Source organism: Streptomyces sp. NPDC029152 (assembly GCF_055564355.1).
The window spans coordinates 126,936-238,574 of record NZ_JBVHWR010000003.1; the positions used below are offsets into that span (position 1 = coordinate 126,936).

General features: G+C 73.0%; 106 protein-coding genes and 1 tRNA gene (2 of these 107 running past the window's edge). 38 read left to right on the forward strand and 69 right to left on the reverse strand.

All coding sequences use genetic code 11. From position 1 onward, the window contains the following. From ACZ4V6_RS07200 to ACZ4V6_RS07225, 6 genes are all read left to right on the forward strand, one after another. Positions 1-1,735, forward strand: partial view of a SulP family inorganic anion transporter gene (locus tag ACZ4V6_RS07200; protein ID WP_467823389.1) — the 3' portion only. The gene continues 755 nt to the left of window position 1, outside the view; the window shows 1,735 of its 2,490 coding nt (coding positions 756-2,490); its start codon lies beyond the left edge, outside the window; the stop codon is at positions 1,733-1,735. A gap of 216 nt (positions 1,736-1,951) precedes the next feature. Then, a complete protein-coding gene (gene acs, locus ACZ4V6_RS07205) occupies positions 1,952-3,907 on the forward strand; it encodes an acetate--CoA ligase (RefSeq protein WP_467823392.1) in 1,956 nt (651 codons plus the stop codon). Positions 3,908-4,146: 239 nt separating this feature from the next. Next, a complete protein-coding gene (gene nhaA, locus ACZ4V6_RS07210) occupies positions 4,147-5,571 on the forward strand; it encodes a Na+/H+ antiporter NhaA (RefSeq protein ID WP_467823394.1) in 1,425 nt (474 codons plus the stop codon). 103 nt (positions 5,572-5,674) lie between these two features. Continuing rightward, positions 5,675-6,163 carry a phage holin family protein gene (locus ACZ4V6_RS07215; protein WP_467823396.1) on the forward strand — a complete coding sequence of 163 codons (489 nt, stop codon included), beginning with the start codon at positions 5,675-5,677 and terminating at the stop codon, positions 6,161-6,163. After that, positions 6,160-7,110: an alpha/beta fold hydrolase gene (locus tag ACZ4V6_RS07220; RefSeq protein WP_467823399.1), complete on the forward strand. Its 951-nt coding sequence runs from the start codon at positions 6,160-6,162 to the stop codon at positions 7,108-7,110. Before ACZ4V6_RS07215 ends, ACZ4V6_RS07220 begins: the two co-directional genes overlap by 4 nt. Before the next feature lie 127 nt (positions 7,111-7,237). After that, on the forward strand, positions 7,238-7,420 hold the full coding sequence (locus tag ACZ4V6_RS07225; RefSeq protein ID WP_467823401.1) for a hypothetical protein: 183 nt from the start codon (positions 7,238-7,240) through the stop codon (positions 7,418-7,420). Between the two features lie 36 nt (positions 7,421-7,456). Here ACZ4V6_RS07225 and ACZ4V6_RS07230 read toward each other — a convergent pair whose 3' ends face one another. Genes ACZ4V6_RS07230 through nth form a run of 3 tightly spaced genes read right to left on the reverse strand, consistent with a single transcriptional unit; the run spans position 7,457 to position 10,477 of the window. After that, entirely contained in the window at positions 7,457-8,656 is a 1,200-nt protein-coding gene (locus ACZ4V6_RS07230) for a MarP family serine protease (RefSeq protein ID WP_467823403.1), read from the reverse strand. 47 nt (positions 8,657-8,703) lie between these two features. Continuing rightward, positions 8,704-9,405, reverse strand: coding sequence for an NUDIX hydrolase (locus ACZ4V6_RS07235; RefSeq protein ID WP_467823406.1), 702 nt, complete (start codon positions 9,403-9,405; stop codon positions 8,704-8,706). A 52-nt stretch (positions 9,406-9,457) separates the two neighbouring features. Further along, positions 9,458-10,477, reverse strand: coding sequence for an endonuclease III (gene nth, locus ACZ4V6_RS07240; RefSeq protein WP_467823408.1), 1,020 nt, complete (start codon positions 10,475-10,477; stop codon positions 9,458-9,460). 354 nt (positions 10,478-10,831) lie between these two features. On the opposite strand from nth, the gene ACZ4V6_RS07245 reads away from it, so the two are divergent. Further along, on the forward strand, positions 10,832-11,506 hold the full coding sequence (locus ACZ4V6_RS07245) for a Crp/Fnr family transcriptional regulator (protein ID WP_019329813.1): 675 nt from the start codon (positions 10,832-10,834) through the stop codon (positions 11,504-11,506). 6 nt (positions 11,507-11,512) lie between these two features. Here ACZ4V6_RS07245 and ACZ4V6_RS07250 read toward each other — a convergent pair whose 3' ends face one another. The 5 genes from ACZ4V6_RS07250 to ACZ4V6_RS07270 form a co-directional block, all read right to left on the reverse strand. Then, positions 11,513-12,355, reverse strand: coding sequence for an MBL fold metallo-hydrolase (locus ACZ4V6_RS07250; RefSeq protein WP_467823412.1), 843 nt, complete (start codon positions 12,353-12,355; stop codon positions 11,513-11,515). Continuing rightward, positions 12,352-13,257: an NUDIX hydrolase gene (locus ACZ4V6_RS07255; RefSeq protein ID WP_467823414.1), complete on the reverse strand. Its 906-nt coding sequence runs from the start codon at positions 13,255-13,257 to the stop codon at positions 12,352-12,354. Before ACZ4V6_RS07255 ends, ACZ4V6_RS07250 begins: the two co-directional genes overlap by 4 nt. A 59-nt stretch (positions 13,258-13,316) precedes the next feature. Continuing rightward, positions 13,317-14,327 carry an alpha/beta fold hydrolase gene (locus tag ACZ4V6_RS07260; RefSeq protein ID WP_467823417.1) on the reverse strand — a complete coding sequence of 337 codons (1,011 nt, stop codon included), beginning with the start codon at positions 14,325-14,327 and terminating at the stop codon, positions 13,317-13,319. A 382-nt stretch (positions 14,328-14,709) separates the two neighbouring features. After that, a complete protein-coding gene (locus tag ACZ4V6_RS07265) occupies positions 14,710-15,177 on the reverse strand; it encodes a RidA family protein (protein ID WP_467823419.1) in 468 nt (155 codons plus the stop codon). After that, positions 15,174-15,335: a DUF4177 domain-containing protein gene (locus ACZ4V6_RS07270; RefSeq protein ID WP_003975360.1), complete on the reverse strand. Its 162-nt coding sequence runs from the start codon at positions 15,333-15,335 to the stop codon at positions 15,174-15,176. The genes ACZ4V6_RS07265 and ACZ4V6_RS07270 overlap by 4 nt, the downstream gene beginning before the upstream one ends. A 106-nt stretch (positions 15,336-15,441) precedes the next feature. Here ACZ4V6_RS07270 and bagA point away from each other — a divergent pair, with 106 nt between their 5' ends. Continuing rightward, the gene (bagA, locus tag ACZ4V6_RS07275) at positions 15,442-16,419 is read left to right on the forward strand and encodes an ATPase BagA (RefSeq protein ID WP_467823422.1); all 978 of its coding nucleotides are present in this window, start codon (positions 15,442-15,444) and stop codon (positions 16,417-16,419) included. After that, positions 16,416-17,807: an ATPase BagB gene (gene bagB, locus ACZ4V6_RS07280; protein ID WP_467823424.1), complete on the forward strand. Its 1,392-nt coding sequence runs from the start codon at positions 16,416-16,418 to the stop codon at positions 17,805-17,807. The genes bagA and bagB overlap by 4 nt, the downstream gene beginning before the upstream one ends. Positions 17,808-17,849: 42 nt before the next feature. Here the strand turns inward: bagB and wblA are convergent, their stop codons facing one another. Beyond that, positions 17,850-18,185: a transcriptional regulator WblA gene (wblA, locus tag ACZ4V6_RS07285; protein WP_350725767.1), complete on the reverse strand. Its 336-nt coding sequence runs from the start codon at positions 18,183-18,185 to the stop codon at positions 17,850-17,852. Positions 18,186-18,645: 460 nt separating this feature from the next. On the opposite strand from wblA, the gene ACZ4V6_RS07290 reads away from it, so the two are divergent. Further along, positions 18,646-20,919: a transglycosylase domain-containing protein gene (locus ACZ4V6_RS07290; RefSeq protein WP_467823427.1), complete on the forward strand. Its 2,274-nt coding sequence runs from the start codon at positions 18,646-18,648 to the stop codon at positions 20,917-20,919. Positions 20,920-20,997: 78 nt separating this feature from the next. On the opposite strand, the gene ACZ4V6_RS07295 is transcribed toward ACZ4V6_RS07290, so the two are convergent. Next, complete coding sequence (locus tag ACZ4V6_RS07295) at positions 20,998-21,462, reverse strand: GatB/YqeY domain-containing protein (protein ID WP_077796185.1); 465 nt, start codon at positions 21,460-21,462, stop codon at positions 20,998-21,000. Between the two features lie 109 nt (positions 21,463-21,571). On the opposite strand from ACZ4V6_RS07295, the gene ACZ4V6_RS07300 reads away from it, so the two are divergent. From ACZ4V6_RS07300 to ACZ4V6_RS07310, 3 genes are all read left to right on the forward strand, one after another. Then, a complete protein-coding gene (locus ACZ4V6_RS07300; RefSeq protein ID WP_467823430.1) occupies positions 21,572-22,507 on the forward strand; it encodes a metallophosphoesterase in 936 nt (311 codons plus the stop codon). Positions 22,508-22,561: 54 nt separating this feature from the next. Next, positions 22,562-23,284 (forward strand): Pr6Pr family membrane protein, encoded by a 723-nt coding sequence (locus ACZ4V6_RS07305; protein WP_467823433.1) that lies wholly within the window; start codon positions 22,562-22,564, stop codon positions 23,282-23,284. 67 nt (positions 23,285-23,351) lie between these two features. After that, positions 23,352-23,425 (forward strand) — tRNA-Pro (locus ACZ4V6_RS07310). A gap of 170 nt (positions 23,426-23,595) precedes the next feature. On the opposite strand, the gene ACZ4V6_RS07315 is transcribed toward ACZ4V6_RS07310, so the two are convergent. The 4 genes from ACZ4V6_RS07315 to ACZ4V6_RS07330 form a co-directional block, all read right to left on the reverse strand. After that, positions 23,596-24,036 carry a type II CBASS E2 protein gene (locus tag ACZ4V6_RS07315; RefSeq protein WP_467823435.1) on the reverse strand — a complete coding sequence of 147 codons (441 nt, stop codon included), beginning with the start codon at positions 24,034-24,036 and terminating at the stop codon, positions 23,596-23,598. Continuing rightward, positions 24,008-24,238, reverse strand: a complete 231-nt coding sequence (locus tag ACZ4V6_RS07320) for a hypothetical protein (protein ID WP_467823438.1) — start codon at positions 24,236-24,238, stop codon at positions 24,008-24,010. The genes ACZ4V6_RS07315 and ACZ4V6_RS07320 overlap by 29 nt, the downstream gene beginning before the upstream one ends. A 51-nt stretch (positions 24,239-24,289) precedes the next feature. Further along, positions 24,290-24,484 carry a hypothetical protein gene (locus tag ACZ4V6_RS07325; RefSeq protein ID WP_467823440.1) on the reverse strand — a complete coding sequence of 65 codons (195 nt, stop codon included), beginning with the start codon at positions 24,482-24,484 and terminating at the stop codon, positions 24,290-24,292. Positions 24,485-24,625: 141 nt separating this feature from the next. Continuing rightward, positions 24,626-24,757, reverse strand: a complete 132-nt coding sequence (locus ACZ4V6_RS07330) for a hypothetical protein (protein ID WP_467823443.1) — start codon at positions 24,755-24,757, stop codon at positions 24,626-24,628. A 174-nt stretch (positions 24,758-24,931) separates the two neighbouring features. Between ACZ4V6_RS07330 and ACZ4V6_RS07335 the strand changes: the two genes are divergently transcribed. From ACZ4V6_RS07335 to ACZ4V6_RS07345, 3 genes are all read left to right on the forward strand, one after another. Continuing rightward, complete coding sequence (locus tag ACZ4V6_RS07335) at positions 24,932-25,270, forward strand: hypothetical protein (RefSeq protein WP_189897537.1); 339 nt, start codon at positions 24,932-24,934, stop codon at positions 25,268-25,270. Positions 25,271-25,474: 204 nt separating this feature from the next. After that, entirely contained in the window at positions 25,475-26,155 is a 681-nt protein-coding gene (locus ACZ4V6_RS07340; protein ID WP_467823446.1) for a hypothetical protein, read from the forward strand. An 86-nt stretch (positions 26,156-26,241) separates the two neighbouring features. Further along, the gene (locus ACZ4V6_RS07345; RefSeq protein ID WP_467823449.1) at positions 26,242-28,626 is read left to right on the forward strand and encodes a hypothetical protein; all 2,385 of its coding nucleotides are present in this window, start codon (positions 26,242-26,244) and stop codon (positions 28,624-28,626) included. 560 nt (positions 28,627-29,186) lie between these two features. Here ACZ4V6_RS07345 and rfbB read toward each other — a convergent pair. The 17 genes from rfbB to ACZ4V6_RS07430 form a co-directional block, all read right to left on the reverse strand. Beyond that, on the reverse strand, positions 29,187-30,146 hold the full coding sequence (rfbB, locus tag ACZ4V6_RS07350; RefSeq protein WP_467823452.1) for a dTDP-glucose 4,6-dehydratase: 960 nt from the start codon (positions 30,144-30,146) through the stop codon (positions 29,187-29,189). A 47-nt stretch (positions 30,147-30,193) separates the two neighbouring features. Next, complete coding sequence (locus tag ACZ4V6_RS07355) at positions 30,194-31,261, reverse strand: glucose-1-phosphate thymidylyltransferase (protein WP_467823455.1); 1,068 nt, start codon at positions 31,259-31,261, stop codon at positions 30,194-30,196. Further along, positions 31,258-32,325, reverse strand: a complete 1,068-nt coding sequence (locus tag ACZ4V6_RS07360; protein WP_467823457.1) for a glycosyltransferase family 2 protein — start codon at positions 32,323-32,325, stop codon at positions 31,258-31,260. Before ACZ4V6_RS07360 ends, ACZ4V6_RS07355 begins: the two co-directional genes overlap by 4 nt. 442 nt (positions 32,326-32,767) lie before the next feature. After that, on the reverse strand, positions 32,768-33,397 hold the full coding sequence (locus ACZ4V6_RS07365) for a helix-turn-helix transcriptional regulator (RefSeq protein WP_467823459.1): 630 nt from the start codon (positions 33,395-33,397) through the stop codon (positions 32,768-32,770). A gap of 201 nt (positions 33,398-33,598) precedes the next feature. Next, positions 33,599-34,261, reverse strand: a complete 663-nt coding sequence (locus ACZ4V6_RS07370) for a GOLPH3/VPS74 family protein (RefSeq protein ID WP_467823462.1) — start codon at positions 34,259-34,261, stop codon at positions 33,599-33,601. Between the two features lie 56 nt (positions 34,262-34,317). Continuing rightward, positions 34,318-35,616 (reverse strand): YcaO-like family protein, encoded by a 1,299-nt coding sequence (locus tag ACZ4V6_RS07375; RefSeq protein WP_467823464.1) that lies wholly within the window; start codon positions 35,614-35,616, stop codon positions 34,318-34,320. An 88-nt stretch (positions 35,617-35,704) separates the two neighbouring features. Further along, positions 35,705-38,323, reverse strand: coding sequence for a class III lanthionine synthetase LanKC (lanKC, locus tag ACZ4V6_RS07380; RefSeq protein ID WP_467823467.1), 2,619 nt, complete (start codon positions 38,321-38,323; stop codon positions 35,705-35,707). A 42-nt stretch (positions 38,324-38,365) separates the two neighbouring features. Next, the gene (gene mpaP, locus ACZ4V6_RS07385; protein WP_467823470.1) at positions 38,366-40,039 is read right to left on the reverse strand and encodes a daptide biosynthesis intramembrane metalloprotease; all 1,674 of its coding nucleotides are present in this window, start codon (positions 40,037-40,039) and stop codon (positions 38,366-38,368) included. Next, on the reverse strand, positions 40,036-40,782 hold the full coding sequence (locus tag ACZ4V6_RS07390; protein ID WP_467823472.1) for an ABC transporter permease: 747 nt from the start codon (positions 40,780-40,782) through the stop codon (positions 40,036-40,038). The genes mpaP and ACZ4V6_RS07390 overlap by 4 nt, the downstream gene beginning before the upstream one ends. Beyond that, positions 40,775-41,512: an ABC transporter ATP-binding protein gene (locus ACZ4V6_RS07395; RefSeq protein ID WP_467823474.1), complete on the reverse strand. Its 738-nt coding sequence runs from the start codon at positions 41,510-41,512 to the stop codon at positions 40,775-40,777. Before ACZ4V6_RS07395 ends, ACZ4V6_RS07390 begins: the two co-directional genes overlap by 8 nt. 193 nt (positions 41,513-41,705) lie before the next feature. Further along, positions 41,706-41,876, reverse strand: coding sequence for a daptide-type RiPP (locus ACZ4V6_RS07400; protein WP_467823476.1), 171 nt, complete (start codon positions 41,874-41,876; stop codon positions 41,706-41,708). Positions 41,877-41,938: 62 nt separating this feature from the next. Beyond that, entirely contained in the window at positions 41,939-42,109 is a 171-nt protein-coding gene (locus tag ACZ4V6_RS07405) for a daptide-type RiPP (protein ID WP_467823479.1), read from the reverse strand. 91 nt (positions 42,110-42,200) lie between these two features. Then, positions 42,201-43,427 carry a daptide-type RiPP biosynthesis dehydogenase gene (gene mpaC, locus ACZ4V6_RS07410; RefSeq protein ID WP_467823481.1) on the reverse strand — a complete coding sequence of 409 codons (1,227 nt, stop codon included), beginning with the start codon at positions 43,425-43,427 and terminating at the stop codon, positions 42,201-42,203. Then, positions 43,424-44,722, reverse strand: a complete 1,299-nt coding sequence (mpaD, locus tag ACZ4V6_RS07415; RefSeq protein ID WP_467823484.1) for a daptide-type RiPP biosynthesis aminotransferase — start codon at positions 44,720-44,722, stop codon at positions 43,424-43,426. The genes mpaC and mpaD overlap by 4 nt, the downstream gene beginning before the upstream one ends. Further along, positions 44,719-45,564 (reverse strand): daptide-type RiPP biosynthesis methyltransferase, encoded by an 846-nt coding sequence (gene mpaM, locus ACZ4V6_RS07420; protein WP_467823487.1) that lies wholly within the window; start codon positions 45,562-45,564, stop codon positions 44,719-44,721. The genes mpaD and mpaM overlap by 4 nt, the downstream gene beginning before the upstream one ends. A gap of 4 nt (positions 45,565-45,568) precedes the next feature. Further along, positions 45,569-46,630: a daptide biosynthesis RiPP recognition protein gene (gene mpaB / locus ACZ4V6_RS07425; RefSeq protein ID WP_467823490.1), complete on the reverse strand. Its 1,062-nt coding sequence runs from the start codon at positions 46,628-46,630 to the stop codon at positions 45,569-45,571. A gap of 77 nt (positions 46,631-46,707) precedes the next feature. Then, positions 46,708-47,673, reverse strand: a complete 966-nt coding sequence (locus ACZ4V6_RS07430) for an LLM class flavin-dependent oxidoreductase (protein WP_467823492.1) — start codon at positions 47,671-47,673, stop codon at positions 46,708-46,710. Between the two features lie 300 nt (positions 47,674-47,973). Between ACZ4V6_RS07430 and ACZ4V6_RS07435 the strand changes: the two genes are divergently transcribed. From ACZ4V6_RS07435 to ACZ4V6_RS07460, 6 genes are read left to right on the forward strand one after another with little or no spacing between them, the layout of a single operon-like run. Then, on the forward strand, positions 47,974-49,023 hold the full coding sequence (locus ACZ4V6_RS07435) for a glycosyltransferase (RefSeq protein ID WP_467823495.1): 1,050 nt from the start codon (positions 47,974-47,976) through the stop codon (positions 49,021-49,023). After that, positions 49,020-50,342 carry an NDP-hexose 2,3-dehydratase family protein gene (locus ACZ4V6_RS07440; RefSeq protein WP_467823497.1) on the forward strand — a complete coding sequence of 441 codons (1,323 nt, stop codon included), beginning with the start codon at positions 49,020-49,022 and terminating at the stop codon, positions 50,340-50,342. The genes ACZ4V6_RS07435 and ACZ4V6_RS07440 overlap by 4 nt, the downstream gene beginning before the upstream one ends. Next, a complete protein-coding gene (locus tag ACZ4V6_RS07445; RefSeq protein ID WP_467823500.1) occupies positions 50,336-51,310 on the forward strand; it encodes an NAD-dependent epimerase/dehydratase family protein in 975 nt (324 codons plus the stop codon). The genes ACZ4V6_RS07440 and ACZ4V6_RS07445 overlap by 7 nt, the downstream gene beginning before the upstream one ends. Further along, positions 51,307-52,419 carry a DegT/DnrJ/EryC1/StrS family aminotransferase gene (locus ACZ4V6_RS07450; RefSeq protein ID WP_467823502.1) on the forward strand — a complete coding sequence of 371 codons (1,113 nt, stop codon included), beginning with the start codon at positions 51,307-51,309 and terminating at the stop codon, positions 52,417-52,419. Before ACZ4V6_RS07445 ends, ACZ4V6_RS07450 begins: the two co-directional genes overlap by 4 nt. Next, on the forward strand, positions 52,416-53,003 hold the full coding sequence (locus ACZ4V6_RS07455) for a dTDP-4-dehydrorhamnose 3,5-epimerase family protein (RefSeq protein WP_467823505.1): 588 nt from the start codon (positions 52,416-52,418) through the stop codon (positions 53,001-53,003). The genes ACZ4V6_RS07450 and ACZ4V6_RS07455 overlap by 4 nt, the downstream gene beginning before the upstream one ends. Continuing rightward, the gene (locus tag ACZ4V6_RS07460) at positions 53,000-54,217 is read left to right on the forward strand and encodes a methyltransferase domain-containing protein (protein ID WP_467823507.1); all 1,218 of its coding nucleotides are present in this window, start codon (positions 53,000-53,002) and stop codon (positions 54,215-54,217) included. Before ACZ4V6_RS07455 ends, ACZ4V6_RS07460 begins: the two co-directional genes overlap by 4 nt. 19 nt (positions 54,218-54,236) lie before the next feature. Here ACZ4V6_RS07460 and ACZ4V6_RS07465 read toward each other — a convergent pair whose 3' ends face one another. Continuing rightward, positions 54,237-55,622 carry an LCP family protein gene (locus ACZ4V6_RS07465; RefSeq protein WP_467823509.1) on the reverse strand — a complete coding sequence of 462 codons (1,386 nt, stop codon included), beginning with the start codon at positions 55,620-55,622 and terminating at the stop codon, positions 54,237-54,239. A 180-nt stretch (positions 55,623-55,802) separates the two neighbouring features. Here ACZ4V6_RS07465 and argG point away from each other — a divergent pair, with 180 nt between their 5' ends. From argG to ACZ4V6_RS07495, 6 genes are all read left to right on the forward strand, one after another. Next, on the forward strand, positions 55,803-57,248 hold the full coding sequence (gene argG, locus ACZ4V6_RS07470) for an argininosuccinate synthase (protein WP_467823512.1): 1,446 nt from the start codon (positions 55,803-55,805) through the stop codon (positions 57,246-57,248). 168 nt (positions 57,249-57,416) lie between these two features. Next, complete coding sequence (locus ACZ4V6_RS07475; RefSeq protein WP_467823514.1) at positions 57,417-57,914, forward strand: DUF2975 domain-containing protein; 498 nt, start codon at positions 57,417-57,419, stop codon at positions 57,912-57,914. After that, positions 57,914-58,189, forward strand: coding sequence for a helix-turn-helix domain-containing protein (locus ACZ4V6_RS07480; protein WP_467823517.1), 276 nt, complete (start codon positions 57,914-57,916; stop codon positions 58,187-58,189). The genes ACZ4V6_RS07475 and ACZ4V6_RS07480 overlap by 1 nt, the downstream gene beginning before the upstream one ends. Positions 58,190-58,298: 109 nt before the next feature. After that, a complete protein-coding gene (locus tag ACZ4V6_RS07485; RefSeq protein WP_467823518.1) occupies positions 58,299-58,589 on the forward strand; it encodes a zinc-ribbon domain-containing protein in 291 nt (96 codons plus the stop codon). Positions 58,590-58,693: 104 nt separating this feature from the next. After that, entirely contained in the window at positions 58,694-59,755 is a 1,062-nt protein-coding gene (locus ACZ4V6_RS07490; RefSeq protein WP_467823520.1) for a PucR family transcriptional regulator, read from the forward strand. A 307-nt stretch (positions 59,756-60,062) separates the two neighbouring features. Next, positions 60,063-61,967 carry an NAD-binding protein gene (locus ACZ4V6_RS07495; protein WP_467824329.1) on the forward strand — a complete coding sequence of 635 codons (1,905 nt, stop codon included), beginning with the start codon at positions 60,063-60,065 and terminating at the stop codon, positions 61,965-61,967. 31 nt (positions 61,968-61,998) lie between these two features. On the opposite strand, the gene ACZ4V6_RS07500 is transcribed toward ACZ4V6_RS07495, so the two are convergent. Next, the gene (locus tag ACZ4V6_RS07500) at positions 61,999-63,858 is read right to left on the reverse strand and encodes a S9 family peptidase (RefSeq protein ID WP_467823522.1); all 1,860 of its coding nucleotides are present in this window, start codon (positions 63,856-63,858) and stop codon (positions 61,999-62,001) included. A gap of 126 nt (positions 63,859-63,984) precedes the next feature. On the opposite strand from ACZ4V6_RS07500, the gene ACZ4V6_RS07505 reads away from it, so the two are divergent. After that, positions 63,985-64,806 carry an SURF1 family protein gene (locus ACZ4V6_RS07505; protein ID WP_467823523.1) on the forward strand — a complete coding sequence of 274 codons (822 nt, stop codon included), beginning with the start codon at positions 63,985-63,987 and terminating at the stop codon, positions 64,804-64,806. A gap of 33 nt (positions 64,807-64,839) precedes the next feature. Here the strand turns inward: ACZ4V6_RS07505 and ACZ4V6_RS07510 are convergent, their stop codons facing one another. The 7 genes from ACZ4V6_RS07510 to ACZ4V6_RS07540 all read right to left on the reverse strand — a co-directional run bounded on the left by ACZ4V6_RS07510 (position 64,840) and on the right by ACZ4V6_RS07540 (position 71,319). Then, positions 64,840-65,898 (reverse strand): hypothetical protein, encoded by a 1,059-nt coding sequence (locus ACZ4V6_RS07510; protein ID WP_467823524.1) that lies wholly within the window; start codon positions 65,896-65,898, stop codon positions 64,840-64,842. Between the two features lie 98 nt (positions 65,899-65,996). Continuing rightward, a complete protein-coding gene (locus tag ACZ4V6_RS07515) occupies positions 65,997-66,572 on the reverse strand; it encodes a SigE family RNA polymerase sigma factor (RefSeq protein WP_289938324.1) in 576 nt (191 codons plus the stop codon). A gap of 471 nt (positions 66,573-67,043) precedes the next feature. Then, positions 67,044-68,120 carry an aspartate-semialdehyde dehydrogenase gene (locus ACZ4V6_RS07520; protein ID WP_467823526.1) on the reverse strand — a complete coding sequence of 359 codons (1,077 nt, stop codon included), beginning with the start codon at positions 68,118-68,120 and terminating at the stop codon, positions 67,044-67,046. Beyond that, positions 68,120-69,397, reverse strand: coding sequence for an aspartate kinase (locus tag ACZ4V6_RS07525; RefSeq protein ID WP_467823527.1), 1,278 nt, complete (start codon positions 69,395-69,397; stop codon positions 68,120-68,122). Before ACZ4V6_RS07525 ends, ACZ4V6_RS07520 begins: the two co-directional genes overlap by 1 nt. Before the next feature lie 272 nt (positions 69,398-69,669). Further along, complete coding sequence (locus ACZ4V6_RS07530) at positions 69,670-70,329, reverse strand: DUF5063 domain-containing protein (protein WP_467823529.1); 660 nt, start codon at positions 70,327-70,329, stop codon at positions 69,670-69,672. Further along, a complete protein-coding gene (gene recR / locus ACZ4V6_RS07535) occupies positions 70,322-70,921 on the reverse strand; it encodes a recombination mediator RecR (protein WP_352148671.1) in 600 nt (199 codons plus the stop codon). Before recR ends, ACZ4V6_RS07530 begins: the two co-directional genes overlap by 8 nt. A 59-nt stretch (positions 70,922-70,980) precedes the next feature. Beyond that, entirely contained in the window at positions 70,981-71,319 is a 339-nt protein-coding gene (locus ACZ4V6_RS07540) for a YbaB/EbfC family nucleoid-associated protein (RefSeq protein ID WP_467824331.1), read from the reverse strand. Between the two features lie 276 nt (positions 71,320-71,595). Here ACZ4V6_RS07540 and ACZ4V6_RS07545 point away from each other — a divergent pair, with 276 nt between their 5' ends. Next, positions 71,596-72,348, forward strand: a complete 753-nt coding sequence (locus ACZ4V6_RS07545; protein ID WP_467823530.1) for an SLATT domain-containing protein — start codon at positions 71,596-71,598, stop codon at positions 72,346-72,348. 288 nt (positions 72,349-72,636) lie between these two features. Here ACZ4V6_RS07545 and ACZ4V6_RS07550 read toward each other — a convergent pair whose 3' ends face one another. The 3 genes from ACZ4V6_RS07550 to ACZ4V6_RS07560 form a co-directional block, all read right to left on the reverse strand. Then, entirely contained in the window at positions 72,637-74,592 is a 1,956-nt protein-coding gene (locus ACZ4V6_RS07550; protein ID WP_467823532.1) for a serine/threonine-protein kinase, read from the reverse strand. A gap of 74 nt (positions 74,593-74,666) precedes the next feature. Next, positions 74,667-75,131, reverse strand: coding sequence for a MarR family winged helix-turn-helix transcriptional regulator (locus ACZ4V6_RS07555; protein ID WP_467823533.1), 465 nt, complete (start codon positions 75,129-75,131; stop codon positions 74,667-74,669). Continuing rightward, entirely contained in the window at positions 75,128-75,751 is a 624-nt protein-coding gene (locus ACZ4V6_RS07560; protein ID WP_467823535.1) for a DJ-1/PfpI family protein, read from the reverse strand. Before ACZ4V6_RS07560 ends, ACZ4V6_RS07555 begins: the two co-directional genes overlap by 4 nt. A gap of 169 nt (positions 75,752-75,920) precedes the next feature. Here ACZ4V6_RS07560 and ACZ4V6_RS07565 point away from each other — a divergent pair, with 169 nt between their 5' ends. The 3 genes from ACZ4V6_RS07565 (at position 75,921) to ACZ4V6_RS07575 (ending at position 78,879) form a co-directional block, all read left to right on the forward strand. Beyond that, positions 75,921-77,276 (forward strand): aminotransferase class III-fold pyridoxal phosphate-dependent enzyme, encoded by a 1,356-nt coding sequence (locus ACZ4V6_RS07565; RefSeq protein WP_467823536.1) that lies wholly within the window; start codon positions 75,921-75,923, stop codon positions 77,274-77,276. Positions 77,277-77,391: 115 nt separating this feature from the next. Then, on the forward strand, positions 77,392-78,087 hold the full coding sequence (locus ACZ4V6_RS07570; RefSeq protein WP_467823537.1) for a GntR family transcriptional regulator: 696 nt from the start codon (positions 77,392-77,394) through the stop codon (positions 78,085-78,087). Positions 78,088-78,228: 141 nt separating this feature from the next. Beyond that, a complete protein-coding gene (locus ACZ4V6_RS07575; protein WP_467823539.1) occupies positions 78,229-78,879 on the forward strand; it encodes a hypothetical protein in 651 nt (216 codons plus the stop codon). Between the two features lie 399 nt (positions 78,880-79,278). Here ACZ4V6_RS07575 and ACZ4V6_RS07580 read toward each other — a convergent pair whose 3' ends face one another. Together ACZ4V6_RS07580 and ACZ4V6_RS07585 are read right to left on the reverse strand one after the other, a co-directional pair. Then, positions 79,279-79,479, reverse strand: coding sequence for a hypothetical protein (locus ACZ4V6_RS07580; RefSeq protein WP_467823540.1), 201 nt, complete (start codon positions 79,477-79,479; stop codon positions 79,279-79,281). Positions 79,480-79,556: 77 nt separating this feature from the next. Then, complete coding sequence (locus tag ACZ4V6_RS07585; protein ID WP_467823541.1) at positions 79,557-80,840, reverse strand: adenylosuccinate synthase; 1,284 nt, start codon at positions 80,838-80,840, stop codon at positions 79,557-79,559. Between the two features lie 184 nt (positions 80,841-81,024). Between ACZ4V6_RS07585 and ACZ4V6_RS07590 the strand changes: the two genes are divergently transcribed. Beyond that, positions 81,025-81,921, forward strand: a complete 897-nt coding sequence (locus ACZ4V6_RS07590; protein ID WP_467823543.1) for a diacylglycerol kinase family protein — start codon at positions 81,025-81,027, stop codon at positions 81,919-81,921. 22 nt (positions 81,922-81,943) lie between these two features. On the opposite strand, the gene ACZ4V6_RS07595 is transcribed toward ACZ4V6_RS07590, so the two are convergent. Then, a complete protein-coding gene (locus tag ACZ4V6_RS07595) occupies positions 81,944-82,456 on the reverse strand; it encodes a GbsR/MarR family transcriptional regulator (RefSeq protein WP_467823546.1) in 513 nt (170 codons plus the stop codon). 74 nt (positions 82,457-82,530) lie between these two features. On the opposite strand from ACZ4V6_RS07595, the gene ACZ4V6_RS07600 reads away from it, so the two are divergent. Together ACZ4V6_RS07600 and ACZ4V6_RS07605 are read left to right on the forward strand one after the other, a co-directional pair. Continuing rightward, entirely contained in the window at positions 82,531-83,439 is a 909-nt protein-coding gene (locus ACZ4V6_RS07600; RefSeq protein WP_467823549.1) for an ABC transporter ATP-binding protein, read from the forward strand. Next, positions 83,436-85,055: an ABC transporter permease gene (locus tag ACZ4V6_RS07605; protein WP_467823552.1), complete on the forward strand. Its 1,620-nt coding sequence runs from the start codon at positions 83,436-83,438 to the stop codon at positions 85,053-85,055. Before ACZ4V6_RS07600 ends, ACZ4V6_RS07605 begins: the two co-directional genes overlap by 4 nt. A 346-nt stretch (positions 85,056-85,401) precedes the next feature. Here the strand turns inward: ACZ4V6_RS07605 and ACZ4V6_RS07610 are convergent, their stop codons facing one another. The 20 genes from ACZ4V6_RS07610 to ACZ4V6_RS07705 all read right to left on the reverse strand — a co-directional run bounded on the left by ACZ4V6_RS07610 (position 85,402) and on the right by ACZ4V6_RS07705 (position 105,867). Beyond that, a complete protein-coding gene (locus ACZ4V6_RS07610) occupies positions 85,402-86,625 on the reverse strand; it encodes a cytochrome P450 (protein WP_467823554.1) in 1,224 nt (407 codons plus the stop codon). 314 nt (positions 86,626-86,939) lie between these two features. Beyond that, positions 86,940-87,614: a response regulator gene (locus tag ACZ4V6_RS07615; RefSeq protein ID WP_467823556.1), complete on the reverse strand. Its 675-nt coding sequence runs from the start codon at positions 87,612-87,614 to the stop codon at positions 86,940-86,942. Then, complete coding sequence (locus tag ACZ4V6_RS07620; protein WP_467823559.1) at positions 87,611-88,987, reverse strand: sensor histidine kinase; 1,377 nt, start codon at positions 88,985-88,987, stop codon at positions 87,611-87,613. Before ACZ4V6_RS07620 ends, ACZ4V6_RS07615 begins: the two co-directional genes overlap by 4 nt. Positions 88,988-89,039: 52 nt before the next feature. Continuing rightward, the gene (locus ACZ4V6_RS07625) at positions 89,040-89,726 is read right to left on the reverse strand and encodes a response regulator (RefSeq protein WP_467823561.1); all 687 of its coding nucleotides are present in this window, start codon (positions 89,724-89,726) and stop codon (positions 89,040-89,042) included. After that, positions 89,723-91,105 carry a sensor histidine kinase gene (locus ACZ4V6_RS07630; protein WP_467823564.1) on the reverse strand — a complete coding sequence of 461 codons (1,383 nt, stop codon included), beginning with the start codon at positions 91,103-91,105 and terminating at the stop codon, positions 89,723-89,725. Before ACZ4V6_RS07630 ends, ACZ4V6_RS07625 begins: the two co-directional genes overlap by 4 nt. After that, entirely contained in the window at positions 91,098-92,312 is a 1,215-nt protein-coding gene (locus ACZ4V6_RS07635) for an acyltransferase family protein (protein ID WP_467823567.1), read from the reverse strand. Before ACZ4V6_RS07635 ends, ACZ4V6_RS07630 begins: the two co-directional genes overlap by 8 nt. Continuing rightward, positions 92,305-93,294: an alpha/beta hydrolase gene (locus tag ACZ4V6_RS07640; RefSeq protein WP_467823569.1), complete on the reverse strand. Its 990-nt coding sequence runs from the start codon at positions 93,292-93,294 to the stop codon at positions 92,305-92,307. The genes ACZ4V6_RS07635 and ACZ4V6_RS07640 overlap by 8 nt, the downstream gene beginning before the upstream one ends. Before the next feature lie 168 nt (positions 93,295-93,462). Then, positions 93,463-94,344, reverse strand: coding sequence for an alpha/beta hydrolase (locus ACZ4V6_RS07645; protein ID WP_467823572.1), 882 nt, complete (start codon positions 94,342-94,344; stop codon positions 93,463-93,465). A 173-nt stretch (positions 94,345-94,517) separates the two neighbouring features. Beyond that, positions 94,518-95,732: a kynureninase gene (kynU, locus tag ACZ4V6_RS07650; RefSeq protein WP_467823575.1), complete on the reverse strand. Its 1,215-nt coding sequence runs from the start codon at positions 95,730-95,732 to the stop codon at positions 94,518-94,520. Continuing rightward, positions 95,725-96,540 (reverse strand): tryptophan 2,3-dioxygenase family protein, encoded by an 816-nt coding sequence (locus ACZ4V6_RS07655; protein WP_467823577.1) that lies wholly within the window; start codon positions 96,538-96,540, stop codon positions 95,725-95,727. Before ACZ4V6_RS07655 ends, kynU begins: the two co-directional genes overlap by 8 nt. Positions 96,541-96,679: 139 nt before the next feature. Then, entirely contained in the window at positions 96,680-97,093 is a 414-nt protein-coding gene (locus ACZ4V6_RS07660) for a DUF3151 domain-containing protein (protein ID WP_467823580.1), read from the reverse strand. 90 nt (positions 97,094-97,183) lie between these two features. Next, the gene (gene fbaA / locus ACZ4V6_RS07665; RefSeq protein WP_467823582.1) at positions 97,184-98,215 is read right to left on the reverse strand and encodes a class II fructose-bisphosphate aldolase; all 1,032 of its coding nucleotides are present in this window, start codon (positions 98,213-98,215) and stop codon (positions 97,184-97,186) included. Positions 98,216-98,335: 120 nt separating this feature from the next. Beyond that, the gene (pyrE, locus tag ACZ4V6_RS07670; RefSeq protein ID WP_467823584.1) at positions 98,336-98,884 is read right to left on the reverse strand and encodes an orotate phosphoribosyltransferase; all 549 of its coding nucleotides are present in this window, start codon (positions 98,882-98,884) and stop codon (positions 98,336-98,338) included. 10 nt (positions 98,885-98,894) lie between these two features. Next, the gene (locus ACZ4V6_RS07675; protein WP_467823586.1) at positions 98,895-99,683 is read right to left on the reverse strand and encodes an aldose epimerase family protein; all 789 of its coding nucleotides are present in this window, start codon (positions 99,681-99,683) and stop codon (positions 98,895-98,897) included. Positions 99,684-99,760: 77 nt separating this feature from the next. Further along, positions 99,761-100,612 carry an SRPBCC domain-containing protein gene (locus ACZ4V6_RS07680; protein ID WP_467823588.1) on the reverse strand — a complete coding sequence of 284 codons (852 nt, stop codon included), beginning with the start codon at positions 100,610-100,612 and terminating at the stop codon, positions 99,761-99,763. A 52-nt stretch (positions 100,613-100,664) separates the two neighbouring features. Beyond that, complete coding sequence (locus tag ACZ4V6_RS07685; protein WP_467823591.1) at positions 100,665-101,399, reverse strand: response regulator; 735 nt, start codon at positions 101,397-101,399, stop codon at positions 100,665-100,667. Next, entirely contained in the window at positions 101,396-102,568 is a 1,173-nt protein-coding gene (locus tag ACZ4V6_RS07690) for a sensor histidine kinase (RefSeq protein ID WP_467823593.1), read from the reverse strand. The genes ACZ4V6_RS07685 and ACZ4V6_RS07690 overlap by 4 nt, the downstream gene beginning before the upstream one ends. A 279-nt stretch (positions 102,569-102,847) precedes the next feature. Continuing rightward, positions 102,848-104,554 carry a polyamine aminopropyltransferase gene (locus ACZ4V6_RS07695; protein WP_467823596.1) on the reverse strand — a complete coding sequence of 569 codons (1,707 nt, stop codon included), beginning with the start codon at positions 104,552-104,554 and terminating at the stop codon, positions 102,848-102,850. A gap of 87 nt (positions 104,555-104,641) precedes the next feature. Continuing rightward, complete coding sequence (locus ACZ4V6_RS07700) at positions 104,642-105,178, reverse strand: DUF2617 family protein (RefSeq protein ID WP_467823599.1); 537 nt, start codon at positions 105,176-105,178, stop codon at positions 104,642-104,644. A gap of 398 nt (positions 105,179-105,576) precedes the next feature. Then, complete coding sequence (locus ACZ4V6_RS07705; RefSeq protein WP_467823602.1) at positions 105,577-105,867, reverse strand: hypothetical protein; 291 nt, start codon at positions 105,865-105,867, stop codon at positions 105,577-105,579. 166 nt (positions 105,868-106,033) lie between these two features. Between ACZ4V6_RS07705 and ACZ4V6_RS07710 the strand changes: the two genes are divergently transcribed. Beyond that, positions 106,034-107,224 (forward strand): pyridoxal phosphate-dependent aminotransferase, encoded by a 1,191-nt coding sequence (locus ACZ4V6_RS07710; protein ID WP_467823604.1) that lies wholly within the window; start codon positions 106,034-106,036, stop codon positions 107,222-107,224. 79 nt (positions 107,225-107,303) lie between these two features. Here the strand turns inward: ACZ4V6_RS07710 and ACZ4V6_RS07715 are convergent, their stop codons facing one another. From ACZ4V6_RS07715 to ACZ4V6_RS07725, 3 genes are all read right to left on the reverse strand, one after another. Then, positions 107,304-107,837: a YbjN domain-containing protein gene (locus ACZ4V6_RS07715; RefSeq protein ID WP_467823607.1), complete on the reverse strand. Its 534-nt coding sequence runs from the start codon at positions 107,835-107,837 to the stop codon at positions 107,304-107,306. A 250-nt stretch (positions 107,838-108,087) separates the two neighbouring features. Continuing rightward, positions 108,088-110,685: an ATP-dependent chaperone ClpB gene (gene clpB / locus ACZ4V6_RS07720; protein ID WP_467823609.1), complete on the reverse strand. Its 2,598-nt coding sequence runs from the start codon at positions 110,683-110,685 to the stop codon at positions 108,088-108,090. 268 nt (positions 110,686-110,953) lie between these two features. Further along, complete coding sequence (locus ACZ4V6_RS07725; RefSeq protein ID WP_467823612.1) at positions 110,954-111,289, reverse strand: hypothetical protein; 336 nt, start codon at positions 111,287-111,289, stop codon at positions 110,954-110,956. Between the two features lie 277 nt (positions 111,290-111,566). Here ACZ4V6_RS07725 and ACZ4V6_RS07730 point away from each other — a divergent pair, with 277 nt between their 5' ends. Then, positions 111,567-111,639, forward strand: partial view of a helix-turn-helix transcriptional regulator gene (locus ACZ4V6_RS07730; protein WP_467823614.1) — the 5' end (the start) only. Its footprint extends 962 nt past the window's final position; the window shows 73 of its 1,035 coding nt (coding positions 1-73); it begins with the start codon at positions 111,567-111,569; its stop codon lies beyond the right edge, outside the window.

Below are 111,639 nucleotides of genomic sequence, written 5' to 3' on the forward strand. Positions count from 1 at the left end.
GCCCGACGGTCCGGTGCTCGGCCTCGTCGCCGCCGTCCTCACCACCACGCTCGTGTGCAGCGTGCAGTCCCTGCTCGGCGCGGTCGCCGTGGACAAGCTCGTCGCCGCCCGGCCGGGTCCGGCCCGCCGCGTCGAACGGTCCGACCTGGACCGCGAACTGCTCGGCCAGGGCGCCGCCAACGTCGTCTCCGGAACGCTCGGCGGCCTACCCATCGCCGGTGTGGCCGTGCGCAGTACCGCCAATGTGCACGCGGGCGCCGTCAGCCGGAACTCCACGATGCTGCACGGCGTTCTCGTAGTGATCGCCACGCTGCTGATGGTCCCGGCCCTGGAGCTCATCCCGCTCGCCTCGCTCGCCTCCCTGGTCATGGCCGTCGGCCTCAAGATGGTGTCCCTGAACCACATCCGCACGGTGACCCGCCACCGCGAGGTGCTGGTCTACGCGGTCACCACCTGCGGCGTGGTGTTCCTCGGCGTCCTGGAGGGCGTCGCCCTGGGCATCGCCGCGGCCGTCGGTGTCGCCCTGCACCGGCTGACCCGCACCCGCATCACACACACCGAGACGGAAGGCGTCCATCACGTACACGTCCGCGGCCAGTTGACGTTCCTGGCGGTGCCGCGGCTCAGCAGAGTCCTGCACCACGTGCCCCACGGAGCGGATGCCGTCGTGGAGTTGGACGGGTCGTTCATGGACCACGCGGCGTACGAGACGCTGCAGGACTGGCAGAAGACGCACACCGCGCAGGGTGGCTCCGTCGAGGTCACCGGCCGCCGCCCCGGTCTGCGCATCTCCGAGCCGGCCGGCACCGACGGCTGCCGCTGCCGCCCCTGGACGCCCTGGCGCAACCACCAGTGCGAACGCCCGCGGACGGCGCCCGCGCCCCCGCCCGGCGGTGCTCGGCGACCCGGCGGCGACCAGCGGTCCGGGACCGACGGTCCCGGTGGGCCCCGGGGGACCGACGGCGCCGAGGGCACGACCGGGACCGGCGAGCCGGTGGGCCCCGGCAGCCACCGCAGAGCCGGCGGACCCGTCGGGCCCGGCGGCCCCGGCGGCCCGAGCACGTCCAGCGCGCGCGACCTGGCACGCGGCATCAGCGCGTTCCACCGCAACACCGCCCCGCTGGTGCGCGGCGAGCTGGCCCGGCTGGCACGCGAAGGACAGCAGCCCTCCCAGCTCTTCCTCTCCTGCGCCGATTCCCGGCTGGTCACGTCGATGATCACTTCCAGCGGCCCCGGCGACCTCTTCGTGGTGCGCAACGTGGGCAACCTCGTGCCCCTGCCCGGCGAGGAGAGCGGGGACGACTCGGTCGCCGCCGCGATCGAGTACGCCGTGGACGTGCTGAAGGTGCGGTCCATCACGGTGTGCGGCCACTCGGGGTGCGGTGCCGTGCAGGCGTTGCTCAGCACCGGCCCCAGGGAGGCGCGGACGCCGCTCGAGCGGTGGCTGCGGCACGGGGCACCGAGCCTGCGCCGCCTGTCCGAGGACGAGGACTCCTGGATCCGGCTGGCGGGACGGCGGCCCGCCGACGCGGCCGAGCGGCTCTGCCTGGCCAACGTGGTCCAGCAACTGGAGCACCTGCGCGCCCACGCGTCGGTGTCCCGGGCCCTGGGCGACGGGGAGCTGGAACTGCACGGCATGTACTTCCACGTGGGCGAGGCCCAGGCATACCTGCTGACCGAGGAGGACGGGAGCGGGCGGTTCGAACTGGTGCGGGAGACCGACCTGACCGCCTGAGCCGTACGGCCGCCGGCGGCGCGGGGTGTGAGAGGCGTTACACACGCTGAACCCCGCGCCGTCGGTGCCCGTGGGTACGGATGACCACTGGCCACGGAGTCGGCGGACGACCTAACAGGTCTAAACCAATTGTCCGTCGACCCTTGTCACCGGCCCCCCGGGTCTGATGAGGTGTGGCCTGGGACACAACGGACAACCCTGAGAAAGGGAGATGTCGTGAGCAACGATTCCTTGGCCAACCTCCTGAAGGAGGAGCGACGCTTCGCGCCGCCCGCTGACCTGGCCGCGAACGCCAACGTCACGGCGGAGGCGTACGAACAGGCCAAGGCTGACAGGCTCGGCTTCTGGGCCGAGCAGGCCCGCCGACTGACCTGGGCGCAGGAGCCGACCGAGACCCTGGACTGGTCGAACCCGCCGTTCGCCAAGTGGTTCAAGGACGGCAAGCTCAACGTCGCCTACAACTGCGTCGACCGCCACGTCGAGGCCGGCCACGGCGACCGCGTCGCCATCCACTTCGAGGGCGAGCCCGGCGACAGCCGCGCCATCACCTACGCCCAGCTCAAGGACGAGGTCTCCAAGGCCGCGAACGCCCTGCTGGAGCTGGGTGTGCGCAAGGGCGACCGGGTCGCCGTCTACATGCCGATGATCCCGGAGACGGCGATCGCCATGCTGGCCTGCGCCCGGATCGGCGCCGCCCACTCGGTCGTCTTCGGCGGCTTCTCCTCCGACGCGCTCGCGACCCGCATCCAGGACGCCGACGCCCGCGTCGTCATCACCTCCGACGGCGGCTACCGGCGCGGCAAGCCCTCCGCGCTCAAGCCCGCCGTCGACGAGGCCGTCGAGCGCGCGGGCAGCGTCGAGCACGTCCTCGTCGTCCGCCGCACGGGGCAGGACGTCGCCTGGGACGACTCCCGCGACAAGTGGTGGCACGAGACCGTCGACCGGCAGTCCGCCGAGCACACGCCGGAGGCGTTCGACGCCGAGAACCCGCTGTTCATCCTGTACACGTCCGGCACGACGGGCAAGCCCAAGGGCATCCTGCACACCTCCGGCGGCTACCTCACGCAGACGGCGTACACGCACTGGGCGGTCTTCGACCTCAAGCCGGAGACCGACGTCTACTGGTGCACCGCCGACGTCGGCTGGGTCACCGGGCACTCGTACATCGTCTACGGCCCGCTCGCCAACGGCGCGACCCAGGTGATGTACGAAGGCACCCCGGACACCCCGCACCAGGGCCGCTTCTGGGAGATCGTGCAGAAGTACGGCGTGACGATCCTCTACACCGCGCCCACCGCGATCCGGACGTTCATGAAGTGGGGCGACGACATCCCCGCGAAGTTCGACCTGTCCTCCCTGCGCGTCCTCGGCTCGGTGGGCGAGCCGATCAACCCCGAGGCGTGGATCTGGTACCGCAGGACCATCGGCGCGGACGCCACCCCCGTCGTCGACACCTGGTGGCAGACCGAGACCGGCGCGATGATGATCTCGCCGCTGCCCGGCGTCACCGAGGCCAAGCCGGGCTCCGCCCAGCGCCCGCTGCCCGGTATCTCCGCCACCGTCGTCGACGACGAGGCGAACGAGGTCCCGAACGGCGGTGGCGGCTACCTGGTCCTCACCGAGCCGTGGCCGTCGATGCTGCGCACCATCTGGGGCGACGACCAGCGGTTCATCGACACGTACTGGTCGCGCTTCGAGGGCAAGTACTTCGCGGGCGACGGCGCCAAGAAGGACGACGACGGCGACGTCTGGCTCCTCGGCCGCGTGGACGACGTGATGCTCGTGTCCGGGCACAACATCTCCACCACCGAGGTCGAGTCGGCGCTCGTCTCCCACCCGTCGGTCGCCGAGGCGGCCGTCGTCGGCGCGGCGGACGAGACCACCGGCCAGGCCATCGTGGCGTTCGTGATCCTGCGCGGCACGGCCGCGGAGAGCGAGGACCTGGTCACCGAGCTGCGCAACCACGTCGGCGCCACCCTCGGGCCGATCGCCAAGCCCAAGCGGATCCTGCCGGTGGCCGAGCTGCCGAAGACCCGCTCGGGCAAGATCATGCGCCGCCTGCTGCGCGACGTGGCGGAGAACCGCGCCCTGGGCGATGTCACCACCCTGACCGACAGCGGTGTGATGCAGCTCATCCAGGACAAGCTCCCGGCGGCGCCCAGCGAGGACTGATCCTCGGGCCCGGTCCGCAGGACTGAACCGGCCGGCCCAGGGGCACCCGGCGGGAGATCCCGCCGGGTGCCCCTTCGCACGGGGGCGCCCCGGGACGGGAGCACCGACAGCCCGTTCGCGCCGGAGCGGTCCGTTAGGTAAGCTAAGGAACACGTCAGAGTCATCACAAGATCTTCATGGTGCGCCGGGAAGTCTGGTCGGCACGTGTTCCGTGCTGCCCACCGACCGGAGGTCCCACCATGTCGTCGCCCCACACCCCCCGCAAGGCCTTCGGCCGGCTGTCCCTCCTGGAGCGGACCTACCTCACGGACGCACTGCGCACCGAGACCGTCGGCGGAGTCCTGCTGCTCGCCGCCGCCGTCGCCGCCCTGATCTGGGCGAACGTCCCGGCGCTCCACGACAGCTACGAGAGCGTCAGCCACTTCCACTTCGGCCCCGGGGCCCTCGGCCTGAACCTGTCCGTCGAGCACTGGGCGGCGGACGGACTGCTGGCCGTCTTCTTCTTCGTCGCCGGGATCGAGCTCAAACGGGAGCTGGTGGCCGGCGAACTCAAGGACCCGAAGGCCGCCGCGCTTCCCGTGGTGGCGGCCCTGTGCGGCATGGCCGTACCGGCGGTCGTCTACACGCTCACCGGCGCCGCGGGCGGCGGTTCCCTGGCCGGCTGGGCCGTGCCCACCGCGACCGACATCGCCTTCGCGCTCGCCGTGCTCGCCGTCATCGGCACGTCCCTGCCCAGTGCCCTGCGCGCCTTCCTGCTGACGCTCGCCGTCGTCGACGACCTCTTCGCCATCCTGATCATCGCGGTCTTCTTCACCGACGACCTGAACTTCGCCGCGCTCGGCGGCGCGGCCGTCGGCCTCGCCGTCTTCTGGCTGCTGCTCCGCAAGGGCATACGCGGCTGGTACGTGTACGTCCCGCTCGGCCTCGTCGTCTGGGGCCTGATGTACAACAGCGGCATCCACGCCACCATCGCCGGCGTCGCGATGGGCCTGATGCTGCGCTGCCACACCCGCGAGGGCGAGGAGCACTCCCCCGGTGAGCGCATCGAGCACCTCGTGCGCCCGCTGTCGGCCGGCTTGGCGGTGCCGCTGTTCGCGCTGTTCAGTGCGGGTGTCTCCCTGTCGGGCGGCGCGCTGGCCGACGTGTTCACCAGGCCGGAGACCCTCGGCGTCGTCCTCGGTCTCGTCGTCGGCAAGACGCTCGGCGTCTTCGGCGGCACCTGGCTCACCGCGCGTTTCACCCGGGCCTCGCTCAGCGACGACCTCGCCTGGGCCGACGTGTTCGCCGTGGCGACCCTGGCCGGCATCGGGTTCACCGTCTCCCTGCTCATCGGCGAGCTGGCCTTCGAGGGCGACGCGGCGATGACCGACGAGGTCAAGGCCGCCGTCCTGACCGGATCGCTCATCGCGGCGACCGTGGCGACCGTGCTGCTGAAGATCCGGAACACCAAGTACCGCCGCATGATCGAGGACGAGGAACGCGACGACGACCTCAGCGGCGTGCCGGACGTCTACGAGGAGGACGACCCGGCGTACCACCTGCGCATGGCGGCCATCCACGAGCGGAAGGCCGCCGAGCACCGACGGATCGCCGAGGAGAAGGAGGCCGCGCGGCTTGCCGAAGTGCCGGGCGGGGCAGGCGACGAGGGCGACGGTCCGGCATGATCTGACGAGACGGTACAAAAGACGGGACCGTTCGCAGTCGGACGGAAGACGACGACCGCCACGCAACCGTACGCAGAAGAGCCAGCAGAAGAGGGAGACCGCGATGAGCGCACCCGACGGCAGCCCGGTCGGCACCGAACGCAGCATCGGCCAGCTGTTCGCCTCGGCGACCACCGAATTGTCGGCGCTGGTGCACGACGAGATCGCGCTGGCCAAGGCACAGCTGAGGCAGGACGTGAAGCGCGGGGCGACCAGCGGCGGCGCCTTCTCGCTGGCGGGTCTGCTCCTGGTGTTCTCGCTGCCGATGCTGAACTTCGCCCTGGCCTACGGGATCCGCACCTGGAGCGGCTGGAACCTCGCGGTCTGCTTCCTGCTGTCCTTCGCGGCGAACGTCCTGATCGCCGGCCTCCTCGCGCTGATCGGCGTCTCCTTCGCCAAGAAGGCCAAGAAGGGCCGCGGGCCGCAGAAGGTCGCCGCCTCGGTGAAGCAGTCGGCGGGCGTCCTGCAGAACGCCAAGCCGCACCCGCGCCCGGAGCTCCCGGCCGACCGGTCCCCCGAGGCCATCGAGGCTGTGGCACGCTCGTCCTCATGACGGATCCGGCCACTCCATCGGCGCAGTCCACCTCGGTCGTACGACTCGGTGTCCCCGGCGGGCGGGACGTGACCCACCGGGACGTCGCCGCCAACGGCGCCCGCTTCCACATCGCCGAGCTCGGCGACGGACCGCTGGTGCTGCTGCTGCACGGTTTCCCGCAGTTCTGGTGGACCTGGCGGCACCAGCTGACGGCGCTGGCCGACGCCGGTTTCCGCGCGGTCGCGATGGACCTGCGCGGTGTCGGCGGCAGCGACCGCACGCCGCGCGGCTACGACCCCGCCGGTCTCGCCCTGGACATCACCGGCGTGATCCGCTCGCTCGGCGAGCCGGACGCCGCGCTGGTCGGCCACGACCTGGGCGGCTACCTGGCCTGGACGGCCGCGGCGATGCGGCCCAAGCTCGTGCGGCGGCTCGCGGTGTCGTCGATGCCGCACCCGAGGCGCTGGCGCTCGGCCATGCTCGGGGACGTCCGCCAGACCCGGGCGGGCTCGTACATCTGGGGCTTCCAGCGCCCCTGGATCCCGGAGCGGCAGCTGACCGCGGACGACGGCGCGCTGGTCGGCCGGCTGATCCAGGACTGGTCGGGGCCGCGGCTGCCGGACGACGAGGCCGTGGAGGCCTACCGCCGGGCCATGTGCATCCCGTCCACGGCGCACTGCTCCGTCGAGCCGTACCGCTGGATGGTCCGCTCCCTGGCCCGTCCCGACGGCATCCAGTTCTACCGCCGCATGAAGCGGCCGGTACGCGTGCCGACGCTGCATCTGCACGGTTCGCTGGACCCGGTGATGCGGACGCGGAGCGCGGCGGGCTCCGGACAGTACGTCGAAGCTCCGTACCGCTGGCGGCTGTTCGACGGACTCGGGCACTTCCCGCACGAAGAGGATCCGGTCGCCTTCTCCGCCGAACTGATCAACTGGCTGAAGGATCCCGAACCCGATCGGTGACCGAACGGCCGCACCTGGTGGCCGAACCGGAATGCTTGTCCTATGAACGGCCACTTGCCCGGCGCATAGGCCAATTGGGCGCCCCAGGAGCGGTTATCGACCTTGGGGCGGGGGCACACGTCCGGGTATGGGCTGGACGCACGACTACAGTGACGTAGCACGCGACGGCCGCTCCACGAGCGGCGCGAGCACCCACCGACGCGGCAGCACCCCGCAACTGACGGGGACGGATCCACGGGTGGGCATTCCGCGCATTCTGCGCCGCCGGGCCCGCTGGGTCTCCGTACGCCTGCGTCATCCGCGCACCTGAGCACCGCGCGGTCCGCGTCCGCGGAGCCGGACCCTCCTAGAGCGCGCAGCTGTCGCTGTCCACCTGCTGGCCGGCGGCGCGGCCCTCGGCGATGTCCTCGCGGATCTCGTCCGCGGTGAGCGCGTAGCCGGTGTCCGGGTCGTCGAGGGACTTGGCGAAGACCACGCCGTAGACCTCGCCCTCGGGGGTCAGCAGCGGGCCGCCGGAGTTGCCCTGACGGACGGTCGCGAAGAGCGAGTAGACGTCGCGGCGGACCGTGTCGCGGTGGTAGATGTCCGGGCCGCTGGCCGTGATGCGCCCGCGCACACGCGCGGCGCGCACGTCGTACGCCCCGTTCTCCGGGAAGCCCGCGACGATGGCGTCGTCGTCCCTGTTGGCGTCCTCGTCCGTGAACCGCAGTGCGGGGGCCCGCAGTTCCGGCACGTCGAGTACGGCGATGTCGCGCTTCCAGTCGTAGAGGACGACCGTCGCGTCGTACTTTCGGCCCTCGCCGCCTATCTGCACGGTGGGTTCGTCGACGCCGCCCACCACGTGGGCGTTGGTCATCACACGGCGCTCGGCGAAGACGAACCCGGTGCCCTCCAGGACCTTGCCGCAACCGGTGGCCGTGCCCACCACCTTGACGATGGAACGCTTGGCGCGGGTGGCGACGGGGCTGCCCGCGAGCGCCGGGTCGGGCGGCTGGACGTCGGTGATCGGCTCGTTGGAGAACGGGCTGAAGACCTGGGGGAAGCCGTTCTGCGCGAGGACGGAGGAGAAGTCCGCGAACCAGGTGTCCGCCTGCGCGGGCAGCGCCCGGGAGACGCCCAGCAGCACCTTGGAGCTGCGGACCTCCTTGCCGAGCGTCGGCAGCGTGGTGCCGGCGAGGGCGGAGCCGATGAGCCAGGCGACGAGCAGCATGGCGACGACGTTGACCAGGGCGCCGCCGGTGGCGTCCAGGGCACGGGCCGGGGACCAAGTGATGTACCGGCGCAGCTTGTTGCCCAGGTGCGTGGTCAGGGCCTGGCCGACGGAGGCACAGATGATGACGACGACGACCGCGACGACCGCGGCGGTGGTGCTCACCTCCGCGTTGTCCGTCAGGGCGTCCCAGACGACCGGGAGCAGATAGACGGCGACGAGACCGCCGCCGAGGAAGCCGATCACGGACAGGATGCCGACCACGAAGCCCTGGCGGTAGCCGACGATCGCGAACCAGACGGCGGCCAGCAGCAGCAGGATGTCCAGCACGTTCACTGATTCAGGCCTCGCCTCGTCGTCCTACGCTCACACCGGTCACCCTGTCATGACCGCCAGTCCAGCGGGACCTGCTTGTCCCTGTCCCAGGGCCGCTCCCAGCCCGCGAAGTGCAGCAGGCGGTCGATGATCCCGGCGGTGAAACCCCATACCAGGGTCGATTCGACCAGGAATGCCGGTCCCCGGTGGCCGCGGGGGTGGACGGCGGTCACCCGGTTGGCCGGGTCCGTGAGATCGGCCACCGGGACCGTGAAGACCCGCGCCGTCTCGTTCGGATCGACGACGCCGACCGGGCTGGGCTCGCGCCACCAGCCGAGCACCGGCGTGACGACGAAGCCGCTGACCGGGATGTACAGCTTGGGCAGGGCCCCGAAGAGCTGCACCCCGGCCGGGTCGAGCCCGGTCTCCTCCTCCGCCTCGCGCAGGGCGGCCCGCAGCGGGCCCTCCCCCTGCGGATCACCGTCCTCCGGATCCAGGGAGCCGCCGGGGAACGAGGGCTGGCCCGCGTGCGAGCGCAGGGAGCCGGCCCGCTCCATGAGCAGCAGCTCGGGGCCGCGACCGCCCTCGGCTCCGCCCTCGCCGAACAGGATCAGCACGGCGGACTGCCGCCCGGCGCCGTCGGCCGGGGGGAGGAAGCGGCTCAGCTGTCCCGGCCGCACCGTCCGGACGGCCCGCGCCACCGGCTCCAGCCAGCCGGGCAGGCCCGCCTCGCTGAGCGCCACGCCCTGAGTGTTGCCCGCCCGCGTCATCGCCACCCCCGTTCTGCCGTGTCCAACGTCCGAGGCCCCCGAGATCGTTCCGTCATCCGGCCCCCAGCGGCGGCGCCGGGATGCCGCCCGCGTCCAGGTAGGCCTGCGGCGGCTTGAGCCGCTGGCCGGGGAGGCCGCCCTTCTCGTACTTCAGCAGCTTCTTCGCCTTCTCCGGATCCGTCTCGCCCTCGCCGTACGCCGGGCAGAGCGGGGCGATGGGGCAGGCCCCGCAGGCGGGCTTGCGGGCGTGGCAGATGCGGCGGCCGTGCCAGATCACGTGGTGGGACAGGTCCGTCCAGTCGCTCTTGGGGAACAGCGCGCCGACGGCGGCCTCGATCTTGTCCGGGTCGGTCTCCTCGGTCCACCGCCAGCGGCGCACCAGGCGCTGGAAGTGCGTGTCCACGGTGATGCCGGGACGGCCGAAGGCGTTGCCGAGGACGACGAAGGCGGTCTTGCGGCCGACGCCGGGCAGCTTGACGAGGTCCTCGAGGCGTCCGGGGACCTCACCGCCGAAGTCCTCGGTGAGGGCCTTGGAGAGCCCTATGACGGACCTGGTCTTGGCCCGGAAGAACCCGCACGGGCGGAGGATCCCCTCGACCTCCTCCGGGTCGGCGGCGGCCAGGTCCTCGGGGGTGGGGTAGCGGGCGAAGAGCGCGGGCGTCGTCTGGTTGACGCGCAGGTCGGTGGTCTGGGCGGAGAGCACCGTGGCCACCAGGAGCTGGAAGGGGTTCTCGAAGTCCAGTTCCGGGTGGGCGTACGGGTACACCTCGGCGAGCTCGCGGTCGATGCGGCGGGCGCGGCGGACCAGGGCGGTGCGCGACTCGCCCCGCGGGGACTTCGGGGCGGTGGTCTTCACGGGGGCGGCTCCTTCGGCCGCGGCGGCGGCCTTCGCCGGGACGGCGGCGGGCTTCCCGGCCGGCGCCCGCCTCTTGAGCGGCGCCGCCTTCCCGGCCGCTGCCGGCTTCTTCGCGGGGGCGGGCTTCCCGGCGGACGCCGGCTTCTTCGCGGGGGCGGGCTTCCCGGGCGCGGCCGGACCGTCTTCCGTGTTCTTCTTCAAGGCACCCTTCTCCACGGTCACTCGCTTGGCAGGTGCCGCCCTCTTTGCCGTTTTCGCCGTTTTCCTACCGCCATCGGGGCCCTGTTCGCCCACAGCGGAATCGCGACGTACCACCACCCGCGCAGCTCCCTAGGCCTGTGTTCTCACCGGCGATTTGGACACCCGGCCAGCCTACGACCCGGCACCGACATCCGCCCCGGACCCCGAAGACCGGCGTCCAATTGGACCCCTGCCGCGTACCCCAGGACATGTGTGCGGCATCCTTGTGACAGATCACACTGTTTGGACTGTCCGGCAAAATGGGCACCACGGACCCCTGATACACCGGGGGAACAAGATCCTCTGAGCCGGTCGACAAGGAGAGAACTCGTGGACGACGTTCTGCGGCGCAACCCGCTCTTCGCGGCGCTCGACGACGAACAATCCGCCGAGCTCCGCGCCTCCATGAGCGAGGTGACCCTCGCCCGCGGTGACTCGCTGTTCCACGAGGGCGACCCCGGAGACCGCCTCTACGTGGTCACGGAGGGCAAGGTCAAGCTCCACCGCACCTCCCCCGACGGCCGCGAGAACATGCTGGCCGTGGTCGGACCGAGCGAGCTGATCGGCGAGCTGTCGCTCTTCGACCCGGGCCCGCGCACGGCGACCGCCACCGCGCTGACCGAGGTCAAGCTGCTCGCCCTCGGCCACGGCGACCTCCAGCCCTGGCTGAACGTCCGGCCCGAGGTCGCCACCGCGCTGCTGCGCGCCGTCGCGCGCCGGCTGCGCAAGACCAACGACGCCATGTCGGACCTGGTCTTCTCGGACGTCCCCGGCCGCGTCGCCCGCGCCCTGCTGGACCTCTCCCGCCGCTTCGGCGTGCAGTCCGAGGAGGGCATCCACGTCGTGCACGACCTGACGCAGGAGGAGCTGGCCCAGCTGGTCGGCGCCTCCCGCGAGACGGTCAACAAGGCCCTCGCCGACTTCGCCCAGCGCGGCTGGCTGAGGCTGGAGGCCCGCGCCGTGATCCTGCTGGACGTGGAGCGGCTGGCCAAGCGCTCCCGCTGACGGACCTCAGTCGGGCAGCTGGATGAGGCCGTGCTCGCCCAGGTACTCCAGCTGCGCCCGCACCGACAGCTCCGCCGCCGGCCACAGTGAGCGGTCGACGTCCGCGTACACGTGGGCGACGACCTCGTCCGGCGTCCGGTAGCCGTCCTCCACCGCCGTCTCGACCTGGGCGAGGCGGTGGGCCCGGTGGGCGAGGTAGAACTCGACGGCGCCCTGGGCGTCGTCCAGGACCGGCCCGTGACCGGGCAGCACCGTGCGCACGCCGTCGTCGGCCGTGAGCGACCTGAGCCTGCGCAGGGAGTCCAGGTAGTCGCCGAGACGGCCGTCGGGGTGGGCCACCACCGTCGTACCGCGGCCCAGGACGGTGTCGCCCGTCAGGACCGCCCGGTCGGCCGGGAGATGGAAGCACAGGGAGTCCGCGGTGTGCCCCGGGGTCGGCACGACCCTCAGCTCCAGGCCGCCGACCGTGATCACGTCGCCCGCGGCCAGCCCCTCGTCGCCCAGGCGCAGCGCCGGGTCCAGCGCCCGCACGTGGGTGCGCGTCAGCTCCGCGAAGCGCGCGGCGCCCTCCGCGTGGTCCGGGTGACCGTGCGTCAGCAGGGTGAGCGCGACGCGCTTGCCCGCCCGCCCGGCGGTGTCGACGACGTTCCGCAGGTGGGTGTCGTCCAGCGGACCCGGGTCGACCACGACGGCCAGGTCCGAGTCGGGCTCGGCGAGGATCCACGTGTTCGTGCCGTCCAGCGTCATCGCGGAGGCGTTGGGCGCGAGGACGTTCACCGCGCGCGCGGTGGCGGGTCCCGAGAGGACCCCGCCGCGCGGCCGGCCGGGCAGTGCTGCTGCGTCCGTCATGCGAGGGATCCCCCGGTCGGGTCGGAAGGCGTGGCCGGCGCCGGCGTGGTGGCCGGGACGTGCTTGGTGAACTCGTCGTGCCCGGGCCAGGAGAGCACGATCTCGCCCTCGACCAGCCGTGCCCGGGCCAGTACGGGCGTCATGTCGCGGTCCGGCGCCGTCGCGAGCGCCTCGGCCGCCGTACCGCACTCCGCGAGCGCGCGCAGGGTCGCGACGGTCGGCGGCATCATCAGCAGCTCGCCCTTGTCGTACCCCGCCGCCGCCTCGGCCGGGGTGATCCACACCGTCCGGTCGGCCTCCGTGGAGGCGTTGCGCGTGCGCTGGCCCTCGGGGAGGGCGGCCACGAAGAACCACGTGTCGTAGCGCCGGGACTCGAACTCCGGGGTGATCCAGCGGGCCCAGGCGCCCAGCAGGTCGGAGCGCAGGACGAGGCCCCTGCGGTCCAGGAACTCCGCGAAGGACAGGTCCCGGGCGACCAGGGCGGCCCGGTCGGCCTCCCAGTCGTCGCCCGTGGTGTCGCCGGCCACCGAGTCGGCGGTGGGCCCGGCGAGCAGGACGCCCGCCTCCTCGTACGTCTCCCGCACGGCCGCGCAGACGATCGCCTGGGCGCCCGCCTCGTCGACGCCCAGCCGGTCCGCCCACCACGCGCGCGTGGGCCCCGCCCAGCCGATGTCGCGGTCGTCGTCACGCGGGTCGACCCCGCCGCCCGGGTACGCGTACGCACCCCCGGCGAACGCCATGGAGGTGCGGCGGCGCAGCATGTGGACCGCGGTGCCGGTGCCGGTGTCCTTCAGGAGCATGACGGTCGCCGCGCGCCTCGGGGTGACCGGGGTGAGCGTGCCGTCCGCCAGCGCGCGGATGCGGTCCGGCCACTCCGGGGGGTGCCACTGCCCATTCGCCATGGCCGGAGGCTATCCGGTGACGGGCGGATGTTCGAGTGGCCCCCGGGACCGGACGGGCGTCACCCGGGGAGGGCGGCCAGCCAGTCGGTGAGCAACCGGTTCGTCTCCTCGGGGCGCTCCTGCTGGAGCCAGTGACCGCAGCCCTCGACGATGTGCGACGCGGTCAGGCCGGGCAGGGTGGCCGGGAAGGCCGCGATCGCGTCGGACAGCCAGGTGGTGGAGGCGTCGAGGGCTCCGCCGAGGAACAGGGACGGCTGGGTGACCGGGGCGCCCTCGTGCGCCGCCAGGTCGGACCAGTCGCGGTCCATGCTGCGGTAGCGGTTGAGGGCACCCGTCAGGCCGGTGCGCTCGAACTCCCCGGCGTAGACGTCCAGGTCCTCCTCGGTGAGCCAGGAGGGCAGCCGGCCGTCGTCCGGGAAGCGGTCGCGCAGTCTGCCGCCGGGGGCGACGAAGTGCGGGTCGGGTGCGTCCGGCGCCGGCATCGTGTCGGCGGACAGGGCGGCGTAGAAGCCGGCCAGCCAGCCGCGCACGTCGGGCTCGATCTCCGCCTCCGCCCGGCCGGGCTCCTGGAAGTAGGAGACGTAGAACTCCTGCCCGGCGAAGGGACCGGCGGGGTCGCTCATGCCGGCGAAGACCTCGCTGGGCCTCGGCCCGCCGGGCGGGGTGTACGGCACGCTCAGCAGGCCGACCGCACGGAACACGTCGGGTCGCAGCAGCGCGGAGTGCGCGGCGACGGTCGCGCCCCAGTCGTGGCCGACGATCACCGCGGAGCGCTCGCCCAGGGCCTCCACCACGGCCACGTTGTCCGCCACCAGGTCGAGCATCCGGTACTCGTCCACCGCGTCGGGCCGCGAGGAGCGCCCGTAGCCGCGCACGTCGATCGCGGCGGCGCGGAAGCCCGCGGCGGCCAGGGCGGGGAGCTGGCGGCGCCAGGAGTACCAGGACTCGGGGAAGCCGTGGACCAGCAGGACCAGGGGTCCGCTGCCCTGCTCCACCAGGTGGGTCCGGCCCGCCGGTGACGGCACGATCCGGTGGACGGGGGGCTGGTCGGGCACGGGCGACTGCGGCATGACTCCTCCGGGCACGTCGGTCGGTACGGCGCCCCGGCGGCGGGACCGGACCCGGCGGACGCCGGTTCCCCGCCGTACGGGGCGCCGCGGCCATCCTGCGAGGCTGCCGGGCCGGGGGCCAGGCTTGTTGCCGGTTCGGCAAAGCGACGGGGGCGGGCCGGCGGCACGACGGGGGCCGGCGGCACGACGGGGGCCGGCGGCACGACGGGGGCCGGCGGTACCGGGTGGTCCGCGGGGAGCGGGGCTCGTACGGAGCGGGAGCAGGCCACCGCGGGCGGCACGGGGCCCGCCCGGCCACCGCCGACGCCCGGCACGCGGGGCGCCGGGTCCCGGCCCCGCCTCCCGGGGTGCGCCCGGCCGGAGCCGCCCGCGCCGCCGCGGATCAGGACCGGGTGAGCTCCACCTGGATCTCGACCTCCACCGGCGCGTCCAGCGGCAGCACCGCCACGCCGACCGCGCTGCGGGCGTGCACGCCCTTGTCGCCCAGGACCGCGCCGAGGAGTTCGCTGGCGCCGTTGACCACACCCGGCTGGCCGGTGAAGTCGGCCGCGGAGGCGACAAAACCGGTGACCTTGACCACGCGCGCGATGCGGTCGAGGTCGCCGGCGACGGACTTCACCGCGGCGAGGGCGTTCAGCGCGCACGTGCGTGCCAGGTCCTTGGCCTCCTCCGGCGTGACCTCGCCGCCCACCTTGCCGGTGACGGAGAGCTTGCCGTCCACCATGGGGAGCTGGCCGGAGGTGTAGACGTACGGGCCGGACTGCACGGCCGGCTGGTAGGCGGCCAGCGGCGGGACGACCTCGGGCAGCGTCAGGCCGAGCTCGGCCAGCTTCTCCTCGACGGCGCTCATGCCTGCTTCTCCCGCTTCAGGTAGGCCACGAGCTGCTCGGGGTTGTTCGGCCCGGGCACGACCTGGACGAGCTCCCAGCCGTCCTCGCCCCAGGTGTCCAGGATCTGCTTCGTGGCGTGGACGAGCAGCGGCACGGTTGCGTATTCCCACTTGGTCATGTGGGCGACTCTAGCCGCTGCCCGGGGCCCGGCAGACGGCCGACCGCGGCCACGTTCTCCACAGTCACCGGCGTACTCCGCGGGCGGACTGGTTACGCTCGAATACGTGAGCAGGCTCCAGGTCGTCAGCGGCAAGGGCGGAACCGGCAAGACCACGGTGGCCGCGGCCCTCGCGCTGGCCCTGGCCACCGAGGGGAAGCGCGCGCTTCTCGTCGAGGTCGAGGGTCGCCAGGGCATCGCGCAGCTCTTCGAAACCGAAGCGCTGCCTTATGAGGAGCGGAAGATCGCCGTCGCTCCCGGGGGCGGGGAGGTGTACGCCCTCGCCATCGACCCCGAACTGGCCCTTCTGGACTACCTCCAGATGTTCTACAAACTGGGCAGCGCCGGACGGGCCCTGAAGAAGCTCGGCGCGATCGACTTCGCCACCACCATCGCGCCGGGGGTCAGGGACGTCCTGCTGACCGGCAAGGCCTGCGAGGCGGTGCGGCGCAAGGACAGGCACGGGCGGTTCGCGTACGACTACGTCGTCATGGACGCGCCCCCCACCGGGCGCATCACGCGCTTCCTCAACGTGAACGACGAGGTCGCCGGGCTCGCCAAGGTCGGCCCGATACACAATCAGGCACAGGCCGTGATGCGGGTGCTGAAGTCGCGGGAGACGGCCGTGCACCTGGTGACGCTGCTGGAGGAGATGCCGGTCCAGGAGACCGCGGACGGCATCGCCGAGCTGCGCGCGGCCCGGCTGCCGGTGGGACGGGTCGTGGTCAACATGGTCCGGCCCGCGCTGCTGGACGCGACCGATCTGGAACTGCTGCGGAGCACTCCGCGCACGGCGCTCGCGCGGTCCCTGTCCGGGGCCGGGCTCGGCGGGGCGCGGCGGGGCGGGCACGCCGAGCGGCTGGTGGACCCGCTGCTGGCGCAGGCCGGCGAGTACGCGGAGCGGTACGCGCTGGAGCAGGAGCAGCGGGCGGTCCTGGGCGCGCTGGACCTGCCGCTGCACGAACTGCCGCTGCTCGCCGAGGGAATGGACCTGGCGGGCCTGTACGAACTGGCCACCGAGCTGCGGAAGCAGGGGATCGCATGAGTCCGGAACCGGACCGGCGGGGAGAGGGCGGACGTCGTCTGTCCGCCGCGCGCGTGCTGGACGTCGATCCGCTGCTGGAGGACCCGAGGACGCGCATCGTGGTGTGCTGCGGCTCGGGCGGTGTCGGCAAGACGACCACCGCGGCGGCCCTCGGCCTGCGCGCGGCCGAGCGGGGGCGCAAGGTGGTCGTCCTCACCATCGACCCGGCCCGGCGGCTCGCCCAGTCGATGGGCATCGACTCGCTCGACAACACCCCGCGCCGGGTGAAGGGCGTCGACGACTCGGCGGGCGGCGAGCTGCACGCCATGATGCTCGACATGAAGCGCACCTTCGACGAGATCGTCGAGGCGCACGCGGATCCCGAGCGCGCGGCGGCGATCCTGCGCAACCCCTTCTACCAGTCGCTCTCGGCGGGCTTCGCGGGCACGCAGGAGTACATGGCGATGGAGAAGCTGGGGCAGCTGAGGGCGCGGGACGAGTGGGACCTCATCGTCGTCGACACGCCGCCGTCCCGCTCCGCGCTGGACTTCCTGGACGCGCCCAAGCGCCTCGGGTCGTTCCTGGACGGCAAGCTGATCCGCGTCCTGCTGGCCCCGGCGAAGGTCGGCGGCCGGGCCGGCATGAAGTTCCTGAACGTCGGCATGTCGATGATGACCGGTGTCCTCGGGAAGGTGCTCGGCGGGCAGTTCCTGAAGGACGTCCAGACGTTCGTGGCCGCGATGGACTCGATGTTCGGCGGGTTCCGCACCCGTGCGGACGCGACCTACAAGCTGCTCCAGGCGCCGGGGACGGCGTTCCTGGTGGTCGCGGCCCCGGAGCGGGACGCGCTGCGCGAGGCCGCGTACTTCGTGGAGCGGCTGGCGGCCGAGGACATGCCGCTGGCCGGTCTGGTGCTCAACCGCGTCCACGGCAGCGACGCCGACGGGCTGTCGGCCGAGCGCGCGCTCGCCGCCGCGGAAAATCTTGAGGATCCCCGCATTGTGGATCAGGACGACGGGAAAGCTGGAGTTCGTAACTCCCCCGACACGTCCGGCAGTTCCGATGCACCCGGCACCGAGGCCCCTGCCGGGACCCACGATCCCGATCCCCTGCCGTCGGCCGACGCGACGACGCCCGAGCGCGCCTCCGAGGACGCCCCCGGGGCTCCGGACACGCCGGAGCGTTCCGTCGACCAGCTCGCCGCGGGCCTGCTGAGGCTCCACGCGGACCGGATGCACCTGCTCTCCCGCGAGCAGCGCACGCGTGACCGCTTCACCGCGCGTCATCCCGAGGTGGCGGTCACCGAAGTGGCCGCGCTGCCCGGCGACGTACACGACCTGGCGGGGCTGCGGGACATCGGGGTCCGTCTCGCGACGGGCCGGTCCGAGCTGCCCGAGCCCGGTGCCTGATCCGACCGGGGCGTCCGCTTCCGAGGGGCGCCCCCGGCCGCCTCAGCCCACGGCCGCGTAGTTCTCGTAGACCTCGTCGTCGAGGGGCACGATGCCGGCCCCTCGTTCGTACTCCGTACGCGCCGTCTCCAGCAGTCGGCGCCAGGAGGTCACGGTGGGACGCCGGCGCAGCAGTGCGCGGCGCTCCCGCTCCGTCATGCCTCCCCACACGCCGAACTCGACGCGGTTGTCGAGCGCGTCGGCCAGGCACTCGGTCCGCACCGGACATCCGGTGCACACCGCCTTGGCCCTGTTCTGCGCTGCTCCCTGAACGAACAGTTCGTCCGGATCAGTAGTGCGGCAGGCGGCCTGCGCACTCCAGTCGGTTACCCAGCCCATACCGGCGCCGTCCTCTCCCGAATCGAGGCTCCCCCACGGCGGCAGCGGCATATTCACCGCCGCCAGTTGAGGACGTTACGGAAGGTGGGCACAGCGCAACACCCCCTTCGGGCCCAATCTTGAATGGCCCGAACGGACTATGCGTAAGCGGCAGATCACCCGGGGGAGTGAGCTGGCGACATGCGCGACGATCCTGGCATTCGAGTCATCTCCGGTGCGCCACAACGGACACCGGGTGACACACGAGGTGGATCCGGACACGCACCCCTCACGCCGTGGGCACGCGCTCGCGCACACCGGCACGCCCCCCAGCGGGGCCCTCGGAAGGAAGTCGAGCGGGTCCGGAACGATTCGGGGTCGCCGGACGTATTGATACATGGCCCCACTGCTGTGACAGTTGAGTGCAGCTTAGGCCAAGGCATATACGCGTGTCCGGCGAATGAGAACGTAGGCTGCCCCCATGCCAAAGAAGCGCTCGGGCGGTGGTCTGTCGCCAACGCAGCAGGCCGCCAAGTTCCTCGGTGTCAGTGTGCTCGCGGGAGCCGTCCTGGCCGGCATCGCGCTGCCGGCGGTGGGCGCGCTGGGGCTGGCCGCCAAGGGTTCGGTGGAGAGTTTCGACGAACTCCCGGCCAACCTGAAGACTCCCCCGCTCAGCCAGCGCACCACCATCCTCGACTCCGAGGGCGGCACCATCGCCTCCGTCTACTCACGCGACCGCACGGTGGTCGGCCTGAAGGACATCTCGCCCTACCTGCAGAAGGCGATCGTCGCCATCGAGGACTCGCGCTTCTACCAGCACGGCGCGGTCGACCTGAAGGGCGTGCTGCGCGCGCTCAACAAGAACGCCCGCAGCGGCGGGGTCTCCGAGGGCGCGTCCACACTCACGCAGCAGTACGTCAAGAACGTCTTCGTCGAGGAGGCCGGTGACGACCCGACGAAGGTCGCCCAGGCCACCCAGCAGACCATCGGCCGCAAGATCCGCGAGCTGAAGTTCGCGATCCAGGTCGAGGAGGAGCTGGGCAAGAAGAAGATCCTCGAGAACTACCTCAACATCACCTTCTTCGGCCAGCAGGCCTACGGGGTCGAGGCGGCCGCCCAGCGGTACTTCTCCAAGCACGCCAAGGACCTCAACCTCCAGGAGTCCGCCCTCCTGGCCGGCATCGTCCAGTCCCCCACCCGCTACGACCCGGTCAACGACGAGGCCGAGGCCGTCAAGCGGCGCAACGTGGTGCTGGCGCGCATGGCCGAGGTCGGCGACATCTCGCAGGCGGAGGCGGACAAGGCGCAGAAGGCACCGCTCGGGCTGAAGGTCAGCCGTCCCAAGAACGGCTGCATCACGGCCGTGAAGGGCGCGAGCTTCTTCTGCGACTACGTGCGCGCCGTGTTCCTGAGCGACCCGGTCTTCGGAAAGACCAAGGAGGACCGGGCCAAGGTCTGGAACCAGGGCGGTCTGACCATCCGCACGACCCTCGACCCGCAGGCCCAGAAGTCGGTGCAGCGGTCGATCAAGGACCACGTCCACGCGAGCGACGACGTGGCGACCGCGGCGACCATCGTCCAGCCCGGCACCGGCAAGATCGTCGCGATGGGCCAGTCACGTCCGTACGGCGTCGACGTCAAGCAGTACGAGACGACGCTCAACCTGTCGGTGAGCCAGGCCATGGGCGGCGGCGGGGGCTTCCAGCCGGGCTCGACGTTCAAGCCGATCGTGGCCGCGGCGGCCCTGGAGGGCGGGATGCCGGCGACGAAGTCGTACTCCTCGCCGTACAAGATGGACTACCCGGCCCCGGTCGCGGCCTGTGACGGCAAGACGTGGAACGACAAGGGCGTCGAGCTGACCAACGAGAACGAGACCGAGGTCGGCCCGTACGACATGAAGGAGGCGACCGCCAAGTCGGTCAACACCTACTACGTGCAGATGATCAGCGACATCGGCATCTGCCCGGTGACGCAGATGGCCGAGAAGATGGGCGTCGCGCGCGCCAACGGCAAGAAGCTGGAGCAGACGCCGTCCATCGCCCTCGGCGTCACCGAGGTGTCCCCGCTGACCATGGCGAGCGCGTACGCGACCTTCGCCTCGCGCGGCATGTACTGCACTCCGGTCGCCATCGAGTCGATCAGCCAGCGGATCGGCAACAAGAGCAGGTCGCTCCAGGTCCCGAAGTCCACGTGCTCGCGCGCCATGTCGGAGACCACGGCCGACACCGTCAACACGCTCCTCAAGGGCGTCGTCGAGGACGGCACGGGTACGCAGGCGGGTCTCGGCAGCCGTCCGAGCGCGGGCAAGACCGGTACGACGGACGAGCGCTACGCGGCGTGGTTCGTGGGCTACACGCCCAACCTCGCCGGCGCCGTGTGGGTCGGCGACCCGAAGCACGACCGGCAGATGGTCGACATCACCATCGGCGGCGTCCCGTACGACAAGGTCTTCGGCGGCGCGGTCCCGGGCCCGATCTGGCGGGACATGATGTCGGGCGCGCTGGAGGGCGAGCCGGCTCCCGACTTCTCCCTCGTCGACATCCCCGACGCCGACAAGGGCAAGGACAAGAACAAGGACAAGGACAAGGGCGGCGGCGGCCGGAACGACGGGGGCGACGGCAACGGCGGGAACGGCGGCAACGGCGGGAACGGCGGGAACGGCGGCGGCGACGCCGGCTTCCCGGGAGGAGCGTGGGGGAACCTCTTCCAGGGCCAGGGCAACGGCGGGAACGGCCCCGGCGGCCGACGCGACTGACCCAGCCGCACCCCACACGCACCGACGGCCCCCTTCCTCCTCGGAAGGGGGCCGTCGTGGTACGCGCGTGGTCTCGGCTCAGCCGGCCAGCAGCTTCTTGACCGCGGCGGCGACCCGGCCGCCCTCGGCCTGCCCGGCCACCTTCGGGTTCACGATCTTCATGACGGCACCCATGGCCCGCGGCCCCTCGGCACCGCCCGCCTTCGCCTCCTCGACGGCCTGGGCGACGATCGCGTTCAGCTCGTCGTCCGACAGCTGCTTGGGCAGGTACGCGGCGAGCACCTCGCCCTCCGCCTTCTCCCGCTCGGCCTGCTCGGGGCGGCCGCCCTGGGCGAAGGCGTCGGCGGCCTCGCGGCGCTTCTTCGCCTCGCGGGTGATCACCTTCTGCACCTCGTCGTCGGAGAGCTCCCGCTTCTCCTTCCCGGCGACCTCCTCCTTGGTGATCGCGGCGAGCGTCAGCCGGAGCGTCGAGGAGCGGAGCTCGTCGCGCTCCTTGATCGCGGCGTTGAGGTCGTCGTGCAGCTTCGACTTGAGCGTGGTCATGGGTGCGATTGTCGCAGGTGCGGCGGCAAGGACGCCCGTTGATTTGCGGGAGCCCCCGACGGGTCCCCGCACGGTCGGCTCCGGCCGCCGCGTCTGACACGATGGACGTATGCGCGCGCGATACGGAGTACCCCTGGGAATCACGGCGGTTGGCGCCGCCGGTCTGGCCTACGCGGCGGGCTTCGAGGCCCGTTCCTTCCGCCTCCGGCGGGTGACGGTCCCCGTCCTGCCCTCCGGGATGCGCCCCCTGCGCGTGCTCCAGGTGTCCGACATCCACATGGTCGGCGGCCAGCGCAAGAAGCAGCGCTGGCTGCGCTCGCTGGCCGGGCTGCGCCCCGACTTCGTGATCAACACCGGCGACAACCTGTCCGACCCGGAAGGCGTCCCGGAGACGCTGGACGCGCTGGGCCCGCTGATGGAGTTCCCGGGCGCGTACGTCTTCGGCTCCAACGACTACTACGGCCCCAAGCTCCGCAACCCCGCCCGGTACCTGATCGAGAAGGTCCAGGGCCGCCACGGGCTCAACGGCAACGCGCCCGCCGTCGGCGCCGTCCACAACCCGTGGGAGGACCTGCGGGACGGTTTCGACGCGGCGGGCTGGCAGAACCTCACGAACACGCGCGGCACGCTGAAGGTCGAGGGGGTGTCGGTCGAGCTGACCGGCCTCGACGACCCGCACATCAAGCGGGACCGGTACGTAGAGGTGGCGGGCGGTCCGTCGGGCGCGGCGGACTTCTCGATGGGCGTGGTCCACGCGCCCTACCTGCGCGTCCTCGACTCCTTCACGGCGGACGGCTACCCCCTGGTCCTCGCCGGCCACACCCACGGCGGCCAGCTGTGCATCCCCTTCTACGGCGCGCTGGTCACCAACTGCGACCTGGACACGGACCGCGTGAAGGGCCTGTCCACGCACACGGCCGAGGGCCGTACGGCCTACCTCCACGTGTCGGCGGGCTGCGGCACCAACCGCTACACCCCCGTGCGCTTCGCCTGCCCGCCGGAGGCGACGCTGCTGACCCTGGTGGGACGCGAGCAGCGGAGGTAACCCACTCGGCCCACCCGCATGGTCCGATATGTCCGGCCTCCCTAGCGTGAGGCCATGACAGCTCCGATACCCAGGGACATCCCGGACCTGCCCGCGATCCCGCGCCCGCCCAGGCTGCTGCCCTCACCGGTCCCGGCGAGCGCGGTCCTGCCCCCGGTCCGGCGCCCGCTGGCCGCCGCCTTCCGTCTGCTCACCGCGCTGCTGGCACTGACCGGCGCGGCGCTCGAGCCGGCCCTCGGCGGCCCGGCCCTCCGGTCCCTGAGCCACGTCGCGGTCCAGAGCAGCGTCCTGCTGGCACTGGTCATGCTCGCCTCGGCCCGTCGCGCCTGGTCCGCCGGACGCCCGCTGTCCGGCGCCCTGACGGGCGCGGCCCTGCTCTACTCCGTCGCCGCCGGCCTGGTGCACCACCTGCTCCTGGCCGACGGCGCGGACACGGGCCGGCACGCGGTCGCCCTCCAGATCATGTGCACGGCAGCACCGGCCGCCGCCGCCCTGGACTGGCTCCTGCTCACCGGCCCCGGCCGCCTGCACCTGCGCCAGGCCGCCGCGTGGCTCCTGTACCCCCTGGCCTACCTGGGCTTCTCCCTGGCCCGCGGCGAGCTCCTCCTCCCCGGCGCCGAGGGCCGCTACCTCTACCCCTTCCTCGACGTCGACCGGCACGGCTACAAGGGCGTCCTCGGCAACGCCCTCCTCCTGGGCCTCGCCCTCTACGCCCTGGCCGTCCTCCTCGTGGCCCTGGACCACATCCGCCCCGACCCGCTCCGCCGCCGCTGGTAAACCCGATTTCGTGTCCGGGCGCCGGTGGGCTAAAGTAAACGACGTCGCCGCGACGAGCAGCGACAATCGGGGTGTGGCGCAGCTTGGTAGCGCGCTTCGTTCGGGACGAAGAGGTCGTGGGTTCAAATCCCGCCACCCCGACAGTGAAGTACCAGGTCAGGGGCCTGACCCGCTCAGCGGGTCAGGCCCCTGAGTGGTTCCGAGGGCCATTTTGGGAGCCGTTTGGGAGCCGAGTTCGGGATCCAGCTCCCAAGGCCGCTCTGCGAGATCACGTATTCGGTACACGGTCGCTCTCGCTGGTCGGTAGACGCTCAGCCCTCGTCCTCGGGGCCCTGAGTGGGCGGTGGCACGGCGTAATCGTGGCCGCTACCAGCCCAGCGCCCAATGACTCTCCACAGCTCGTAATGCAGGAGCCATTCCGAGGTCCACGGCAGGATCGTGTGCGAGAGGAGCATGTCGTCCTTCCACTCCCCTGGCAGGTGCAGGCATAGGTCACCATCGGGATAGACATGCGGCAGGGCCGTGGCGCGCGGATGCAGGGTCAGGGGCGGGTCGGTGACCGTTACACGCGGTCGGTGCCGGTGCCGGTAGGTGATCCGTACCGTGTAGCGCCTGCTGGCGGGGGTGGGTTGCAGGGGGACCGTACAGACGAGCTCGCCGCCACGCACGGTCCCCTGCGCCTCGGGAAGAACGGCCTTGATCGAGGCCAGCTGTCGACCGAGGTTAATCGCGCGGGAAGGAATGCTGGCCATAGAAGGTGTTCTTCGGCTTGCAGGGGCCGGTCGCAGTCGAGGAGAGCAGCCCCGTGGTGCCCATCCGGTTGTCGGTGGCTGCACCCATGCGGGCGGCATAGCGTTCGTAGGAGCGGCGGACCGGGTCGGGGTCGAAGGACTTGGCGAGACGTTCGAAGACAGCGTCCAAGCCTTTGGCCTCCATGCCGGCAAGTTCGGTCACGGTCGTGTTGATCTCGTTGAACCAGGCGCAGAAAGCCTCTCGCCGCTCGGGCTACTCGTTCCACTTGTCGGTGAAGTTCTCTTCTTCATGTGCTGGGTTGGGCACCCACCACTGGCCATCGCGCTTCTCGATGAAGCCCGTCATGTTGTCCAGCACGCTACGGACGGAGGTGAACAGGTCCTCCTCACCTCCGTAGGCGTGTCCGGCGAGCGTGGTGATGAGGATGGACGGGGGGGCGGTTGTCAAGGTCCTTCGCGAACATGATCATGCAGCGTCATTTGAGGATCTACACGACGTGCTGCAGTGGACTGCGGACTGGCCAGGTGGGGACGTCCGCGACATTGGCGTGCCGCTTCTCCAGAAGGGGCCAACGCGGCTCGCTGAGCTCTACGCGAGAGCATCATGTCCACTGGATATGCGGCCACTGAAGTACTCCCCGGCGCGCTCGCAGAATGCCATCGAGGCGATCGGTGTCGGCGGCGCCGTCCCGGCCGCCACCGGCTTGTAGATGAACAGCATGGCGCTGATGGTGACGGCCACCACCCTGGTGGCGGTAGGAGTGGCCCTGTTCAAGCTGGCCCCACGCCCGCGCCGCCGCCAGCCACGCGCGGTTGCCCCGGATCCGCCTCTCCTATGAGGCAGATCCAGCCTCCCCTTCCCAACTCCCTTATTAATTCTGTAAGCTACTGAGTTATGGACTTCACAATTATCAAGCACGCGGTCGAGGTCGACCACGGCATCAAGCGCCTGTCCATGCACTTCATCAAGAAGCACGCTGCGCCGGAACGAGCCCGACTCAGCTCCGAGTTGTGCGCACAGATCAGCGAAGAGTTCGAAAAGATCGGGCTCACCACCCTGCCGCGGACGTTGCCGACATCCGAGAACGAGTTCGTTTGGGTCATCCAACGCGACAGTGTCCTCGGCGAAGTTGCCGCCGTCGCCGCCGCCCTGGCACATCTGGACAAGCTCGGGATGAGCCCACTTCCCCAGGTGTTCGACAACTACCCACGAGCTAAGAGCAACTTGAGCTGAAGTGACGTAGAAGCGGCACGTCTGACTCCTGCATGTCGCGTACATCAACGGACGTATCTACCGCGTCAGGACGGATCGGGGGATAAAAAGCGACTGCGCGAGCCACAGTTCGTCCGTACAGTGGTACCAACGAGCGCAGCCAGTCACGCTAGTGGTACTTCGTCACCTACGCCCCTTCGGTAACGGCACTGTCAGGAGTTACGGATGAGCAACGCTGAAGAGATACCCATCCCGTGTGAGGAACCCGTCTTCATCGTCGGTACCTCCGGACGGCTGCCGCTTCGGACCATATGCGCGCTTGAACTGACAGGTGAGGAGATCCCGAAGTACCGGCACAGGTGGGACGCTCTCCTCAATGACCGTCTGCGCACCCCTAAGACAGAGCCCTTACCACACCCGAGCAGACTCGTCAAGGGGGAATATGACGCCCGCTTGCGGGTCGTCAACCCCAAGGCTGCACGGACGTTGGGTCATCAGTACGCCAGACAATTCACCGAGGCACTGGTCGAGTTCCCCAAACTGCTCATCGCCCACACGCCCAAGCGGCACTCCCGACAGGCAGAGCGGAACGTGCTCGACTGGTTGTGCACTCGGCTCGCGGGACGACCTTCGGGACTCGCCCTCATCCATACCAGCCGCGGGATTATCTGGTACCGCCTCACGGCGAACGGTCCGGATCTTGAACCCCTGCCCCCGGAATCATCGGCCTTGAGGGCTCTTCCCTGCCCTGCGACCGAGATCGAACTGTTCCTGACACCCGCAAAGCTCGGGGCTTACGCCGCTTACCAACACCGGTGTTACCCGAATATGAGCTGCAGGCCGACCTGGCTCCCGCCGGAGTTGCCTTGGGCAGAAGAGAACACTTCGGGACAAACCTTCACATAACGACCCAGGCGGCGAGTTCGTGGGGCTCGCCGCCCTTCGTGATGACCGCCGCAGACCACTTCGAACCACGTTGGAGATCCGTACCCATGACCACCAGCAAACCCACCGCCCTTTCCATCGACGTCTCCTGGGGGACGGACACGATCCGGGTAACCAACATCTCGCCCCATCTCCCGGCCGACTCGACGGACAGCCACGTCGCAGCGGTGACCGCGGCGGGCCAGGCCAATCCGAGCACCTGGCTGCCGGACGCCTCGTGGGGCGCCATAGCGCGTGCAACAACTCGGCCCGATGCGCTGACAGCTCAGCTTCGTCCGACGCCGGATGAGCCCTCTGGCCTCCTGATGGTCGAAAACGTCGAGGGGGCAACGCTGTGGTCGGTCGTCACCCGTGTCCTGCTGAGCGAGCTGTTCCCCGGTCCCCAGCCTCGTACCGGCATGGAGGTCTCGGAGGTACCCGACCCGCAGGTGCACGGGATCACCCGTGAAGGCCGTCCCAGTGCGATCGTGCAGTACCGCTACGAGAACCTCGTCCACCTGCGGAACCACGTGTGGCAGACCATCCACGCGACGCTGTCGCTCAACAGCTACGCGACCTCCATCCTCACGCGCTCCGTCACCCGCAACCTGATCACCCACCCTGTCGAGATCGCCTTCGAGGACGGTACGGAGCCGATCCACGTTCTCGTCGTCCGTGATGGGATCACCCGGCTCGCCAGCGCTTGGGCGGTACTGGCCGGGCACGGCGCCGACCCCGCCGAGGTGGCCACCTTGGCCACCGACGCACTGCTTGGCAACGCTTCTACGGCAGGGGCGGCCGCAGGACCCGGTCTCGGGCAGCGGCTGGCCGCCAGCCGGGCGCAGTGGCGCCAGGTACGGCGGCAGGAATTCGATGGCGAGATGAAGGGGGCGACGCCGGGGCTCCGGGCCGCTCAGATCGCCCAGTCCTACGTCGTTCCGGCACAGATCGCCGTTGGAGTCGAGGGACACGACGGTCGGGTGCTGTCGCCCGAGGACATCTTCGACGACGCCATCCGTTCCGTGCTGGCCTCGGTGCACGTCGAGTTCAAGCAGTGGGACGCGGCGGCCCAGAACGTCGAGGTCATCACCCGGGCCCTGAAGCGGATCATCCAGCAGGGAGACCCACGCTGGAATACAGCCGACCTCCAGGCTGTGTACGGCCTTGCCGTCGGCCGCATCCCCGTGACCGAGCTTCCGCAGGTCTTCGGAGGCGAACCGGCCCCTCCCGGGACCGCCCTGTGGCGTGCCGTCTACCTGGTCAGCGCCCTGACCCAGCCGGACCTCCTTGAACTACTCAAGGACCAGGCCAAGGCCATCAAGGGCGGCCAGCGCATGAGCATGAAGGGGTTCGGCGAGCTGCTCGGACCGATCATCGACCTGCCCTGGCGCGCGAAGAAGAAGCTGGTCACCAAGCAGGCACGCAACGCGTGGAACAACGGCGGTGTGCTGTCGGCCGACGTCACCCAGGGCTGGACTCCGGTCCCCACCGAGGACTTCACCACACTGATCGAACCGGCGATGAACGGCGACGACGACGCTCGCCGCACCCTGGCGGTGGCCGGCGGCGTCGCGCTGATCGCCGACAAGCTCCTGACCAGGAACGTCGGCTCGTCGCTGGGGGCCAGAAAGGAGAAGGGCGGAGTTCCCTTCCGTTCGGACGTGAACAAGGTCATCGAGGGGCTCTCCAAGCCGACGAACGAACTCGGCCTGTGGACCCTCGCGCTGGCCGCCAACACCTTCCGCAGCAACGACCTGCCGCAGAACTCCGTGCCCAAGCAGAGCCTCACAGGCAAGGAGTCGACCGAATCCGACGAGCCGCCGTACATCTACTTCAAGGTCGACCTCGACGCGGAGGACCACATCGCCGTCGACGCCGACGGCGTGCCGGTGCCGTTGTACGAGTGGGACGTCGTCGCCGCCTCGGACCCGGATCGCATGGCGAAGGTTGCGCCGTCGACGGTCATCATCCCGCCTCCGGCTCCGCCCGCGCCAAACGAGGGAACCACGTCGAACGACGAGACGGAGCCGACGCAGAGCGAGACCCCCGCTGACGAATCCGGCGAGACGTCCGACGCTGCGGGCTCCGGGACGCCACTGTTCCAGTTCGGGACCGTCGGCGCAGGCGTCGGGACCGTGGGCGGAGCGTCCTTCCCCGGGCCCCGGGACGAGGACGTTCCGGTTCCGCCCAGCCAGCGCGCCGCCGCGCACCGCAAGGCCCTCCACCTCGGGGTGCAGGGAGCTCGAGACGCTCTCGACCATCTGCACGCCCTGGAGCCGGAAGTCGGGGACCACACTCCGATTGTCCCGGTGGACCAACTTGACGACCTGCACAAACTACTGGTTGGCATCCTGACCGACGTGGAGAACCTGCGCCGCAGGACCGTGGAGAACCACGCGCCAGAGGAGGACAATCCGGAATCCGAGGAGTCCCAGGAGACGGTCCTGGACTGACCGGTAAGAGAGTTGTGGGCTCAAATCCCGCCACCCCGACAGTGCAGTACCAGGTCAGGGGCCTGATCCGCTCAGCGGGTCGGGCCCCTGAGTGGTTTCCGGAGTCCGCTTGGGAGAAATCCGGGAGAGGACATCGGCCGGCTTCTCCCGGGCGGGACGAACGCAGCCGGGGCCACGAGCGGAGCGGCCGGGGCTGTCACGGCCGTCGCGGCGGCAAGAGCCAGGAACGGCGCATCTTCATGTGAACCTCAAAGGAGGAAGTGACCGGTGCGTCGCCGCCCTTGACCGCCCTGAGCGGCCAAGGGGGGCACGTTTCTGACACTTCCTTCACGTGACGTGCGCCACCTGGCATGCGCCCCCCGGGCTGCGGTCCGAGCTTTCACGGGCCCGCGAGGACCTGACGCGCAGAGACCGGCGTGCCGCTCCCGGGAGTCCGCCGTCGGGCACGGCAGCGCGAGCAGGACGTCGTTCCCCCGGGCCGGCGGCGGGAGCGTGCCGGGAAGGCCGGTCCCGCTCGCCGGGTTCCTCCCGCGGGGGTGCTCGGCGCGTGGTCGTTCCGGTCATCCCCGGGTCGCCTTCCACCAGGCGGAGTTCTCCCGGTACCAGGCCACCGTGGCGGCCAGGCCCTCGTCGAAGGAGCGCCGGGGTTCGTAGCCCAGTTCGGTACGGATCTTGGACCAGTCGACGGAGTAGCGGGCGTCGTGGCCCTTGCGGTCCTCGACGTGGACGACGCTGTCCCAGTCCCGGCCGCAGGCGTCCAGGAGCCGCTCGGTGAGCTGCTTGTTGGTGAGTTCGGTGCCGCCGCCGATGTTGTAGACCTCGCCCGGGCGGCCGCCCTCGAGGACGAGCCGGAGGGCACGGCAGTGGTCCTCGACGTGCAGCCAGTCGCGGACCTGCCCGCCGTCCCCGTACAGCGGCACCTGACGTCCGTCGAGCAGGCTGGTGATGAAGAGCGGGATGATCTTCTCGGGGTACTGGTAGGGCCCGTAGTTGTTCGAGCAGCGGGTGACGCGGACGTCCAGGCCGTGCGTGCGGTGATAGGCCAGGGCGAGGAGGTCGGATCCCGACTTGGCCGCGGAGTAGGGGGAGTTGGGGGCGAGCGGCTGGTCCTCGGTCCAGGAGCCGACGGGGATGGAGCCGTAGACCTCGTCCGTGGAGACGTGGACGAAGGTGCCGAGGCCCGTGCGGACGGCGGCCTCCAGCAGGACCTGGGTGCCCAGCATGTTGGTCGAGGCGAAGTCGCCGCCGTCGGCGATCGACCGGTCGACGTGCGATTCGGCGGCCAGGTGCACCACCGCGTCGTGCTCGGCCATCAGGCCGGTCACGCGTGCGGCGTCGAGGATGTCCCCGCGGACGAAGCGCAGCCGGGGGTCGTCCGCCACGGGTGCGAGGTTGGCCGGGTTGCCCGCGTAGGTCAGCGCGTCCAGGACGGTGACTGCCTCGGTCGCGGGGTCGGACAGCAGCGTCCGTACGAAGTGGGAGCCGATGAAGCCGGCCCCTCCGGTGACAAGGGTTCTCATGGCGGGTGTCGCGGTCTCTCGTGTCGTGGGTGTCCCGGGAAGCGGGCTCAGGAGGCGATCCGGATACGGCTGTGGTCACCGAGGACGAGGCGGTGTGCTCGTGGTGCCCGGGCGGCACCGGAGACGTGGACGGAGCGGCCGATGAGCGAGCCCTCGACCCGGCCCGCGTCCTCGATCCGCGATCCCCGCAGGACGATGGAGAACTCCACCTCGCTGCCGCTGATCCGGCATCCGTCGGCGATGGAGGTGAAGGCCCCGATGTAGGAGTCGGTGACGACGGTGCCGGCGCCGATGACGGTGGGGCCGACGATCCGCGACCGCACGATCCGGGCCCCGGGCGCGATCCTGACCCGGCCCACGATCTCGCTCGCCCCGTCCACCTGTCCCTCGACGGCCGGCTCCACGCTCTCCAGCACGGTGCGGTTGACCTCCAGCATGTCGTCGGCGTTGCCGGTGTCCTTCCAGTAGCCGGTGATGGGGGTGGCGCGGACGTCGTGGCCGGAGTCGACCAGCCACTGGACGGCGTCGGTGATCTCCAGCTCGCCGCGCGCCGAGGGCACGCAGGCGGCGACGGCCTCGTGCACCACGGGGGTGAAGAGGTAGACGCCGACCAGCGCGAGGTCGCTCCGGGGATTCGGGGGCTTCTCCTCCAGCCGCACCACGGCGCCGTCCGGCCCGAGCTCGGCGACGCCGAACATCGACGGGTCCGCGACCTTGGTGAGCAGGATGCCGGCGTCGGGCCGCTCCCGGCGGAACTCCTCCACCACGTCGGTGATCCCGCCGACGACGAAGTTGTCGCCGAGGTACATGACGAAGTCGTCGTCGCCGAGCCAGTCCCGGGCGATGAGCACGGCGTGCGCCAGCCCGAGGGGTGCCTCCTGGGGCAGGTACGTGACGCGGGCCCCGAAGGCCGAGCCGTCACCGAGGGCGGCGCGTATCTCGTCGGCCGTCCCGCCGACGACGACGCCTATCTCGGTGATGCCGGCGGCGACGATCGACTCGATGCCGTAGAAGAGGACCGGCTTGTTGGCGACGGGGACGAGCTGCTTGGCGGCGGTGTGGGTGATGGGGCGCAGCCGTGTGCCGGTGCCGCCGGCCAGGACGAGTGCCTTCATCGTCGCCCCGTCCCCGCGAGGGTCCCGGCGCACTCCGCGGCGGCCGCGTCGAGGAGGGCGAACAGCCTCGGCTGGGTCCGCCGCACCAAGGCCGTGAGGCGTTCGGCGTGTTCGGCGGTGGCGCAGCGCAGCGGCTGGGCCAGGGCGTAGCGGTCGCGCTGCCTGAGGACCAGGAGGTCCGGCCAGAGCTCCCGCGCGGACCGTCTGGCCCGCGCGATGTCCGCCGCCGGGTCGCCGTCCCAGCCCAGGGGCCTGGTGAAGCGGTCGTCCGCCGCCAGCCGGGCGAGCCACTCCTCGGTGTCCGCCAGCTGCGCGTCCCGGTAGGCGGCTTCGTCGCGTCCGGAGCGCAGGAGCTCCAGCATCGAGCGCGCCGCGCGGGGGTCGTCGAAGACGGCCAGGGGCAGCCGGTGCCGGGCCGGTATCCGGTGCCGGCGCGTGCCGCCGTCGTCGAGCAGGACCGTCGTGCGGTCGGCCACCGTGGTGAAGCGCGCCCCGGTGTCGGTCATCCGCAGCCACAGGTCCCAGTCCTCCAGGCCCGCCCCGGTGCGCCAGCCGCCGGCCCGCTCCGCGAGTCCGCGCCGGTGGGCCACGCGCGACGGTTCGAAGACCACCCCGAGGACCTGGAACTCCGGGTGCCAGCACATCTCGTACGGCTGCGAGGCCGCCCGGAGCGCTCCCGCGGGGTCCCGCAGCTCGAAGCCCGTGGCCACGAGTCCGGCCCCGCGGTCCGTCAGGGAGAGCACCACCTCCAGGTGGTCCGCCCGCCACCGGTCGTCGTGGTCGAGGTAGGCGACGACCTCGCCCCGCGCCTCGGCCAGTGCGATGTTCCTGGGGCCGCTGGGGTGGCCGTGGCGTTCGGTGCGCAGCAGTCTGATCCGTGGATCGGTGCGGGCGCCGTGGCGGACCCAGTCGTCGGTGTCGTCGGTGCTGCCGTCGGACACCACCAGCATCTCCCAGTCGGTGACGGTCTGGGCGGTCACCGAGGCGAGGGTGTCCAGGATCGGCCGGGACCGGTTGTACGTCGGGCAGATCACCGATACGCGGGGCTTGGGGGCATGCTCCATCTGTGCAACTTTCCGCGTCGTGGGACCGGGAGTTCTTTGCCATCGCACCGGTGTCCGCGCCCGTCGGTTCCCTGTCGCGAACGGCCGTGGGCGAACACCGGACGAGCGGTCCCCGCGACGGACGACGGCCGGGCGACGCGGGAATCGTCTCGGCGCACGGAGCGGACACGCTGCGGCGCTTGTCGCAAAGTTAGCCCCCGGCGGTGCGCGGGCGCGCCCGCCGGAGGTCGAGTCGTCCCCCGCCCCGAGGCGGGGACGGGCCGGGGTGTCCTCCGGATCGGGCCGGCTCCGGGCGACGGTGCCGCGCGGCCGGCCCGGGCGTGCTCCGGGGCGTGCGGCCGCGAGGCGGAGGAGGGCGACGGGGCGAAAGCCCCGGCCACCGACGGCGACGCCGCGGACGGTCGTGCCGGACCCGCGGCCCGGCGCGATCCGGACGGCGCCCTTAAGCCGCGTAGTGGACCGGCAGTGCCTGCGAGTGCCACAGGGCCGCGACCTGGGCGCGGTCCCGGCAGCCCAGTTTGCGCAGGACGTTGGACACGTGGAACTTGACCGTGCTGCGCTCGATGGTCAGCCGCTCGGCGATCTCCGAGTTGGACAGGCCCTCGGCGACGAGCACGGCCACCGTCCGTTCCCGGCCGGTGAGCTGCGTGATCTCGGCCGCGGGCGGCTCCGCCGGCCGGACGTGGCCGGCCCGGCCGGACAGCAGCGTGGGAACGAGTTCGGGCGAGATCCAGCCACGTCCGTTCAACACCTCGCGCACGGCCCTGACATAACCGTGGTCGGGGTCGTCGCGGTCGACGATCCCGGCCACCCGGGCGTAGCGGGGCGACCGCCAGAACGCGTCGCCGCGCCCGTCGACCAGGACGATGACCCGCTCGCCCCACTCGGCCAGCGACGGGTCGGCGTCCACCGTGGCGCTTTCGACGATGGCGACGTCGGCCGGTTTCACGGGCTTCACCGGCGCGTGCCTGGTGTCGTCCTTCCCCGAGACGAGCCACCCGAGGCCGGCCAGCGCCTCGGTCATGCGGCGCCGCTGCGAAGGGGTGCTGATGCCGAGAACGATGCGTTCCATACTTCCCCCGAACTATGGTCACAGTGCAGGGGAAGAACCAAATTGGTCAAAGTCGGTTACGCCCCCGCACAACTTTGATCATCGATGGGGAAGTTAACACGCGCTCATTACCTCTTCAACGGAAAGTGATGGCGGAGCAAATGACTTGAGGAAGAACTGAGGTAGCCGCCTCCGCTTCCGCCCGATTCACCCGACAGGCCCTCAGCTGCCCGCATTGATCATGGTGACGGTCGTGGACGCCGTGTAGGTCGACAGCGCCACGTACACCGAGTCGATGAGCTGCTTCATGACCGGCTCGGCCCAGTGCCCCTCGGCCAGTTCCGCCATGCGCTCGTCGACGGCGGCCCGGTCGGCGTCGGCGAACACGAGGTCCCGCAGTCCGCCGGTGTGCAGCAGCACCACCAGCGCGGCCGTGCGCGCGTCGGGCTCCTCGCCCTCCAGCACCACCGCCGCGAGCTCGCGGCGCACCCGGGCCTCGACCGATCCGTCGGCCTCCGGGTAGCGGCTCGTGGGGAAGATCCCCCAGCGCCGGGTCCGCTCCTCGCGGATGACGCCCTTGTCCAGCAGGCCCTGACGCGCGCCGTCGACGGCTTCCTCGCGCAGCTCGAAGATCCACGTCTGGGCGTCCTTGGGCTCGTCCGCCCCGGCGATCCGCGCGAGCGCCTCGTCCAGCGCCGGTACGCCCAGCGGGGTGGGGTCGGTGACGACGAGGCGGCCGTCCTCCATGCGGACGCGGTCCGCGAGCGCCAGCTCCAGCACGGACGCGCTGGCGATCATGTATTCGGACTGCGACTGCAACTGGGGGGCGCCGGTGGTGTCGTCGAGCGACAGGAGCATGATCTGCTCGCCGAGTGTGGTCTCCATGAGTGGGGTCTCTCCTTCTGCTGGTCCGCGAAACTCGGTCTGTGAAACGTTCCTGCTCACGGCAGGGGGTGGGGGCGGCTCCGGGGCGCGGGTCCCGGTGCGGCGGACAGGCCCGTCCTGGCCTCGGCCGTTCGCAGCCGCTCCGTGTTCCAGCTGAAGCCGTGGGACTCCGCCATCCGCAACTGCTGGTATCCGACCGGGACGATCTTGACCGCGGCCCAGCCCATCTCCCGCACGGCGGCCGGGAGCCGGCCGGTCAGGTCGACGGCGAGCGGGTCGGCGCCGTCGGCGAGCAGCCCCTCCAGCAGGGCGGAGGTCGTCACCGCCCGCGTCGTGCGGGGGGCCCGGGCCTCCTCGAAGCCCTCGACCCACTCGCCGACGAGGTCGAAACACCGCCGGGACGCCACGTACCGCAGCCGGTCGTCGTCGTCCTCGATCTCCGCCGGGGCTTCGCCGTAGCCGCGGCTCTCACGTTGGTCCACCACCGCCGAGCGTATCTGGAGCGCCTCCTGGAGCGCCCCGAGCATGCTCCAGCCGACCTGGTCCGTGGCGTTGCAGCCGACGGTCGCCAGCGGCTGCGGGCCCGTCTCGTCGATGACCACCCCCACGGTGCAGACCACGCCGGGCACCCCGGTCGGCAGATCCGCGAGGACCGGTACGAGCCCGGCCTCCCGGGCGGCCCCCCAGAGCTTCAGCAGGCTCCGCCAGTGCGCGTTCTCCCTGCCCCTGCGCACCCGGCCGGCCTCGATGGCGCCGACGTCGACGCGCGCCGGGCGCAGCCGGCGTTCCCAGGCGACGAGGAGCGCGTCCCGTTCGACCGTCTCCAGCAGGGCCGAGCGCAGCGCCATGTCGTACCCCTGTCCGGACGCCGCCCCCGAGGGGCCCGGGTCGAAGCCCTCCGCCTCCTCGGCGGACGCGGGGTAGTCGACCAGGCCCGCGGGCACCAGGACCTCCGCGCCGTCGCAAAGGCGCCGCGCCGGGTACCACGTCAGGGGCCGCTCGGTGACCCGCGCGTCGCCGAGGGCGACACCGGGACCGGCGAAGGACAGCGCGCGGTCCCCGAGGGCGCTCGGGGCGGCCCGGACGGCGCCGGGGAGCGACTCCGGCTGCGGGAAGAGCGCGTACCGCTCCACCGCTTCGCCCGCGCCGCGCACCAGGGCGTCCATGCGCGAGTGCCCGTACGCCCCGACGACCCGCGGCGACAGCGCCTGCGCGGTGTTCTCGGGCCGGTCGGCGCCGCAGGAGAGCCTGACGAGGGCCTTCCACAGCGGGTCGGCCGGCGGTGCGGGGGGAAGCATCCCGGACTTCTCCGCCAGTCCGTTGCTGGGTTCGAGGGTGGCCAAGAAATCGATCATCGAGGGGTTCCTGCCGGGAGGCGACGGGGCGGACGCGCGGGAGAGGGGGAGGGCGGTCCCGGCCGGGAGCGCCCTCCCCCGGGGACGGTCAGAGGAACGGCAGCCGGCAGCGGCGGTCGCCCCACGCGGCGCGGAGGGCGAGGAGCACGCCGGCGGTGCCGGTCGCCAGGTCGGAGGAGACCCGCAGGGACTCCTGACCGAGGAAGGCGGGGGCGCCCCGGTGGCGGACGGCGTTGAGGCCGAGTCCCGCCACGTGCCGGTGCTGCACCGGGTCGGTGCCCATGGTGTGCTCCGGCCCGGCCCGGAAGCCCCGGCCGGGAGCGGTGTCCCGGCGGTCCGGCGCGTGCGTCAGGTGGGCGCGCGCCATGATGACGCCCGCCCTCCCGTTCAGCAGACCCGCCTGGGCGACGAAGGGCAGCTCCGTCGCCGCGAGGACGGCGTCGCGCGCCTGGGCCAGCTCGGTGTCCGGACGGTGCGCGAGGAGGTCGTGCAGCACCATGCCCGTGCCGCCGCTGCCGGACGCGATCAGCGGCAGCCGTCCCGTGGTGCCGTCCGCGAACGGCGCCCCCGGCGTCCAGCCGAAGTCGGCGAGGTCACGGCGCAGCGCCGCCTCGGCGTGGTCCAGCAGGGCGGTGTCACCGGTCCGCTCGTACAGGCGGAGCAGGAACAGGGCACTGCCCGACTCTCCCCGCAGCAGCCCCGCTCCCGGGCCGCTCCCCGGGCCCTCGGGGACCGCCGGGGGGCCGTCGACGACACGCTCGGCGATCCGGCCCGCCCGGTCCAGCAGTCCGCGGTCGTCCGCGGCCCCGGCGAAGTGCACCAGGGTCAGCCCGACGCCGGCGAGGCCGCCGTGGAGGCTGTGGTCGAGGCCGCGGAGGGGGGCTTCGAGGAGCCGGCCGAGGAGTTCGCGGGCGGTGGCCCCGCGGCCGAGGCGGTCCAGGGCGTACGCGATACCGCCGAGTCCGTCGTAGAGGCCGGGCCGCGGGTCCTCGAGGGCGCGCGCCTTGCCGGCGAGCCAGTCGAGGTGCTCCTCGGGCACCCGGGCTCCCGCCTCGCCGAGGGCCCACAGCACTCCGGCGGCGCCGTGGGCGAGGCCGAGCCCGCCCTCCGGCGTGAAGAACTGTTCGGCGTCGCCCGGGAAGAGCCGGTCGTCGCGGCCCGGCTGGGCGGTCGCGAGCAGGCCGTCGGCCAGGGACCGCAGCAGCGCGGGCCGGCCGGCCGGGCCGGGTGCGTCCCACACCGGTTCCGCGCGCCGTTCGCCGCCGCCGTCGCTCCCCCCGGTGACCGCCGGACGGGGCGCCGTCCCCAGATCGCGGTGGACGCGCTCCGCGAAGTCCCCGGGCACCGGGTAGTACGCGGTGATGACGTCGATCAGCTGGTCCGCCTTCTCCGGCCCCCAGGGCAGCACGGCCACCTGCGGGGCGAAGAGCGCGAGCCGCAGGCAGCCCAGCGCGTAGCGGTCGATGGCGAACCCGGTGTGACCGGCCGGGGCGATGAACCCCACCGCGCCCATGGTCTGCGCGGTCGTGGCGTCCGGCGTGCCGGCCGTCTCGAAGTCGATGAAGACGACCCGGCCGTCGGGCCGGACGAGGAGGTTGCCCGGGTGCAGGTCGGCGAAGACGACACCGCGGTCGTGCATGGCGTCGATCCCCCGCTCGATCTGGTCGAGCACGTCCAGGGCCCAGGCGGTGTACTCGGCGACGGTCTCCGCGGAGCCGACGGCCTTCAGCAGCGGGTTGCGCCGGACGAGCTCCTTGGAGAGCGCCGTCCCCTCCACGTACTCCCGGACCAGGAAGTAGTGTTCGTGGCCCTTGCGGTAGTCGATCAGCCGGGGGACGCAGGGCAGGCCGGTGAGCCGGCGCAGCGCCCAGTGCTCCTGTTCGTGGCGGGCGACGGCGTCGCGTCCGTCCGCGTCGAGGCCGGCGTGCGGGCGGGCCTCGCGCAGCAGGACCTCGGTGCCGTCCCGGGTGTCCGTGCCCCGGTACACCCCGCCGCCGTTGGAGAAGTGCACCGCCTTGGTGACCCGGTACGGGAAGTCCCTCAGCGTGCCCGCGTTGCGGGCGGCTATCGCCTCGGCCAGGCAGGCGGGCGGGGTCACCCACTCGGGCGGCCGGAACCCGGGGCCCCGCCGGTCGGGGACCAGCCGGCCCTCGGGGTCCTCGATGCAGTGGACCAGCTCGCCCGACTCGGTCCGCACCGCCTGCAGGACGAAGCCGCCGTAGCGGACGTAGAGCGGGCCGGAGCGCCATCGGAGGTCGCTGAGGATGTACGGCCCGCTCTCGCCGTCCAGCAGGTCGCCGAGCTCGTGGAGGATCCGCTCGAAGTGCCGGTCGTCGAGCGGGTAGACGGTGACGAACTTGCCGCTGCCGCTGCGGTCGCCGTACTTGCTGTTGCGCCTCTGGAGCAGCTCCCGGCTGCGGATGAACTTGAACATCACCCGCTCGGTGACGCAGTACTTCGCCACCACGTCGAGGATGTGACCGGCGTTCTCCAGGGTCGCCGAGACGTGGATCTTCCAGCCCTGCCGCGGCAGCGTCACACCGGGCGGGGACAGCACCACCCATTCGCTGCCCGGTGCGCGGCCCCAGCCCCCGGGCAGCTCGTCGTGGACGAGGGGGAAGTCGTCCTCGGCCGCGGCGGACCGGGCCGGCAGGTCGAAGAACGGCGTACCGGGCGGGCAGAAGTGCAGATGCCGGATGATGTCCATGATGCCGATGAAGTCCTGTTCCCTTGGTCCGGTGCGGGCGGGTCAGCGGGCGGCCGGGGCGATGTACGAGAGGTAGAGCCATTCGCCCAGGGAGCGGCTGCCGGCCGCCACGCGGGCCGTCCCGATGTCCTCGGCCGGAGCCCCGGCGGTGACGGACAGCGGAAGCAGCACGGCGGGCACGGGGAGGGAGTCGCCCTCCCGCACCGGCACGAAGGCGGACAGCGGGGCGACGTCCTTCACGGCCTCCCCCCGGCCCACGGCCGCGGTCCCGACCTCGGTGCGCGTCACCATTCCGCGCCGGTACAGCGTGACCCGCGAGCCCGGGGCGACCGCGTCCAGGTCGGCCGCGTCCGACAGCACGAGCGAGGCCCTGCCGTCCTCGACGACGTAGCCGCCGGTGACCGTGTACGGCACGGTCACCGTCGTCAGCGTCGCCCCGGCCCCGGCGGCGACCAGCAGCGCGACGGCGCACACGCGCCACATCCGGGCGCCGGCCGTGCGCGCCTCGCGCAGCAGCAGCCGCGCGCCGTTGAAGAGGCGGTAGGCGAGGTAGACGACGCCGGCGAGCACCAGTGCCGCGCCGATGAGGCCGATGCCCTGGAGCATGTCGAGCCAGAGGGCGAACGCCGTCGCGATCAGGTAGACCGGGAAGAGCATGGAGGCCAGGCCGAACGGCACCGACCACCGCAGTCCGGGCAGCTCGCGCGCGTACCGGCCGCCGAAGAGGACCTTCGCCAGGAAGCGGCGCGCGTCGGTCATCGTCCGGTCCCGCAGGTGCGAGATGTCCAGATGGGTCATCAGCGCGATGTAGCCGTCGAGCTTGACGAGCGGCAGGAGGTTGAGCAGGCCCGTCACGTAGGTGGAGACGGCGAACACCAGCATGCCGTCGCGCAGGCCGGAGTCACCGGACGCGGCGCCGACCCCGGACGCGCCGAGCGCCACCGACCCGGCGATGACCATCTGCGTCACCACGCCGGCGAGCGCCACCTGGACGCGTTGTTCCCGGTGGGGCAGCCGCCAGCCGTCGGAGACGTCGCAGAAGAACGCCGGCGTCAGGTAGAAGAGCATCACTCCCATCCGGCTGGGGCGCCCCCCGTGGTGGGTGAGGACCGCCCCGTGGCCCATCTCGTGCAGCGCGGTCGCGACGACCGAGGCGCACGCGACCCCGAAGAGGACGCCCAGCGGGAGCGGGGCGCCCAGGGCCTGCCGCAGGTGCGGTGCCTGCAACGCGAGGGACAGCACGCCGCCCAGGGCGAGGACGGCCGCGAACACCGCGCCGCCCCGGTTGGCCACGAGCCGCAGCAGCGGCACGAGCGCGGTGAGCATGCGTTCCGGCTTGACCACGGTGAACTGGAAGGTCAGCGGCGGAACGAACTTGAACCAGGTGTTGCCGGGCCGGTGCGGCTGCCCGTCCTCCAGCAGCCGCATCTTCCGCAGGCTCTCGACCGCCCGCCCGACGGCCTCCTCCGTCCAGGGCGCCCCCAGCGTCTCCACCAGGCGGGGCCGGTCGCGCTCGCCGTCCAGCACGCGCAGCAGCCGGGCCATGTCGGCCCCCACCCGGATGTACTGCTGCGAACCGCGCTGGACGACCCAGGGCGCGTCGTCGGCGACCGGCTCGTGGAGCTGCACGTCGGGGGCCAGCTGGGGCCGTTCCAGGAGGGCGCTCTCCCGCTCGGGCGTCAGCGTCGCGCCCGATCCCGCCCGTCCACGCCTCATACGACGTCCCGGGTGAGGAACAGCCTGCGGGCGGCGTAACCGGCGACGGCCAGCCAGGCGCCGATGACGACCAGGGCGACGGGCACGGACAGCAGTTCGGGCTTGCCGTCCCGGTAGACCGAGCTCATCGCGATCGTCACGGTGAACCTGCCGACGGAGGGCAGCAGCCGCAGCAGCGCCTCGTCGACGAAGAGCGTCAGACCGAGCAGGGTCGCCACCGCGGCGGTCTGGTTGCGGATGATCCAGCCGAGCAGCACCCCCCAGGGGGCGCCCAGTACGGTGACCGTGAAGACACCCACCAGGGTCAGCGTCGTCTCGTGGGTCCAGGCGGGGTCGAGGTCGGTGGAGGCCGAGAGGAACACCGCCGGGGAGACGGCGGCCAGGCCCGTGGCGAGCAGGGCGAACACGACGCCCATGCCGGTGCCCACGAGCAGCTTCGCGCCCAGCAGGCGGTCGCGTCCGCCGCTCAGCAGCACGGACCTGCCGATGGCCCCGGAGTTGTACTCCCTGGTGACGAGGACCGCTCCGAGCAGGGCGGAGAACAGCAGCAGCATGAACCAGGAGCGGACCACCTGGTCGGTGACGTCCTCGACGGTCGTCACGCCCTTGGCGATGTCCTCCTCGGCCTGGGCGACGAATCCGCTGCTCGCCAGGATCCCCAGGAACACTCCGATGAGGGCCAGCGACCACCAGGCGCGTCCGGTGAACGCCTTGGACCATTCGGCGGCTATGAGGTTACGCATGGGCGGCTTCTCCGGTTCCGGTCGGCTCGGCGAGCTCGAAGAAGCGGTCCTCGAGGCTGTGCCGGCCGTCCGAGGTGAGCTCGGCGAGGGTTCCGCAGTAGCGCAGGGTCTTCTGCAGGATCACCACGTCGTCCACCGTCTGCTCCACCTCGGCGAGCAGGTGGCTGGACAGCAGAATGGTGCGGCCCTCGTCGGCGAGGGACCGCAGGAAGGTGCGCAGCCATCGGATCCCGTCCGGGTCGAGGCCGTTGGCGGGTTCGTCCAGGACCAGCAGTTCGGGGTCGGCGAGCAGCGCGGACGCCAGCGCGTGACGCTGCTTCATGCCGGTGGAGAAGCCCTTGAGCTGCTTGTCGGCACGGTCGGCGAGGCCGACGCGCTCCAGCACCTCGTCCACCCGCCGGCGCGGCAGCCCGAGCATCCTGGCCCAGATCCTGAGGTCGCGGCGGCCGGTCACGCCCGGCGTCACGCCGATGCCGTCCATGCTCACGCCGATCCTGTGCGCGGCGTCGGGGAGTTCGGCGTACGGCTTGCCGAAGACGGTGGCGCTGCCGGCGGTCGGGGCGCTGAGGCCCAGCAGCATGCGCAGCGAGGTGGTCTTCCCGGCTCCGTTGCGGCCGAGCAGGCCGACGATGCGTCCGGCGGGCACCTCGAACGTGACGTCCTCGACCGCGGTGAACTCACCGAAGCGTTTGGTCAGCCCCCGGAAATCTGCTACGACGGCACTACTCATACTTTCTCCGTGCGGGAGTTCACAGCGATGCGGCACACACAGGCGATCGGACTGTGATTTCTTGGCATGGCAATTCCTTCTCAGTCGTCCCGGTGGTGTCCGACGGCCGGGAACCGGCCCCCCGCCCCGGAAGGAAACGAGACTTCCTTCCGGGGCGGGGTTCACTGTGCGGTCGATCTCCGCGTCGGCGGGATCAGGTGACGGCGACCGCGGAAGCCACACCGCCGTAGATGGCGCTGGCGGCGACCGAGACGGTCACACCGTCCTTGAAGTTGGACCAGAAGCCCGGGGCCTCCATGGCCTCCAGCTCCTGCATGCCCAGCTCGAGCGCCTCGGGGGCGTCCTTCTCGAAGATGTCCTGCATTGTTCAACACCTCCTTCACAGCAGCTTGTTCGAATTGCGGACCGATATCCGGGTGCCGGTTATCAGGTCGTCGCGATGACGGAAGCGACGATGCTGTAGGTGACGGCACCGCCGACACCCGCGCCGCTGATGTAGCCGGTCACGGACCAGAAGCCCGGGGCCTCCATGGCCTCCAGCTCCTGCATGCCCAGCTCGAGCGCCGGAGTGTTGTCCAGCTCGGCAGAGTTCTGCATTTTTCTTTACCCCCCTTCCACATATGTGCTGTTCATCCGCGGGCACCGGGCGACGGCCCGTCACCCGCGGAAGTCTCGGTGGATCCGGCGGTCAGTGACTGACCGGCGTCGAATCGGATACCGCTCGTGCCAGGAGGCCCTCGACGTCGGCGGCGTTCAGTCCGTCGAGCATCGGCAGCCCCGCGCCCCACGCCCGTACGCTGCGCCGGGCGACGACGGCGAGCCGGCCGGGGTCCGCGGTGATCCGCCGTCCGACCCCCCAGGAGTCGATCAGCGCGGCGATCCCCGCGGCCGGGTCCTCGGGCAGCGGCGGGGCCGGCGGCCCCTCTCCCGCCGGGTCGAGGGCGGCCGCGCGCAGGCGCTGCCACAGCGCGTCCAGCCTGCGCGCCGAGCCGAGCCGCGCGTCTCCCGCGGCGACGGCCCCCCACAGGGGCGGCAGCAGGGCGGCGACCGCCGTCATCTTGCGCAGTCCCAGCTCGGTCGACAGCTCGTTGGCGAGGTACCAGCCCTTGCCCGCGTAGGGGGGCCGGCCCAGGACCACCCAGCCCGCGTGGCTGAGGCCGCTGATCTTGGCGATCTCCGTCCGCAGCCGGTCGCCGGCCGCCCGGCCCAGGGCCCGGCGGGCCCGCACCTCGTTGCCGAGCCGCACCGCCCGTTCGGCCAGCGCCTGGGCCAGGGCGTCCTCGGTCGGCCGGTCCCGGTGGTCGCCGGCGTAAGTGCCGCAGATCCGGAACAGCACCTCCAGGACGCCTTCCGCGACGAGCTCCGCGGGCAGCGTCGCGGTCGCCTCGGGGTCGATCACCGCGGCGTCGGGCCGGAGCGCCTCGCCCATGACCAGCCGCTTGCCCCGCTCGTGCTCCAGGCAGGCGACGGCGCTCAGTTCCGAGCCGGTGCCCAGCGTCGTGGGCACGGCGACCAGGCGGGGTCCGCGGGCCCGGTCGTTCGGCAGCAGGACCAGTCCGCCGCGCTGCGGGACCGTGAGCCGGGCGAGGGCGTCGGGGTCCGTCCGCAGCAGGACCGCCAGCTTGGCCTGGTCGAGCAGCGAACCACCGCCGACCGCGACCACCAGGTCCGCGTCCCGCAGCCGCCGGGCGAGCTCGGTGACGTCGCGCGGCGAACCGGGGCCGGTGACCACGGCCGTCCGCACGGTCCGGCCGCCGCGCTCGATCCGCGCCCGGACCGAGCCCGCGATGCCGGCCTCGGCGACGCCGCCGTCCAGCAGCAGGGCGACGGAGCGTTCCGGCCGGGTGCCGAGCCATCGGGCGAGCCCGTCACCGCCGTACGCCATCACCGTGGGGCAGTGCCAGCCGAGGGTCATGTCGCCGCCCCCGCCGGCGCCGGATGCGCCGTGTACGCCGTGATCCCGGTGCGCACGCACTCCAGCAGCTCGGTCAGCTCCGCCTCGGTGTAGGTCAGCGCGGGAAGGAGCTGGATGCCGTTCACCCCGGGGTGGACGACGGCGCCGGCCTCGCGGATCGCGGCCACCAGGGCGGGGACCTCGGTCTGCGGCAGCGGCAGGCCGTCCGCCGTGGTCACGCGGACCGAGCGGAAGCAGCCCTCCCCGGTGGTTCCGGAGACCCGCGGGTGCTCGGCGGTCAGGCGCTCCAGTTCGGTGTCGAGCCGGGCCGACAGCCGCTGCCCCAGGGCCACCGCGTCCAGCCGCCGCATCTCCTCGACGGTGGCGAGGATCGCGGCGCAGGTGACGGGAGTGCCCGCCTGGGTCTCCCCGTGGGAGAGCAGCGAACCGGCGTCCGTGAAGGCGTCCGCCACCTCGTGCGAGGCGACGACGGCCGCCGCGGCGCTGGTGCCGTTGGTGAGCCCCTTCGACGTGATCAGCAGGTCCGGCTGCCCGGGCCAGCGGTGCGAGGCGAAGAAGCTGCCGGTCCGGCCGAAGCCGGTGGCCACCTCGTCGGCGACGAGCAGGAACCCGTGTTCCGAGCGCAGGCGCAGGAGCTCGGCGACGTACTCCCCGGTGAGCGGGACCGCGCCGGAGCCGAGCACCGGCTCGACGACGACGGCGGCGACGTGCGCGCCCTGGCGGTCCAGCAGTTCCCGGATCTCGTCCGGGTCGTTGGGCGCCACGTGCCGCACCAGCCGCTGGTCGACGCCGTAGAGCTGCTGCCCCAGGTTGTCCCCGGTCAGCGCGAAGCCGCCGAAGGTCAGTCCGTGGTAGCCGCCGCGCAGGCCGACCACGACCTTGCGCCGGTCCTGGCCGCGCAGCGCGTGGTAGTGCCGGGCCACCTTCATCACCAGGTCGTTGGCCGCGCCTCCGGAGGTGGAGAACAGCACCCGCTGGTAGTGGTCCGCGCCGCAGACGTCGATCAGGGCCGCCGCCGCCCGGCGGGCGTAGACGTTCTCGTACCGGAAGACGCTGAGGTACGAGGCCTCGCGCAGGGCCTCGGCCGCCGCCTCGGCGACGGCCCGGTTGCCGTAGCCGAGGTTGGTGTTCCACAGTCCGCTGGAGCCGCACAGCAGCTCGCGGCCGTCGGCGAAGCGGATCCGGACGCCCTGGGCCGACACGGCGCACAGTCCGTCGTCGCCGTGCCGCTCCGGAACGAGCATCGAGGGCCACAGGGCCGGGCCGGGAGCCGTTCCCGTGCCGTTGTCCGTCATGCCGTCACTCCCACTTCCAGCAGTACGTCGCGGTAGCGCCCGGTGCCGGGCAGCGGGTGCCTGGACAGCACCGTCAGTCCCGCGCCGGCGAGTTCGGTCTCCAGGCGGTCGGCGGGCAGTACGCCGACGGTGGTGGTGCACACCGTGACGGGGCCCTCGTCGCCGGCCGTCGCGGGGAAGATGGTGACGGTGCGGGTGTCGGACCCGGCCGGCCAGTGGTCGTGCATCCGGTAGACGCGTCCGCTGACGCCGACCGCCTCGATCACGGCCTCCGTCTCCGCCTCCGCCGCGGCCCCCCCGGCGTCGGGGCCCGGGGCGCCGGACGTCACGATGTCGGCCGTGGAGAGCAGGAACCGGCCGCCGGGCGCGAGGTGCTCCCGCACCGCCGCGTACAGGCCGGCCCGGCCCTCCTCGTCGAGCAGGGAGACCGAGGTCGTGCCCAGCACGATCACCTCGAACCGGCGGCCCAGCGAGAAGGAGCTCATGTCGGCCCGCACCGGGACGCAGCGCTCCCGCAGCCGGCCGGGTGCCTGCGCCAGCCGCTCGTCGAGCAGGCGCAGCATGCCGTCCGACAGCTCCAGGGCGGTCACCTCCCTGCCGAGCGCGAGCAGCGGCAGGGTCAGCCGGCCGGAACCGGCGGCCAGTTCGAGAACGTCGCCCGGCGTCCGCCTGACCAGGCCGACCAGTTCGCGGACCTCGTGCGTGTCCCTCACGGAGAAGTCGTGGTAGATCGGCGAGCCGGTCTCGTCGTACACATCGTGCAGTTCGGCCCGGTCACCGAGCTCGGCCAGCAGCTCGCCGGCCCGGCCCGGCACGTCCGAAGGTCTCAGCGCGACGGCCACGGTCTCACGCCCCCGCGCCGAGGAGCCCGGTGGAGCGCAGCGGCACGCCGGCGGCGGCGAAGAAGGACTCCACCTCGCTCAGGCGGTCCCGGTCGGCGTGCTCGGCGGCGGCGTCGAGGGAGCCGCACACCAGCAGCGTCTCCACGAGCACGCCCGCCTCCGGGCCGACCCGGAAGGTCCGCCCCGCCGCGGGAGCGTGCACGTAAGCGGCTTCGTCCGTCCACAGCAGCAGCGGCAGCCCGCTGTCGTCGGCGTCCGCGGCACCGGGCGGGCCGGCCGGGGCGAGGCGGCCTCCGAAGCCGGAGACCCGTACGCCGTCCAGCCCCCGGGCCCGCAGCTCCCGCACCGCGGCCAGTGCCGCCAGGTACCTTCCCAGCCAGGGCCGTTCGGTGAGCGCGGCCGCGCGGACGTCCTCGGGCACGGTGTCGCCCAGGGCGACCGCGCAGGGGTGTGCGGTCGCGGCGTTGGCCTGCTCCCACGCGGCCGCGACGGAGGCGAAGCCGTCGCCCAGCAGACCCAGCCGGCTGCCACCGGGCGAGGTGGACAGTTCGCCTTCCTGCCCGACGTACAGCCGGGTCGCGGGGCCGTCCCCGGCCGGTCCGGCGCCCAGGGCGGAGACGTCCGCGAGCTGGACGGCGGGGTCGGTCACGAAGGCCGCGAAGTCGCCCTCGGCACGGGCCCGGTCGGCGTCGGCGAGGAAGGCCTCGAAGTCCGCCTCCTCGGTGACGCGGACCAGGGTCGCGCCGATCACCGACATGTAGGCGGACGTCGCGTAGTCCTGGGTCTGGAGGAAGAAGGAGTCGTCGATGGACAGGTCGCCCCCGGGCTCGCTCAGCGACCCCTGGTACCCCACGACGAGGGGGCCGGGGACGTCCGGGGTCTTTGGGACCCTGCCCGGAGCGAGGACCACCGCGTGCGGGCCGGCCAGGTCCGATCCGAGCACCTCGGCCAGGTGCCGCGGGTTCTCCAGGACCACCGTCGCGGCACCGGCGTGCCGTCCCCCGGGGCGGCCGGGCAGCGCCCGTCCCACCCCCCAGGACATCAGGTGCCGTCGGGCCGCGGACATACGGTTCCCGTCCACGTCTTCCACCCCCCTTTTCGTGTTCGACTTCTTCGTCGTGTCCGTCTGCGTCGCGTCCGTCTTCATCGCGCCGTGACCGCCGTCAGGATCTTCTTCAGGTCCTCCATGGCGGCCTTCGGGCCGTGCACGGTGAACACACCGGTCAGATTCAGGACGACCTCGTCCGCACCGGCCTCGCGATAGGCCGCGAGTTTTTCGGTGACCGCGTCGATGTCGCCGTGGACGAAGGCGTCCCCTTCGAGCATGCGTTTCGCAGCCGCCGGAAGTTCTTCGCCCGAGATGTCGATCCCGGCTTTCTTCAGCATGTCGATGTAATGCGGTGCCCGCATGTGCCGGGAATTACTGGCCAGCACCAGTTCCGCCGGATCGCGGTCGGGCCTTTCCAGGGCCACCGGCACAATGGCCGACAACCGGGGCGTCGCGCGTCCCGCCCTTCCGGCGCCTTCCTCCATGGCCGGCCGCACCGTGTCCCGGAGGTAGGCGGGAGGCGTCAGCCAGGTGACGGCGACGTCGGCGGCCTCACCGGCCAGTCGCGCCATTCCCGGCCGCAGCACGCCCAGGCCGAGGTCGATGCGCGGCGCCACCGCGGGGACCATGGAGGCGTGGCAGGAGAAGTACTCCCCGTCCACGTCCACCGTCTCGCCCGCGAGCAGGCCGCGGACGATCGTCAGGTACTCGCGCGCCGCCGTCAGCGGGCTGGCGTACGGGGCCCCGAGCAGGCTCCGCTGGAACTCCCTGCCGCCGGGACCGAACCCCGCGACCACCGACTCGCCCGTGGTCAGGGCCAGTGACCTGACCTGGTGGGCCGCCTCGTACGGGTGCCGCAGCGGCATCAGGGTGACACCGGTGCCGGTCGGCACCCGGAAGCCGGCGCCGGCCGCGGCGGCGAACCCCTGGAAGGGTTCGACCAGCATCGCCTGGCCCTGCCACAACCGGTGTGCGCCGGTCCATTCGACCAGTGCGGCGTACGGCAGCAGCTGTTCCGGCCTGCGCGGCAGGAACGGCATCAGTACCGAATACGCGGTCATGTGTCACTCCGACATCGAAACGCACCCGTGGAGAGCGGCGCGTTGCTTCCCCGACAATGTCACGGCGGTCAGCCGGCCGGAAATCCGTTCCGTCCGATTCCCCCGGCCCGGTCCGACACCACAAAGGTAGGGGGCCGGCGGCCTCCGCGCCCCCGCCGGGAGGACAGTCTCTCCCCCGTCCCGGGACGGGGAAATCGGTGTTCTCCCGTAACGGCCGCCCACGGCCCCCCATTCGCCTTGAACAGGAGGTCGCTGTTCGCCCATACTCCGACGCACCGGACCTTGGAAAGGCCATATCCCATGCCGCCACGCATCAGCGTCATATGCCCTACGTACAACCGCGGTAAAGCGATTCTGTCCACGCTGGAATCCGTGCGGGCGCAGACGATGCGCGACTGGGAAATGCTGGTGGTGTCCGACGCGAGCGACGACGACACGGACGCGGTGGTCGCGTCGCTGGCGGCGCGCGACCGCCGGATACGGCTGCTGCGGACCAGGCGGTTCGGGTCCCAGTCCGGACCCACGAACATCGCGCTGGGCCAGGCCGCGGGGGAGTTCGTCGCCTACCTCGATCACGACGACCACTGGGAGCCGGACCACCTGCTCCGGCTCCGGCAGGCCTACGACGACGGGGCCCGGTTCGTGGCCACCCGGACCCGCAAGGCGACCGCGGCCGGAACGGTGACCGGCACGGCACACCCCCTGTCCCTGTGCTGGCACCCGGACATCCAGCTGATGAGCCCGCTGTTCGAGAACTCCTGCGCCGGACACGTCGCCGGTCTCGCCGAGCAGGTGGGCGGCTGGCGCGAGTCACCGGTCGGCCTGGAGGACTGGGACCTGTGGCTGCGCCTCGCCGACGCCGGCGAGCGCTGCACCACCCTCCTGGACCGCACGGTCACCCTGCTGGACGACCCCGGCACCAGGACCCACAGCCTGGAGCGGCGGTTCACCCACGAGCTCGCCCGGTTCGACGACGCCCTGACCGCCCGCGCCGCCTACCGCGCGCTGGCCGACGCCCGCAACCAGGAACGCGAACTCCGGGCCGTCAGGAAGGACTTGCTGAACTGGTACGGAACCCTGGCCGAGAGCGGCGAGCTGGTGTTCCCGCGTGGCTGGCGGGGCGGTGCGGCGGCGCTCGAAGCCGCGGTGGAGTCACAGCTCGGCGAGAGCGGGACGGTGTGGAAGGGCCTGGCCCTCGTCGCCCGCGACACGCACGTCTCGCTGTGCGTGCCGCTGTCGACCATGACCGCGGAGCACGCCGACCGCTACACGCGGTACTTCCGCGCCACCATGCACCACCAGATGGCGTTCCTCGAGGACGTCCTGCCGGACGGGAGCGTGTGCCGGTGAGCGTCGTGGCGCACCCGAACCCGCCCGTGGTCCGGTCCTGGCTCGACGACGCCGGGGACCGTCTCCGCATCCGCGCCGAACGGGTGCCGCTGGACGCCCTGGACGACTGGGAGACCGATCCGGCCGCCGGCGCCATCCGGCACCGCAGCGGCCGCTTCTTCTCCATCGAGGGGGTGGACGTGCGGCGACCGGGACACCCGGTCCCCCACTGGCAGCAGCCGATCATCAGCCAGCCGGAGATCGGGCTGCTCGGCATCCTCGTCAAGCGGTTCGACGGCGTGCCGCACTGCCTGATGCAGCTCAAGCCGGAACCGGGCAACTGGGGCGGGCTCCAGATCTCCCCCACCGTCCAGGCCACCCGCAGCAACTACACGGGGGTGCACAGGGGCGCCGCGGTCCCCTACCTCGGCCACTTCCTCGACGCCGCCCGGCACCGGGTCGTCACCGACGTGCACCAGTCCGAGCACGGCTCGTGGTTCCTGCGCAAGCGCAACCGCAACATGGTCGTCGAGGTCACGGAGGACGTCGAGGCGGTGCCCGGCTTCCGCTGGCTGCCCCTCGCCGAGCTGCGGCAACTGCTGCGCGTGGACGACCTGGTGAACATGGACACCCGCTCCGTGCTCTCCTGCCTGCCCCACCGGGCGACGGACGGCGCGTCCGCGCACCCGACCGCCGACGTCCTCGCCTGGATCGCCCGGGGACGGGCCCGCTCCGGGATGACGGTCGAGCGGCGGCCGCTCGACCGGCTGGCGGGCTGGCGGCGCGACGCCGAGCGGATCTCGCACGAGACCGGCCGGTTCTTCGACGTCATCGGCGTGCGGGTGGAGGCCGCCGGGCGCGAGGTCGCCCGCTGGAACCAGCCGATGATCGCCCCCCACGGGGTGGGGATCGTGGCGTTCCTGACGACCCGCGTCGACGGCGTACCGCACGTACTGGCGCAGCTGCGGGCGGAACCCGGCTGCGCGGAGGCGGCCGAACTGGCGCCGACCGTGCAGTGCACCCCCGGCAACTACGACGTGCTGCCCCCCGCCGCCCGCCCGGCCTTCCTCGACGACGTGCTGGGCGCCGACCCCCGGTCCGTCAGGTTCGACACGGTCCTCTCCGACGAGGGGGGCCGCTTCCACCACTCCCGCAGCCGCCACCTCGTCGTCGAACTCGACGAGCGGGCCGAGCGGCCGGAGCGGCCCGGCTACCGCTGGCTGTCCCTCGGCCAGCTCCACGCACTGCTGCGCCACGGAGGCCGCGTGAACATGCAGACGCGCAGCCTGCTCGCCTGCCTGTCGGCCCTGACACCGCCCACGGACACCACGGCATGGTGAGCCGCCCCCTGATCACCGTGCTCGGCGCCTCGGGACTCATCGGCTCCTGCGTCGTCGCCGAGCTCGCCCGGCGCCCCGTCCGGCTGCGCACCGTCGCGCGCCGGCCCACCGCCCCGGCCGGTCCCGGCCGTCCGGTGGCGGACCTCGAGCCCCTCGCCGTCGACCTCTCCCGGCCCGGCCTCCTCGCCCGGGCGGTGGCCGGCTCCGACGCGGTGATCCACCTCGTCGCGCACCTCGACGGTGCGGGAACCTGGCGCTCGGCCGACGGGGACACCGCGGCCGAACGCCTCACCACCGGCCTGGTCCACGAACTCGCCGACGCCCTGCGCCCGGCGCCGGCCACGGGCCGACCGCCGTCGGCGGTGGTGTTCGCGAGCACCGCGACCGCCTCCGCGGGCACCGGGCCCGCCACCGCCTACGAGCGGCAGAAGTCCGCCGCCGAGCGGGTGCTCGCCGACGCCACCGCCGCGGGCGCGCTGCGCGGCGTGTCCCTGCGGCTGCCCACCGTGTTCGGCCCCGCCCCGGCGCCCGCCGCGGACCGCGGCGTCGTCTCGGCCATGGCCAGGCGGGCGCTGGACGGCGCGCCGATCACGATGTGGCACGACGGCACGGTGCTGCGCGACCTGCTGTACGTCCAGGACGCGGCCACGGCGTTCACCGCCGCCCTCGACCACGCCCCGGCGCTCGCCGGGCGCCACTGGTCCGTCGGCAGCGGCCGCGGCACACCGCTGGGCGACGTCTTCCGCGCCGTCGCGGCCACCGTGGCGAGGCACACCGGGAGACCGCCCGTCCCGGTGCGCCGGGTCGAACCGCCCGCGTTCGCCTCGGCCGCCGACTTCCGGGACGTCCGCACCGACCCCGCGCCGTTCCGCTCCCTGACGGGCTGGTCCCCGCGGGTCCCCCTGCACGAGGCCCTGGACCGGACCGTCGCCGCGCTGGCCAACGCCCATGGAAAGGACCTTCTGTGACCACCTTCGTCTGGGACTACCTCCGGGAGTACGAGACCGAGCGCGCGGACATCCTCGACGCCGTCGAGACGGTGTTCGGCTCCGGCCGGCTCGTGCTCGGCAAGAGCGTGGACGGCTTCGAGAGGGAGTTCGCCGACTACCACGGAGTCGGGCACTGCGTGGGCCTGGACAACGGCACCAACGCGGTCAAGCTCGCCCTCCAGGCCCTCGGGGTCGGACCGGGCGACGAGGTGATCACCGTCTCGAACACGGCCGCGCCCACCGTCGTGGCGATCGACGCGGTCGGTGCCACCCCGGTCTTCGTCGACGTGCGCGAGGAGGACTTCCTCATGGACACCGGCCAGGTCGAAGCGGCGATCACCGACCGGACGCGCTGTCTGCTCCCGGTCCACCTCTACGGACAGTGCGCCGACATGGACACGCTCGGGGACATCGCCGCCCGGCACGGCCTGGCCCTGCTCGAGGACTGCGCCCAGGCACACGGCGCCCGCCACCGCGGCCGGCGGGCGGGCACCTTCGGCGACGCCGCCGCGTTCTCCTTCTACCCGACGAAGGTGCTCGGCGCCTACGGCGACGGCGGCGCGGCGATCACGTCCGACGACGAGGTGGCCCGCCGGCTGCGCCGGCTGCGGTACTACGGCATGGAGGAGCGGTACTACGTCGTCGAGACCCCCGGCCACAACAGCCGGCTCGACGAGGTGCAGGCCGAGATCCTGCGCCGCAAGCTCGGCCGCCTCGACTCCTACGTCGAGGCCCGCCGCGCCGTGGCCGGGCGCTACGCCGAGGGCCTCGCCGGCACCGGACTGGTCCTGCCCCGCGTCGCGCCGGGCAACGACCACGTGTACTACGTCTACGTGGTCCGCCACCCCCGCCGGGACGCCGTCCTCGAGGCGCTGAGGTCCCGCGGCATCTCCCTCAACGTCAGCTATCCGTGGCCGGTGCACACCATGTCCGGCTTCGCCCACCTCGGCGTCCCGCGCGGAGCGCTGCCGGTCACCGAGGCCCTCGCGGACGAGGTCTTCTCGCTGCCGATGTACCCCTCGCTGCCGCCCGGGACGCAGGACACGGTGATCGCCGCCCTGCGCGACGTACTGGAGGAACTGTCGTGAGGGCCCGCCCGCTCGCCGTGCTCGGCGCGGTGGAGTTCAGCCCCGCGTCGTACCCCGACGACCGGGGCCTGTTCGTGTCCACCTTCACGGAGGACGACTTCGCCGAAGCGGTCGGCCGGCCGCTCTTCCCGGTGCGGCAGGCGAGTTCGAGCGTGTCCCGCCGGGGCGTCGTGCGGGGCGTGCACTACACCGCCGTGTCGCCGGGCACGGAGAAGTACGTCCACTGTCCGCGCGGCACGGCCCTCGACCTCGTGGTCGACCTGCGCGTCGGCTCACCGACCTTCGGGACCTGGGACTCCGTGGTGCTGGACGCCCGGGACTTCCGCGCCGTGTACCTCCCGGCCGGCGTGGGGCACGCCTTCGTGGCCCTGGAGGACGACACGGTCATGTCCTACCTGATGTCCGCCGGTTACGTCCCCGCCCACGAACTCGCCGTGTCCGTGCTGGACCCGGAGCTGGGCCTGCCCCTCCCCCACGACATCACCCCGGTCCTCTCGGAACGGGACCGGCTGGCCGTCACCCTCGCGGAAGCCGCCGACCGGGACATGCTGCCGCGCTTCACCCACTCCCAGGAGAACCGATGAGCAACTGCCGCGTCTGCGCCGGCCCCCTGACCGAGTTCCTGGACCTGGGAACGCAGCCCAACTCCGACGCCTTCCCGCGGCCGGGCGAGACCGGGGACGAGTTCTTCTTCCGGCTCGCGGTGGGCCGGTGCGGCTCGTGCACGATGGTGCAGCTGATGGAGGAGGTCCCGCGCGAGCGGATGTTCCACCGCGACTACCCGTACCACTCCTCGGGCTCCTCGGTGATGCGGGAGCACTTCGAGGACACGGCGCGCCGGCTGCTCGCCACCGTGGCGAAGGGGCCCGACCCGTTCGTCGTCGAGATCGGCTGCAACGACGGCGTCATGCTGGCGACGGTCGGTGCGGCCGGGGTGCGCCACCTGGGCGTCGACCCCTCGGAGGGCGTCGCCCAGGTGGCGCGGGCCAAGGGCGTACGGGTGCGCACCGCGTTCTTCGAGGAGTCGACGGCGCTCGGCATCGCCGCCGCCGAGGGCCGGGCGGACGTCGTCTACGCCGCCAACACCCTGTGCCACATCCCGTACCTGGACTCGGTCTTCCGCGGGCTGGACGCCCTGCTGAAGCCGGACGGGACGTTCGTCTTCGAGGACCCCTACCTGGGCGACATCGTCGAGCGCACCTCGTTCGACCAGATCTACGACGAGCACTTCTACTTCTTCACCGCCCGCTCGGTGCGGAACCTGGCCCGGCGCCACGGCTTCGACCTGGTGGACGTCCTGCGGCTGCCGGTGCACGGCGGGGAGGTCCGCTACACCCTCGCGCGCCGGGGCACCCGGACGCCGGCCGCGGCGGTGGCCGAGCTGCTGGCCGAGGAGGAGGGCAGGGCCCTCGCCGAGCCGGCGACGCTGGAGCGCTTCGCGGCCGGCGTCCGGCGCACGCGCGACGAACTGGTCGCGCTGCTCACGGAGTTGCGCGCCCAGGGCCACCGGGTCGTCGCCTACGGCGCCACCGCCAAGAGCGCCACCGTCGCCAACTACTGCGGCATCGGACCGGAGCTGGTCTCCTCCGTCTACGACACGACCCCCGCCAAACAGGGCCGGCTCACCCCCGGCTCCCACATCCCGGTCCGCCCCTCGGAGGCCTTCGGCGATCCCTACCCGGACTACGCGCTGCTCTTCGCCTGGAACCACGCGGAGGAGATCATGGCCAAGGAACGGGAGTTCCGCGCGGCCGGCGGCAAGTGGATCCTCTACACCCCGGCGGTCCGCGTCCTGTGAGCGGCCGCCCCGCGCTTCCCTAGGGGATGTCGTCGGGGTCGAGGCCGGTGCCGACCACCAGGCTCACCGTGCCCGGCGCGGCGTCCGGTTCCTCGCCGGCCTTCGCGCCGGGCACCCGTGCGGCGAGCACCGCCGCCCGCTCCTGGGAGCCGGACGGGTAGGTGACCGTGGTCGTGCCGGTGCGCTGCGGGGCGTTGCCCGTGCCCACGACGGTGAAGCCCGCCTCGCGCAGCCTCTCGGCCACCTCGGCGGCGCGCCCGGAGACGCCGGTGCCGTTGAGGACCCGGACCCGCACGGAGGAGGCGTACACCGGGTCCTTCGCCTCCGCCTCCAGCCGCTTCTTGTCGACCTCCCGGTCCCTGGCCAGGTCGGTGAAGAGCTTGCCGGCCTGGGGGTACTGCCAGACGACGTTGGCCCTGTCGGTGGCGACGTCGGCCTCGCGGGGGTAGTTGGGCACGGTGAGGAAGGTCAGCCGGTCGCCGGGTATGCCCTTCAGCTCCGACGCGAGGCCGTAGAGGGGTTTGATGCCGGCCAGGTCACTGTCCGTGGTGAGGGACTCGGTGGCGGAATCCAGGAAGCCGTACAGCGCGCTCGGGCTGGTCAGCTTCGACTGCGCCTTCTCGGCCAGCGCCTGCATGAACTCCTGCTGGCGTCCGATGCGTCCGGTGTCGGAGCCGTCCCCGATGCTGTAGCGGGCCCGTACGTAGCCGAGCGCCTCCTCGTCCTTGACGTTCTGGCAGCCCGCGTCCAGGTCGAGGTGGGCCTTCTCGTCGTGGATGGCCTCCTCGGGACAGACCTCGATGCCGCCCAGGGCGTTGACCATGCCCTTGAAGCCCTGGAAGTCGACGGTCATGAAGTGGTCGATGCGCAGGCCGGTGTTGGCCTCGACCGTCTTGATGGTGCAGGCGGCGGCCTCGGCGACCTTGTTGCTGGTGCCGCCGATCGCGAACGCCTCGTTGATCTTGGAGTGGTGGACGGAGGACGTGCTGCCGTTCCCCTTGTCGCACTCCGGTATTCGCACCCAGGAGTCACGGGGGAACGACACGGCCGTGGCCCACTCGCGGTCGGCGGAGACGTGCAGCACCATCAGCGTGTCCGACTGCATGGTGGTCAGGCCCTTGCCGTACCGGGCGTTCTCCCCGTCCCGGCTGTCGGAACCGACGACCAGGATGTTCTGCGAGCCCGGGCTGAGCTTCTCCGGCCGGTCCCCGCCGAGCTTGTCGTCGACGTCGGCTCCGTGGATGTTGTCGTTCAGGTCCTGGTAGACCCAGGCACCGACCCCCGCGACGCCGAGAACGAGCACCGCGGATCCGCCCGCGCCCCACAGCAGGACCCGCCCGCGCCGCGTCAGCCGTACCGCTTTGCCGCCGGGCGGAGTGTGCCGCCGCCTTCCCCTGCTACCCACCGGCGCTCGCTCCTCCGCTCGACCGCTCCCGGTCCGCCGCCCTCCGTCCCCGGTACCGGCCGCGTGCGGCCGCCGGGCGAATGAACACTACACCGCTGTAGAAAACGCGAGGAGCGATCCGCGCACCCCTCCGCCCGCACCCGGCTTGCATGACCATGCGCAGTGATGCATACTTTTTCCATGTCCAAAGTCCTCACCTCCCTGCCCACCGGTGAGCGCGTCGGTATCGCCTTCTCCGGCGGCCTCGACACCTCCGTCGCGGTCGCGTGGATGCGCGACAAGGGCGCCGTGCCGTGCACCTACACCGCCGACATCGGTCAGTACGACGAGCCCGACATCGCCTCGGTGCCCGGCCGCGCGAAGACCTACGGCGCCGAGATCGCGCGTCTGGTCGACTGCCGTGCGGCACTGGTCGAGGAGGGACTGGCCGCACTGACCTGCGGCGCGTTCCACATCCGCTCGGGCGGTCGGGCGTACTTCAACACCACGCCGCTCGGCCGCGCCGTCACCGGCACGCTGCTGGTGCGGGCCATGCTCGAGGACGACGTCCAGATCTGGGGCGACGGCTCGACGTTCAAGGGCAACGACATCGAGCGGTTCTACCGCTACGGCCTGCTCGCCAACCCGCACCTGCGGATCTACAAGCCCTGGCTGGACGCGGACTTCGTGACCGAGCTGGGCGGCCGCAAGGAGATGTCGGAGTGGCTGCTCGCCCACGGCCTGCCCTACCGGGACAGCACGGAGAAGGCGTACTCCACCGACGCCAACATCTGGGGCGCCACCCACGAGGCCAAGACCCTGGAGCACCTCGACACCGGCGTGGAGACCGTGGAGCCCATCATGGGCGTGCGGTTCTGGGACCCGTCGGTCGAGATCGCCGCCGAGGACGTGACCATCGGCTTCGACCAGGGCCGCCCGGTGACGGTCAACGGCAAGGAGTTCGCCTCCCCCGTCGACCTGGTGATGGAGGCCAACGCCATCGGCGGCCGCCACGGCATGGGCATGTCCGACCAGATCGAGAACCGGATCATCGAGGCCAAGAGCCGCGGCATCTACGAGGCGCCGGGCATGGCCCTGCTGCACGCCGCGTACGAGCGGCTGGTCAACGCGATCCACAACGAGGACACCCTCGCCCAGTACCACACCGAGGGCCGGCGGCTCGGCCGGCTGATGTACGAGGGCCGCTGGCTGGACCCGCAGGCGCTGATGATCCGCGAGTCGCTGCAGCGCTGGGTCGGCTCGGCCGTCACCGGCGAGGTCACGCTGCGGCTGCGGCGCGGCGAGGACTACTCGATCCTCGACACCACGGGCCCGGCGTTCAGCTACCACCCGGACAAGCTGTCGATGGAGCGCACCGAGGACTCCGCGTTCGGCCCGGTGGACCGGATCGGCCAGCTCACCATGCGCAACCTCGACATCGCCGACTCGCGCGCCAAGCTGGAGCAGTACGCCGGCCTCGGCCTGATCGGCACCACCGGCCCGGCCATCGGTGCCGCGCAGGCGGCGGCGACCGGACTGATCGGCGCCATGCCCGAGGGCGGCGCCGAGGCCATCGCCTCCCGCGGCGAGGTCTCCGGCGAGGACGAACTGCTGGACCGCGCCGCGATGGAGTCCGGCACGGACTGATCCGGACCGGCACGGGCCGCCACGGCCCGGCACGGTCCGACCGATCTGCGGCCGAAGGGGCCGGTTCGACGCCGAGGCGTCGGACCGGCCCCTCGTCGTTGCCCGCCGCCTTGCCCAACCTATCGAATTTCGATAGCTTTCCATCGTTGCTCGATCGAAGGAGGGGTGATGGGACGACTGACCGTGCTCGCGCTGCGAGCCGTGATCGGGGTACTGCTCGCCGGTTCGGTGTTCGTCCAGGCGGTGATGGTGCCGCTGCTGGCCGAGGACCTCCGGGGTGCCGGCCCGGACCTGGTGGCCGCGCGGACCCCGGTGCTCGTGATCCTCGTCCTGTGCGTCGTCGCCGCCCAGGCCGTCCTGGTCTGCGTGTGGCGGCTGGTGACGATGGTGCGTCGCGGGACGGTGTTCTCCCCCGGCGCCTTCCGCTACGTGCACATCGTGATCGGCGCCTTCGTGGCGGCCGCGCTCCTGGTGTTCGCGCTCGGGGCCGTCCTGGCGCCGGGCGAGGCCGTCGCCCCGGGCGTCGTCCTGCTGCTGGGCGGGATCGCCGTCGCGGTCCTGGGCGTCGCGCTGATCGTGCTCGTCCTGCGGATGCTCCTCGCCCAGGCCGTCGCCCGCGACGTCGAGGCGTCGCGGATGCGGGCCGAGCTGGCCGAGGTGATCTGATGCCGATCGTGGTCGACATCGACGTGATGCTGGCCAGGCGCAAGATGTCCGTGGGCGAGCTCGCGGAACGCGTCGGCATCACCCCCGCCAACCTGGCGGTCCTCAAGAACGGCCGCGCCAAGGCGGTGCGCTTCGCGACGCTCGCCGCGCTCTGCGAGGCGCTCGACTGCCAGCCCGGGGACCTGCTCCGCTGGGAGGCCGGGGACACCGGGGACACCGGGAGCGCCGGGGAGGCCAGGAGCACCGCGGGTGCCGGGGCCGCCGGGGGCGGGTGACGCCGCACGCGGACGGGGCGGCCCCGAGTGGTCGGCGGGAGCCGCCCGGGCGCACTCTGGGAGAAGATCCTCCTTGCCCACAGGCACCCACCCGGGAAGGACCCGCCCCGTGATCATCTTCGGCTCCAAGGGATACCTCTACCAGCTCGCGATACTGACGCTGGTCTGCCGTTCCTGCGGCACCCCCTCCGCGCACACGCTCAGGAAGCGCGTCGTCAAGTTCACCCTGTTCTTCGTGCCCCTCTTCCCCTTCTCCACCAAGTACGCGCTCCAGTGCACCTTCTGCGGCGCCGAGCAGCAGGTGCCCCGGGAGCAGGCCGAGCAGCTCCAGGCCCAGGCCACGGGCGCCCAGGGCGGCCCGGCCCACGGACAGCCGCAGCAGCAGCCGTACCGGTCCTAGGCTCCTCTCCCGCCCCCGTCGGCGTTGCCGGTCTCCGGCAGCCGTGGCTACCCTCTCGTTGCCGGACGCCGCGCACCGGGCGTGACCGGCAGGGGAGGGGCGCAGTGGGGGAACGGCGGGAGGCGTATCTGGCCGGGTACGCCGAGATCCTCGCGCAGGTCGCCGGCACGGGACGCCGGCTGACCCGCGACGAGCTGGAGGAACGGCGGCGGCTCGGCGAACAGGCCGCGGAGCAGGGCCACAGCCTGCGCGCCCTCGTGCGCGCGCACCTGGACGCCACCCGCGCCGACTGGCCCGGCGGGGCCGCCGGCGCGGGCACGACCCACAGCGTGCTCGGCGCCGTCGGCCAGGCCGTCGACGCCTTCGCCGAGGGGTACGAACGCGCCCAGCGCCTCGCCGTACGGCAGGAGGAGGCCGCACGGCGGGAGTTCATCGACGACCTGCTCTACGGGCGCAGCGACCTGGGGCGGCTCGCGGAGCGGGCGGAACGTTTCGGGCTGGTGCTGTCCCGGGCCCACGCCGTGGCGGTGGCTCAGGGAACCGTGGCGTACGACGACACCGCACCCGTCACCCGGCTCGTGGAGACCGCGCTCATCTCCCGCTTCGGCGACCGGCGGATCCTCATCACCACCAAGAACGGCCGGCTCATCTGCATCGCGCCCGGCGACCAGGACGACGTCCTCGCCTTCTTCGCCAAGCAGGCCTACGCCGCCACCGAAGGCAGCCGGGTGGCCGTCGGCCGGCCCCGGACCGGCGCGGGCGGCGTGGTGCACAGCTACGAGGAGGCGCTGAGCACCCTCGAACTCGCCGACCGCCTGGACCTCGACGAGCCCGTGGTGCGCGCCGCCGACCTGCTGGTCTACCCGGTGCTCACCCGCGACCGGCAGGCCATGGCCGACCTCGTGCTGAGCGTGCTGGGGCCGCTGCGTGACGCCCGGGGCGGTGCCGAACCGCTGCTGCGGACCCTGGAGACGTACTTCGACGCCGGGTGCACCGCGGCCGAGGCCGCGCGGCGCCTCACGCTCAGCGTGCGGGCGCTGACCTACCGGCTGGCCCGCATCCACCAGCTGACCGGGGCCGACCCGGCCGACCCCGTGCACCGCTACACCCTGCAGACCGCGGTCATCGGGGCCCGGCTGCTGGGCTGGCCCGCCGAGGAGATCTGAGCGGCCCGGCGGCCGGACGGCCCGAAGGACGGCGACAGGGCGGGCGGCACGTCCCCCGTGGCACCCGGTCCCAGGGACCGGGTGCTGCGTGCCGTCCCCCTCCCGCCCGTCGCCGAGCTTCGGTGAGACGCATCCTCTCCCAGGAGGTGACGGCCCGTCACTTCCGGGACCCGGCAGTCTTCACGCGTCTTCGGTGCCGCCCTCACGCCCTGGAACCGGCCGGGCCGTCCGGGGAGTCTCCTGCGGTGTGGTGAGCGTTCCGAACCAGGTTCCGCCGGGCGGCGCGCCCGGCGACGCGTCCGCGCACATGGTGGTGTGCGGCGACGACGGGCTGGCGCACCGGCTGGCGGCCGAGCTGCGCGGGGTCTACGGCGAGCAGGTCACGCTCGTCGTCCCGTCCTCCGGGCGCCGGGTGCGCCAGCCGGTGGTGGGCCGGGCCCGCGCGGCCTCGGCGGCGCTGCTGGACCGCTTCAACGCGGCCGTCAACCGGACGGGCAATGGCGACACGGGAGGGCCCGGGCGGGAACTGGAGGCCGCCGAGGCGACCGAGGACGTGCTCGCCGAGGCCGGCGTGGACCGGGCCGCCGCGCTCGCCCTCGTCTACGACGACGACGAGACCAACATCCGCGCCGCCCTGACCGCCCGCCGGCTCAACCCGCGGCTGCGGCTGGTGCTGCGCCTGTACAACCGGCGGCTCGGCCAGCACATCGAGGCGCTCCTCGACCAGAGCGCCGCGCTCGCGGCCGGTGACGGGCGCACCACCGGGCCGGACGGCGCCGAGGCCTCCACGACCGTGCTCTCCGACGCCGACACGGCGGCGCCCGCCCTCGCGGCGACCGCGCTCGTCGGCACCAGCAAGGTCGTCCAGACGGACGGGCTGCTGCTGCGCGCGGTGGAACGGCAGCCGCCCCGCCCCGGCGAGGTCGCCGACCCTGGGCTGTGCACGCTGGCCCTGCTGTCCGCGACGAGCAACGACCCCGCCGGCGCGGACGGTTCGGAGGGCAGCGGCGAGCAGGGGCCGCAGCTGCTGCCCGACGCGGCGGCGGTCCGGGCGGCCACCGGCCGCGGCACCGTCGTCCTGGAGCAGGTGTCGTACTCGGGCCCGTCCCTGCCCGCCGGGCGGGCCGGGGTGCCGCCGTTCGCCTCGCTGTTCTCGCGGCGGCTGCGGTGGTCGCTGGCCGGCCTGGCGGCCTGCGTGGTCGCGCTCGCCGTGGCGCTCATGGTCGTCACCGGCGACCACCCCCTGCACGCGACGTACGTGACGCTGCTCGACCTGTTCGCCATCAACGAGCCCGCGCACAACGAGGACTCCGGACGCCAGGTGCTGCAACTGCTGTCCGGCTTCGTCGGGCTGCTGCTGCTGCCGGTGCTGCTGGCGGCCGTCCTGGAGGCCCTGGGGACCTTCCGCAGCGCCTCCTCGCTGCGCAAGCCGCCGCGCGGGCTCGGCGGGCACGTCGTCCTGCTCGGTCTCGGCAAGATCGGCACACGGGTGCTGACCCGGCTGCGGGAGATGGACATCCCCGTGGTGTGCGTCGAGGGCGACCCCGAGGCACGCGGCATGGCGACCGCGCGGCGGCTGCGGGTGCCGGTGGTGCTCGGGGACGTCACGCAGGAGGGCGTCCTGGAGGCGGCCAAGATCCACCGCGCGCACTCCCTGCTCGCGCTGACCAGCGTGGACACCACGAACCTGGAGGCGGTGCTGTACGGCCGGTCCGTACGGCCCGACCTGCGCGTGGTGCTGCGCCTGTACGACGACGACTTCGCGACCGCCGTGTACCGCACCCTGCGTTCCGCGCACCCCCGTGCCCTCACCCGGAGCCGCAGCGTGACGCACCTGTCCGCGCCCGCGTTCGCGGGGGCGATGGCGGGCCGCCAGATCCTGGGGGCGATCCCCGTCGAGCGGCGGGTGCTGCTGTTCGCGGCGGTGCGGGTGGCGGGACATCCGCAGCTGGAGGGCAGGACGGTCGGGGAGGCGTTCCGGGCGGGGGCGTGGCGGGTGCTGGCGCGGGAGGTCCCCGACGGGGGACGCGACGGCACGGGCGCCGGCACGGGTGCCGGCGCCGGCCCGGAAGAGGGCCGGGGGGCGCGGCTGGTGTGGGAGCTGCCCGACGCGTACGTCCTGCGGGGCGAGGACCGGGTGGTGCTGGCGGCGACGCGACGGGGACTGGCCGAGCTGCTGGGGCGGCGGGCGCGGCAGGGGGCGGGGTCGTAGGGGCGCCGCCCCCTGCGACCCCGCCGGGGAACTACCCCCGCGGCAGGTGCCTCGCCGCGAAGTCCAGTTCCAGACGGACCTGCTTGATGCGCTCGTCGACCACCAGGGAGCCGTGGCCCGCGTCGTAGCGGTAGACCTCGTGGACCGCGCCCCTCGCCTCCAGGCGCTCGACGTAGTTCTCGATCTGGCGGATCGGGCAGCGCGGGTCGTTGACCCCCGCCGAGATGTACACCGGGGCCTCGACCCGGTCGACGTAGGTCAGGGGCGAGGAGGCCTCGAAGCGGTCGGGGACCTCCTCGGGGGTGCCGCCGAGCAGCGTCCGGTCGAGGGCCTTCAGCGCCTCCATCTCGTCGTGGTACGCGGTGACGTAGTCGGCGACCGGGACGGCGGCGATGCCGAGGGCCCACGCCCCGGGCTGGGTGCCGAGGCCGAGGAGGGTGAGGTAACCGCCCCAGGAGCCGCCGGTGAGGACCAGGCGGGCCGGGTCGGCGAGCCCGGAGGCGACCGCCCACTCGCGCACCGCCGCGATGTCCTCCAGCTCGATGAGACCGACCCGGTGCTTGAGGGCGTCGGTCCAGGCCCGGCCGTATCCGGTGGAGCCCCGGTAGTTGACGCGGACCACCGCGTACCCGTGGTCGACCCAGGCGGCCGGGCCCGCGGCGAAGGAGTCGCTGTCGTGCCAGGTCGGCCCGCCGTGGATGTCGAAGACGGTGGGGAGCGGCCCGGCCGCGCCCGCCGGCTTCTGGACCAGGGCGTGGATGCGGCCTCCCGGGCCCTCCACCCACACGTCCTCCACCGGGACCGAGCGGGGCGCCTTCATGCCGGGCGGGTCGAGGACGACCCGGCCGCTGGTGGAACGGACGGCCGACGGCTCGGCGGCCGAGGACCACAGGTACTCCACGGTGCCGTCGGGGCGGGCCGTCGCCCCGGAGACCGTGCCCGCGGGCGTCCCGATCTCCACCAGCTCGCGCGTGGCGAAGTCGTAGCGGAACAGTTCGCTGCGGGCCTCGAAGCCGTGCACGATCAGCAGGCCGCTGCCGTCCGGGTACCACTCGGCGCTCACGTCGCCGGGCAGTTCCAGGGCGAGGTCCGTCTGCTCGCCCGTCGCCACGTCCCACACCAGGGGCTCCCAGCGGCCCCGGCGCTGGTGCCCGATGAGCAGCCGGGTGTCGCCGTCGACGGGGGCGAAGCCCAGCACCTCCAGGCCCAGCTCCTTCTCGCCGCCCTCGGTGTCGTCGAGCTCGGCGACCGTCGTGCCGTCGTGGCGCAGGACGCGCAGCGCCGAGTGCATCGCGTCGCCGTGCTCGGTGTGCTCGATCGCGATCAGCGTGCCGTCGTGGGAGAGGTCGCCGACGCCCGCCGACTCGCGGTGGCGGTAGATCTCCACCGGGGCGCCGCCCGCGTGCGCCAGGTGGACCGTCGTGCCGTCCTCGTCGGTCGAGCGGCCGATCACCGCCGTCCGCCCGTCCCGGCCGAGGGCGAGGCCCGCCGGGTAGGAGGGGTCGAGGCCCGGCACCGCGAGCTCGTCCTCGCCGCCCGCGAAGGGCTGGCGGCGCCAGACGCCGAACTCGTCGCCGTCCTTGTCGTCGAACCACCAGATCCACGCGCCGTCCGGGGAGAGCACACCGTCCGTCGTGCCGTTGGGCCGGTCCGTGACCTGCCGCTGCTCACCGGTCGAGCGGTCCCAGGCGTACAGCTCGTACGTCCCCGTCGCGTTCGACACGAACAGGGAGCGGTCCGGCGCGTCCTCGGCCCAGTCGGGCAGCGAGACCCGCGGTGCCCGGAACCGCTTCTCCCAGTCCGGCATCCCCTCGTCCCGTCCCCGCACGCCGTCCCGTACGCCCCGCGTGTCCTGCTGATCCGGTGACACGGACCCGTTGCTCTCAGTCATGGCCCCATACTGCCCCGCCGCGCCGGCAAAGCGCGGGTCAGCTCCCCGGCCCGTGGACGACTCCTCCCCCCCCCGTCCACGGCCCCGCGGGCCGGTCACCGGCGCGCGCCCCGTACCGTGGAGGGCGTGTACCGGTTTCTGCTGACCCCCCGCTGGTGGGGAATCAACGTCTTCGTCGTGCTCGCCATCCCCTTCTGCATCTTCATGGGGTCGTGGCAGCTGGGCCGGTTCGAGGACCGGGTGCAGGACCACAACAGCGCGACCACCCAGGCGGAGTCGGCCCGGCGCGAGCCGGCCCGCCCGCTGGCCGAGCTGCTGCCCGTCGACAAGGCCACGGTCGGCAGGCAGACCACCGCGAGCGGCCGGTACGGCGAGCAGCTGCTCGTGCCGGACCGGAAGCTCGACGACCGGCGGGGTTACTACGTCCTCACGCTGCTGCGCACCGACACCGGCCGGGCGCTGCCCGTCGTACGGGGCTGGCTGCCCGGCGATCCCGACCCGGCGAAGGCCCCGGCCCCGCCCGCCGGCGAGGTCACCGTCACCGGCGCGCTCCAGGCCTCCGAGACGCCCGGCGACAACGGCGTCAGCTCCCGCTCCGGGTGGCCGGAGGGCCAGACCGGCGCCATCGGCGCGGCGACGCTGGTGAACCTCGTGCCGTACGACGTGTACGACGCGTGGGTCACGCTCAACCAGGGCGACTCCGGGATGCGGGCCGTGCCGGTGAGCGCGCCGCAGAACTCCGGCCTGGACCTGAAGGCCTTCCAGAACCTCGGCTACACCGCCGAGTGGTTCGCCTTCGTGGGCTTCGTCGTCTTCATGTGGTTCCGGCTGCTGCGCCGGGAGACGGAGCTCGCCCGGGACGCGGAACTGGGCCTGGCCCCGGACGGGGACGAGGGCGAGACCGCCGGCACCGGGCGGGAGGCCCGTCCCAGCCCGACCGGCGTCTGAGCCCGGACGGACCCGGCGCCGCCCGGGCGCCGGTCACGTCCCGGCCAGCGCGCCCGTCCAGTACACGGTCCCCGCGCACGCGTTGGCCACCGTGACCGCGGCCGGACCCGAACCCCCCTCGGGGGTGTACGACACCGTCACGCTCCCGTCGGCCGGGCCCTCCTCGGTGACCAGCTGCGTCGTGGTGCCGGTGTCGCCGCCCGCGGAGGTGCCGGGGGTGGCGGCCGGTTCCCCGGTGGGTGACGGATCGGACGTGGGATCGCCGGTGCCGCCCCCCGTGGTGTCGCCGCCGGTGGCCGGGCAGGTCTCGGAGGGCACCCACGCGAACCGCACCTCGTAGGAGGCACCGGACGCCAGCGTCAGCGCGGCGGACTCCAGCGACGGGTCGGGCAGCGCGGCCGCGGCGTCGCCCGCCGCGTGCCGTGCCGTGCCGATCCTGGCCGGGTCCGCCGCGCCCTGCGGGGTGGCGGTCACGCTGCCGGGACCGGTGACGGTGCAGCTGTCCGAGGAGACGTTGGTGACGCGGAAGGAGCCGTAGACGGCACCCGCGGAGTCGGGGGCGGCGCTGCTCGCGACGGCCGGGCCGAGTTGCTGCGCCATGCACGGCGGGAGGTCGGCGGGGCTGCTGGCGGAGGGCCCGGCGCCGGCGGCCGACCCCGTGGCGGAGCCGGTCTCCTCGTCCTTCGGCTGCTGCGTCGGTCCGGACGTCTCCTCGTCCTCGGTCCGCCCGGAGGAGCCGGTGGCACCGCTCTGGCCGCCGGCCGGGGCCTCGCCCTGGCCGGTGCCGCCCTGCGCCTGCGAGGCGTTGCCGGCCACGGACGGGTCGACGCCGGGTCCGGTGGCGCCGGTCACGTGGACGAGGGCGGGGACCGCGGTGCCGATGAACAGGACGGCGGCGGCCATGCCGACGGCCGCCTGGCGTTTGCGGGCCCGCCGGGCCGGCACCGCCCGGCGGAGGTGGTCCAGGGTGCCGTCGCCCGGCTCCACGTCCCGCACGGCGCTGTGCAGCATCCTGCGCAGCGCCAGTTCGTCGGGGGAGAGCCCGGCCGGCTCCTGGGTGCCGGGGCCCTTGTCGGCGGGGCCGTGGTTCACAGTTCCGTTCCCAGCGTGCGTCTGCTTCGGCTCTTGCCCGGTCGGCTCGGCCGGCCCGTGACCCCCGTGGGTGTCACGCCGTGCCTCGTTGCCGTCGCTCATGCCGGCGCCTCCATGGCCACCCTGAGCGCCGCGATGCCGCGCGACCCGTACGCCTTCACCGAGCCCAGCGATATGCCGAGCGTCTCGGCGACCTGCGCCTCGGTCATGTCGGCGAAGTAGCGCAGGACCAGGACCTCGCGCTGACGGCGCTGCAGTCCCTTCATCGCCTTGATCAGGGAGTCGCGCTCCAGCTGGTCGTAGGCGCCCTCCTCCGCGCTCGCCATGTCCGGCATGGGCTTCGAGAGCAGCTTGAGACCGAGGATGCGGCGGCGCAGTGCCGAGCGCGAGAGGTTGACGACGGTCTGCCGCAGGTAGGCCAGCGTCTTCTCGGGGTCGCGCACGCGTTTGCGCGCCGAGTGGACGCGGATGAAGGCCTCCTGGACGACGTCCTCGCAGGAGGCGGTGTCGTCGAGGAGGAGGGCGGCGAGGCCGAGCAGCGACCGGTAGTGGGCGCGGTAGGTCTCGGTGAGGTGGTCGACGGTGGTGCCCGCCGCCACGACGTCCTCGGCGCCGTCACGCTGGTTCGGTATGCGGGCCGGCCGCGCTGCGGGCATCGGCGCGATCACCGGCATGCCACCGGCCGCGCCGGCCGCACGGGGACGGACCGGCCGGACGGGCGCCCGCACGGCGGGGCCACGCGCTGCGGTGAATTCGAGTACCTCTGCCACGCCAGTTGGACACGCCCGCCCCCAAGAGGGTTGTACGTGCCGGGCGTCACGTTCCCGCGTCTGCCGGGCAGGCATCCTGCTGACGGTGCGTCATAGGCCCTCATCGTCCCGCTCTTCCCCTATGTCCCATGCGAACGGGCGTCTCCACGCCCGCTCTCGGCGCCCCCGCGCCGATCCACGCGCCCCGCGCCCCGAGTGGGTGACCGCAAAGACGCTCCCCGCCCTTCGCACGGTTGCGGAGGGCGGGGAGCAAATCCTCTGATGCCCTGGGTGCCGGGTACAAGTGGCCCGGACCGACTTCCCGATCACATCTCGTTCACAGATCATACGAACGAAGCCCGCGGCGGCCCGATCTCCCGCCCCGCCGCACCCCGTTCAGCCGAGCTCGGCCGCCACCAGCTCCGCGATCTGCGCGGTGTTCAGCGCGGCGCCCTTGCGCAGGTTGTCCCCGCACACGAAGAGTTCGAGCGCCGTCGGGTCGTCCAGGGCCCGCCGCACCCGGCCGACCCAGGTCGGGTCGGTGCCGACCACGTCGGCGGGGGTGGGGAACTCGCCGGCGGCCGGGTCGTCGAAGAGGACGACGCCGGGCGCGGTGGCCAGGATCTCCCGCGCCCCGTCGACGGTGACCTCGCCCTCGAAGCGGGCGTGCACGGTCAGGGAGTGCGTGGTGACCACGGGGACCCGTACGCACGTCACCGCCACGGGCAGCCGCGGCAGTCCGAGGATCTTGCGGGACTCGTCCCGCACCTTCATCTCCTCCGACGACCAGCCGTCCTCGCGCAGCGATCCGGCCCACGGCACGACGTTCAGCGCGACCGGCTCCGGGAAGGGCCCGGTGTCGTCGCCGACGGCCCGCCGCACGTCGCCGGGGTGGGTCCCCAGCTCGGTGCCGGCCACCAGCGACAGCTGCCGGCGCAGGGTGTCCACACCGTCCCGTCCGGCCCCGCTCACCGCCTGGTACGAGGAGACGACCAGTTCGCGCAGCCCGAACTCGGCGTGCAGCGCGCCCAGCGCCACGATCATGGACAGTGTCGTGCAGTTGGGGTTGGCGACGATGCCGCGCGGACGCATCCGGACGGCGTGCGGATTGACCTCGGGCACCACGAGCGGCACGTCCGGGTCCATCCGGAACGCGCCCGAGTTGTCGACCACCACCACGCCTTTGGCGGCGGCGACGGGCGCCCACTGCGCGGAGACCTCGTCGGGTACGTCGAACATGGCGACGTCGACCCCGTCGAAGGCCTCCTCGGTGAGCGCCACCACCTCGACCTCCTCGCCGCGCACGGACAGCTTGCGGCCGGCCGAGCGGGGCGAGGCGACCAGACGGATGTCACCCCAGATGTCCGCGTGCTGGGACAGGATCTGGAGCATCACCGAACCGACGGCGCCGGTCGCTCCGACGACGGCCAGGGCCGGCCGTCCGGTGCGCCCGGCGCCCGGGAAGTCGGACATCAGCGCCCGGTGCCCCCGTAGACGACGGCCTCGTCGCTGTCGGAGTCCAGCCCGAAGGCGGTGTGCACGGCGCGCACGGCCTCGTTCACGTCGTCCCTGCGGGTGACGACCGAGATGCGGATCTCGGAGGTCGAGATCAGCTCGATGTTCACGCCGGCGTCGGACAGCGCGGTGAAGAAGTCGGCGGTGACTCCGGGGTTGGTCTTCATCCCGGCGCCCACCAGCGAGATCTTCCCGATCTGGTCGTCGTAGCGCAGCGAGTCGAAGCCGATGCCGGAGCGGTTCTTCTCCAGCGCGTCGATCGCCTTGCGGCCCTCGGACTTCGGCAGGGTGAAGGAGATGTCCGTCAGGCCCGTGGAGGCGGCGGACACGTTCTGCACGACCATGTCGATGTTGACCTGGGCGTCGGCGATCGCCCGGAAGATCGCGGCGGCCTCACCCGGCTTGTCCGGCACGCCGACGACCGTGATCTTGGCCTCCGAGGTGTCGTGCGCGACTCCGGAGATGAGGGCCTGCTCCACCTGCTTTTCCCCTTGCTTGATCGGCTCGCTGCTGACCCACGTGCCCTGCAGTCCGCTGAAGCTGGACCGCACGTGGATCGGGATGTCGTACCGGCGGGCGTACTCCACGCAGCGGTGGAGGAGCACCTTGGAGCCGGAGGCCGCGAGTTCCAGCATGTCCTCGAAGGAGATCCAGTCGATCTTCTTCGCCTTCTTCACCACGCGCGGGTCGGCGGTGAACACGCCGTCGACGTCGGTGTAGATCTCGCAGACGTCCGCGTCGAGCGCGGCGGCGAGGGCGACGGCCGTGGTGTCGGAACCGCCGCGGCCCAGCGTGGTGATGTCCTTGCTGTCCTGGCTGACGCCCTGGAAGCCGGCCACGATGGCGATGTTGCCCTCGTCCACCGAGGTGCGGATGCGGCCCGGCGTCACGTCGATGATCCGGGCCTTGTTGTGGACCGAGTCGGTGATGACACCTGCCTGGCTTCCGGTGAACGACTGCGCCTCGTGGCCCAGGTTCTTGATCGCCATGGCCAGCAGGGCCATGGAGATACGCTCTCCGGCGGTCAGCAGCATGTCGAGCTCGCGCCCGGCAGGCATCGGGGAGACCTGCTCGGCGAGATCGATCAGCTCGTCCGTCGTGTCGCCCATCGCGGAAACGACGGCGACCACCTGGTTGCCGTTCTGCTTCGCTTCCACGATCCGCTTGGCGACGCGCTTGATGCCCTCGGCATCGGCTACGGAGGAGCCTCCGTACTTCTGCACGACAAGGCCCACGTGCGCTCCTCGCTCAATCCGTCATTTTTCCGCACGTACGTACCTGTACTGCGGTCGGCTCATTCTATCGAGCGTCCGAAATTCCCCCCTGCGGTATCGCATGGTGAGACTTCGTGCCCGTCCAGGCAGGCTCATGCCCAGGAGGGCGCGGGCCACTCGGGAAAGTGCGGTGAGTCACACGTTCACAAGCGGGGCGGCCCGGTCCGCGGGGCCCCCGGAGCCCCGGCGAGCACGGCGTCCCGCTCCCCGTGCGGGAGCGGCGCCCGGCACCGTCACCTGACCTGGCGCAGGCCCAGCGGGCCCGCGATCTCCTCGACCATGACCCGGCCCGCCTCCCGCTCCAGGGCGTCGTCGCCGGGGTCCTGGTCGGTGTCGAGGCCGTCCAGCTCCTCCAGGGGCTGGTTCAGGCGGACGTGGGCGACGACCGACTGGAGGGCGCGCAGCGTCGCCGACGCCGTGGAACCCCAGTTGGAGAAGTAGGAGAACTGCCACCACCACAGCGCCTCCGTGGTGCGGCCCGCCTTGTAGTGGGCCATGCCGTGGCGCAGGTCGGTGATGACGTCGGTGAGGTCGTCCGAGATGCGGGCCGGGACCGAGGCCCTGCGCGGCTCGTAGGGGTCGAAGACCTCGGAGTAGACGTCGATCGGCTCCAGGAGGCGGGCGAGGTTCTCGCGGAGCTCGTCCACGTCCAGCTCGGGGCCCAGGTCGGGCTCGTAGCGCTCGTCGGGGACGATGTCCTCGTGGGCGCCCAGGCGGCCGCCGGCCAGCATGAGCTGGGAGACCTCCAGGAGGAGGAAGGGGACCGCCGAGTCCGGTTCGTCGCCCTTGGCGACCTCGGTGACGGCGACCAGGAAGCTCTCGATCTGGTCCGCGATCTGGACCGCGAAGTCGTCGGGGTTCTGGTCGGTCGCGTGCAGCGTGGCGTCAGACATCTAGGAGTCGTCTCCCCTCGAAGGCGCGGCCGAGGGTCACCTCGTCCGCGTATTCCAGGTCGCCGCCCACCGGGAGGCCGCTGGCCAGGCGGGTGACCTTGAGGCCCATGGGCTTGATCATCCGGGCGAGGTAGGTGGCCGTGGCCTCGCCCTCCAGATTCGGGTCCGTGGCCAGGATCAGTTCCGTGACCGTGCCGTCGGCCAGGCGGGCGAGCAGTTCACGGATGCGCAGATCGTCGGGGCCGACTCCGTCGATCGGGCTGATCGCGCCGCCGAGCACGTGGTACCGGCCGCGGAACTCGCGGGTGCGCTCGATGGCGACGACGTCCTTCGGTTCCTCCACCACGCAGATGACGGAAGGATCGCGGCGGGCGTCACGGCAGATGGCGCACTGCTCCTCCTGCGCGACGTTGCCGCAGGTGGCGCAGAAGCGGACCTTGGCCTTCACTTCCATGAGGGCCTGGGCGAGACGCCGTACGTCGGTCGGTTCCGCCTGGAGGATGTGGAAGGCGATCCGCTGCGCGCTCTTGGGGCCGACGCCGGGCAGCCGCCCGAGTTCGTCGATGAGGTCCTGGACCACGCCTTCGTACAACGGACTGCCGTCCTTCCTGAGGTTCCTGCACTACGTACGGTAGAGGGCTTCGGCCCGTCTTAGAAAGGCAGACCGGGGATGCCGCCGCCCAGGCCCTGGGCGAGCGGGCCCAGCTTCTGCTGCTGGAGGCTCTGCGCGTTCTCGTTGGCCGCCTGGACGGCGGCGACGATCAGGTCGGCGAGGGTCTCGGTGTCCTCCGGGTCCACCGCCTTCGGGTCGATCGTGAGGCCGCGCAGCTCGCCGGAGCCAGTGACGGTGGCCTTCACCAGACCGCCGCCCGCCTGTCCGTCGACCTCCGTCCGCGCCAGCTCCTCCTGCGCCTTCGCGAGGTCCTGCTGCATCTTCTGGGCCTGCTGGAGCAGCTGCTGCATGTTGGGCTGGCCACCACCGGGGATCACGTTCAGCTCCTTGTCGCCGCTGTCACCGCGCTGTCGCGGCGGGTTTTTCCCGTTCGGCACGAGCCTACGTGGTCCGGGCGGCCCTTGCCCCAGCACTCTTTCGGGTGATGCGGCTGCGCGCCCTATACCTGATCAAGGCCCCCTTCCGGGCGGAAAAGAGGCCGAAACGGGGTCTTCGCCACCCATTGGGCGGTAGGAAGGGTCCGGCGCGTCAGCCTCGGGTGTCACACGAGCGCCGCGAGGTCTTCACGGACGGTGATCAGTAGGGAGTGCCGGGTGGGTCAGCCGGAGATGCAGCCCGAGGAGCTGCCGCAGGACGGGCCGCGCGGCGAGGGGGCGGCCGGACGCGCTCCGGGCGATCTGACCGGACGGGCGCTTCCGCTCGGCGACTGGGCGCTGCCCGCCGAGCGGCTGGAGGAGCTGTACCGGTGGGTGGAGCGGGGCGCGCTGGAGACGGCGGCCTGGTACCTCGCGGACCGGGTGGGGAAGCGGCGGGGGGCGCGGCTGCTGCGGGGCGGGGCCGCGGGAGGCGTGCTCGCCGGGGCGGTGCTGCCGCTGCTGGACATGACGGGCGTCGCGGGCGGGGCCGCGCCCTGGGGGTACCTCGCGCTGCTGCTCGGGGTGGCGTGCGTGGCGGCGGACCGGTACTTCGGGGTGACCTCCGGGTGGATGCGGGACGTGGCGACGGCGCAGGCGGTGCAGCGGCGGCTGCAGGCGCTGCAGTTCGACTGGGCGTCGGAGAGCGTCCGGGAGGTGCTGGGCCCGGCCGACGGGACGGCGAGCGAGGCGGCCGAGCGGTGCCTGGGGGTGCTGCGGCGGTTCTCGGAGGACGTGACGGAGCTGGTGCGGGTGGAGACGGCGGACTGGATGGTGGGGTTCCGGTCCGGGGCGGCGCCGCTCGGTCTGCAGTCGGCGGGGTTCGGCGGGGGGCGGTCCGAGGCGGGGGCGGGGGCGGTGGGGCGGTTCTCGGTGCCGGCGAACGGGGCCCGGCCGAACATGCCCCGGCAGCGGCCGCCGGACCCGAGGTGAGCGGCGGGCGGTGAGGGGGTCGCGTGGGCCGGCGCCGGGGCTGGAGCACGGGTGGGACGCGCGGGCCCGGCGCCGGCGGGGCGCCTCCCCGGAGGGGTCCCCCAGCGCCCGCCCTCCCCGCGCTCGGCTTCTCCCCCGCGCTCGGCTTCTCCCCCGCGCTCGGTTCCGCTCGCGCGCGGGGGCTCCTATGAGCGGGGAGGCCCCCCTCGCCCCTGGGGTGCCTCCCCGGCCGTTCGGGCACCGGGGGGCACGACTGCCGCCCGCGGCTGCGTCCCCGGTCGCGGCGGCTCATCGGCGGGTGTAGTTCAGGGCCTCGCCGGTCGTGGTGTTGGTGCGGGTGAGGGTGCCGTCGGGAAGGAGGGTGACCTCGGTGGGTTCTCCCGGGGTGCAGGAGGAGGCCGGGCCCGTCGTCACCGTGGAGGGGCCGAAGCGCAGGGGGCCGTCGGTGTCCGGGGCGGCGGTCAGGTCGGCCTCGAAGACGCAGTGGTAGGTGCCGTTGCCGGCGGGGCCGTCGGCGACCAGGGACAGCACCGTGTCGCCGACCTCGCCCTGCTGGATGGTGAGCTGCCGGGTGTGCACGCCGGAGGCGTTGTCGATGGTCGTGGCCCACGTGCCCAGGTACCCGGACGGGATCGTGCCCTCCGGTGACGTCGGGCTCTGCGGGGTGCTCGCCCCGGACGTCGGGCTCTGTCCGGCCGTGTCGGTGCCCGGGGTCTCGGGTGCGCCGGCGGTCGGGGCGGCCGTGGGGTCGCCGCCGGCCCCCTCGCCGTCCTTGCCGCCGCTCATCAGCGCGTAGACCGAGCCGCCGGCGCCGAGCGCGACGACCAGCGCGACGACGACCAGCAGCGCCGTGGAGCGCCCCCGGCGGGCCGGCTCCTGCGGCGGCCCGTAGTAGGGCGGCGGAGGGCCGTACGGCGGGGTGGAGCCGGGTGGCGGCCCGTAGGTCGGGGCCGGGCCGGGTCCGCCGTAGGGGTGGTGCGGCGGCGTCCCCTGCCCTCCGGGCGGCCGGCCCCAGGCGTCCGGTGCCGGGGCGTAGCCGTGCACGGGCGGCCGGGAGGGCTGTCGCGGGTGCGCGGGCGGGGGCGCCGGGGTGCCCTGTCCGCCCGCGACCAGGGTGGGGAGGTGGTTCACCGGGGCACTGCCCGGCCGGCGCGGGGGCGGCGGGCCCGCGGCGGCGGGCGGTTCCGGGGCCGCGTCCGGAGCGGCGGGTGCCGGCGCGGCCGCGGGTCCCGGGACGCCGGGGCCGGGCTCGGCGGGGCCGGGCTCGGCGGGTCCCGCGGCACCCGCAGGACCCGGCGCCGGCGCGGCCGGTGCCCCCGGGTCCTGCGGGTTCTCCGTGTCCAGCAGCCGCACCGCGTGCCGGCCGAGCTGGGCCACCAGCGCGCCGGGGAGCCAGGGGTCCCTGGAGCGGCCCTCCGCGACGGTGTCCTGCGCGCCCGTGCGCTCCAGCACCTCGGTGAGGGAGGGGCGGTCCGCCGGGTCCTTCTCCAGGCAGTCGCGGACCAGGTCGGCGATGCCCTCGGGCACGCCCTCCAGGTCGGGTTCCTCCTGCGCGATGCGGAACATCAGCGCGTGCACGCCGCTGTTGGCCGTGCCGAAGGGCAGTTCGCCCGTGGCGGCGTAGGCGAGGACCGAGCCGAGGCAGAAGACGTCGCAGGCGGGTGTGATCCGGTCGCCGCGCACCTGCTCGGGCGCCATGAAGCCGGGCGAGCCGACGAGCGCGCCGGTGCGGGTGAGTCCGCCGTCGGTCACCGTCTCCAGGGCCCGCGCGATGCCGAAGTCGATGACGCGGGGGCCGTCGATGGTGACGAGGACGTTGGACGGCTTGAGGTCGCGGTGCACGATCCCGGCGGCGTGGATGTCCTGGAGGGCGTGCGCGAGTCCGGCCGCCAGGGTCCGCACCGAGCGCTCCGGGAGGGCCCCGTGGTCGTGCCCGACGACCTGCTGGAGGCTGGGCCCGGCGACGTACCCGGTGGCGACCCACGGCACGGCGGCCTCGGTGTCGGCGTCCAGCACGGGCGCCGTCCAGTACCCGCCGACCCGGCGCGCGGACTCGACCTCCTGGCGGAACCGCTGGCGGAACTCCTCCTGCGCGGCCAGTTCCTCGCGCACCAGCTTGACGGCGACGGTGCGTCCCCGGTCCGACCGGGCGAGGTAGACCTGTCCCATGCCGCCGGCGCCGAGCCGCCCCAGCAGGCGGTAGGCCCCGATGCTCTGCGGATCCCCGTCCCCGAGCTTGTGCATGTTGCGCCGCCTTCCCCCACGTGAGCAACATCCCGAGGATAGTGCGGCGCGCACGTCCGGTGACCCTGCGTCGTCTACGGTTCCGTAACAGGCGGGCCCTCGAGTTCGCCCAGCGCCCTGGACAGGCGTTCGACGGCCTCGACCGCCGCCGCCAGTTCCGCCTCCCCCCCGCACGCCTCGGCCAGCCGGTCCGCGAGGGCCGCGTGCCCCGGGCCGATGCGGGAGACGGCCGCGCGGCCGGCGTCGGTGGGCGCCAGGAGCTTGGCGCGGCGGTGGGCCGGGTTGGGCCGGTACTCGGCGAGGCCGCGCTCCACCAGCAGGTCGGCGATGCGCTGCACGCTCTGCCGGGTGATGCCCATCGCCCGCGCGACGCCGGAGACCGGCAGCGGCTCGCGCAGCACCGCGCCGAGCACCTGCCACCGGGCGGCGGAGAGGCCGGCGGGGCGGGCCAGCTCCTCGGCGACCGCGAGGAACTGGCCGTTGAGCCGGAAGACGCCGAGGGCGCCCCGGCTGAGCAGGTCCTGCCGCTCCCGGCTCACGCGGCGCCCGCCTCCTCCAGCACGGCGTACGCGGCCGGGTCGGAGTCGTGGAACAGCCGGTACCAGGCGTCGAGCACCTCGCCCTCGTACACGCCGAGCAGGCCGAGGATCTCGCGGGCGAAGGCGACCGGTTCGGTGGGGCCCGCGGTGACCAGGCCGCCGTCGGTGACCGCGTCGGCCTCCACGTACCGCTCGCCGCCCGCGTAGCCGGTCGCGGCCAGGTGGAAGGGGACGGCGCCGGTGTGGGCGCGGTCGTCGAGCAGGCCCTCGCGGGCGAGCCCGGCGGTGGCGCCGCAGACGGCGGCGACGGGCACGCCGGCGTCCAGGAAGGCGCGGGCGGCGCGGGCGAAGGGGGCCAGGTCGTCGGAGGTGTCCCACAGGCCGGCGCCCGGGAGGATCAGCAGGGAGCTGTCCTCGGGGCGCAGGCCGTCCAGGGCCAGGTCGGGCAGGACGCGCAGGCCGCCGGCGCTCGTGACCGGGGCGGTGGTCGGGGCGACGGTGCGGATGCCGTACCCGGCGCGGGCGAGGTGGGCCGTCGCGTGGCCGGTCTCCCAGTCGGCCAGGGTGTCGTACACGGCGAGGTGGACGGGCTTGCGGGTGCCGTTCGCGGTGCCGTTCATGACTCCTCCTCGGAGCGCGGTGGCTTATGACAGAAGGCTGTCACTTCGACAGGATGCTGTCAATTCTCCTCCCGGTCCCCACCGCGTCGACAACCTGTCGTGGAAAGCCCCCGACCACATACAGGACGCCGATTCCGCTTCCGCATCGCGGACATCTACCCTCGGCCGCATGACCCCTCAGCCCAACCCCCAGGCCGGCGCCGCCGTGAAGGCCGCGGACCGCGCGCACGTCTTCCACTCCTGGTCCGCGCAGGAGCTCATCGACCCGCTCGCCGTCGCGGGCGCCGAAGGGTCGTACTTCTGGGACTACGACGGCAAGCGCTACCTCGACCTCACCAGCGGACTCGTCTACACCAACATCGGCTACCAGCACCCCAAGGTCGTCGCCGCGATCCAGGAGCAGGCCGCGAGGATGACGACGTTCGCGCCCGCGTTCGCCGTCGAGGCGCGCTCGGAGGCGGCGCGGCTGATCGCCGAGCGGACGCCCGGCGACCTGGACAAGATCTTCTTCACCAACGGCGGCGCGGACGCCGTCGAGCACGCCGTGCGCATGGCGCGGCTGCACACCGGGCGGCCGAAGGTGCTGTCGGCGTACCGCTCGTACCACGGCGGCACCCAGCAGGCGGTCAACGTCACCGGCGACCCCCGCCGCTGGGCCTCGGACAGCGGCACGGCCGGAGTCGTGCGCTTCTGGGCCCCCTTCCTGTACCGCTCGCGCTTCTACGCCGAGACCGAGGAGCAGGAGTGCGCGCGGGCGCTGGAGCACCTGGAGTCGACGATCGTCTTCGAGGGGCCGGCGACGGTCGCGGCGGTCGTCCTGGAGACGGTCCCGGGCACGGCGGGGATCATGACGCCGCCGCCCGGTTACCTGGCCGGGGTCCGCGAGATCTGCGACAAGTACGGCATCGTCTTCGTCCTCGACGAGGTCATGGCCGGGTTCGGGCGGACCGGCACCTGGTTCGCGGCCGACCTGTACGACGTCGTGCCCGACCTGATGACCTTCGCCAAGGGCGTGAACTCGGGTTACGTCCCGCTGGGCGGCGTCGCGATCTCCGCGAGGATCGCCGAGACGTTCGCCGAGCGCCCCTACCCCGGCGGGCTGACGTACTCCGGGCACCCGCTGGCCTGCGCCGCCGCCGTCGCCACGATCGGCGTGATGGCCGAGGAGGGGATCGTCGAGCACGCGGCCCGGCTCGGCGCCGAGGTCGTCGGGCCCGCGCTGCGGGAGCTGGCCGAGCGCCACCCGAGCGTCGGCGAGGTGCGCGGCGTCGGCATGTTCTGGGCGCTGGAGCTGGTGAGGAACCGGGAGACCCGGGAGCCGCTGGTGCCGTACAACGCCACCGGACGGGACAACACCCCGATGGCCGCCTTCGCCGCCGCCGCCAAGGCCCACGGCGTGTGGCCGTTCGTGAACATGAACCGGACCCACGTGGTGCCGCCGTGCAACGTCTCCGAGGCCGAGCTGAAGGAGGGGCTGGCGGCGCTGGACACGGCGCTGTCCGTGGCGGACGAGTACACGGAGTAGACCCGCCGGGCGACCGGCCCCGGGGCGCCCCGGGCGCGTAAGGTGACGTGCTCGTACACACCGGCCAGGTGCGTACGAGCACACCGCCCGCACCCGACGAGGAGGACGCCCGACCATGCCCGGCCCCAGTGGCGCCGTGACGCGCAGCACCCTGCGGCGCCAGATCGCCGACGCGCTCCGCGACGAGGTGCTGGCCGGACGGCTCCGGCCCGGGCAGGAGTTCACCGTCAAGGAGATCGCCGACCAGTACGGGGTGTCCGCGACGCCCGTGCGCGAGGCGCTGGTCGACCTGACCGCGCAGGGACTCCTCGACAGCGACCACCACCGCGGCTTCCGCGTGCACGAGTACTCCGTCGACGACTTCCGCGACATGGTCGAGGCCCGCGGCCTGGTCACCGACGGGATGTTCGTCGCCCTCGCCGACGCCCGCCGGGCCGGGCGGCTCCCCGACGGCCAGCGGCTCACCGCCGCCCTGTCGGGGGTGCGGCGGCGCGGCGAGGAGGCCCAGCGCGCCGCCGCGGCCGGTGACCTGACCGTCCTCATCGGCTACGACCTGCGCTACTGGCGGGAGCTGGCCGTCCTGTTCGGCAACCCCCACCTCTCCGACTTCCTGCACCGGCTGCGCGTGCGGAGCTGGGTGTGCACGGTGCAGCACCTGCGCCGGCTCAGCGACCTGCGCGGCGCCCTGTGGTCCGGGCACACCGAACTGGTCGACGCCCTCGCCCGCCGCGACGTCCGCGCCGCCCGCGCGCTCGTCGACGCCTACAACGCCCACTCCCTCGCCCTCATCGAACGGCTCACCGGGGAGTGAGCGCGGGGCGCGCGGCGGACGGGGACCGGCGAGGACGGGCGTCCGGCGTGTCGTGGCCCGGCCCCAGATGGGTATGGGACCTGCACGCACCGCGCACCGACTACGCTTCCTTGACCACCGTGCTGCGTGAGGAGCCCTCTTTTGGCCTGTGACCTGTGGCTGGTACCGCTCGTCGACATCCTGTGCCACACACCGGACAACCCGTTCGCCGAGGAACTCGCGCAATACGACAAGGTGCTCGCCGAGGCCGGACTGCCGCCGGTGCCCGTGTACCAGTACATGCCGGGCCTGTCCGGCGAGGTCGCCCCGGTCGCCGGTTTCGACTACGACGCGCTGCACTTCCTGCGCCGGGCGTACCTGCTCCAGGTGTGCGGGCTGCCGGTGACGCCGGTGGACGAACTCGGCGGTGACTACGAGCAGTTGCTGGAGATGTTCGAGACGACGGCCCAGCAGTCGCACCTGGTCTGGCACTACGACCACGCGGGCGCCTACGTCCCGGTCGACTTCCCGCACCCGCTGTCCAGCGACGAACTCCTGGAGAACGGCGGCCCCCTGGGCTCCTCGCACACCCTCCTGCGGGAACTGGAGGCCGTCGCCCCGGCCCTCGGCATCGATCCGGCCAACCCACCGGCGGCGCCGCAGGCGCCACTCGCCCCGACGGAGCTGGAGGAGCCTGCCGCGGCGGCGCCGTACGACCCCAGCCCCTTCGCCCGTGAGCGCCACGTGTGGCTGGGGCTGCACGCGGCGGCCACGCGGAGCCTGGCCCAGGGGTCGATGATCGTCTTCAGCTGACCGGCGCCGGACTGCCGGCCGGGCCGGGAGAGCCCCTTCGCCGGGTCGTCGCGGTTCGTGACCGGGCACATCCGGACCTCGGCGTTCGTCTCGGTGAGGAACGGCTCGCCGAGCGGCGGCGTCCGGACGCCGTCCCGCATGTCGAAGAACGGCGGGGCCGTCCGCCGTTCTTCGGGGGTCCCGGAGCAGGCGGCTTCCGGCTCGATCCTGCCGGGGGGCCTCGTTCATCACGTCCGGCGTCCTGCCGCTGCGGATGAGCTCGTCGGTCCCCTCCGCGTCCGGGGCCGCCTCGAGCGGCGCGCGCATCGCACGCGCCTTCTGCCGCCGAAGCGCCGCGTACGGCCTCGGCCCATGTCCGGTACGGGGCGTGCGCCCCGTACCGGGGGACGCGGCGGGGCTTCAGCGGATCAGGCGGATCCCCGGCGGCCAGAGCACTCCGTCGGCCAGCAGCAGCGCCGGTCCCAGGTGCACGGGGCACACCGTCAGCGGCGCCCGGCGGTAGCGGGCGACCTCGAAACGGGCCGGGTCGCCGCAGTCCCCCGGGGCGCCCTCGGCGCCGTACGGGCCCCGGCAGGCGGCGGCCCGGTCGCGGTCGGTCATGCCTGCGATCCCACACCGCGCCGCGGGCCGCCGCCCGGCCGGGAGGGCCGAACGGCGGCCGGGAGGACCCGGTGGGCCTACAGGAACGAGTTGATCTCGATCGTCTCGTCCCGGCCCGGGCCCACGCCGATCGCGGAGATCGGGGCGCCGGACATCTCCTCCAGGGCCTTCACGTACGCCTGCGCGTTCTTCGGCAGCTCGGCGAAGGTCTTCGCCTTGCTGATGTCCTCGCTCCAGCCCGGCAGCATCTCGTAGACCGGCTTCGCGTGGTGGAAGTCGGACTGCGAGTACGGCAGCTCCTCGACGCGCTTGCCGTCGATCTCGTACGCCACGCAGACCGGGATCTGCTCCCAGCCGGTGAGGACGTCGAGCTTGGTGAGGAAGAAGTCGGTCAGGCCGTTCACGCGGGTGGCGTAGCGGGCGATGACCGCGTCGAACCAGCCGCAGCGGCGGTCGCGGCCGGTCGTCACGCCCCGCTCGCCGCCGATGCGGCGCAGGGCCTCGCCGTCCTCGTCGAACAGCTCGGTCGGGAACGGGCCGGCGCCGACGCGGGTCGTGTACGCCTTGAGGATGCCGATGACGCGGCTGATCTTCGTCGGGCCCACGCCGGCGCCGGTGCAGGCGCCGCCCGCGGTCGGGTTCGACGAGGTCACGAAGGGGTACGTGCCGTGGTCGATGTCGAGCAGCGTGCCCTGGCCGCCCTCGAAGAGGACCACCTTGTCCTGCTCCAGGGCCTGGTTGAGGACCAGGACCGTGTCGGCGACGTACGGGCGGAGCTTCTCGGCGTAGCCCAGCAGCTCCCCGACCACCTGGTCGACGGCGATCGCGCGCCGGTTGTAGAGCTTGGTGAGCATCTGGTTCTTGACGTCGAGCGCCGCCTCGACCTTCTGGGTGAGGATCGACTCGTCGTACAGGTCCTGGACGCGGATGCCGACGCGGTTGATCTTGTCGGCGTAGGTCGGGCCGATGCCGCGGCCGGTGGTGCCGATCTTGCGCTTGCCGAGGAAGCGTTCCGTCACCTTGTCGACGGTCACGTTGTACGGCGTGATGATGTGCGCGTTACCGCTGATCAGGAGCTTGGACGTGTCGACGCCTCGCTCGTTCAGCCCATTCAGCTCGGAGAACAGGACCGACGGGTCGACGACGACGCCGTTGCCGATGACCGGCGTGCAGCCGGGGGACAGGATCCCGGAAGGGAGCAGGTGGAGGGCGTACTTCTGGTCGCCCACGACTACCGTGTGGCCGGCGTTGTTGCCGCCCTGGTAGCGCACCACATAGTCGACGGAACCACCGAGCAGGTCCGTCGCCTTTCCCTTGCCTTCGTCACCCCACTGAGCACCGAGCAGCACAAGTGCGGGCACGCGCGTACACCCCTTCCGGGCGGGGCATGTCCATGGTCGAGGGCGTACGCGGAGGTCTCCGCCGCGTGCACCGCGACCGTCGTTGGCCGCCAACCGTCGGACCGGATGCCCCGGAATAGACGAAGCCCCTGGCGCAATAGCGCAAGGGGCTCTTGCACAAAGATGCTACCCGAGGAAGCGAGGCATGGCCGAGGTGGCGACTTCCGCGAGATCGTCCGCGAGATCATCCGCGACATCCGATCAGCTTCTGGTGGTCGTCGATCCGGTCGCCCGCCGGACGGACGGCGAGTCCGTCCGGATCGCGAAGGACGTGCTCCGCGCGGGTGCGGCGCACATGAAGGTGTGCCTGCCGGAGGACGCCGAGGAGTTCGCGCGGGCGCTGCGGCGGCGGGGTTCGCGGCGCCCCGTCGTGATCGGCGACGACCGTGCGCTGCTGCGGGCCGTCGCGCTGCTGCACCGGCAGCGGGAGCTGGCGGGGTGCGTGCTGTCGGCGGTGCCGGTGGGGCCGGTGCTCGGTCTCGCCCGGTCGCTCGGGCTGCCGACGGGCGCGGTGGCGGCGGCGCGGGCGGTGCTGGACGGGGCGGTACGGCGGCTGGACCTGCTCGTCGACGACAGCGACGGGGTGGTGCTGGGCGAGGTGGGCATCCCGCCGGTCACGGCGCGCGAGGACGCGGACGCCGGGTCCGGGGCCGGGGCGCACGCGGCGGCCCGGCCCTGGCTGCGGACCTGCCAGTCCCTGGTCCGGACGCTTGCTCCGGCCCGGCCGGCCCGGATCACCGCCGGTCCCGGCGCGTCCGGCCCGGCCCGGCTGCGGGTCGAGGTCGACGGGGTGACGCTGATAGACCTGGACCGGCCGGTCGACGCGGTGTCGGTCCTGCCGGGCTCCGGCGGGCTGGCCGAGGTGGAGGTGCGGCCGGTTCCGGCGGGCGCGGAGGCGCCGCCGTTGAGGGCGGCGGGGCGGACGGTGACCGTGTCGGGGGCGCACTACCGGTACCGGGCCGACGCGGTGGTGTCGGGACCGGTGCTGACCCGGACGTGGGAGGCCCGGGAGGGGGCGTGGGGGCTGACGCTGCCGGGGTGAGGCCCGGTCGCGGCCCGGTCTCCTAGGGGGTGTCGGCGCCGAAGACCTTCTCGCGGTGTTCGCGCCAGCGCTCCATCATGGCCGCGATCTCGCCGTCGACGAACTCGAAGAAGGCGAGCGTCTCGGCCATGCGGCGGCCCGCCGGGGTCGAGGCCCCCAGGCTCGCGACGCCCTCGCGCAGGGCGCCTTCCCACCGCTTGAGGACCGCCTCGCGGTTGGTCAGCGCCTCGTACCACTGGTTGCTGTGCACCCGGTACCGCTCCCGCCGGGAGCCGGGTTCCCGCTCCCGCGACACCATGTGCTGCTGGGCGAGGTACCGGACGGCCCCGGAGACGGCGGCCGGGCTGACCCGGAGCTGTCCGCCGAGTTCGGCGGAGGTCAGGGAGCCCGAGTCGGAGGCGAGCAGCGCGGCGAACACCCGGGCGGGCATGCGCTGCATCCCGGCCTCGACGAGCTGCGCGGCGAACCCCTCCACGAACCTCGACACCGCCTCGGGGTCGCGCCCCGGACCTCTCGCATCCGCTTCTCCCGTCATCGTCCGATCATCTCTCACAACCTTGACTATTTCTTAACTTCACAAACTTCTGAAAGAAGCGTACTTTCCGAACCATGACGAAGGCAATCAGCGTCTTTGGGCTCCACAAGTCGTTCGGCCGGACGCGCGCGCTCGCCGGCCTCGACCTGGACGTCGAGGCCGGCGAGGTCCACGGCTTCCTCGGCCCGAACGGCGCCGGCAAGTCCACCACCATCCGCGTCCTGCTCGGCCTGCTGCGCGCCGACTCGGGCGCCGCCCAGGTGCTCGGCCGCGATCCGTGGGCCGACGCCGTGGAGACGCACCGCCGGATCGCGTACGTGCCCGGCGACGTGACGCTGTGGCGCAACCTCTCCGGCGGCGAGGTCATCGACCTCTACGGGCGACTGCGTGGCGGCCTGGACACCCGGCGCCGGGCGGAACTGGTCGAGCGGTTCGAACTCGACCCGACCAAGAAGGGCCGCACCTACTCCAAGGGCAACCGGCAGAAGGTCGCGCTGGTCGCCGCCTTCGCCTCGGACGTGGACCTGCTGATCCTCGACGAGCCGACCAGCGGCCTCGACCCGCTGATGGAGGAGGTCTTCCGGCGCTGCGTGGCCGAGGAGCGGGAACGCGGCCGCACGGTCCTGCTCTCCTCCCACATCCTCGGCGAGGTCGAGGAGCTGTGCGACCGGGTCAGCATCGTCCGCAAGGGCCGCACGGTGGAGAGCGGCTCGCTCGCCGACCTGCGCCATCTGACCCGGACCAGCGTGACCGCCGAACTCGCCGGCGCCCCGGACGGGCTGGCCCGCCTGCCGGGCGTGCACGACCTCGACGTCCAGGGCCGCCGGGTGCGGCTCCAGGTCGACACCGACAAGCTGGACGCGGTGCTCCGGTCCCTGAGCGAGACCGGTGTGCGCTCGCTGACCTCGACGCCGCCGACGCTGGAGGAGCTGTTCCTGCGGCACTACCGGACCGAGGACGCCGGGGAGGTGGCGACGCGATGACCGCCGCCGCCCCCGCCACGACGGCCCGCGCGGTCCGGTCCGCCGGCTCGCGCCCCCTGGCCGGCACCGGCACGCTGCTGCGCTTCGCCCTGCGCCGCGACCGGGTGATGATCCCCGTCTGGGTCGCGGTGAACGCGCTCATGGTGCTGTCCATGCCGGGCACCCTCGAGGGCCTGTACGGCACCGCGGACGAACGCGCCGGCCTGGTGCGGCAGATGGAGACCAACTCCTCCCTGCGCGCCATGGTCGGTCCCGTCTTCGGCGACTCGCTCGGCGCGCTCACGGCCTGGCGCGTCGGCGTCTACGCCGCCGCCCTCGCGGCCGTCACGAGCCTGCTGGTCGTCGTCCGCCACACCCGCGACGAGGAGGAGAGCGGCCGGCAGGAACTGGTCGCGTCCGGCATGGTCGGCCGCCGTGCTCCGCTGACCGCGGCCCTGCTGACGGCGGCGGTCGCCGACGGCGCCCTGGCGGTGCTGGTGGCCGCCGGGCTGGCCGGACGGGGGGCGGCCGGGGCGGTGGCCCTCGGGCTCGGTGTCGCGGGCGTCGGGATGGTCTTCGCCACGACGGCGGCCATCGTGGCCCAGCTGACGGAGAGCGCGCGGCTGGCACGCGGGCTGACGGCGGGGGTCCTCGGGGCCGCGTTCGTCCTGCGCGCGGCGGGCGACTCGGCGACGGACGACGGTTCCTCCCCGCTGACCTGGCTGTCGCCGCTGGGCTGGCTGGAGAACGTGCGGGCTTTCGCCGCCGAGCGGTGGTGGGTGCTGCTGCTGCTCGCGGGCGCGACGGTGGCGCAGGGCACGCTGGCCTACGCGCTGGCCGGGCGCCGGGACCTCGGCATGAGCTTCCTGCCGACCCGCCCGGGACCGGCGGCGGGCCGGCTGGGCACCGCCGGCGCGCTGGCCTGGCGGCTGCAGCGGGGCGGCGTGCTCGGCTGGAGCATCGGCTTCCTCCTCGCCGGGGTCGTCTACGGCTCGATGACGGAGGGCGCGGCCGACCTGGTCGGGGACGACGAGCAGGCCCGCGCGATCATCGAGCGGATGGGCGGGCAGACCGGGCTGACGGACGCGTTCGTGTCGGCGATGGTCGGGATGCTCGGGCTGGTCGCCGCGCTGTTCGTGGTGGCGTCGGTGCTGCGGCTGGGCGGCGAGGAGACGTCCGGCAGGGCGGAGCCGGTGCTCGCGGGGGCCGTGGGGCGGCTGCGGTGGGCCGCCGGGCACCTGGTGATCGCCTTCGGCGGATCGGTCCTCGTCATGCTGCTCGCGGGGCTCGGTTTCGCCGCCGGGTACGGCAAGGACGCCGGGGCGGTCCTGGGCGCGTGTCTCGTGCAGGTGCCCGCGGTGTGGGTGATCGGCGGGGCGGCGGTGCTGCTGTACGGGGTGCTGCCGCGGGGGGCGGTGGCGGCGTGGGGGGTCGCCGGGGCGGTGCTGCTGCTGGGATGGGTGGGACCCGCGCTGGACGTGCCGCGGGGGGTGCTGGAGCTGTCGCCGTTCGGTCATCTGCCGAAGCTGCCGGGCGGGCGGATGGCGTGGGGGCCGGTGGGGGTGCTGCTGGGGCTCGCGGTGGTGCTCGTCGCCACGGGACTGGCCGGACTCCGGCGCCGGGATCTCACGGCGTGACGGTCGCGATCAGCCGGCGTGCTCCGTCGGTGAACGATGAACTCGGACCTGACGGTCCCGTCCTCACGCTCGGCGAACTCGGCGATCCGCTCGAGCATGTCTCCCGACGCCCGGGACGAAGCGCGCCCTGCCATGACCGTCGTGGTGCCTCCCTCCGCAGGCAGGCAGGCGGGCAGGCAGGCAGGCAGGCGGGCAGGCGGGCAGGCGGACAGGCAGGCGGACAGGCAGGCAGGCGGACAGGCAGGCAGACGGGCAGACGGACAGGCGGGCAGACGGGCAGGCACCGGCGTGGCGACTCGGTGGCGGTGTGAACCGGCGATCGCTCCGTGATCGGCCGAACGAGCGGTCAGCCCAGTTCCACGGCCAGCCCTTCCAGTCCCCGGATCACGAAGCCCGGCTTCCTCCTCGGCTCCTCGGTCGGGCGCAGGGCCGGGGCCTGCTCCAGCAGGGCGTTCATCGATGCCGCCAGCTCGATGCGGGCCAAGGGGGCGCCGATGCAGTAGTGGATGCCCGCGCTGAAGGAGATGTGGGGGTTGTCGCGGCGGGTGAGGTCCAGGCGGTCCGGGGCGGTGAAGACGGCCGGGTCGTGGTTGGCCGAGCCGAACAGCATCGCGATCTCCGCGCCGCGCGGGATCGTCGTCCCGTCGATCTCGATGTCGTCCAGCACCCAGCGTTCGAAGAGCTGGAGCGGGGTGTCGTAGCGCATCAGCTCCTCCACGGCGGAGGGGATCAGGGAGTGGTCCGCGCGCAGGGCGGCCAGCTGGTCCGGGTTGCGGAACAGGGCCAGCCAGCCGTTGACCGTCGCGTTGACCGTGGCCTCGTGGCCCGCGTTCAGGAGCAGGACGCAGGTCGAGATCATCTCCTGCTCGGTGAGGCGGTCGTCGTCCTCGTCGTGCGCCGCGATCAGACCGGAGACCAGGTCGTCGCCGGGCTCCGCGCGGCGGGCCGCGATCAGTGCGCGCAGGTAGTCGGAGAAGTCGAGCGACGCGCGGACCGCCTTCGCCGCCGTCTCCTCGGACGGGTTCAGCTCGTACATGCCGCAGATCTCCGCCGACCAGGGGCGCAGGGGCGCGCGGTCGGACTCCGGGATGCCCAGCATCTCGGCGATCACGGCGACCGGCAGCGGTTCTGCCACGTCCGTCAGCAGGTCGCCGCCGCCCGCCGCCACCAGCCGGGCCACCAGACCGTCGGCCAGTTCGCGCACGTAGGGCCGCAGCCGCTCCACCGTGCGCGGGGTGAACGCCTTCGACACCAGGCGACGGATCCGGGTGTGGTCCGGCGGCTCCAGGTCGAGCATGCCGTGGTCGTTGAGCGTGTGGAACGGCTCGTGCTCCGGCGGGGGCGGGGTGCGGCCGAAGTCCTCGTGGGTGAAGCGGTGCCGGTAGGTGCGGCCCAGGCGGCGGTCGCGCAGCAGAGCCGAGACGTCCGCGTGGTGCGGGACCAGCCACTGGTCGGTGGGCTCGTAGTAGTGCACGCGGCCCCGCTCGCGCAGCTCGGCGAAGGCGGGGTACGGGTCGGCCAGGAACGCCGGGTCCCACGGGTCGAAGACGAGGTCTGCGGGTGCGGCCATGAGCGGACGCTAGCCCGGCGGGCACGGCTCTGACCAGGGGGCCGGAATGGTTCGCTCCCCCTCACGACCACGCCCCTGCCGCTCACGCCGTCCCTCCCCGTGCTGCGGGCCCGCAAGAACGCCTCCCTCCGGTTCGGCGGATCGGCGTCGGTCCTGCACCGGTCCGCGCGGCAGTTCCTCATCGGGCGGAGGACCCAGCCGTTCCCGATGTCCTTGTCCGGTGTCCCCGCCGTCGTCCTCTGCCTCCTCACCCCGTCCCTCGTCCTCACCGTCCGACCGCCGCCGGCCCCGCGGTCCGGCGCGCCGGGGGTCCGTCAGCCCGGCGTCACCAGGCGCGCCTCGTACGCGAAGACCGCCGCCTGGGTGCGGTCCCTGAGGCCCAGCTTCACCAGGACCCGGCTGACATGGGTCTTGATCGTCGACTCGGCGACCACCAGGTTCTCGGCGATCTCCGCGTTCGACAGGCCCTGCGCGATCAGCACCAGCACCTCCGTCTCCCGCTCGGTCAGATCGCCGTACGCCGCGTGCGCCGACGGCATGGGGCGGGGGGCGCCGGGCAGCCTGGAGAACTCGGTGATCAGCCGCCTGGTGACCGAAGGGGCGAGGAGGGCCTCGCCGGCCGCCACCACCCTCACCCCGTCGGCCAGTTGGCGGGCGGAGGCGTCCTTGAGGAGGAAGCCGGAGGCACCCGCGCGCAGCGCCTGGTAGACGTACTCGTCCAGGTCGAAGGTGGTCAGCACGAGCACCTTCGCCGCACCGTCCGCGGCGATGATCCGCCGGGTCGCCTCGATGCCGTTCAGCTCGGGCATGCGGATGTCCATCAGGACGACGTCCGGGGCGAGTTCGCGGACCTTGTCGACCGCCTCCCGGCCGTTGACGGCCTCGCCGGCGACCTCGATGTCCGGCATCGCGTTCAGCAGGACCGAGAAGCCCTCGCGCACCATCATCTGGTCGTCGGCGATCAGGACCCGGATCGTGCGGCCGGTCATGCGTCTCCTTCGTCCACGGCGGTGACCGGCAGGAACACCGCCACCTCGTAACCCCCGTCGTCGCTCTGGCCGGCCGTCATCTCGCCGTTCAGCATCGACACCCGTTCCCGCATGCCCGTGATGCCGTGCCCGGCGCCGGGCGAGGGCTTCACCGAGGACGGTTCGGGCGCAGGGCCGTTGACGATCCTGAGGCCCAGGCCGCCCAGGACGTAGGAGACCTCGACGCGGGCGGTGGCGCCGGGCGCGTGCCGCAGGGTGTTGCTGAGCGCCTCCTGCACGATCCGGTAGGCCGACAGCTCCACGCCGGGCGGCAGTTCGCGCACCGCGCCGGTCGTCGCCTTGTCCACGGCGAGGCCCGCGTCGCGCACGTTGGCGAGCAGCGCGTCCAGGTCGGCGAGCGTGGGCTGCGGGGCGTCCGGCGCCTCGTAGTCCTCGGCGCGGACGACACCGAGGACCCGGCGCAGCTCGGTCAGGGCGGCCACCGCGTTCTCCCGGATGGTGGCGAAGGCCCGCTCCAGCTCCTGGGGCGGATTCTCCACCCGGTAGGGCGCGGCCTCGGCCTGGATGGCGACCACCGACATGTGGTGGGCGACCACGTCGTGCAGCTCGCGGGCGATCGTGGTGCGCTCCTCCAGCAGGGTGCGCCGGGACCGCTCGTGCGCGGTGACCGTCCGCTGGGCGGTGACCTCCTGCCGGGCCTCGCGGCGGACGTGCCGGACGGCGACCATCAGCAGGGCCGGGGCGGAGAGGAACAGCATCGGGGCGGAGGTGTTGAGCTCGCCGTCGCCGATCAGCGTCTCCACGAGAAAGGCGTAGAGGGCCGTGAGCACCCACATCCACGCGGCCGTGCGAGGCCGGGTGCGTATCGCCACGATCACCAGCACCGACAGGTGGCAGATGAACGCGCCGGGCTGCCACGGCCATTCGCCCAGGCTGCCGTCCAGCACCGCGATCAACGGTGTCGCCGTCATCGACATCCAGAACGCGCCGACCGGCCGGACCAGCGTGGCCAGCACCGGCACCGCGCACACCAGCCCGCCCAGCAGGGCCGCCGGCCCGCCCATGGTGTCCCCGGCGAAGGAACCGCAGAACATCGCGATCAGGGCGAGGAGCACCACCGTCGCGTGCGGCAGACGGGCGGCGTACCACCGCGGCTTGCCGGAGAGCCGGCGGGTCAGCGGGCCGTCCGCCAGCGGCAGGGAACGGTAGGCGAAGGCGTCGTGGAACAGGTCCTGGCGCAGTCCGCCCAGGGCGTCCATGGCCAGCCGGTACTCGGGGCTGCGCGCGCCGCCGCCCCCGGAGGGGACGGTCCGCGTCTGGGTCGTCTCGGTCACCTTGGCAACGGTAGGCGCAGCCGGGGCCCCGGTCGTCACCAGTGAGAGGGGTCCTGGGGCATCCGCCTCAAGTACTACGGTCCCGCCCCGTTCAGTACCCGGAGGGCCGCACCAGCCCCGACTCGTACGCGAACACCGCCGCCTGCGTCCGGTCCCTGAGCCCCAGCTTCACCAGGATCCGGCCCACGTGCGTCTTCACCGTCTGCTCGGCGACGACCAGCCGCGCGGCGATCTCCGCGTTCGACAGGCCCTGTGCGATCAGGGCCAGCACCTCCGTCTCCCGCTCGGTCAGGCCGCCGACCCGTTCCTTCAGCGGGGCCCGGGGCCGGTCGTGCATCCGGGAGAACTCGGTGAGCAGCCGCCGGGTGATGCCCGGCGCGAGCAGCGCGTCCCCGGCCGCCACCACCCGGACCGCCTCGGCGAGCTGGTCGGCGGAGGCGTCCTTCAGCAGGAACCCGGACGCGCCGGCCCGCAGCGCCTCGTAGACGTACTCGTCCAGGTCGAAGGTGGTCAGCACGAGCACCCTGATCTGCGGGGTCGCTCCGGTGATCCGGCGGGTGGCCTCGATGCCGCCCAGCTCGGGCATGCGGATGTCCATCAGGACGACGTCCGGCGCGAGTTCGGCGACCTTCGCCACGGCGTCCAGGCCGTCGACCGCCTGCCCGACCACCTCGATGTCGGGCTGGGTGTCGAGCAGCACGGTGAAGCCCTGCCGGACCATCTGCTGGTCGTCGGCGATCAGTACGCGGATCACGGGGCCGTCGCTGCCGGTCGTCATGGGGTGTCGTCCTCGGTGGAGTCGTGGGCGGAGTCGTGGGGCGGGTGGCGGACGGGGTCGTGGACGGCGTGGCCGGGGCCGTCGGCGGGCAGGAACGCCGCCACCTGGTAGCCGCCGTCCGGCAGCCGCTGGGTCTTCAGGGTGCCGTCGAGCATCGCCACCCGCTCCCGCATGCCGAGCAGACCGTGCCCCGCCCCCTGCGACGGCGCCGGGGCCCGCGTGGGCCGGGTGTTGGAGACGTCGATGCGCAGACCGATCGGGAGGTGCGTGAGGTGGACCCGGGCGCTCGCGCCGGGTGCGTGCCGCAGGACGTTGCTGAGCGCCTCCTGCACGATCCGGTACGCCGACAGCTCCACTCCGGGCGGCAGCGGCCGGCGCCGGCCGCTGTGCTCGACGGTCACGGCCGGTCCGGCGGCCCGGGTGTTCTCCACCAGCGCGTCGAGCCGGTCGAGCGTGGGCTGCGGGGCGTGCGGGGCGGTACCGCTCCGGTCGGGCGCCGGGGTGTCGGGGTCCTCGGAGCGCAGCACGCCGAGGACGCGGCGCAGTTCGGTCAGCGCCTCCAGCGCGTTCTGCCGGATGCCCGCGAGGTTCTCCTTCAGCTCGTCCGGCGGGTTCTCGACGAGGTGGGGGGCGACCTGGGCCTGGATGGAGATGACGGACATGTGGTGGGCGACGACGTCGTGCAGCTCGCGCGCGATGCGGCTGCGCTCCTCCAGGAGGGTGCGCCGGGCGCGTTCCTCGGCGGTGAGCGAGGTCTGCTCCACGAGCTGCGCGCGGGCCTCGCGGCGGCCGCGCAGGGCGATGCCGAGCGCCGCGACGACTCCGAAGAGGATGACGGCGAGCTGTCCGGTCGGCTGGTAGTTCACCGCCCCGACCGCGCCCTGCACGACGTAGGTGGCCAGCGCGCTCAGGGCCAGTGTCTCCATGGTCACCCGCGTGCGGACCCGCAGGGCGAGCAGCAGCAGGACGAACATGTGTCCGATGATCCCGGCGGCCGGCCAGGGCCAGGTGAACTTCTCGCCGCTCGCGACCATCTCGGCCCGCACCGCGAAGGCCCCCACCAGCATGGCGGCCATGGACAGCCACCAGGCCGGGACCGGCCGCCACAGGGCGAGGACCATCGCGCCGCCCTGGCCGAGGGCGATCAGGAAGGCGAACCCTCCGCCGAGTCCGCCGTTGTCGCCGAGCTGCGCCGCGTCGCCCAGCAGCACCCCGAGCGCGGCCAGCCAGACGATCCCGTGCGGAAACCAGCGCAGCCACACCGACGGCGGCAGCGGATCGACCCGCGCGGTCCACAGGTCGTCGCGCAGTACTCCCAGCCAGCGCGTGCCGATCGCGCGTCTGCTCCCCCCTGGCATCACGCCGCCCAGCCTAGACATGCCGCACGCCCTTCGTCGTCGCCCGGGTCCGCGGGCGGTGTGTGCGGACGACCCGTGGGCGGCGGCGCCCGTCACCGCGCTCGAAGCCGTGGAACGCCGCCCAGCACAGGCCCAGGACCGACGCGAACACCGGCAGCCACACCAGCCGGGCCGCGACCCAGTCCGCCCCGTCGGGGAGCGTGTGCAGCCCGGGCAGCCGGCCCGCGAGGAGACCGGTGGCGGTGGTCGCCATCATGGCCGTCTGGTGCCACAGGAAGATCGTCATCGCGAAGAGGTTGACCAGCGCCACCGCCGCCCAGGCCACCGGCCGCCGCAGGGCCCGGCGCAGCCGCTCGCGCAGCAGCAGGGCGAGGCCGCACTGCGCCAGCCCGAAGGTCACCGCGGCCAGCGTCGGCGGGTTGAGGTTCGACACGGCGGCGCCCGGGACGCCGACCATCGACGCCGGGTACCCGGCCCCGGCGACGAGCGCCGCGGTCGCCGCCGTACCGCCGGCGAGCAGGGCCCAGCCCACCCTGCGGTGCTCCAGTTCGCCGCGGGTCCAGGCGGCGCCGAGGGCGTAGGGCACCGCCCAGCCCGCGGCGAGGTTGGCCCAGCCGAGCCAGGGCGGACCGCCGAGCCCGAAGCGCAGCAGGTCGACGTGGAGGACGACGGCCAGCGGCCACAGCGGGTGCAGCCGGGCCAGCAGGGGCGTCGCCGCGGTCAGCGCGGCGAAGACCAGCAGGAACCACAGCGGGGACAGGGCCAGTTTCACCAGCGTGCGGACGGTCCCGTAGTCGGCGCCGGTCAGGAACAGCAGGGTTGTCGTCACCGTCCACAGGGCGAGGAGGGCGACGACCGGCCGGAACAGGCGGCCCAGCCGGGCGGCCAGCCACCGCCGGTACGGCGTGCCCCGGTCGCGGGCCGCGGCCCAGCCCCGGGTGGCCACGTGTCCGCCGACCAGGAAGAACACCGCGAGGGTCTGGAAGGCCCAGGACACCGGGGCCAGCCACGGCATGTGCTGGAGGGGGCTCGCCGTGCGCAGGCCGCCGCCGTCGGCGACCAGGGCCGTCACCAGCCAGTGGCCGAGGACGACGCCGAGGACGGCGAGGGCGCGCAGCGCGTCGACGGCGCGGTCCCTGGAGGCGGGCGTCGCCGCGTCGATCCGGGCGGCGGTGTGCCGCAGGGCGTTCAGGGCACCGCGCCCGGCCGGTCCTCCCACGTCAGTCATGGGTCACCTCGGTGGTCTCGCCCAGGGCGATCCGGGCCAGGTTCGTCAGGGAGGTGGAGCCTGCGTCGAAGTAGTCGCTGTGGCCGCCGTCGCCGGCGTCGAAGACCCGGGCGCCGAAGGCCGGGGAGACCGGGTCGGTGCCGAAGCCGACGGTCGTGCCGAACAGTCCGGCGCTGACGTGCGGGACGTGCTCCACCCAGTCGTCGCCGCCCCGCGCCGCCCAGATCCGGGCGCTCGCGCGCAGGTCCGCGGCGGAGTCGGCGCCGGTGCCGGGGCTGCCGACCAGGGCGATGTCGGCGACGTCCAGACCGGCGGCGGCACGGGCGCAGACCACCGAGCCGTAGGAGTGGCACAGGAGGGCCACCCGCGCGCGGGGGCGGAGGACGCCGCGCAGGCCGTCGACCAGGACGCGCAGCTCCGGGGCGGCTTCGTCGGCGCGGCCGGTCGTGGCGACCGCGGTGCTGACGGTGCCGGGCGTCCGGTAGCCGAGCCAGGCCACGACCGCCGTGCGGGTGCCGTGCGGTGCCTGCGCGAGGAGCTGCCGGTGCAGGGCGAGGGCGGCGGCGTGGAACCGGCCGTAGGTGTCGAGACCCGTGTCGGAGCCGGGGACCAGGACGGCGACGCGGTCGGCGTGGGCCAGGTCGCCCAGGACCTCCGTGGCCAGGCCGGCGCCCCGGCCGTCGAAGGCGAGCAGCTGCCGGGACGGGCCGGCCAGCGAGCGGTCCGCCGCCGCGCGGTGACGGTCACCGTGGGCGTCGGCCATCCGGGCCGCCTCGGCCGCGTTGGCCCGGTGGGCGGCGTACACGTCCGCCAGCGTGTCCGCCGTCGGGGCGGCGAGCACCGCGGGAGGCGGGGCGGGTGTCTCGGGCCGCGCGGCGGCGGAGAGCGGGAACGCCACGGCCCCGGCGACGAGGGCCGCCAGTGCGGCCCTGCGCCCTCTCCCCGCGCGCCGTCGCCGACGTGCCGCCGTACCGGACCCCATGGCCGCTCCCCTCCCGCACGCCCGCTCGTCGGGCGCCTGTGGAAGGGAAGTTATGGATCGGATCGGGTAACCGACGTCCCGCCGGAGAGCTCAACCGCGACGTAGCTCTCAGGTATTACGGGGAGGAGGTGACGTCCCGTCGGAGACCGGAGAGGGCCGCCGAACCGCTCACCACGCGAGCTGGGCGATCTCCTCCGCCACCACCGCGCACGCGTCCGCCGCCGGGTCGATCAACGGGAAGTGGCCGACGTCCTCCAGCAGCGTCACGCCCACCACCTCACCGGCCCGCGCCGCCGCGTCGGCGTACGCCTCGGCGACCGCCTGCGGCACGTCCACGTCGGCGCGGCCCTGGACGACGGTGGTCGCGATGCCGGTGGGCAGCAGCAGGGCCGGGTCGGCGTACGGCCGGCGCTCGGCGTGGTGCTCCTCGCCGCCCAGGAGCTGCCGCGCCGCTCCCCCGCACACGTCCAGCTCGCCGGCGGTCTCGAAGTCGGCGATCGGCGCGAGGGCGACCACACCGCGCAGGGACGGCGGGCGGTCGAGGCGCCACGGCGCGTCGGCGGGCAGCACGTGCCGGGCCGCCGCCCACAGGGCGAGGTGGCCGCCCGCCGAGTGGCCGGTGAGCACCGTGCGGCGCGCGTCGGCCCCCGGCAGGTGCCGCCCGGCCAGCGCGGGCAGCGCGTCCAGCGCGGCGGCCACGTCGTCGAAGGTGTCGGGCCAGCGCCCCGCGACCAGGTCGTCACCCGCCCCGCGCCGGTACTCCACGCTGGCCACGGCGAAGCCCCGGCCGGCCAGGAAGGCGGCGAACGGGCTGACGTGACGCCGGTCGTACGGAGCCCGCCACGCGCCTCCGTGCAGGACCGCCACGACGGGCGCGGGCGTGCCGGGGCCGCCCGCACCGCGCGGGGCGTAGAAGTCGATCACCTGGTCGGGGTGGTCGCCGTACGCGGCGGTGCTGTCGGGGGCGACCGCCGGGTGCGAGAGGGCCGACCTCTCCTCCGCGGCGCTCCGCGCGGCGGCGGTGCCCGGTCCTGCGGCGGCGTCCGGCATGCTCCAACCTCTCAGCGACGAAACGGTGTTGGCGGGCCGGGGTGGGGATCCGGCCGTCGGCGGGACGTTATCAGGCCGGTGACGTGCGCGGACACGGGGATGTCACGCTGGGTGAGGGCGGCGCCCGGTCCGGTCGGGCCGTCCTGGCGCCGCCCTCACCGGCGGTCCGTTCCTCAGGCCGTCGGCGCCGAGCCCTCCGCCAGGACCTCGGCGAGCACCCGCGCCGCCCGCTCCACGTCCGCGAAACCGACGTACAGCGGGGTGAAGCCGAAGCGCAGCACGTCGGGGTGGCGGAAGTCGCCGACCACGCCCCGCCCGATCAGCCGCGGCATGACCTCGCCCGCGTCCGCACAGCGCAGGGCGATCTGGCTGCCCCGCTCGTCGTGCGGCCGGGGTGTCACGCACTCGACGCGGCCCTCGGGGACGTATGCCGTCACGCACTCCAGGAAGAAGTCCGTCAGGGCCAGGGACTTCGCCCGCACCGCCTCGATCGAGACCCCGTCCCAGACCTCCAGCGCCGCCTCCAGGGCGAGCATCGACAGGACGTCCGGCGTGCCGACCCGGCCGCGCAGCGCGCCCGGTGCCGGGGCGAAGTCCGGGCGCATCCCGAAGGGCTCCGCGTGGGAGTTCCAGCCGGGCAGCGGGGAGTCGAAGCGGTCCTGCAGCTCCCGCCGCACGTACAGGTACGCCGGTGAACCCGGGCCGCCGTTCAGGTACTTGTAGGTGCAGCCGACCGCGAGGTCCACTCCGTGTGCGTCCAGGCCCACCGGCAGCGCGCCCGCGCTGTGGCACAGGTCCCACACGACGTACGCGCCCGCCCCGTGCACGGCGGCCGTGAGCGCCGGCAGGTCGTGCAGCCGGCCGGAGCGGTAGTCGACGTGGTTGAGCAGCACCGCCGCGGTGCGCTTCCCCAGCACGCCCGGCACCTCGGCCGGGGGAACGGGGCGCAGGGTGCAGCCGGTCATGCGGGCCGCGGACTCGGCGATGTACCCGTCGGTGGGGAAGGTGGTCGCGTCGACCACGATCTCGTCACGCGCCGCGTCGTCGTGCCGCGCGAGACGCACCGCGCCCACGACCGCCTTGAACACGTTGACGCTCGTCGAGTCGCCGACCACGATCTGCCCGGCCGCCGCGCCCACCAGCGGTGCGATCCGGTCACCGATCCGCTCGGGCGCGGTCCACCAGCCGCCCTCCGTCCAGGACCGGATGCGCAGCTCGCCCCACTGCCGGCGCACGACGTCCTCCACGCGCCCGGGGACGTGCGCCGGAAGGGCGCCCAGCGAGTTGCCGTCCAGGTACGTCACGTCGTCGAGGACGAACCGCTCGCGCACCGCGGCCAGGGAGTCGGCGGCGTCCAGCTTCTCCGCCTCGCTCATCGGCTCAGACATGGGACCGCGCCGTCCACAGCTCGGGGAACACGTTGCCGCGGGCCCGCTTCTCCAGCCAGGCCACCCCGGCGGATCCGCCCGTGCCGGCCTTGGCGCCCATCGCGCGGCGGGTGGCGACCAGGTGGTCGTTGCGCCAGCGCCACACCAGCTCGGCGACGTCGGTGAGCGCCTCGCCGAGGCGGGCCAGCTCGCCGTTCTGGTCGCCGGAGTAGACGGCGGTCCAGGCGGCCTCCACCTCGGGCGACGCCTCGTACTTCCGCGTGACGTCGCGCCGGAGCACGGCCTCCGGGATGTCGTACCCGCGCCGGGCGAGCAGCCGGACGACCTCGTCGTACAGGCTCGGCTCGTGCAGCGCCTTCTCCAGCTCGGCGTGGACGCGCGGGGCGCCGCGGTGCGGGACGAGCATGGACGCGGACTTCTCGCCGAGCAGGAACTCCAGGCGGCGGTACATCGCCGACTGGAATCCGGAGCCCTCGCCGAGGGCGCTCCGGTAGGAGTTGAACTGGGCGGGCGTGAGCTGCGCCAGCGGCGTCCAGGAGGCGTTCAGCGCCTCCAGCTCCCGCACCGAGCGCTTCAGCGCGTCGACCGCCGGCCGCGTCCGGTCCTCGCGCAGGGCGCGGGCCGCGGTCTCCCACTCGTGGACGATGACGGTGAACCACAGCTCCATGACCTGGGTGGTGACCAGGAAGACCATCTCTCCGGGATCGTCGGAGAGGGTGTGCTGGAGGTGGGTGAGCACGTCCGCCTTGACGTAGTCCTCGTACGGCGTGCTGCCCTCGAAGTCGAGATTCGGGGCGTCGTGGGACATTTCTGTCTCCTGATGGCACTACGGGTAGCGGTCCGCCCTGCCGTTACCGGCACGGGGCCCCGGTCCCCAACGGCATCCTCCGCAATGCTCCCAGGAAACCGCAAGGCCCGCCCGTCGCGGGCCTTGCGGAGCGGTCCGTCTAGCCGAGCACCTCGGCGGCCGTCGGCGAGGAGTCCTTCAGGAACTGCTCGCAGCGCTCGTACTCCTCCTTCTCGCCGATCGCCCGGGCGGCGCGGGCGAGGGCGTGCAGGGCGCGCAGGAAGCCGCGGTTGGGCTCGTGCTCCCAGGGCACCGGGCCGTGGCCCTTCCAGCCGCTGCGGCGCAGGGCGTCCAGACCGCGGTGGTAGCCCGTACGGGCGTAGGCGTACGACTCCACGACGCTGCCCCGCTCGTACGCCTCGTCGGCCAGGCGGGCCCAGGCCAGCGAGGACGTCGGGTACTTCGCGGCGACGTCGGCGGCGGAGGTGCCGCCCGCCAGCAGCTCGCGCGGCCCGGGGTCGTCGGGGAGGTGGGTCGGGGGCGGTCCCCCGAGGAGGTTCTCGTGAATGGCCATGGGGACAAGTCTGCGCCATGCCGGGGGCGGACGTGCGAGGGCCCGGCACCCCGCGGAGGGGATGCCGGGCCCGTCGGACGCCGAAGGCCGTTACTTGATCTTCTGGCCCGCCGAACGCAGGTGGCCGCAGGCCTCGACGACGCGCGCGGCCATGCCGGCCTCGGCCAGCTTGCCCCAGGTGCGCGGGTCGTAGGTCTTCTTGTTGCCGACCTCGCCGTCGACCTTCAGGACGCCGTCGTAGTTGCGGAACATGTGGTCGACGACCGGACGCGTGAAGGCGTACTGGGTGTCCGTGTCGATGTTCATCTTGACCACGCCGTTCTCCAGGGCGGTCGCGATCTCCTGCTCGGTGGAGCCGGAGCCGCCGTGGAAGACGAAGTTGAACGGCTTGCTGCCGGCGGGCTGGCCGTACTTGGCGGCGACGCCCTCGTTCAGCTCCTTGAGCAGCTCGGGACGGAGCACCACGTTGCCCGGCTTGTAGACGCCGTGCACGTTGCCGAAGGACGCGGCGAGCAGGTAGCGGCCCTTCTCGCCCAGGCCCAGGGCCTCGACGGTGCGGACCGCGTCGTCGACGGTGGTGTAGAGGGAGTCGTTGATCTCGTGGGAGACGCCGTCCTCCTCGCCGCCGGTCGGGGTGATCTCGACCTCGAGGATGATCTTCGCGGCGCGGGCGCGCTCCAGCAGCTCCTGCGCGATGGCGAGGTTGTCGGACAGGGTCTCGGCCGAGCCGTCCCACATGTGCGACTGGAACAGCGGGTTGCGGCCGGCCTTGACGCGCTCCTCGGAGACCGCGAGCAGCGGGCGCACGTACCCGTCGAGCTTGTCCTTCGGGCAGTGGTCCGTGTGCAGCGCGATCGTGACGTCGTACTTCTCGGCGACGATGTGCGCGAACTCGGCGAGGGCGACGGCGCCGGTCACCATGTCCTTGTTGTGCTGGCCGCCCAGGAACTCGGCGCCGCCGGTGGAGATCTGGACGATGCCGTCGCTCTCCGCCTCCGCGAAACCGCGCAGGGCCGCGTGCAGCGTCTGGGAGGAGGTCACGTTGATGGCCGGGTAGGCGAACTTCCCTGCCTTCGCCCGGTCCAGCATCTCGTTGTAGACCTCGGGAGTTGCGATGGGCATCTGTCCGCTCCTTGTATGTGCGGGTGGGCTGCTGCGTGCTTACGGCCCTGACCTAGACCTTGGGGCGACGTCATCGTCGCCCCCATCTTTCCAGACGGGTCGGGATACGCCGAGCGGACCTCAGTCGAGGCCCAGCTCGTCCTTGGAGTAGGCGTACCGGTAGGGCACCCCCGCGCCCTCCGAGATCTTCTCGGCGGCACCCGTCGCCCGGTCGACGATCGTCGCCACGGCCACGACCTCGGCGCCGGCCTCGCGCACGGCCTCGACGGCGGTGAGCGGGGAACCGCCGGTGGTGGAGGTGTCCTCGACGACGAGGACGCGGCGGCCCTTGATGTCCGGGCCCTCGACGCGCCGCTGCAGTCCGTGCGCCTTGGCGGCCTTGCGGACGACGAACGCGTCCAGGCGCTTGCCGCGCGCGGCGGCGGCGTGCAGCATGCTCGCGGCGACCGGGTCGGCGCCCATGGTCAGCCCGCCGACCGCGTCGAACTCCAGGTCGTCGGTCAGGTCCAGCAGCACCTGCCCGACCAGCGGCGCGGCCTCGCCGTCCAGGGTGATGCGGCGCAGGTCGACGTAGTAGTCGGCCTCCAGCCCCGAGGAGAGGGTCACCTTGCCGTGCACCACGGCCTTGTCCTTGATCTGCTGCAGCAGCGCCGCGCGTACGTCCGTCATGGCCACCAGCTTAGAGCCGGGTCCAGCTCCAGGTCGTCGTGGCCTCCAGCGGCTCCAGCGGCGTGACCAGGCGCGGGTGGGTGTTCAGGCCGTCGGGCGGTCCGGTCTGCGGCTCGACGCAGACGGCGGCCTCCTGCTCGTCGTAGACCACGGCCCACTGCTCCGGGCTGGTCACCCTCAGCTCCAGCCGGCCGGGCCAGGTGAGGGTGACGTCGACGCCGTCGGGCATGCCGAAGCAGTCGTCCCAGGGGCCCGGCTTCGGATCGGTCCGGTGGCCGGTGGGCAGGTGGTCGTCGCCGCGTTCCTCCTGCCAGGCGGGGTCGAAGGCGATCGTCACGTCCGCGCCGTCGAGGGTGCGGTTGAACCACGGGTGCCAGCCGATCTGCGCCGGGAAGGACGACTCGTACGTCTCCACGGACATCGTCAGCGTCAGGGCGTCCTCGGCGAGCGCGACGACCTGCGTGACGCGGCCGGGGTAGGGCCAGGGGTCGACGAGGTCGTACGTGACGACGGCCTCGTTCCCGCTGACGCGGGCGGTGCGCCAGGCGCCGTCGCGGGCGGTGCCGTGGATGGCGTGCGGCGGGGAGTTCAGCGGCATCTGGTGGACGGCGGCGCCGTCCCGGAAGCGGCCCTCGCGGATCCTGCCGCACCAGGGGACCATCGGGAAGCAGCCGTAGCGCTCGCCCTGGCGGAGCAGTTCGGTGCCGCCGACACGGAGCCCGCCGATCCGTCCGCCGTTGCCCGGCAGCACGGTCGCCTCCGCGTCACCCGCGGTCAGCGTGATGGGTTCGTTGCTCACGCCACGACCCTACTGGGGTGATCGGGGGCGTCCCACCCGGCCGGTGCGGCGAGGCGGTGCGGTGACGCGCCCGCGGCTCAGTGGCGCTTGTTGCGCAGTGCCCGGCCGAGCACGATGGCCGACGCCACGGCCAGGGCTGCCGCCGGGGCGGCCCAGCGCAGGGTGGCGCCGGACGCGTTCGCCTGCGGTGCCGGAACGGGGGCGTACCGGCCGCGCGGCGGGGCGTGGTCCACCTCCTCCGCGCTGCGGCCGATCATCGTGCGGCGCGCGTGCGCGGCCTCGGCGGGGGGTCCGGCGGCCTCGGGGGCGGCGGGGAGCCCCGGGACGTCCGGGACCTCCTCGGCCTCGTCGGCCTCCTCCGCCTCGTCGCCGTCGTCGCCGTCGTCGCCGTCGGGGAGTCCGGGTCCGTCCGCGTCCGCGTCGGGGCCGAGGGAGGACGGGGGGACCTCGGTGTCGAAGACCGACGTGTGCCGCGGCCCCGCGCCGGCCGCGGGCGGCGCCTCGTCCTGCGCCGCCGCGCCCAGGTTCTCCGCGAACCGGGTCACCAGGCGGGTGGCGGCCGACGTCACCGACTCCTCCGGCAGCTCCGTGACCCGCCCGTCCGCGGTGGCCGTCCCGGCGAACGCGAGGGTGGAGCCGCCGTCGGCGTCCCGTACCCGGAGGACGAGCGCGAGCGTGACCGCGCCGGTGCCGCGCGACTCCGTGGCGTCGCCCTCGACGACGTACGCCCCGTCGTCGCGCGCGGTCAGGCGCAGGGAGCCCCGGTAGGTGATGGAGTGACCGCCGATGCGGACCTTCAGCCGTCCCGCGACGGGATCGGCACCGGCGTCCTGCTGGAGCCCCGGGACCGCCCGGGCGACCCGGACGGGGTCGGCCAGCACGTCCCTGAGCCGCTCGGCCGGAACCGGAACGAACACCTCATGCTCCATGTCAGCGCAGCCTACCCAGCGGGCGCCCGGAGCACCCCCCGTCGGCACGAACTCATCCGTCCTCCGCGGCGCTCCCCGGCGTCACGAGGCCCGTCTCGTACGCCAGCACCACCGCCTGGGCCCGGCTGGTCAGGCCCAGCTTGCTCATCGCGCGGTTGAGGTGGGTCTTCACCGTGGCCTCGCTGATGAACAGGCGGTCGGCCGCCTCGGCGTTGCTCAGTCCGCGGGCCACCAGTTCCAGGACCTCGGACTCCCGGCCGGTCAGCGCCGTCAGCGCGGGCGGCAGCCCCTTCGGGGACCGGGGGGACCGCGTGTCCGACATCCGTGTGAACGCCTCCACCAGGCGCCGGGTGACCGCGGGGGCGAACAGCGCGTCACCGCCGTGCACCGCGGCGACGGCGGCCAGCAGCCGTTCGGGGCCGGCGTCCTTGAGCAGGAACCCACAGGCTCCGGCGCGCAGGGCGCCGTACACGTACTCGTCCAGGTCGAAGGTGGTCAGGACGAGGACGCGGGGCGCGGGGTCCACCGCCTCGGCGAGGATCCGCTCGGTGGCCTGGACGCCGGTCATGCCGGGCATGCGGATGTCCATCAGGACGACGTCCGGCCGGGTCCTCGCGGCCAGCGCCACCGCCTGGGCCCCGTCGGACGCCTCGCCGACGACCTCCATGCCGGGAGCGGCCCGCAGCAGCGCGGCCAGCCCGCTGCGGACGAGGAACTGGTCGTCGACGACGAGCAGCCTGATCGGCCGGTCCTCCGTGCGGTCGGCCGGACGGTCTGCGTCGGTCATTCCCGGACCGCGTCTCCCCGGCGTGCGGTCTGTACCGGCGTCGGCAGGGTCAGGCGCACGCCGAATCCCCCCTCGCTGCGCGGGCCGACGACGATCGTCCCGCCGTAGAGCTTGGCCCGCTCGCGCATACCGATCAAGCCGTGGCCGCCCCGCTCGGGAATTGTGTCCGGATTCATCTCCTCCCGCCGGGCGTCTTTGGGGCCGTCGTCGGTCACCGCCACCGCCACCTCGCCCGCGCGGTAGGCGACTTCGACGGCGGCGTGCGCGCCGGGCGCGTGCTTGAGGACGTTGGTCAGGGCCTCCTGGACCACCCGGTACACGCACAGCTGCACGCCGGGCGGCAGCGGGCGCGGTTCGCCCGTGACGCGCAGGTCGACGCCGACGCCGCCGGTGCGCACCCGGGCGGCCATCTCGTCCAGCTGGTCGAGTCCCGGCGCCGGTGCGCCGTCCGCTCCCTGCACCCCGTCCGCGCGCAACAGGCCGAGCATGCGCCGCAGTTCGGCGAGGGCCTCGCCGCTGGCGCCCTCGATGGTGTCGAGCGCGTCGCGGGCGGTGGGGGCGTCGGAGCGGAAGACGAAGCGGGCGAGGCCGGCCTGGACGTTGATGACGGCGATGTGGTGGGCGACCACGTCGTGCAGCTCGCGGGCGATCCGCACCCGTTCCTCGGCCACCTCGCGCCGGGCCCGTTCGGCCTGTTCGGCGCGGAGCTGCCGGGTGAGTTCGCCGGTCCGGCGGGCGACGTACCCGAACCGCCACAGGACGAGCGGGAAGCCGACGGCCTGGCCGACGACGGACGCCATGGCATCGGCGTCGCTGACGATCCCGGCCCAGATCCATACACCGGCGAGCAGCGCGGCCGAGGCCGCGGCGAGGCGGGTGGAGCACAGGGAGGCCACGGTGTAGACGGCGAGCATGGGGCCGAAGGAGCCGACCACGGGCCACTGGCCGAGGGCGATGGAGACCGCCCAGCAGCCGTGCGAGACGAGGCAGACCGTGACGGGCGCGCGGGTGCGCAGGGCGAGCGGCAGGTTCACCAGGGCGACGAGCGTCCAGGCGAGCGGGCCGAGTGCGGGCCACCCCTGGGCGACGGCCTCGGTGCCGAGCAGGACGGCCACGGTCGTCAGCGCCGCGGCGATCAGGCCGTCGGCCGTCAGGGTGTGCAGGCGCATTGCCGCAGCGTAGGACCGGCCGCCCGGCGGCGGCGTCATCCTTCCGCCGTACCGCCGAAGTCGCAGGGACCGCGTGCCTACCGCGCCCGGTGGGCTCCCGTGTCCACCCGCTGGGGGATTCCGGGGCGGGCGGGACGGCCGTAGGTTCTCGGTGCGAACGATCCGCGGGGGGACGCGGCGGTCCGCCCGGACCCGGGGGAGGGCGGGTGGACCGCCGCGCGGGGGTCGTCCGGGGCCCGCGCGTCGGGGGGCGTGCCGGGCCCGGGCGTTCCGGCGGGTTCAGTACCGCGGGTGCGCCAGCGTGGACGGCGGCAGTCCGGGCACGCGCGTGCCGGCCGCCGAGCGGACGGCCGCGGTGAGGGACTGCCGGGTGAGGGTGTGCGGGCGGGGGGCCGCCGGATCGAGGCGCAGGCCGGGGGAGGTGCGGGCGGCGAGGACGAAGCCCCGGTCCCGGGGGGCGCGGGAGGTGCCGGCCGTCCGGTCGGGGCCGGCGGCGGAGCCGGTGCCGCCGACGCGGTAGGCCACGGTCCGCAGCCCGGCCGCGCGCAGCGTCGCGTCGACGGTCCAGAACGCCCGGGGCCGCGAGGAGACCGGTCCGGCGTGTACGGCCAGCCGTCCGCCGGGCGCCAGCACGCGCCGCAGCAGGCCGTAGAACTCCTGCGAGTACAGCTTGGTGCCGGCCGTGGTGCCGGGGTCGGGCAGGTCCGAGATCACCACGTCGTACGTCGCGGTGGGCGTCGAGCGCAGCCGGTGGAAGGCGTCCGCGGTCCCGACGTGGACGCGCGGGTCGCCGTAGGCGTGCTCGTTCAGCGCGGACAGGCCGGGATCGTGCCGGGCCAGCCGGACGAGGCCCGGGTCGGGTTCCACGACGTCGACGCGGCGCACGCCCGGGTGGCGCAGCACCTCCCGCGCGGCGAGGCCGTCGCCGCCGCCGAGGATCAGCACGCGCGCGTGCGGTCCGGCCATGGCCGGGTGCACCAGGGCCTCGTGGTACCGGCGCTCGTCGCCGCCGGCCCGCAGCCGGCCGTCCAGGAAGAGGTGGAGGGGCCGGCCGTCGGTGCCACCGGTGAGGACCACTTCCTGCACGTCGGTCCGGACCGCCACGCGGACGTCCTGGCCGTACACCGCGTGCCGGGCCGCGCGTTCGAAGTCGTCGGCGAGGACGGTCGCCGAGGCGAGGACGGCGAGCACGACGACGTCGGCGGTCAGCAGCAGCCGTCGGGCCCGGCGGCTCAGGTCCCGCCGGAACAGGCCGAGGACCAGGGCGGCGCCGACGGCCGCGTTGACCGTGCCGGTGAGCAGCGCGCCGGTCAGCTGGCCGAGGAAGGGCAGCAGGACGAAGGGGAATGCGAGGCCCCCGACGAGGGCGCCGACGTAGTCCGCGGCGAACAGGTCGGCGACGGCGCCGCCCGCGTCCTGGCGGCGGATGCGCTGGATCAGCTCCATCAGCAGGGGCACCTCGGCGCCGATCAGCAGGCCGATGACGAGCGAGAAGGCGACCAGGAGGAAGCGCGGGCCGTCGGACCACAGACCGCCCCAGCCGCCGGTCCAGGCGAAGACGGCGTACAGCACCATGGCGCTGGAGCCGCCGACGAGGGCGAGGGCGGCCTCGACGGCGCCGAAACCGGCCGCCGCGAACCGGCGCAGCCGCTTGGCGGCGAGCGAGCCGATGCCCATGGCGAAGACCATGACGGACAGGACGACGGACGCCTGGGTGACCGAGTCGCCGATCAGGTACGAGGCGAGGGCGACCAGTTCGAGTTCGTACACGAGTCCGCAGGCCGCGCAGACGAAGACGCCCGCGAGGACCAGGAACCGCCCGGTGCCGGGCCGGACGGGCAGCCGGAGGATCCCGACCGGTCCCGCCGTACCGGCCCTGGCCGGATCACTCGGGCCGGCCGGTCCGTCCGGGCAGCCGCTGCGGCCGTCCGCGCCGTCCCGGGAAGGCGGTGAGAAGGGCGGAGCGGGAGCGTGCGGTTCGATCACGCAGTGACGTTACGTCACTGCGCCACTGCGCCTCGTCACCCACACGTGTGAAACTTCCGTTTCGCGGGGCTCGGGGGTTTACCCGCCTCACACCCCGGACGAGCTGAGCTGCGGTGCCGGCACCCGGACGCCGACCCGGGTCCGGGTCGCCACCAACTGGCCGTCCTGCGGATAGGCGTGCCAGGTGCGCCAGTGCACCTGCCCCTCGTGCCGGTGCGCGAGCAGCGCGGTGAAGGCGTCCGGGCTGCCGGGGAAGACGCCGGCCAGTCCGTGCGGATGGTCGGCGACCAGCGCCAGCAGCTCCTGGGCCCGGCCCGCGAAGGAGCCCGGCGTGAGCAGCTCCACGCGGGCGGCGAACTCGTACTCCCAGTCACCCACCCGCTTGGCCACGCCCAGCGGAAGCGGGGTGCTGCTGCCCGGGATGCACGCGACCGTCTCCGAGCAGCTGCCCCCCTCCTCCTCCAGCAGGACTTGGTGGGAGGCGCCGAGGAGCCTCAACTGCAGCTTCGAGTCCCCCAGTTCGAGGTCGAGGCTGGCCAGCGCGGGCAGCGGTTCGCGCCCCAGCGCCCAGGCCAGGTCGGCGGCGCGCGTGTCGGTGTAGGCGGTGTTCAGGGTCGTGAGCATGGATCGGCTCCGCAAGCGCACAAGGAGAGGAGGGTGGGGGCCCCGCGCACCCCGGTCGCTGTCGGGGAGGCGGCCCGGTCAGCCCGGCCGGCCGGTCGGGAGGGGGACCGACAGGTCGTCCGGGGGCTGCGTCGATGAGGGAGAGCGAATCATGAACTGCGGCGGTACCACAGCGTTTTTACCCAACTTCGTAGCGTTTCCATCCCTCGGGGGGCTCCACAGCTCAACTGTTCAACCAAGGCGTGCGCCCAGCCCGCTCGGCGTGCGCAGGCGTGCGGGAGCGCCCGCCGGGTGTGTTTCCCGGCGGGCGCTCCCGGTGGGGACGCGGGCCCCTGACCCAGGTGCGGGCCCCTCGGAGCGGATGCGGTTCCCCCTGGCAGGAGCTCAGCTGCCCCGTGTCAGCTGCCTCCACCGCATCCGCCGCCCCCTCCCCCGCAGGACGACCCGCCTCCGCAGGACGAGCCGCCTCCGCAGGACGAACTGCTCCCGCAGGAGTAGCCACCGTGGTGCCCGCCCGAGGACGAGCCGCCGTCCCCGGCCCACCAGCTGTTGTTGCTGCTGTGACTTCCGCCCGACGACCGCGAGCCCCGTCCGCGCGCACGGCCGGCGGTGAAGCCGGCCCGCGCGCGGGAGGCGGCCCCGGCGACGACCAGAGCGATGACGACGATCAGGATGATGCCGACCAGCATGGCGTCACCCTCCTTCCGATTCCCCCGGGCTCCCGCCCGGAAGTTCCCCCGAAGCAACCCCCCGTCGGGCGCCCCGCTTTCCGTGAAGCTCGTTGCGTGACCGGGGGATGCCCCCGCCCGCCGCGCCCCAAAGCAGAGTTGAGGAACTCCAGAGCTTCGGCGCAGGATGGCCGCCATGACCTCCAGCGCACGCCCCTTGCTCAACCGCCGGCTCGCCGAGTTCGGGACCACGGTCTTCGCCGAGATGTCCGCCCTGGCGGCGAGAACCGGGGCGATCAACCTGGGCCAGGGCTTCCCCGACACCGACGGCCCCGAGGAGATCCGGGAGGCGGCCGTACGGGCCCTGCGCGACGGGCGCGGCAACCAGTACCCGCCGGGCCCGGGCGTCCCCGAGCTGCGCACCGCCGTCACCGCCCACCAGCAGCGGCACTACGGCCTGTCCTACGACCCGGACACCGAGGTCCTGGTCACCGCCGGCGCCACCGAGGCCATCGCCGCCTCACTGCTGGCCCTGCTGGAACCCGGCGACGAGGTGATCGCGCTGGAGCCGTACTACGACTCGTACGCGGCCTGCATCGCCATGGCGGGCGGCACGCGGGTGCCGGTGACCCTGCGCCCGCACGAGGGCGCGTTCCGCCTCGACCTGGACGAGCTGCGCGACGCGGTCACCGACCGCACCCGCCTGCTGCTGCTCAACACCCCGCACAATCCGACGGGCACCGTCCTGACCCGCGCCGAACTCGCGGCGGTCGCCGAGCTGGCCGTGGAGCGGGACCTGCTGGTGGTGACGGACGAGGTCTACGAGCACCTGGTCTTCGGCACCGCCGAGCACGTCCCGCTCGCGTCCTTCCCGGGGATGCGCGAGCGCACGGTGACGATCAGCTCGGCCGGCAAGACGTACTCGTTCACCGGCTGGAAGGTCGGCTGGATCACCGCGCCGCCCGCCCTGGTCACCGCGGTGCGCTCGGCCAAGCAGTACCTGACCTACGTGGCGTCGGGCCCCTTCCAGTACGCCGTCGCCGAGGCCCTCGCGCTGCCCGACTCCTACTTCTCCGGTTTCCGCGCGGACATGGAGGCCAGGCGGGACGTCCTGGCGGCCGGCCTCGCGGAGGCGGGCTTCGGCGTCTACCGTCCCGCCGGGACGTACTTCGTCACCACCGACATCCGCCCCCTCGGCGAGAGCGACGGCTTCGCCTTCTGCCGGGACCTGCCGGAGCGCGCGGGTGTCGTCGCCATCCCCAACGCGGTCTTCTACGACCACCGGGAGGCGGGCGCCCCCTTCGTCCGGTTCGCGTTCTGCAAGCGGACGCCGGTCCTGGAGGAGGCCGTGCGGCGGCTGAAGACGCTGGGGGGCTGAACGACGAGAGCCCGGCCCCGGCACACGACCCCGGACGGCGGTCGGTGCCCGGCCGGGCTCCGCGGTACGCGGGGGCGGACTACTCTCCGCCCTCGTCCTCGGGCTTCTCCGCCTCGTCGACCTCCTGCTCCAGGCCGAGCTGCTCCACCAGCCAGCGGTCGAACTCGATGGCGGCGCGCACCCAGCTGACCGTCGAGGAGACGAAGTGCTCCAGGCTGACGCCCATGCCGATCAGCATCTGCGCCTCGCCGATCAGGCGGACGGTGCCGTCGTCGTGGGTGTGGGAGTACACCTTGGGCCACAGGGTGCGCCGGTTCCAGTCGTCGAGCGACTCCAGCAGCTGCGGCTTGTCGTCGATCTCGTGGGGGCGGTCGTAGAACGTCCGCACCGAGAAGATCTGCTGGTCGCCCTCGCCACGGAACATGAAGTACGTACGGAACTGCTCCCACGGCGCCGCGAGGTCTCCCTCGTCGTCGACGACGTACTTGAGCTCCATCTGTTCGAGGAGCTGCTTCACGAGGTCCTGATCCGGGACGACGGGGCCCGCCGGCCCTTGGGGCTGCGGCTCGGGCTGGCCCCCGAAGTTCGGAATCGAGGACGGGTCGATGCTCACCGTGTTTTTCCCTTCGTACGGATCACACCATCCTCCCCCATGCGGGGAGGGGGGTGGCAAGCCCGCCGGGGCCCTGTCAGCCCTGGGCTGACACGATCCGGCCGGTCGGGTGGCCCCGGCGGACGGCCGGTGCCGCCCGTACGGGCGGCACCGGCTTCCGGGGGCCGGCGCGGATCACGGCGTCCACCTGCGACGTACGGGCGGCCCGCCGCCCCACGAGGGGCGACGGGCCGCGCGCGGGCCACCCGGGCTACAGCGTCTTGCCGCTCGCCGGGCCCACGATCAGGTCGTCGCCGAAACGGTCCACGCGGACCGTGTCGCCGTCCTTGATCTCGCCGGCGAGGATCTCCCGGGCGAGCCGGTCGCCGATCGCGGTCTGCACGAGGCGGCGCAGCGGGCGGGCGCCGTAGGCCGGGTCCATGCCCTCGTCGGCCAGCCACGCCAGGGCGTCGTCGGTGACCTCCAGGGTGAGGCGGCGCTCGGCGAGGCGCCGGGCGAGCCCGTCGATCTGGAGCCGCGCGATCCGGCTCAGCTCGTCCTTGCTCAGGGCCGAGAAGACCACGAGGTCGTCGAGCCGGTTGAGGAACTCCGGCTTGAACGACGTCCGGACCACCTCCAGGACCTGCTCCTTCTTCTCCGCCTCCCCGGTCAGCGGGTCGACCAGGTACTGGCTGCCCAGGTTGGAGGTCAGCACCAGGATGGTGTTGCGGAAGTCGACGGTGCGGCCCTGCCCGTCGGTGAGGCGGCCGTCGTCCAGCACCTGGAGCAGGATGTCGAAGACCTCGGGGTGCGCCTTCTCCACCTCGTCCAGCAGCACCACGGTGTACGGGCGGCGCCGCACGGCCTCGGTGAGCTGGCCGCCCTCCTCGTAGCCGACGTATCCGGGCGGGGCGCCGACCAGCCGGGCGACGCTGTGCTTCTCGCCGTACTCCGACATGTCGATGCGGACCATGGCCCGCTCGTCGTCGAAGAGGAAGTCGGCGAGCGCCTTGGCCAGCTCGGTCTTGCCGACACCGGTCGGGCCCAGGAAGAGGAACGACCCGGTGGGCCGGTCGGGGTCGGCGATCCCGGCCCGGCTGCGCCGCACGGCGTCGGACACGGCCCGCACGGCCTCGCCCTGCCCGATCAGCCGCTTGCCGAGCTCGTCCTCCATGCGCAGCAGCTTCTGCGTCTCGCCCTCCAGCAGGCGACCGGCGGGGATGCCGGTCCAGGAGGCGACGACGTCGGCGATGTCGTCGGCGCCGACCTCCTCCTTGACCATGGTGTCCCTGGCGGCCTCCTCCTCGGCCTCGGAGGCGGCCTCCAGGTCGCGCTCCAGGGCCGGGATCTCGCCGTAGAGGAGCTTGGAGGCGGTGTCGAAGTCGCCGTCGCGCTGGGCGCGTTCGGCCTGCCCGCGCAGTTCGTCGAGCTTCTCCTTCAGCTCGCCGACCCGGTTGAGGGACTGCTTCTCCTTCTCCCAGCGGGCGGTGAGGCCGCGCAGCTCCTCCTCCTTGTCGGCGAGGTCGCGGCGCAGCCGCTCCAGGCGCTCCAGCGAGGCGGCGTCGGTCTCCTTGCCGATCGCCAGCTCCTCCATCTTCAGCCGGTCGACGGAGCGCTGGAGTTCGTCGATCTCGACGGGGGAGGAGTCGATCTCCATGCGCAGCCGGGACGCGGCCTCGTCGACGAGGTCGATGGCCTTGTCGGGCAGGAAGCGGGAGGTGATGTACCGGTCGGACAGCGTCGCGGCGGCCACCAGCGCGCTGTCGGCGATCTGGACCTTGTGGTGGGCCTCGTAGCGGCCCTTGAGTCCGCGCAGGATCGCGATGGAGTCCTCGACGGTCGGCTCGGCGACCAGCACCTGCTGGAAGCGCCGCTCCAGGGCGGGGTCCTTCTCGATCCGCTCGCGGTACTCGTCCAGCGTGGTCGCACCGACCATGCGCAGCTCACCGCGCGCGAGCATCGGCTTGAGCATGTTCCCGGCGTCCATGGCGGAGTCGCCGCCGGCGCCGGCCCCCACGACGGTGTGCAGCTCGTCGATGAAGGTGATGATCTGGCCCTCGGAGTCCTTGATCTCCGCGAGGACGGTCTTCAGCCGCTCCTCGAACTCGCCGCGGTACTTGGCGCCGGCGACCATCGCGCCGAGGTCCAGCGCGACCAGCCGCTTGCCCTTCAACGACTCGGGCACGTCGCCCTTGACGATCCGCTGGGCGAGCCCCTCGACGACGGCGGTCTTGCCGACGCCGGGCTCGCCGATGAGGACGGGGTTGTTCTTGGTGCGGCGGGACAGCACCTGCACGACGCGCCGGATCTCGTGGTCCCGTCCGATGACGGGGTCGAGCTTGCCCTCGCGCGCGGCGGCGGTGAAGTCGGTGCCGAACTTCTCCAGCGCCTTGTACTGGCCCTCGGGGTCGGCGGTGGTCACCCGGCGTCCTCCCCTCGCCTTGCGGAAGGCCTCCTGCAGCTTCTTCGCACCGGCACCCTGTCCCTCCAGCACCTCACCGGCCGCGCCGCCCTTCGCGGCGATGCCGAGGAGCAGGTGCTCGGTGGAGAGGTACTCGTCCCCGAGCTCCTTGGCGCGGGCCTGGGCGTCGGCGACCACGGCGAGCATCTCACGGTTGGGCTGCGGCGGCGCGACCGTGGACCCGGTGACGCTGGGCAGCCCGGCGAGGATGCGCTCGGCGCCGGACCGCACGACCGCGAGGTCGGCCTCGACGGCGGCGAGCAGGTCGGTGATGTTCTCGTTGTCCTGTCCCTGGAGCAGAGCCAGGAGCAGGTGGGCGGGGGTGAGATCGGGGTGTCCCTCGGTCACGGCCCGGTTGCTGGCCGCGTTGATCGCGTCCCGGCTCCGGTTGGTCAGCTCGGCGTCCACGTTCTGGCTTCCCTCCTAGCGTCGGCCGTCGGCGGTCCGGCCGCGTATCCCAGTGCTGACTCGGTCAACGTGCACAAAGTTGAGTCTATTCCACTCAAGGAGGAAACGGCGGCCGGTCGCGCCGAGGAGCGCCTTTCGGCCGGACGGGGAACGCGCCGATGCCCGGACATGTCCGGGCATACGACAGCGGCGTCACCGTGTTCAGGTCACGGTGACGCCGCTGCCGGGGGGAAGCACCTGAGCGATCTGTTACGACGGGGGAATCGCGTCAGGCACTGCGGGGGGTGGCCGAGATGGTCCTCACTTCGGAGACCTCCGGCTGAGCGAGCCGGTGGTCCCTCTGGTCCAGGTTCACAAAGATCATTCCGTACCGGACGGCACACCGCACGGGCCGCGGCGCCCCCCGAGGCCGCCGCAGGCACCGGTACGCCCGCACGTCGCCGTCCTCGTCCAGCGTGACGACGACCGGCTCGCCGAAGACCGTCACCATCAGGGAGTCACCGGGATGCGGGATCGCGGTGACCAGATCGATGAAGTGCCAGCCGGAGCGGTAGGCGGTGGCCATCTCGCGGCGGAAGGAACGGTCGTCGGGTGGAGTGGTCATCGCGATCAGTTCCAAGACGTGTCGTCGGTGCGGTCCCCGCCGACGACGACCGTGATCGACCCGGTGTTCGCCCGAACGTCACTGGACTTGCCGGCCAGGCCGCTCGCGGCCCCAAGCACCACAACGGCGGAAAGAGCAGCGGCAAGTACCGAGCGAAGCATTCTCTTACTCATAGTCGGCTTCGTCCTCACTCGATGGTCTCCTCTTCCCCCGTCGGGTAAGACGATGGCTCATTCGGGCACGTCATGGCCACACAATCGGTGCATCATGTTCCTGCATGTTCAGGACCCTGGGGGGTGGAAAATTGGGGACAAACGGGAAACAAGTGGCGCATCCCCATGCCATAACCG

Bases quoted from the DNA above. Each gene is read 5' to 3' on its own strand.
- ACZ4V6_RS07255 (WP_467823414.1), bottom strand. From the start codon at position 13,257: ATGGCGAATGGGCAGTGGCACCCCCCGGAGTGGCCGGACCGCATCCGC.
- ACZ4V6_RS07655 (WP_467823577.1), bottom strand. From the start codon at position 96,540: ATGTCCCACGACGCCCCGAATCTCGACTTCGAGGGCAGCACGCCGTAC.
- ACZ4V6_RS07355 (WP_467823455.1), bottom strand. From the start codon at position 31,261: ATGAAGGCACTCGTCCTGGCCGGCGGCACCGGCACACGGCTGCGCCCC.
- ACZ4V6_RS07365 (WP_467823459.1), bottom strand. From the start codon at position 33,397: ATGGAACGCATCGTTCTCGGCATCAGCACCCCTTCGCAGCGGCGCCGC.
- ACZ4V6_RS07605 (WP_467823552.1), top strand. From the start codon at position 83,436: ATGACCGCCGCCGCCCCCGCCACGACGGCCCGCGCGGTCCGGTCCGCC.
- wblA (WP_350725767.1), bottom strand. From the start codon at position 18,185: ATGGGCTGGGTAACCGACTGGAGTGCGCAGGCCGCCTGCCGCACTACT.
- ACZ4V6_RS07615 (WP_467823556.1), bottom strand. From the start codon at position 87,614: ATGACCGGCCGCACGATCCGGGTCCTGATCGCCGACGACCAGATGATG.
- ACZ4V6_RS07265 (WP_467823419.1), bottom strand. From the start codon at position 15,177: ATGAGCGCCGTCGAGGAGAAGCTGGCCGAGCTCGGCCTGACGCTGCCC.
- ACZ4V6_RS07360 (WP_467823457.1), bottom strand. From the start codon at position 32,325: ATGGAGCATGCCCCCAAGCCCCGCGTATCGGTGATCTGCCCGACGTAC.
- ACZ4V6_RS07550 (WP_467823532.1), bottom strand. From the start codon at position 74,592: ATGCACAAGCTCGGGGACGGGGATCCGCAGAGCATCGGGGCCTACCGC.
- ACZ4V6_RS07225 (WP_467823401.1), top strand. From the start codon at position 7,238: ATGGGCTGGACGCACGACTACAGTGACGTAGCACGCGACGGCCGCTCC.
- ACZ4V6_RS07645 (WP_467823572.1), bottom strand. From the start codon at position 94,344: ATGCCGGACGCCGCCGCAGGACCGGGCACCGCCGCCGCGCGGAGCGCC.
- ACZ4V6_RS07250 (WP_467823412.1), bottom strand. From the start codon at position 12,355: ATGACGGACGCAGCAGCACTGCCCGGCCGGCCGCGCGGCGGGGTCCTC.
- ACZ4V6_RS07290 (WP_467823427.1), top strand. From the start codon at position 18,646: ATGCCAAAGAAGCGCTCGGGCGGTGGTCTGTCGCCAACGCAGCAGGCC.
- ACZ4V6_RS07335 (WP_189897537.1), top strand. From the start codon at position 24,932: ATGGACTTCACAATTATCAAGCACGCGGTCGAGGTCGACCACGGCATC.
- ACZ4V6_RS07700 (WP_467823599.1), bottom strand. From the start codon at position 105,178: ATGCTCACGACCCTGAACACCGCCTACACCGACACGCGCGCCGCCGAC.
- ACZ4V6_RS07500 (WP_467823522.1), bottom strand. From the start codon at position 63,858: ATGACTGAGAGCAACGGGTCCGTGTCACCGGATCAGCAGGACACGCGG.
- ACZ4V6_RS07295 (WP_077796185.1), bottom strand. From the start codon at position 21,462: ATGACCACGCTCAAGTCGAAGCTGCACGACGACCTCAACGCCGCGATC.
- ACZ4V6_RS07595 (WP_467823546.1), bottom strand. From the start codon at position 82,456: ATGACGGGAGAAGCGGATGCGAGAGGTCCGGGGCGCGACCCCGAGGCG.
- ACZ4V6_RS07530 (WP_467823529.1), bottom strand. From the start codon at position 70,329: ATGTCTGACGCCACGCTGCACGCGACCGACCAGAACCCCGACGACTTC.
- ACZ4V6_RS07430 (WP_467823492.1), bottom strand. From the start codon at position 47,673: ATGACCGCGTATTCGGTACTGATGCCGTTCCTGCCGCGCAGGCCGGAA.
- ACZ4V6_RS07680 (WP_467823588.1), bottom strand. From the start codon at position 100,612: ATGGAGCATGAGGTGTTCGTTCCGGTTCCGGCCGAGCGGCTCAGGGAC.
- fbaA (WP_467823582.1), bottom strand. From the start codon at position 98,215: ATGCCCATCGCAACTCCCGAGGTCTACAACGAGATGCTGGACCGGGCG.
- bagB (WP_467823424.1), top strand. From the start codon at position 16,416: ATGAGTCCGGAACCGGACCGGCGGGGAGAGGGCGGACGTCGTCTGTCC.
- ACZ4V6_RS07330 (WP_467823443.1), bottom strand. From the start codon at position 24,757: ATGCTGTTCATCTACAAGCCGGTGGCGGCCGGGACGGCGCCGCCGACA.
- ACZ4V6_RS07235 (WP_467823406.1), bottom strand. From the start codon at position 9,405: ATGACGCGGGCGGGCAACACTCAGGGCGTGGCGCTCAGCGAGGCGGGC.
- pyrE (WP_467823584.1), bottom strand. From the start codon at position 98,884: ATGACGGACGTACGCGCGGCGCTGCTGCAGCAGATCAAGGACAAGGCC.
- ACZ4V6_RS07685 (WP_467823591.1), bottom strand. From the start codon at position 101,399: ATGACCGACGCAGACCGTCCGGCCGACCGCACGGAGGACCGGCCGATC.
- ACZ4V6_RS07635 (WP_467823567.1), bottom strand. From the start codon at position 92,312: ATGACTGACGTGGGAGGACCGGCCGGGCGCGGTGCCCTGAACGCCCTG.
- mpaB (WP_467823490.1), bottom strand. From the start codon at position 46,630: ATGTCCGCGGCCCGACGGCACCTGATGTCCTGGGGGGTGGGACGGGCG.
- ACZ4V6_RS07345 (WP_467823449.1), top strand. From the start codon at position 26,242: ATGACCACCAGCAAACCCACCGCCCTTTCCATCGACGTCTCCTGGGGG.
- ACZ4V6_RS07495 (WP_467824329.1), top strand. From the start codon at position 60,063: ATGGTGGTGTGCGGCGACGACGGGCTGGCGCACCGGCTGGCGGCCGAG.
- ACZ4V6_RS07630 (WP_467823564.1), bottom strand. From the start codon at position 91,105: ATGTCTAGGCTGGGCGGCGTGATGCCAGGGGGGAGCAGACGCGCGATC.
- ACZ4V6_RS07660 (WP_467823580.1), bottom strand. From the start codon at position 97,093: ATGGCCATTCACGAGAACCTCCTCGGGGGACCGCCCCCGACCCACCTC.
- ACZ4V6_RS07640 (WP_467823569.1), bottom strand. From the start codon at position 93,294: ATGGGGTCCGGTACGGCGGCACGTCGGCGACGGCGCGCGGGGAGAGGG.
- ACZ4V6_RS07460 (WP_467823507.1), top strand. From the start codon at position 53,000: ATGAGCAACTGCCGCGTCTGCGCCGGCCCCCTGACCGAGTTCCTGGAC.
- mpaC (WP_467823481.1), bottom strand. From the start codon at position 43,427: ATGACCCTCGGCTGGCACTGCCCCACGGTGATGGCGTACGGCGGTGAC.
- nhaA (WP_467823394.1), top strand. From the start codon at position 4,147: ATGTCGTCGCCCCACACCCCCCGCAAGGCCTTCGGCCGGCTGTCCCTC.
- ACZ4V6_RS07690 (WP_467823593.1), bottom strand. From the start codon at position 102,568: ATGCGCCTGCACACCCTGACGGCCGACGGCCTGATCGCCGCGGCGCTG.
- ACZ4V6_RS07560 (WP_467823535.1), bottom strand. From the start codon at position 75,751: ATGAACGGCACCGCGAACGGCACCCGCAAGCCCGTCCACCTCGCCGTG.
- ACZ4V6_RS07395 (WP_467823474.1), bottom strand. From the start codon at position 41,512: ATGAGTAGTGCCGTCGTAGCAGATTTCCGGGGGCTGACCAAACGCTTC.
- ACZ4V6_RS07705 (WP_467823602.1), bottom strand. From the start codon at position 105,867: ATGCTGGTCGGCATCATCCTGATCGTCGTCATCGCTCTGGTCGTCGCC.
- argG (WP_467823512.1), top strand. From the start codon at position 55,803: ATGTCCAAAGTCCTCACCTCCCTGCCCACCGGTGAGCGCGTCGGTATC.
- ACZ4V6_RS07520 (WP_467823526.1), bottom strand. From the start codon at position 68,120: ATGTCCGACTTCCCGGGCGCCGGGCGCACCGGACGGCCGGCCCTGGCC.
- ACZ4V6_RS07565 (WP_467823536.1), top strand. From the start codon at position 75,921: ATGACCCCTCAGCCCAACCCCCAGGCCGGCGCCGCCGTGAAGGCCGCG.
- ACZ4V6_RS07340 (WP_467823446.1), top strand. From the start codon at position 25,475: ATGAGCAACGCTGAAGAGATACCCATCCCGTGTGAGGAACCCGTCTTC.
- ACZ4V6_RS07515 (WP_289938324.1), bottom strand. From the start codon at position 66,572: ATGCCGGTGATCGCGCCGATGCCCGCAGCGCGGCCGGCCCGCATACCG.
- ACZ4V6_RS07725 (WP_467823612.1), bottom strand. From the start codon at position 111,289: ATGACCACTCCACCCGACGACCGTTCCTTCCGCCGCGAGATGGCCACC.
- ACZ4V6_RS07600 (WP_467823549.1), top strand. From the start codon at position 82,531: ATGACGAAGGCAATCAGCGTCTTTGGGCTCCACAAGTCGTTCGGCCGG.
- rfbB (WP_467823452.1), bottom strand. From the start codon at position 30,146: ATGAGAACCCTTGTCACCGGAGGGGCCGGCTTCATCGGCTCCCACTTC.
- ACZ4V6_RS07375 (WP_467823464.1), bottom strand. From the start codon at position 35,616: ATGATCGATTTCTTGGCCACCCTCGAACCCAGCAACGGACTGGCGGAG.
- ACZ4V6_RS07480 (WP_467823517.1), top strand. From the start codon at position 57,914: ATGCCGATCGTGGTCGACATCGACGTGATGCTGGCCAGGCGCAAGATG.
- ACZ4V6_RS07590 (WP_467823543.1), top strand. From the start codon at position 81,025: ATGGCCGAGGTGGCGACTTCCGCGAGATCGTCCGCGAGATCATCCGCG.
- mpaP (WP_467823470.1), bottom strand. From the start codon at position 40,039: ATGAGGCGTGGACGGGCGGGATCGGGCGCGACGCTGACGCCCGAGCGG.
- ACZ4V6_RS07270 (WP_003975360.1), bottom strand. From the start codon at position 15,335: ATGACCAAGTGGGAATACGCAACCGTGCCGCTGCTCGTCCACGCCACG.
- ACZ4V6_RS07405 (WP_467823479.1), bottom strand. From the start codon at position 42,109: ATGCAGAACTCTGCCGAGCTGGACAACACTCCGGCGCTCGAGCTGGGC.
- ACZ4V6_RS07260 (WP_467823417.1), bottom strand. From the start codon at position 14,327: ATGCCGCAGTCGCCCGTGCCCGACCAGCCCCCCGTCCACCGGATCGTG.
- ACZ4V6_RS07215 (WP_467823396.1), top strand. From the start codon at position 5,675: ATGAGCGCACCCGACGGCAGCCCGGTCGGCACCGAACGCAGCATCGGC.
- ACZ4V6_RS07400 (WP_467823476.1), bottom strand. From the start codon at position 41,876: ATGCAGGACATCTTCGAGAAGGACGCCCCCGAGGCGCTCGAGCTGGGC.
- ACZ4V6_RS07390 (WP_467823472.1), bottom strand. From the start codon at position 40,782: ATGCGTAACCTCATAGCCGCCGAATGGTCCAAGGCGTTCACCGGACGC.
- ACZ4V6_RS07710 (WP_467823604.1), top strand. From the start codon at position 106,034: ATGGCCGCCATGACCTCCAGCGCACGCCCCTTGCTCAACCGCCGGCTC.
- ACZ4V6_RS07220 (WP_467823399.1), top strand. From the start codon at position 6,160: ATGACGGATCCGGCCACTCCATCGGCGCAGTCCACCTCGGTCGTACGA.
- ACZ4V6_RS07315 (WP_467823435.1), bottom strand. From the start codon at position 24,036: ATGGCCAGCATTCCTTCCCGCGCGATTAACCTCGGTCGACAGCTGGCC.
- ACZ4V6_RS07610 (WP_467823554.1), bottom strand. From the start codon at position 86,625: ATGGCCGCACCCGCAGACCTCGTCTTCGACCCGTGGGACCCGGCGTTC.
- ACZ4V6_RS07445 (WP_467823500.1), top strand. From the start codon at position 50,336: ATGGTGAGCCGCCCCCTGATCACCGTGCTCGGCGCCTCGGGACTCATC.
- ACZ4V6_RS07435 (WP_467823495.1), top strand. From the start codon at position 47,974: ATGCCGCCACGCATCAGCGTCATATGCCCTACGTACAACCGCGGTAAA.
- ACZ4V6_RS07580 (WP_467823540.1), bottom strand. From the start codon at position 79,479: ATGACCGACCGCGACCGGGCCGCCGCCTGCCGGGGCCCGTACGGCGCC.
- lanKC (WP_467823467.1), bottom strand. From the start codon at position 38,323: ATGGACATCATCCGGCATCTGCACTTCTGCCCGCCCGGTACGCCGTTC.
- ACZ4V6_RS07305 (WP_467823433.1), top strand. From the start codon at position 22,562: ATGACAGCTCCGATACCCAGGGACATCCCGGACCTGCCCGCGATCCCG.
- ACZ4V6_RS07570 (WP_467823537.1), top strand. From the start codon at position 77,392: ATGCCCGGCCCCAGTGGCGCCGTGACGCGCAGCACCCTGCGGCGCCAG.
- ACZ4V6_RS07625 (WP_467823561.1), bottom strand. From the start codon at position 89,726: ATGACGACCGGCAGCGACGGCCCCGTGATCCGCGTACTGATCGCCGAC.
- mpaD (WP_467823484.1), bottom strand. From the start codon at position 44,722: ATGACGGACAACGGCACGGGAACGGCTCCCGGCCCGGCCCTGTGGCCC.
- ACZ4V6_RS07300 (WP_467823430.1), top strand. From the start codon at position 21,572: ATGCGCGCGCGATACGGAGTACCCCTGGGAATCACGGCGGTTGGCGCC.
- ACZ4V6_RS07475 (WP_467823514.1), top strand. From the start codon at position 57,417: ATGGGACGACTGACCGTGCTCGCGCTGCGAGCCGTGATCGGGGTACTG.
- kynU (WP_467823575.1), bottom strand. From the start codon at position 95,732: ATGTCTGAGCCGATGAGCGAGGCGGAGAAGCTGGACGCCGCCGACTCC.
- ACZ4V6_RS07370 (WP_467823462.1), bottom strand. From the start codon at position 34,261: ATGGAGACCACACTCGGCGAGCAGATCATGCTCCTGTCGCTCGACGAC.